Origin of the sequence: Paenibacillus sp. YIM B09110, from assembly GCF_037167145.1 — a bacterium.
Taxonomy (GTDB): domain Bacteria; phylum Bacillota; class Bacilli; order Paenibacillales; family Paenibacillaceae; genus Pristimantibacillus.
In genome coordinates, this window is the sequence record NZ_JBANSP010000012.1 from 115,343 (window position 1) to 202,309 (window position 86,967).

The 86,967-nt window shown below is 51.5% G+C and carries 75 protein-coding genes and 1 tRNA gene; 61 read left to right on the forward strand and 15 right to left on the reverse strand.

The window, feature by feature from the left end; translation table 11 throughout:
- Window positions 1-17 precede the first annotated feature (17 nt).
- Window positions 18-1,211, reverse strand: a complete 1,194-nt coding sequence (locus tag V8F51_RS18655; RefSeq protein ID WP_337101878.1) for a stalk domain-containing protein — start codon at window positions 1,209-1,211, stop codon at window positions 18-20.
- 207 nt (window positions 1,212-1,418) lie between these two features.
- Between V8F51_RS18655 and V8F51_RS18660 the strand changes: the two genes are divergently transcribed.
- The 3 genes from V8F51_RS18660 (at window position 1,419) to V8F51_RS18670 (ending at window position 4,033) form a co-directional block, all read left to right on the forward strand.
- Window positions 1,419-2,630, forward strand: coding sequence for a glycoside hydrolase family 71/99-like protein (locus V8F51_RS18660; protein ID WP_337101879.1), 1,212 nt, complete (start codon window positions 1,419-1,421; stop codon window positions 2,628-2,630).
- Between the two features lie 89 nt (window positions 2,631-2,719).
- A complete protein-coding gene (locus V8F51_RS18665) occupies window positions 2,720-3,061 on the forward strand; it encodes a zinc ribbon domain-containing protein YjdM (protein ID WP_337101880.1) in 342 nt (113 codons plus the stop codon).
- A 159-nt stretch (window positions 3,062-3,220) separates the two neighbouring features.
- Window positions 3,221-4,033: an alpha/beta fold hydrolase gene (locus V8F51_RS18670; RefSeq protein ID WP_337101881.1), complete on the forward strand. Its 813-nt coding sequence runs from the start codon at window positions 3,221-3,223 to the stop codon at window positions 4,031-4,033.
- Between the two features lie 70 nt (window positions 4,034-4,103).
- On the opposite strand, the gene V8F51_RS18675 is transcribed toward V8F51_RS18670, so the two are convergent.
- Together V8F51_RS18675 and V8F51_RS18680 are read right to left on the reverse strand one after the other, a co-directional pair.
- Entirely contained in the window at window positions 4,104-4,373 is a 270-nt protein-coding gene (locus tag V8F51_RS18675; protein WP_337101882.1) for a hypothetical protein, read from the reverse strand.
- A gap of 150 nt (window positions 4,374-4,523) precedes the next feature.
- Window positions 4,524-5,474: an AraC family transcriptional regulator gene (locus V8F51_RS18680; RefSeq protein ID WP_337101883.1), complete on the reverse strand. Its 951-nt coding sequence runs from the start codon at window positions 5,472-5,474 to the stop codon at window positions 4,524-4,526.
- Between the two features lie 145 nt (window positions 5,475-5,619).
- On the opposite strand from V8F51_RS18680, the gene V8F51_RS18685 reads away from it, so the two are divergent.
- From V8F51_RS18685 to V8F51_RS31605, 3 genes are read left to right on the forward strand one after another with little or no spacing between them, the layout of a single operon-like run.
- Window positions 5,620-6,468 carry a sugar phosphate isomerase/epimerase family protein gene (locus V8F51_RS18685; RefSeq protein WP_337101885.1) on the forward strand — a complete coding sequence of 283 codons (849 nt, stop codon included), beginning with the start codon at window positions 5,620-5,622 and terminating at the stop codon, window positions 6,466-6,468.
- Window positions 6,468-7,490: a Gfo/Idh/MocA family protein gene (locus V8F51_RS18690; protein WP_337101886.1), complete on the forward strand. Its 1,023-nt coding sequence runs from the start codon at window positions 6,468-6,470 to the stop codon at window positions 7,488-7,490. Before V8F51_RS18685 ends, V8F51_RS18690 begins: the two co-directional genes overlap by 1 nt.
- Window positions 7,480-7,611 carry a carbohydrate-binding family 9-like protein gene (locus tag V8F51_RS31605; RefSeq protein WP_442956456.1) on the forward strand — a complete coding sequence of 44 codons (132 nt, stop codon included), beginning with the start codon at window positions 7,480-7,482 and terminating at the stop codon, window positions 7,609-7,611. Before V8F51_RS18690 ends, V8F51_RS31605 begins: the two co-directional genes overlap by 11 nt.
- A 295-nt stretch (window positions 7,612-7,906) precedes the next feature.
- Here V8F51_RS31605 and V8F51_RS18695 read toward each other — a convergent pair whose 3' ends face one another.
- A complete protein-coding gene (locus V8F51_RS18695) occupies window positions 7,907-8,911 on the reverse strand; it encodes an ABC transporter substrate-binding protein (RefSeq protein WP_337101887.1) in 1,005 nt (334 codons plus the stop codon).
- 250 nt (window positions 8,912-9,161) lie between these two features.
- Between V8F51_RS18695 and V8F51_RS18700 the strand changes: the two genes are divergently transcribed.
- Window positions 9,162-10,811 carry a response regulator transcription factor gene (locus tag V8F51_RS18700; protein WP_337101889.1) on the forward strand — a complete coding sequence of 550 codons (1,650 nt, stop codon included), beginning with the start codon at window positions 9,162-9,164 and terminating at the stop codon, window positions 10,809-10,811.
- A 271-nt stretch (window positions 10,812-11,082) separates the two neighbouring features.
- Here V8F51_RS18700 and V8F51_RS18705 read toward each other — a convergent pair whose 3' ends face one another.
- From V8F51_RS18705 to V8F51_RS18715, 3 genes are all read right to left on the reverse strand, one after another.
- Window positions 11,083-11,970 carry a carbohydrate ABC transporter permease gene (locus tag V8F51_RS18705; protein ID WP_337101890.1) on the reverse strand — a complete coding sequence of 296 codons (888 nt, stop codon included), beginning with the start codon at window positions 11,968-11,970 and terminating at the stop codon, window positions 11,083-11,085.
- Window positions 11,971-11,984: 14 nt separating this feature from the next.
- Window positions 11,985-12,881 carry a carbohydrate ABC transporter permease gene (locus tag V8F51_RS18710; RefSeq protein ID WP_442956457.1) on the reverse strand — a complete coding sequence of 299 codons (897 nt, stop codon included), beginning with the start codon at window positions 12,879-12,881 and terminating at the stop codon, window positions 11,985-11,987.
- Window positions 12,882-12,954: 73 nt separating this feature from the next.
- Window positions 12,955-14,355 carry an ABC transporter substrate-binding protein gene (locus V8F51_RS18715; RefSeq protein WP_337101891.1) on the reverse strand — a complete coding sequence of 467 codons (1,401 nt, stop codon included), beginning with the start codon at window positions 14,353-14,355 and terminating at the stop codon, window positions 12,955-12,957.
- 370 nt (window positions 14,356-14,725) lie between these two features.
- Here V8F51_RS18715 and V8F51_RS18720 point away from each other — a divergent pair, with 370 nt between their 5' ends.
- The 14 genes from V8F51_RS18720 to V8F51_RS18785 all read left to right on the forward strand — a co-directional run bounded on the left by V8F51_RS18720 (window position 14,726) and on the right by V8F51_RS18785 (window position 29,642).
- Window positions 14,726-16,510, forward strand: a complete 1,785-nt coding sequence (locus V8F51_RS18720) for a cache domain-containing sensor histidine kinase (RefSeq protein ID WP_337101893.1) — start codon at window positions 14,726-14,728, stop codon at window positions 16,508-16,510.
- A gap of 617 nt (window positions 16,511-17,127) precedes the next feature.
- Window positions 17,128-18,039, forward strand: coding sequence for a dihydrodipicolinate synthase family protein (locus tag V8F51_RS18725; protein WP_337101894.1), 912 nt, complete (start codon window positions 17,128-17,130; stop codon window positions 18,037-18,039).
- Window positions 18,040-18,085: 46 nt separating this feature from the next.
- A complete protein-coding gene (locus tag V8F51_RS18730) occupies window positions 18,086-19,498 on the forward strand; it encodes an ABC transporter substrate-binding protein (protein ID WP_337101895.1) in 1,413 nt (470 codons plus the stop codon).
- Window positions 19,499-19,625: 127 nt separating this feature from the next.
- The gene (locus tag V8F51_RS18735; RefSeq protein WP_337101896.1) at window positions 19,626-20,480 is read left to right on the forward strand and encodes a carbohydrate ABC transporter permease; all 855 of its coding nucleotides are present in this window, start codon (window positions 19,626-19,628) and stop codon (window positions 20,478-20,480) included.
- Between the two features lie 20 nt (window positions 20,481-20,500).
- Window positions 20,501-21,343: a carbohydrate ABC transporter permease gene (locus tag V8F51_RS18740; RefSeq protein WP_337101897.1), complete on the forward strand. Its 843-nt coding sequence runs from the start codon at window positions 20,501-20,503 to the stop codon at window positions 21,341-21,343.
- Window positions 21,344-21,367: 24 nt separating this feature from the next.
- The gene (locus V8F51_RS18745) at window positions 21,368-22,063 is read left to right on the forward strand and encodes an N-acetylmannosamine-6-phosphate 2-epimerase (RefSeq protein ID WP_442956460.1); all 696 of its coding nucleotides are present in this window, start codon (window positions 21,368-21,370) and stop codon (window positions 22,061-22,063) included.
- Between the two features lie 6 nt (window positions 22,064-22,069).
- Window positions 22,070-22,951: an ROK family protein gene (locus tag V8F51_RS18750; protein ID WP_337101901.1), complete on the forward strand. Its 882-nt coding sequence runs from the start codon at window positions 22,070-22,072 to the stop codon at window positions 22,949-22,951.
- A gap of 17 nt (window positions 22,952-22,968) precedes the next feature.
- A complete protein-coding gene (locus V8F51_RS18755; RefSeq protein WP_337101902.1) occupies window positions 22,969-23,823 on the forward strand; it encodes a MurR/RpiR family transcriptional regulator in 855 nt (284 codons plus the stop codon).
- A gap of 250 nt (window positions 23,824-24,073) precedes the next feature.
- The gene (locus tag V8F51_RS18760) at window positions 24,074-24,553 is read left to right on the forward strand and encodes a YhcH/YjgK/YiaL family protein (protein ID WP_337101903.1); all 480 of its coding nucleotides are present in this window, start codon (window positions 24,074-24,076) and stop codon (window positions 24,551-24,553) included.
- A 4-nt stretch (window positions 24,554-24,557) separates the two neighbouring features.
- Window positions 24,558-24,935, forward strand: a complete 378-nt coding sequence (locus V8F51_RS18765; RefSeq protein ID WP_337101905.1) for a CidA/LrgA family protein — start codon at window positions 24,558-24,560, stop codon at window positions 24,933-24,935.
- Entirely contained in the window at window positions 24,910-25,599 is a 690-nt protein-coding gene (locus tag V8F51_RS18770; RefSeq protein WP_337101906.1) for an LrgB family protein, read from the forward strand. Before V8F51_RS18765 ends, V8F51_RS18770 begins: the two co-directional genes overlap by 26 nt.
- A gap of 306 nt (window positions 25,600-25,905) precedes the next feature.
- Window positions 25,906-25,982 (forward strand) — tRNA-Asp (locus V8F51_RS18775).
- Window positions 25,983-26,061: 79 nt separating this feature from the next.
- On the forward strand, window positions 26,062-27,018 hold the full coding sequence (gene gluQRS / locus V8F51_RS18780) for a tRNA glutamyl-Q(34) synthetase GluQRS (RefSeq protein ID WP_337101907.1): 957 nt from the start codon (window positions 26,062-26,064) through the stop codon (window positions 27,016-27,018).
- A gap of 230 nt (window positions 27,019-27,248) precedes the next feature.
- Window positions 27,249-29,642: a transglutaminase domain-containing protein gene (locus V8F51_RS18785; protein WP_337101908.1), complete on the forward strand. Its 2,394-nt coding sequence runs from the start codon at window positions 27,249-27,251 to the stop codon at window positions 29,640-29,642.
- A 27-nt stretch (window positions 29,643-29,669) separates the two neighbouring features.
- Here V8F51_RS18785 and V8F51_RS18790 read toward each other — a convergent pair whose 3' ends face one another.
- Entirely contained in the window at window positions 29,670-30,749 is a 1,080-nt protein-coding gene (locus V8F51_RS18790) for an AI-2E family transporter (protein ID WP_337101909.1), read from the reverse strand.
- A 148-nt stretch (window positions 30,750-30,897) separates the two neighbouring features.
- On the opposite strand from V8F51_RS18790, the gene V8F51_RS18795 reads away from it, so the two are divergent.
- Both V8F51_RS18795 and V8F51_RS18800 read left to right on the forward strand, forming a co-directional pair.
- On the forward strand, window positions 30,898-31,890 hold the full coding sequence (locus V8F51_RS18795; protein ID WP_337101910.1) for an alpha/beta fold hydrolase: 993 nt from the start codon (window positions 30,898-30,900) through the stop codon (window positions 31,888-31,890).
- A gap of 85 nt (window positions 31,891-31,975) precedes the next feature.
- Window positions 31,976-32,326, forward strand: a complete 351-nt coding sequence (locus tag V8F51_RS18800) for an MmcQ/YjbR family DNA-binding protein (protein ID WP_337101911.1) — start codon at window positions 31,976-31,978, stop codon at window positions 32,324-32,326.
- On the opposite strand, the gene V8F51_RS18805 is transcribed toward V8F51_RS18800, so the two are convergent.
- Window positions 32,318-33,202, reverse strand: coding sequence for a pentapeptide repeat-containing protein (locus V8F51_RS18805; protein ID WP_337101912.1), 885 nt, complete (start codon window positions 33,200-33,202; stop codon window positions 32,318-32,320). The two genes, V8F51_RS18800 and V8F51_RS18805, sit on opposite strands and share 9 nt — an antisense overlap.
- Before the next feature lie 445 nt (window positions 33,203-33,647).
- On the opposite strand from V8F51_RS18805, the gene yqeK reads away from it, so the two are divergent.
- On the forward strand, window positions 33,648-34,277 hold the full coding sequence (gene yqeK, locus V8F51_RS18810) for a bis(5'-nucleosyl)-tetraphosphatase (symmetrical) YqeK (RefSeq protein WP_337101913.1): 630 nt from the start codon (window positions 33,648-33,650) through the stop codon (window positions 34,275-34,277).
- 134 nt (window positions 34,278-34,411) lie between these two features.
- On the opposite strand, the gene V8F51_RS18815 is transcribed toward yqeK, so the two are convergent.
- Together V8F51_RS18815 and V8F51_RS18820 are read right to left on the reverse strand one after the other, a co-directional pair.
- The gene (locus V8F51_RS18815; protein ID WP_337101914.1) at window positions 34,412-34,840 is read right to left on the reverse strand and encodes a hypothetical protein; all 429 of its coding nucleotides are present in this window, start codon (window positions 34,838-34,840) and stop codon (window positions 34,412-34,414) included.
- A 114-nt stretch (window positions 34,841-34,954) separates the two neighbouring features.
- Window positions 34,955-35,980, reverse strand: a complete 1,026-nt coding sequence (locus V8F51_RS18820; protein WP_337101915.1) for a matrixin family metalloprotease — start codon at window positions 35,978-35,980, stop codon at window positions 34,955-34,957.
- Window positions 35,981-36,147: 167 nt separating this feature from the next.
- Here V8F51_RS18820 and V8F51_RS18825 point away from each other — a divergent pair, with 167 nt between their 5' ends.
- Window positions 36,148-36,672, forward strand: a complete 525-nt coding sequence (locus V8F51_RS18825) for a GNAT family N-acetyltransferase (protein ID WP_337101916.1) — start codon at window positions 36,148-36,150, stop codon at window positions 36,670-36,672.
- 59 nt (window positions 36,673-36,731) lie between these two features.
- Here V8F51_RS18825 and V8F51_RS18830 read toward each other — a convergent pair whose 3' ends face one another.
- Window positions 36,732-37,373: a TetR/AcrR family transcriptional regulator gene (locus tag V8F51_RS18830; RefSeq protein WP_337101917.1), complete on the reverse strand. Its 642-nt coding sequence runs from the start codon at window positions 37,371-37,373 to the stop codon at window positions 36,732-36,734.
- A gap of 197 nt (window positions 37,374-37,570) precedes the next feature.
- Between V8F51_RS18830 and V8F51_RS18835 the strand changes: the two genes are divergently transcribed.
- Together V8F51_RS18835 and V8F51_RS18840 are read left to right on the forward strand one after the other, a co-directional pair.
- On the forward strand, window positions 37,571-38,323 hold the full coding sequence (locus V8F51_RS18835) for an SDR family NAD(P)-dependent oxidoreductase (protein ID WP_337101919.1): 753 nt from the start codon (window positions 37,571-37,573) through the stop codon (window positions 38,321-38,323).
- Window positions 38,324-38,360: 37 nt separating this feature from the next.
- Window positions 38,361-39,167 carry an SDR family NAD(P)-dependent oxidoreductase gene (locus V8F51_RS18840; RefSeq protein WP_337101920.1) on the forward strand — a complete coding sequence of 269 codons (807 nt, stop codon included), beginning with the start codon at window positions 38,361-38,363 and terminating at the stop codon, window positions 39,165-39,167.
- Window positions 39,168-39,446: 279 nt separating this feature from the next.
- Here the strand turns inward: V8F51_RS18840 and V8F51_RS18845 are convergent, their stop codons facing one another.
- The gene (locus tag V8F51_RS18845) at window positions 39,447-40,061 is read right to left on the reverse strand and encodes a TetR/AcrR family transcriptional regulator (RefSeq protein WP_337101922.1); all 615 of its coding nucleotides are present in this window, start codon (window positions 40,059-40,061) and stop codon (window positions 39,447-39,449) included.
- A gap of 216 nt (window positions 40,062-40,277) precedes the next feature.
- On the opposite strand from V8F51_RS18845, the gene V8F51_RS18850 reads away from it, so the two are divergent.
- The 17 genes from V8F51_RS18850 to V8F51_RS18930 all read left to right on the forward strand — a co-directional run bounded on the left by V8F51_RS18850 (window position 40,278) and on the right by V8F51_RS18930 (window position 61,126).
- Window positions 40,278-41,036 (forward strand): SDR family oxidoreductase, encoded by a 759-nt coding sequence (locus V8F51_RS18850; RefSeq protein WP_337101924.1) that lies wholly within the window; start codon window positions 40,278-40,280, stop codon window positions 41,034-41,036.
- Window positions 41,037-41,258: 222 nt separating this feature from the next.
- Window positions 41,259-42,530 carry an S-layer homology domain-containing protein gene (locus tag V8F51_RS18855; RefSeq protein ID WP_337101925.1) on the forward strand — a complete coding sequence of 424 codons (1,272 nt, stop codon included), beginning with the start codon at window positions 41,259-41,261 and terminating at the stop codon, window positions 42,528-42,530.
- A 179-nt stretch (window positions 42,531-42,709) separates the two neighbouring features.
- A complete protein-coding gene (locus tag V8F51_RS18860) occupies window positions 42,710-43,474 on the forward strand; it encodes an IclR family transcriptional regulator (protein WP_337101926.1) in 765 nt (254 codons plus the stop codon).
- A 236-nt stretch (window positions 43,475-43,710) separates the two neighbouring features.
- Window positions 43,711-44,865, forward strand: coding sequence for an LLM class flavin-dependent oxidoreductase (locus tag V8F51_RS18865; protein WP_337101928.1), 1,155 nt, complete (start codon window positions 43,711-43,713; stop codon window positions 44,863-44,865).
- Complete coding sequence (locus V8F51_RS18870) at window positions 44,855-46,117, forward strand: NtaA/DmoA family FMN-dependent monooxygenase (RefSeq protein ID WP_337101930.1); 1,263 nt, start codon at window positions 44,855-44,857, stop codon at window positions 46,115-46,117. Before V8F51_RS18865 ends, V8F51_RS18870 begins: the two co-directional genes overlap by 11 nt.
- A gap of 290 nt (window positions 46,118-46,407) precedes the next feature.
- Window positions 46,408-47,565 (forward strand): betaine/proline/choline family ABC transporter ATP-binding protein, encoded by a 1,158-nt coding sequence (locus V8F51_RS18875; RefSeq protein WP_337101931.1) that lies wholly within the window; start codon window positions 46,408-46,410, stop codon window positions 47,563-47,565.
- Window positions 47,562-48,215 carry an ABC transporter permease gene (locus V8F51_RS18880; RefSeq protein WP_337101932.1) on the forward strand — a complete coding sequence of 218 codons (654 nt, stop codon included), beginning with the start codon at window positions 47,562-47,564 and terminating at the stop codon, window positions 48,213-48,215. Before V8F51_RS18875 ends, V8F51_RS18880 begins: the two co-directional genes overlap by 4 nt.
- A gap of 16 nt (window positions 48,216-48,231) precedes the next feature.
- Window positions 48,232-49,119, forward strand: a complete 888-nt coding sequence (locus tag V8F51_RS18885; RefSeq protein WP_337101933.1) for an ABC transporter substrate-binding protein — start codon at window positions 48,232-48,234, stop codon at window positions 49,117-49,119.
- 121 nt (window positions 49,120-49,240) lie between these two features.
- A complete protein-coding gene (locus V8F51_RS18890) occupies window positions 49,241-50,566 on the forward strand; it encodes an LLM class flavin-dependent oxidoreductase (RefSeq protein WP_337101935.1) in 1,326 nt (441 codons plus the stop codon).
- The gene (locus tag V8F51_RS18895) at window positions 50,559-51,884 is read left to right on the forward strand and encodes an LLM class flavin-dependent oxidoreductase (RefSeq protein ID WP_337101937.1); all 1,326 of its coding nucleotides are present in this window, start codon (window positions 50,559-50,561) and stop codon (window positions 51,882-51,884) included. Before V8F51_RS18890 ends, V8F51_RS18895 begins: the two co-directional genes overlap by 8 nt.
- Window positions 51,884-52,684 (forward strand): DUF427 domain-containing protein, encoded by an 801-nt coding sequence (locus tag V8F51_RS18900; protein ID WP_337101938.1) that lies wholly within the window; start codon window positions 51,884-51,886, stop codon window positions 52,682-52,684. Before V8F51_RS18895 ends, V8F51_RS18900 begins: the two co-directional genes overlap by 1 nt.
- 42 nt (window positions 52,685-52,726) lie before the next feature.
- A complete protein-coding gene (locus V8F51_RS18905) occupies window positions 52,727-54,370 on the forward strand; it encodes a urocanate hydratase (protein WP_337101939.1) in 1,644 nt (547 codons plus the stop codon).
- Between the two features lie 36 nt (window positions 54,371-54,406).
- Complete coding sequence (locus V8F51_RS18910; RefSeq protein WP_337101940.1) at window positions 54,407-55,513, forward strand: DUF917 domain-containing protein; 1,107 nt, start codon at window positions 54,407-54,409, stop codon at window positions 55,511-55,513.
- Between the two features lie 2 nt (window positions 55,514-55,515).
- Window positions 55,516-57,060, forward strand: a complete 1,545-nt coding sequence (locus V8F51_RS18915; RefSeq protein ID WP_337101941.1) for an HAL/PAL/TAL family ammonia-lyase — start codon at window positions 55,516-55,518, stop codon at window positions 57,058-57,060.
- A 48-nt stretch (window positions 57,061-57,108) separates the two neighbouring features.
- Window positions 57,109-58,542: a dihydroorotase gene (locus tag V8F51_RS18920; protein WP_337101942.1), complete on the forward strand. Its 1,434-nt coding sequence runs from the start codon at window positions 57,109-57,111 to the stop codon at window positions 58,540-58,542.
- Window positions 58,514-59,776 (forward strand): Zn-dependent hydrolase, encoded by a 1,263-nt coding sequence (locus V8F51_RS18925; protein ID WP_337101943.1) that lies wholly within the window; start codon window positions 58,514-58,516, stop codon window positions 59,774-59,776. Before V8F51_RS18920 ends, V8F51_RS18925 begins: the two co-directional genes overlap by 29 nt.
- Before the next feature lie 162 nt (window positions 59,777-59,938).
- A complete protein-coding gene (locus V8F51_RS18930; protein ID WP_337101944.1) occupies window positions 59,939-61,126 on the forward strand; it encodes an alpha/beta hydrolase in 1,188 nt (395 codons plus the stop codon).
- Here V8F51_RS18930 and V8F51_RS18935 read toward each other — a convergent pair.
- On the reverse strand, window positions 61,110-62,192 hold the full coding sequence (locus V8F51_RS18935; RefSeq protein WP_337101945.1) for a GIY-YIG nuclease family protein: 1,083 nt from the start codon (window positions 62,190-62,192) through the stop codon (window positions 61,110-61,112). The two genes, V8F51_RS18930 and V8F51_RS18935, sit on opposite strands and share 17 nt — an antisense overlap.
- 163 nt (window positions 62,193-62,355) lie before the next feature.
- Between V8F51_RS18935 and V8F51_RS18940 the strand changes: the two genes are divergently transcribed.
- The 13 genes from V8F51_RS18940 to V8F51_RS19000 all read left to right on the forward strand — a co-directional run bounded on the left by V8F51_RS18940 (window position 62,356) and on the right by V8F51_RS19000 (window position 82,731).
- Complete coding sequence (locus tag V8F51_RS18940; protein WP_337101946.1) at window positions 62,356-63,159, forward strand: undecaprenyl-diphosphate phosphatase; 804 nt, start codon at window positions 62,356-62,358, stop codon at window positions 63,157-63,159.
- Between the two features lie 39 nt (window positions 63,160-63,198).
- Window positions 63,199-63,855 (forward strand): nucleotidyltransferase domain-containing protein, encoded by a 657-nt coding sequence (locus V8F51_RS18945; RefSeq protein ID WP_337101947.1) that lies wholly within the window; start codon window positions 63,199-63,201, stop codon window positions 63,853-63,855.
- Window positions 63,856-64,409: 554 nt separating this feature from the next.
- Window positions 64,410-65,456 carry a LacI family DNA-binding transcriptional regulator gene (locus tag V8F51_RS18950; RefSeq protein WP_337101948.1) on the forward strand — a complete coding sequence of 349 codons (1,047 nt, stop codon included), beginning with the start codon at window positions 64,410-64,412 and terminating at the stop codon, window positions 65,454-65,456.
- 411 nt (window positions 65,457-65,867) lie between these two features.
- Window positions 65,868-68,681 carry a beta-galactosidase gene (locus tag V8F51_RS18955; RefSeq protein ID WP_337101949.1) on the forward strand — a complete coding sequence of 938 codons (2,814 nt, stop codon included), beginning with the start codon at window positions 65,868-65,870 and terminating at the stop codon, window positions 68,679-68,681.
- A gap of 19 nt (window positions 68,682-68,700) precedes the next feature.
- On the forward strand, window positions 68,701-69,669 hold the full coding sequence (locus tag V8F51_RS18960; protein WP_337101950.1) for an ABC transporter permease: 969 nt from the start codon (window positions 68,701-68,703) through the stop codon (window positions 69,667-69,669).
- Between the two features lie 20 nt (window positions 69,670-69,689).
- Window positions 69,690-70,601, forward strand: coding sequence for a carbohydrate ABC transporter permease (locus V8F51_RS18965; RefSeq protein WP_337101951.1), 912 nt, complete (start codon window positions 69,690-69,692; stop codon window positions 70,599-70,601).
- A gap of 111 nt (window positions 70,602-70,712) precedes the next feature.
- The gene (locus tag V8F51_RS18970; RefSeq protein WP_337101952.1) at window positions 70,713-72,323 is read left to right on the forward strand and encodes an ABC transporter substrate-binding protein; all 1,611 of its coding nucleotides are present in this window, start codon (window positions 70,713-70,715) and stop codon (window positions 72,321-72,323) included.
- Between the two features lie 485 nt (window positions 72,324-72,808).
- Window positions 72,809-73,702 (forward strand): ABC transporter permease, encoded by an 894-nt coding sequence (locus V8F51_RS18975; protein WP_337101953.1) that lies wholly within the window; start codon window positions 72,809-72,811, stop codon window positions 73,700-73,702.
- 3 nt (window positions 73,703-73,705) lie between these two features.
- On the forward strand, window positions 73,706-74,602 hold the full coding sequence (locus V8F51_RS18980) for a carbohydrate ABC transporter permease (RefSeq protein ID WP_337101954.1): 897 nt from the start codon (window positions 73,706-73,708) through the stop codon (window positions 74,600-74,602).
- 77 nt (window positions 74,603-74,679) lie between these two features.
- On the forward strand, window positions 74,680-76,374 hold the full coding sequence (locus tag V8F51_RS18985; RefSeq protein ID WP_337101955.1) for a hypothetical protein: 1,695 nt from the start codon (window positions 74,680-74,682) through the stop codon (window positions 76,372-76,374).
- A 104-nt stretch (window positions 76,375-76,478) separates the two neighbouring features.
- A complete protein-coding gene (locus V8F51_RS18990) occupies window positions 76,479-78,266 on the forward strand; it encodes a cache domain-containing sensor histidine kinase (protein ID WP_337101956.1) in 1,788 nt (595 codons plus the stop codon).
- Window positions 78,266-79,864, forward strand: coding sequence for a response regulator transcription factor (locus tag V8F51_RS18995; protein WP_337101957.1), 1,599 nt, complete (start codon window positions 78,266-78,268; stop codon window positions 79,862-79,864). The genes V8F51_RS18990 and V8F51_RS18995 overlap by 1 nt, the downstream gene beginning before the upstream one ends.
- 41 nt (window positions 79,865-79,905) lie before the next feature.
- Window positions 79,906-82,731, forward strand: a complete 2,826-nt coding sequence (locus V8F51_RS19000; RefSeq protein ID WP_337101958.1) for a sugar-binding domain-containing protein — start codon at window positions 79,906-79,908, stop codon at window positions 82,729-82,731.
- Between the two features lie 68 nt (window positions 82,732-82,799).
- On the opposite strand, the gene V8F51_RS19005 is transcribed toward V8F51_RS19000, so the two are convergent.
- Entirely contained in the window at window positions 82,800-83,543 is a 744-nt protein-coding gene (locus tag V8F51_RS19005) for an SDR family NAD(P)-dependent oxidoreductase (protein ID WP_337101959.1), read from the reverse strand.
- A 149-nt stretch (window positions 83,544-83,692) separates the two neighbouring features.
- Between V8F51_RS19005 and V8F51_RS19010 the strand changes: the two genes are divergently transcribed.
- From V8F51_RS19010 to V8F51_RS19025, 4 genes are all read left to right on the forward strand, one after another.
- Window positions 83,693-84,601, forward strand: coding sequence for a LysR family transcriptional regulator (locus V8F51_RS19010; RefSeq protein WP_337101960.1), 909 nt, complete (start codon window positions 83,693-83,695; stop codon window positions 84,599-84,601).
- Between the two features lie 49 nt (window positions 84,602-84,650).
- Entirely contained in the window at window positions 84,651-85,646 is a 996-nt protein-coding gene (locus V8F51_RS19015) for a Gfo/Idh/MocA family protein (protein ID WP_337101961.1), read from the forward strand.
- 95 nt (window positions 85,647-85,741) lie between these two features.
- Window positions 85,742-85,996 carry a hypothetical protein gene (locus V8F51_RS19020; RefSeq protein ID WP_337101962.1) on the forward strand — a complete coding sequence of 85 codons (255 nt, stop codon included), beginning with the start codon at window positions 85,742-85,744 and terminating at the stop codon, window positions 85,994-85,996.
- A gap of 121 nt (window positions 85,997-86,117) precedes the next feature.
- A complete protein-coding gene (locus V8F51_RS19025) occupies window positions 86,118-86,837 on the forward strand; it encodes a YebC/PmpR family DNA-binding transcriptional regulator (RefSeq protein WP_337101963.1) in 720 nt (239 codons plus the stop codon).
- Window positions 86,838-86,967 lie beyond the last annotated feature (130 nt).

Consider the following 86,967-nt stretch of genomic DNA (forward strand, 5'->3'; position numbering starts at 1 on the left):
GTTCGTTATTTATGTAATTAAGTATCAATATGCAGATCCATGCCGTAATTCCAGTGTCCATTGGCATAATCCAAATAAATAAGGGCTTCATACACATAGGGGCCTTCCATTTCCCATTCCACAGTTTCACTCCATTCGAGCATACCGTGTACGACGGCTTCCTTCTCTCCGAGAAATACGATGCGCTCGTCGGTCAGCTTTACTCTTTCATCTGCGTAGGTATAATGTGCCTCCAAGCTTTGTCTCCAAGTGCTATGGTCGATCATGAAAGCCTTCCAGTGATCGATAAAAGAAGGCGATGTATACTGAAGCGCGAGTTCAATATTTTCTTCGTTATGAGCCTTATAGTAAGTATGTATATCTGATAATACTGAGGCCTGCTCTTTATTATTCTGTTCCAAGATTGCTGCTGCCGATTCATCTATGTCGGGAGGTAGTTCGTGAAGGAGCTCTATCACTGCTTCTCTATAAATTTTCCATTGCCCGTTTTCAAATCGAATACTGTACCAAGTTACATTTGTAGTGTTTAGTACTTGATCGTTATCGGTATACGTAACCTGAAGCTCCGCTTCATGATCGGAAGCGTAATGGATATAGTCAATCTTAACGATAAAATTTCTGGTCGGAATTTCACTAATGTATTGGGCTGCATCGGCCTCATAATCAAAATTGCGATTGTAGTAGATAAGGGTATCATCCGTGAGCAATTTCGGGCTATTCGTCAAATAATACTTCGTAACTAATTCCCGTATGGCAAGCTCTTGACCGTAACCAAACTTCACCATAGTGACAGTGCGCCGTTGTTTGTCATAATCAACATTGTATTTAGTGAAATAGCTTAGTTGACGAATGGGGAGATAGACTTGTCCGTTTAGAATAGTACCCGTTACAGGCAAATAATAAGCATCATCATCGAAGTAAATGGAATCTTCCCCGAAAACATACATCAGTTCTTTACCGTCTATGTTGCTCGAGACTTCCTTATCCGCAGAATTATATTGAACCGTATAGCCGAGCGCATTTAGAAAGGGGCGAAGCGCAACATACATAACCCCTTTTTGGATATAAGCGTCCAACTCGCCTTTGCTCTCGTTATTGACAATCAATTGAATCGGTCTTTCGTTTGCGGCAACAATACCAGGTACTGCCGCTGCAATCAAACAAAGCGCAAGCATGGTGAACAAAAGCTTTCTGAGCATCGTCGTGGTCATCGTGTACTCCTTAATCATAAATTAATGGATGTAATTTTAAAGCATATATTTCCAGTATACAGGATTAGGTATCGTTCTACTTAAAATCTTTAAGAGGCATTGATTGGACTGCAAAAGCCTACATCCCCTCATATACGAGGAGGCGCCCTTATAAGAATATGGATATGTCAGTAGACAAGCAAGCCATATTCAGGAGGTGCAAGGCGTTTGATTCCTAATGAAGCACGTGTTGCAGGGGATGTCGTCGGCAAGCTGACGGCAGGGTATCAAGGATGGTTCAGCGCAAAGGGAGATCCGTCGCCCTTCGACGGTTGGGTGCATTGGTCACGGAGAGGCGAGACGCCGAACGACACTGGCAACCTTACCTTTGACTTGTACCCCGATGTAAGCGAATACGAGCATCTGTACGAGACCGATTTGCCGCGCCTCGGCAACGGGGAACCGGCTAGGCTATTCTCGTCCTATGACGATCAGACGGTTGATAAGCATTTCGAATGGATGCGGGAATACGGTATCGATTGTGCGGCGCTGCAGCGCTTTGGGGCCAGCACAAGCGATGAGCCGAATATTTGGCGGGCGAACAGAGACGGTGTAGCATCGAAGGTGAAGGGAGCGGCGGAGAAGCATAACCGCAAATTCTATGTCATGTACGACACTTCGGGCTTGAACGCAGACACCTGGACAGATGCGATCAAGCATGATTGGACGACGAACATCGTCGGGAGCCTGCAATTAACAGACTCGCCCTCTTATGCGAAGCAGGACGGCAAGCTGGTCGTATGCATCTGGGGAATGGGCTTTACAGATCGGCCGGGAACGGCAGAGGAGTCTGCTGAACTGATCGAATGGTTCAAGGAGCGCAATATGTACGTCATTGGCGGCGTGCCGACGTATTGGCGAACGAGTACCGTTGATTCGAAACCTGATTTTCTCGATGCATACCGCCGTTTCCATATGATATCGCCTTGGCTTGTCGGACGGTTCAACGGACTCGAAGGTGCCGATCAGTTCAAGATGGACCCGATCGAACAGGATGTCAGCTTCACGCAAGGGAACGGCATCGATTACCAGCCCGTGCTGTGGCCCGGCTTCTGTTGGGTGAATCTGCATGCAGGCCCGCCGAATCAAATCCCTAGGCAGCATGGCGACTTCATGTGGAGACAAGCTTATAATGTCGCAAGTCTCGGGATCGAAACGGCTTATGTGGCGATGTTCGATGAATATGACGAAGCGACGGCGATTGCGAAGGCGGCAGTGAACGCGACGCTTGCGCCAGACAGTCCTTATTTCTTGACGCTTGACGCGGACGGTGTCGAAGTGTCGTCGGATTTCTATTTGCGCCTGACAGGCGATATTAATCGAATGCTCCGCGGGGAGATTCCGGTGACCGAGCAGCATCCAACACCTCATACGAGCTAGTGCGTGGCCTCCATCCAGCTTGCCAAGAGTTGAACGCTATGGCAGTATAGAAGCATTGAATGAACTGCAGCGATGGAGGAACTGATATCATGAATGATTTGCCCAATTGCCCGAAATGCCATTCGGAATATACATACGAGGACGGAAATCTTCTCGTTTGCCCGGAATGCGCACATGAGTGGACGTTAGAATCGGTAGAAGATACGAGCGAAGATACGAAGATTGTGAAGGACGCTAACGGAAATGTGCTGAACGATGGCGACTCCGTATCCATTATTAAGGACCTCAAAGTTAAGGGCAGCTCATCCGTGTTGAAGATCGGTACGAAAGTGAAGAGTATTCGTTTGGTCGACGGCGATCATAATATCGATTGTAAAATTGACGGGTTTGGCGAAATGAAGTTGAAATCCGAATTTGTCAAAAAGATATAGGCTGGCAGCTCATTACGAGCCACCTATCAACAGCAAGAGCTCCGACATGCTTAACGCTTGTCGGAGTTTTTTTATAAAAAACTTTACAAGATGTGTCGATTATACCGTTATTCGTTCGTCGCCTTATTAGAAGCTGGAAAGCTGGAGAGGGGATTCCATATGAACACGATTATTTCAAAAGACGGTACGAGGATTGCTTATGACAAGGCGGGGCATGGTCCAGCGCTTATATTAATAGCAGGAGCGTTCAGTTATCGAAAATTTCCCGGGCAGCTGCAGTTGGCGAATCTGCTGTCTGAACAGTTCACGGTATACAATTACGACCGCCGGGTACGAGGCGATAGCGGAGACACGCAGCCGTATGCGATTGAGCGCGAGATTGAGGATCTGCAGGCATTGATTGATGAAGCGGGCGGTTCTGCTTATGTATATGGCTTATCTTCCGGGGCAGTGCTTGCGTTGCAGGCGGCGGCGAGCGGGGTGAGCATGAAGAAGCTAGTGCTGCATGAGCCTCCTTTTGTCGTTGATACAGCAGGCTACGTGCCTCCCGAAAATTTTGCGAAGCAGGTTAAGGAACTCATTGCCGCTGATCGCCGGGCAGATACGATTAACTATTTTATGACCAAGGGTATGGGTGCTCCTTCATTTGTTGTCGGTATGATGCGTATCATTCCGGGTGTATGGCCGAGGCTCATGGCCGTTGCTCACACGCTGCCTTATGATGCCGCGCTGCTGGATGGCTACAACGAGGGCAATCCGCTTCCTGCCAAACAATGGAGCGGGGTCGCGATGCCGACGTTGGTGCTCGAAGGGACGGAGAGTCCAATCTCGCTGCGACACGGCGCGCAAGCTTTGGTTCATGTTCTCCCTAATGCGCGGCTGCTCAGTCAGAAGGGGCTTGGCCATACGAAGAAGCTTGATGCAAAACGGATTTCGAAGGAGCTTAAAGCTTTTTTTACAGATAAGAGCTAACTTAGTAGGAAGTTGCATTCAGAAGGGCCTGTCCGTATGGAATCGGCAACTTAAGAGATGCCTTCATTAGTCATTTTTTGGCTAGGTTTTTGATTTGCAGCGTGAGCTCATCGATTTGTTTTTGCATGCTGGCTATTTTTTCATCCTGCATTTTTTGATACTCTGTTTGTTCAGCTTCCGCTTGGAGCCCTTCTTCCAAAGCAAGAGCGTCAGCTATAGTGCCCAATATATCGCCAAAAGTCGTAACAGCTCCTGCAAGGATTGCGAGTTTGGCGGAATTTATTTCTATGTTGTTAGAATCTTGTCCGTTGCGACCGGGAATACCCTTGCTTTTGTTCAATGAATGGTCCTCCTTCGCATGGTTGAAACTATATAAGTTATGCTTGAATGAATTCTCTTGTGTATGCCGTTCTTCGGAATGGAAGCCGTCGGGTCATTAGGTCGCGATTCATAAAATAACCCTGCTCCAAGACTAAGCGTCCGGGCAGGGTTATTTGCGTTTTGGCGTCGATGGCGCATCCAGCCTTACGCGGGCTTTGGCCGTTCGCGCATAATCCGTGGGAGACATGCCGGTCGACCTCTTGAAGTCGCGGGAGAAATAATGGATGCTGCTGTAGCCCAGTATGGCGGCGATCTCCGTGTAATTGTAATGCTGCTCGCGAATGAGAGATTTAGCCTCTTCAATTTTCAGCTGTTTGAAATATTCGATCGGCCCCGTGCCGGTCCGGGAATGGAAAATCTCCTTCAGCCTGCTTTTGCCAAGATGCATTTCCTTGCACAGCTGATCTAGCTTCAGCGGCTCTTGCAGGTGCTCGCGCATGAAGGCGATCATTTGCTCGGCCATCTGCTCCTCCGTATTCTCGGTTTGGAACGAGGCCGGCTTGCGGGCTGCGGAGGAGGCGTCGCGGAGATATCCCTCGTCCTGCTGGCGAATGAGCTGAATCAGCAGCATTTCCAAATAGTTTCGCATGACTTGTTCGCTGGCGAACGGCGCCTCCGGATTGCTGATGAGCTCATGGGTATGCGAGCTGTCATAGGGCGGCTCGAACGAATGGAAGCCCTCCTGCAGCAGCAGAGACAGCAGATTGCGTTCCTTCGTGCCCAGCCTCATCAGCTGATTCTCGAATCTAGCCATGTGGGGCGAGGCGCATTCGAAGGATAGAACGAACAAGTTGGGCGGCTTATGCTGCTGGCTAACCTGAACGGTATGAAACTCTTCAGGCTTATGGAAAATAATCATGCCCTGCTCCAACTGATGCGTACGATCGTCTGCCCTTACCTCGACCGAGCCTTTGTCCACGTAGAGAAACTCCCAGAAGTCATGCTGCTCCCCTTCGAACACGTATCCTTTCGCGAATTCAAAATAATGAAACGAGATCAGCTTGCGAACCGCGATCATTTCTTTCAATGTATGCCTGGCGAATTCCATCTGCCGTTTCACCCCGATCCGTAGTCATTACTGTTATTTGCATTTTATCATATATCCGATTCGGCTTGTGCAAAACGAACGGCTTATTTGCTAAAGGCGAACGTCGGCGGACTTCTTATAATAAGCATTAAGAAGAGCTAAGGAGGTTGTTCGCACGATGAAAAAAGGAATAAATATTTGGTCTTTCCCGTCAGGAATGAGCATCGAGGAGAGCATTGTGCTTGCGAAGGATGCGGGTTTCGACGGCATCGAGCTGTCGCTGAACGAGACAGGGGCGCTTAGTCTGGAGAGCACGGAAGCTGAGGTGCGCGCCATTCGCCGCTTCGCCGACGATACGGGCATTGCGCTGTCGAGCTTGGCCAGCGGTCTATACTGGGATTATCCGCCGACGAGCGAGCGTCCCGAAATTCGGGGAAAAGCGATCGATATCGCGAAGAAGCAGCTGGAATTCGCCGCGGTTCTGGGCGTCGATACGATTCTGATCGTTCCCGGCGCGGTGGGCGTCGATTTCATTCCAAATGCGGAAGTCGTGCCGTACGACCGCGCTTACGACAATGCGCTGGAAGGCTTCACGAAGCTTGCGAAGACTGCCGAAGCAGTGAACGTATCCATCGGCATCGAGAACGTATGGAACAAGTTTCTGCTGTCGCCGCTTGAGATGCGGGGTTTTATCGATACCATCGGCTCGCCGTTCGTAGGCTCTTACTTTGACGTAGGCAACGTCGTTTACTCCGGCTATCCGGAGCATTGGATCTCGATATTGAACAAGCGCATCAAGAAGGTTCACTTCAAGGATTACCGCAGACAAGCGGGCGGACTGCATGGATTCGTCGATCTGCTGGCTGGCGACGTGGATTACCCTGTAGTTGTCGCGGCGCTTGAATCGATCGGCTATGACGACTACGTGACGGCCGAAATGATTCCTCCATATACGCATCATACGAAACAAATCATCTATAATACGTCGGCCGCGATGGACGCGATCTTGGGAAGGACGGTACGCTAATGCTGAATATCGGTTTAATCGGACTTGGATTTATGGGCAAAACGCACTTGGAGAACTATCTTCGCTTGGAGCGGGAAGGCGCGCCGATTCGCGTCGTCGCCTTGTGCGACGTGGATGAAGCGAAGCTGAACGGCGGCGGAGGGGGCGGCAATATCGACACGTCTTCGGAGAACGAGATCGATTACGGCCGCTTCAGCAAGTATACGTCTGTACAGCAGATGCTGGAAGCCGAGCAGCTCGACTTCGTCGACATCACGCTGCCGACGTTCCTGCACCGCGACGTGACGATTCAATGTTTGGACAGCGGCGTACATGTGTTATGCGAGAAGCCGATGGCGATGAATGCCAAGGAATGCGATGCGATGATCGAGGCTGCCGCAAGAAATGGCAAGCAGCTCATGATCGGTCAATGTCTGCGTTTCTGGCCGGCGTACGTACACTTGAAGGAGCTTGTGGAGAGCGGTAAGTTCGGCAGCGTAACGAGCGGCTACTTCTACCGCGGCGGCGGTACGCCTTCATGGGGACCATGGGTGCTGCAGAAGGAAAAGGGCGGCGGCGCGCTTCTTGATATGCATGTGCATGATACGGATACGATCAACTGGCTGTTCGGCAAGCCGGAGGCGGTATCTTGCTACGGCCGCAATGTCATACCGGGCAGCGGGTACGATATCGTAAACACCACTTATCGCTACGACGACAACAAGATTATTTCCGCGCACGTCGATTGGACGCTGAATGGCGACTTCGGATTCGAGATGGGCTTTAAAGTAAACTTCGAGCGCGGCAACATTCAGTTCGGCGGTGCCGGCGTCAAGGTGAATCCGAATGATAGCGCCGGATTCAGCCCCGAGCTTCCTGCCGACCAAGGCTATTACTATCAGCTCAAATATTTCGTAGAGTCACTTGCGGGCGGGCTGCCGATCGATACGGCGACTCCTGAGAGCACGAAGGGCAGTATCGAGATCGTAACGGCAGAGCTGGAATCGGCGGATAACCGCGGTGCTTGGGTCGATGTTCCTTAATTACAAGCCTCGTGCAGCGAAGCTAACGCCGGCTCCCCACTATTTGAGCTGGAAACGGGTCTACTCCGAGCATACCGATTACCATCGGAGCGATTGCTTCGGAACGATAATCGTTAAATGAACCTCTGAGTTTACACGTGTCACTGGTGACTGGATTTCATCCAGTCTAATTGGGTTAAATCGCCTGTTAAGTGACGCTTGAGTGGAAAACATGCAGTCAAAATCGGTATTTCTAGCCCCTAGTAACCATCTCACGTCCATTTGACTGCACAAAATCCAATCAAACTCTGATATCTTCTTGGTACTCGCCTTTTGATTGTACAAAATCCAATCAAAAGTCTAAAAGGCTAGGATTTACAAACGAAAGGACCTGGCTCTTCACTATAAAGTGAAGGCCCGGGTCCTTTTAGTGGTTACTATTTTACGGACAGTAAGCTCGTTGTGATAAAGTCCAACTGCGCTTCAAGCGACACTGGGTCATTGTAAGTGTCTGCTGCAGGATTCAGTTGGAACACGTTGCCTGCTTTAACTGCAGGCAGGCTGGACCAGAGCGCATTGTCATATACGACTTTCGGATCGCTTGTATCGCCAGACCAAGGGCAAGTGAAGATGATGTCGCCCGCATAAGTAGGTAGCACCTCCAGCGAGATGGACGCCCAGCCTGTGCCGCTGTCGATCGCTTCTTTCTGAGCAGCTGCCGGAGCTTTCAGGCCGAATTCGCCATAAATAATTTCTCCGCCGCGGCCGTAGTTATGTCCGAATACATACAGACCTTTCGAATAAGGGTTTAGGATCGATACGGTTTTGTCGCCTACAGCTTCTTGCACCTGCGGCTTCAGCTCGTTAATTTTGCTCTCCCAGTTCTCAACCCAAGCTTTCGCTTCGGCTTCTTTGTTCGTCAGCTTGCCGAAATCAACCATTTGATCCTTATAGTTCAGCTTGCCGTATTGTACGGCAACGACTGGAGCGATTTCCGCTAGGCTTTCAAGACCTTCTGTGCCAACATACGCAATGATAAGGTCAGGATTAAGCGCCAAGATTTTCTCAGGGGTAGGCTCGCTGCCAAGATTCTCAACACCGTCTACCTTTCCGTTCAGGTAAGGGTTTTGCAATGCGCCATCAAGCGCTCCGACGAGCGGGGCTTCCAGCGCTACGAAGTAGCCTGTATAGAAGGCAGTCAGATCGACGATCCGCTGTGGATTTTTTGGAACTTCTACGTCGCCGTTGCCAGCTGTGAACGTGATCATTTCCACCTCGCCTGTTGCGCTTTCGTCAGTAGGAGCTGCTGTTGGCGCAGTTGTAGGCGCTGGCGAAGCATCGCCTGCTGCTCCGGTATTATTGTTGTTCCCGCAAGCTGCGAGTACGAAAGTAACGGCCAAAGTGAGTACAAATAAAGCGTAAAAAGTTCTGTTTTTAAACAAAGTAATTCCACCCCTATGAAGTTGATATTGATAATCGTTATCACTATAGCATGGGTTTTATATATTGGCAAATACTTTGTTAAAATAGTTTCATTCGATAATTTCGCCGGTTATGGTATGTCCTATAATTGACAATTAGGGTCCGATTCTGACTACTTATTTGTTTTCCTTAATTATTCGGCTGTGAGCGCTTGCTGTTTCCGTTATAATTATTTTTAAAGATTCGTAAATGGATGCTTGGGGGACTGTCATGCTGAAAGTGATGATTGTCGAGGACGAACCTCTTATTCGCGCGGGATTGAAGGAGTATTTTCCTTGGAATGAATTAGGCATCGGCACGATCGTGGAAGCCGAGAACGGCAAGGAAGGGATCGCAACGGCGCTGAGAGAATGGCCGGACCTCATCATTACGGATATACGCATGCCGGAGATGAACGGTCTAGAAATGATTGAACAGCTCAAGCCGCTGCTTCCGAATGCGGTTTTTATCATTTTAACGGGATATAGTGAGTTTCAATATGCGCAGGACGCGATACGTCTCGGAGTGGTCAAGCAATATTTGCTGAAGCCGCTCGAATACGAGCCAAGTATGAAAGCGCTGACGGAATGTATTCATCTCCTGCAGCAAAGCCGCGAAGAGCAGCAGGAGAAACAAGCATGGCAGGCAGCTTATGAAGAACATACGAAGTGGAAGGAAAGCGAAATCGTCAAGCAATTGCTGGAGGGAGTAGATCCCGATGAGGTTGGAGCGCGCCTTCTAGAGAATGATGTTATTCAGCGGCAGCCGCTGTCGCTTTGCGTACCGATTGCCGCAACCTGCTTTGCTCGCAATAGTATCGCGCAGGGACGCAAATGGCGGGCGTTGGCCGAGCGCATTGTAGCTGAAGCGGCTGCAGCATCCGGTCAGATGCAACGGCTCATGGTTTATACGAGCAGAGGCAGGCTGTATATGCTTCTCGTCATGGAGCAGTTCGAGGACAAAGAGGTAGGGCTTGAGCGGCTAAGGGAGCAAATCGTAATTTCGCTGGAAAGAGTGAATGCCGATGCGACTGCAGCTTTGTACATGGCACTGGGACATGCTTCCTCCGACGTATCGAAGCTAGCCGACAATCTCCATGCTGCAGCCAAAGCGCTGCTGGGCAGATTCGCGGACTCCGAGCGATGGCTCATCCGAACGGAGCGATCTATCGAGGCTCCATCACAAACGGGAGCAACCGACAAGGTCATTCAATTGAGGCAGGACGATCGGAATGCGCTTCTGGCCTGCTTGGAGCAGGGAGACGGAGCGGCCGTCAAGGCTTTGATGGATAGGCTGTGCGCCCAGTCCGCCGAGGCGCTGCCTTATGTGAGCGGCGATCAATGGCTCGCTTTCATGCAGGAGATTATTAGCGTTACGCTGCGATTCGCGCATAAGCAAGGTTTTCCGATGGAGGGTGTATCCAGCGACAAGCTGCTGGAATTGACTTTCGTCGACGATTTTCGAACGTTAGACGCACTATTTAGTTACTTGGCGGCGTGGGTCATTCATCTGAATGATTTGTATGGGAAGCTGAACCATCCTGTTCAGCAAGAGAACCTGATCTTCAACCAAATTAGAAGCTTTATCGAAAATAATCTTGATCAAGATATTACGCTCCAAATGGTAGCTGATCATTTCTTCTATAACCCTTCGTACTTGAGCCGCTTATTCAAGTCGAAGCTTAATCAGAACTATCTTAGCTTCGTGACCGAGATACGGATCGCCCATGCGAAGAAGCTGCTGGAGGATCCTAACCGTCTCGTTACCGAGGTATGCACGATGTGCGGCTACAGGAGCTATAAGCATTTTGTGAAAATGTTCCGTTTCGTCGCCGGCATGACGCCGACCGATTACCGCAAGCAGCTTGGCATACTATACTAGTGAATAAGAAAGGGCAGCCCAAGGTCGATTTGACCCATTGGAGCTGCCCTTCTTCTCGCTATGTTGGATTTCTGCAGGATAGAATGCCTCTTTGAGCCCATTCCGACTTCTATAATGGATTATCGCAGCAACTTCGCTCTGTAGAGGGCTATTCGAGGCCACTGTACGAAAAGTTAATGCAGATATCCAATATAGGTTTGAAATAGCGCATCAACCGGCAGAAGTTACTGCAATGCTCCAACATAGCCCGCCCTCATCCCTACCACCTCCATTACCCCTTCACGGCACCCATCGTAATGCCTTGCGTGAACGCCTTCTGGAACAGAAGGAAAATCGCGATCATCGGAATGGAAGCGAATGCCGCTCCCGCCATTAATACGCCGTACGGCGTCGTATATTCACCTTTGAGTGTGGCAACGCCAAGCGGCAGCGTCATCATAGGCGTGGAACGAATCATAATGAGCTGGCTGAAGTAGTCATTCCAAGCGTTGATGAACGTAAAGATCGCGAGTGCTCCTAAAGCCGGCTTCAACAGCGGAAGAACGATGCTGTAATAGAGCCGCAGCTCGGAGCAGCCGTCCATCTTGGCCGCCTCCAGCAGCTCGCCGGGCAGCGTCTGTGCGAACTGCTTAACCAGGAAGATGCCGAAGGGCCAGCCGATCGCCGGCAGAATAAGCGATTTGTAATGATCGATCCACCCGAAATCGGCAATCATCGTAAATAGCGGAACGAGAATGACCTGCTTCGGAAGCGCCATAGCGGCGACGAATAAGGTGAAGATGATCACCCGTCCGGGAAAACGTTTCTTCGCCAGCACATAACCGGCCATTGAAGCAACGATACATATGCCGACCATTTCCGCCGCTGCGATGAAGAAGCTGTTGAACGTCCAGCGCCAGACAGGATTTTTGAACAGGCTTACGAAATTGTCCAAGGTCGGCTCAAGCGGAAACCATTCGGGCGGTATGGCTACCGCCACATTTTGCACCTTGAACGCGCCGGTTACGATCCAGTAAAAAGGGAAAATAAAGAATAGCGACAGAACGATCAGGAGGATATGCGATAACAGATAGCCTGGCGTCAGCTTGGTCAGCCACTTTAGCTTTTTGCGTCCGCTGCCGAAGCTTGGGCTATATGGTGTATGTTCGTAAGATTTCATTTGCGTCTCGCCTCCTAGTACTCGACATCGCTGCCTAGAAATTTGAATTGCAGGATCGAGATGATGCCGATGACGACAGCCAAGATCATCCCCATCGCCGAAGCGATGCCGAACGAACCGAGCATGAACGCCTTCTCGTATACGCCGTACATAACGGTCGATGTTGCATAAAGCGGGCCGCCAGCGGTAAGCAATTGAACGATGGCGAACGTTTGGAATGTATTGATCGTCGTAATGACGATGATGTACAGGTTGGTCGGCATAAGCATCGGCCATACGATTTTGCGGAAGATCTGTCCCGGAGTTGCCCGGTCGATCTGAGCGGCTTCGATATACGAAGTCGGGATATTGCCAAGCGCGGCAACGTACAGAATGATTGGCTGACCGACCGATGTCGTGACTAATACGGCGATAATTGCGTACAACGCCGTTCTTAGATCGCCTAACCAGGCAATGGGCTCCGCGCCGAACAGACTTGTAATGAAGTTCAGGATGCCGTAGTTCGGATCGTAGATGGACGCCCATACGACGGTGATGCTGACGACCGAGGAAACGGCCGGCAAGTAGAAGACGCCGCGGAAGAACGAGCGCGTGAACTCGCTTTTGGTATAGATCGTATTAGCAACGAAGATTGAGAATGCGATGACGACGGGAACGGTGATCAATACGATGAGAATCGTGTTTTTCATCGCTTTCAGGAACGTTTTATCTTGGAATAACTCTGTATAATTGCCCAACCCGATGAACTCGAACCGGTTCAGCGTGTAGTCGAACATACTGATATAGATGCCCTTCAGCATCGGGTAAGCGACGAATAGAAGGAAGAAGGCCATTGCCGGAAGCAGGAACAAATAGCTGACCAGCCATTCGCGCCATACGAGACGTTTGGATTTCAGGACCGCTGCGAACATATGTGATCTCTCCTTACCTCGTGATAGAAAGGGAGCAGCGCACATGGCGTGCGCTGCTCCCGGGAACGCATCGTTATTTCAGTTCAGACTTGGCTTTGGTGATCGCTTCATTCGCTTTGGAAGCGAAGTCGTCAAGCGCTTCTTTGCCTGTCGCTTGTCCTAATAAGACGCTTTGCAACGCAGGGAACCAGTGCGTGCGAATCTCGGCGTAGCCGTCCGCGATCGTCGGCGGAGCGGTGATGAATTTGCGGGCAACCTCCGCATAGGCGTATTCAGGATCGTCGTACAGACCCGTGATCGAATTGCGGACGGACAAGCCGCCGGTTTGGATCAGGTTCTTCTTGCCGTACACTTCATCGTTCGCGATGAAGTCGATTAGCTTTTTCGCAGCTTGAATTTTCGCTTCATTATCGTTGTTGAAGATCGCCATGCCGCCGAGGTAAGGCTCAAGCTTAGGCGCGGAACCATCAAGCGTAGGGAACGGCAGCAGCACTTCCTCGAACTCGGCTTTCTTCAGCGTTGCATTCTGCGCTTTCAATACGGCCGAATAGTTAATCGAGAACGCTACTTTGCCTTGCAGGAATAGATCATTGACGTCCGATGCCGCAAGCGCAGCCGATCCGGAAATGATCAGCTTATCCTTCTGAGCCTGGGCAATCCAATCGAGCGCCGCGCCGGCAGCATCGGTATTGATCGCGACAGCGCTATTGTCATCATTGAGGAAGCTGGATAAACCAAGGTTAGCGATATACGCCCTTGTGCCTTGGTCGCCGGCTTGGGACTTCGCGAAGAAGACGGACGGAATGATGTCAGGCGCTTTCTCCTTAACGGCTTGAAGCGCCGCTTTGTATTCATCGAAGCTCCAGACGCGGTCCGGTCTGTCCAGCGGAAGCAGATCGAGAGCGCCGATTTTCTCGAATACCGTCTTGTTCACGGCCATCGAGAACGGAGCGGTATTAATCGGGTACATAACCGTTTGGTCGCCGACCATGGATTGTTTCCAGAATGCTTCGGATATATCGCCGCGCACTTCGTCTGTAATCATGTCGTCGAGCGGCGCGAGCAGTCCTTTTTTGCCCCAGTCGATTACACGGCCCGGAGCGTCGTAAATGACATCCGGCGCGGAGTTGGACGCGATCGCGACATTCAGCTTCTCAGGTCCGCCGTCAAACGTAATCATTTCGAGATTTACTTTGATTTCAGGGTGCTTCTCGTTGAAAGCCGCGATGATTTGTTTCTCGTATTTGCCAACCTCACCGTCGAGCGCTTGGAAGTTGGGAAAGTTCCACCACGTAATCTCAACCGGTTCAGCGGCTGGCGGTTCGGCGCTGTTAGTAGGCGTTGCGGTACTGGTTGCATTCGGTTCTGCCGTTGTCTTGGTGTTGGATCCATTGTTGTTGGAACTGCAGGCTGCCAAAAGCATCACGAGCATGATGGTGATCAAAAGTGTTGCCTTCTTTGTTGGTGCTGCCATTCAAATTCCCCCTGCCATTATTTAGAATGAACAAGTGAAGCGGATTCATTCCTTGCCATTAAGCATAGTCGATATAAAAAAGTCGCAAAATCCCTCGATTTTGACATTGGACGTCTCGTTTTTTACCACAACAGAATGTTTAAGTGCTTTACAGCGCTAGAGCGTAAAGAAGATCATTCAGTTTGGCGATAAAAACTTCAACTAAAACGCGGTCGCTCATCCTCGAATTACTCCGATAGGAGTTTTTCTCACTTGTAATCTATATTAGCATTGCGAGCGATTGAACTGTACAATGGGCGTTAAGGAATTCATAAACATGAGGGTTGTGGTCATTGTGGGCGGCTTTAAAAGAATATCTCGGCTGTTTCAGATGAAGCATGTGAACCATCAAATATTCGTACTGATGATTTGTATCATCACGCTCCCGCTTACCGTAATGTCCGGCATCCTCTATTTCTTCTCCCTGCAGACGGTCAAGAACGAATATCAGAACAGCGCCAATCTTATTCTTAACAATTTGTCCTTTAACATCGATCAATATTTGCAAAGCATCGAGACGGGAACGCTCACCGCTCAGCTCGACAGCCAGCTGCAAGGCTCGCTCGTCCACTGGTCAAATAATCAGAACCCCGATCCAAGCGATATTAGCATCAAGTACGGCGGCGTCATCGAGCAGTTCATCAGCCGAATCGAGCTTACGATCAAGAACGTCGACAGCGTTCAGGTATTCGCGGGCAACCGGGTGTTTTATTCCGCTGACTTTAATCAAACGGATTATAATGCCGAGCATTTCTACGAGCAAGATTGGTACAAACAAACGCTTCAGTCGAAGGGTAAGGCGGTGCTGTTCGGCACGCATGCCCCGTTCCAGCGCATCGATTCGCAGGAATCGGTTATTTCGATTGCCCGGGTCATTAATAAGACGGGGACTAGAGAGAACCTCGCGGTCATTCTCGTCGACATCCGGCTCGATTCGCTGCGCGAAATTTTAAGCCTGTCCGAGAATACGAATCGAAAGTTTATTATCGTTGATGATAAAGGAAATACGGTATACTCCTCGGCATTGGTTGGGGAGGAGGAGTTGGCCGATCTTGGACAAGCGGTCATTAGCAACGCGCTTCTAAAGGATACCGGCAACTTCTACGCGTCTATCGCCGAGACGCCGTCTTACTTGAACTTCGTAACCTCCGCCTATTCCGGCTGGAAGGTCATTCAATACATCGACGAGCAGGACATGACCAAGGATGCGACGCTGTTTCGTAAAATATTGCTCGGCGTAGCGCTTAGCTCGCTGGCTACGGCATTGCTTTTCTTATTCCTGTTGTCGGCTCGCGTGACGAAGCCGATTATTTCGTTAAGCAAGCAAGTCAGGGCGGTCGGCCTCGGCAAATTCGATGTCGATCTGAGTACGGATCGGCAGGACGAATTCGGGGTGCTGTACAAAGGCATTCGCAAAATGGTGGAGGATTTGCAGGATCATATCGAGCGTTCCTCCATGACGATGGCTCAGCAGAAGGTCGCGCAATACGGCGCTCTCAAGAGCCAGATCAACCCCCATTTTCTCGCTAACACGCTCGAATCGATTCAGATGAAAGCGATACTCGCCGGTCAGCGCGATATCGGAGAGATGATTGGACTTCTGGGCAGGCTGTTCCGCATCCATATCCAGACGGGCAAAGATATCGTAACGCTGCGCGAGGAACTGGAGCATACCCGCTTGTATGTCAAAGTTCAGCAAATGCGCTTCGGGGACCGATTCACCTATTCGGAGACGATCGAGCCGGGGACGGAGGCGCTTCCGGTGCTTCACTTCACGCTGCAGCCTATCGTAGAGAATGCGATCGTACACGGCTTGGAGCGCATGAGCGGGCAAGGAAAGCTGGAGATTTCCGCATACGTCGCCGATCAGGCGCTCTGCATCGAGATCAAGGACAACGGGGCGGGCATGGAGGAGCAGCAATTCGCGGCGCTGCGCCAGCGTCTGCGTGAAGCTGCGACGGATACGTTGGACAGCGAGCATATCGGCGTGCAAAATGTGCATGATCGCATCCGCTATTATTACGGTGATTCATACGGCCTCTCGATCGACAGCCAGGTTGGAGAAGGGACGAAGGTTATCCTTCGTTTGCCTGCATCGAAGGCTATACAGCAATAAGGGAAAGCCTCGTCACTACTGATGAGGCTTTTTTGTTTTGTCCGCAGAGGGAATTTTGGTTCAGAAGTGGAGGTTCGAGCACGCGCGCGAATGCCTGTAAGAGCATATTTGCTCTTACGGAGAGTAGCAGGGTTACTTGGTTGGGTTGTAAGTGCACATATGACCTTACAGAGCAGAAACGGAGGTTTGGGCCCGCTCGAACGTTCCTGTAAGAGCTTATAAGCTCTTACGTGGAGAAGCTGGCTTACTGGTCACGGCTGTAAGTGCACATATGTTCTTTCGGAGCGATAGCAGAAGTTAGAGCAGCTCGATGAGAGCTTTGTAGAGATCAATTTGCTCGGCAATCATTTCCAGCCGCATCCCTCGTTTTTGACAAAGGCGGGCTCTGTTTTTACCTCATCGCCGAATCGCGACGCAGCGCGATTTTTTTGTGTTACAACGTTAGCAAGGGACTTACATGGGGGTCCTGTCAGCTTGAAGGAGATAGGTCGGGCGGGCCGCGCAGCGTTTTGGAAGAAATTATTTTCAAGGGGAAAATCTTAAAGAAAATAATTTACAAGCCATGCGCTAAGCGGATGCCGCTTATCTTCACTCTATGAACAATAGGAGGAATTACAGTGAGCCAGCAAAAATTTCACGGCATCATTCCCGCTTTCTACGCCTGCTATGACGATGAAGGCAACGTATCGAAGGATCGGACGGAGCAACTCGCATCCTACCTGCTTAGCAAGAAAGTGCAGGGCGTCTACGTTGGGGGAAGCTCGGGAGAATGTATTTACCAGGACCTCGAGGAGAGAAAAGCTGTACTGACTTACGTCGCGAATCACCTTAGAGGCAAAATGACGCTTATCGCGCATGTGGGAGCTCCTTCGACCAGAGACAGCATCGCGCTCGCTAAGCATGCCGCAGAGCTTGGGTATGATGCGCTTTCCGCGATTCCGCCGATCTACTTCAAACTGCCTGACAGCGCTGTCATCAGCTATTGGAACGACATCATGAACGCGACATCGCTTCCGTTTATCATTTATAACATTCCGCAGACGACGGGTTACACGCTGACACCGGCCGTATTCCAAACGCTGCTTCAGAACGAAAAGGTCATTGGGGTGAAAAACTCCTCCATGCCGGCGCTTGATATCGAAAGGTTCAAAAAAACCGGCGGCGAAGGCATCATCGTATTCAACGGTCCTGACGAGCAATTCGTCGCAGGCCGGATGATGGGAGCGGACGGAGGAATCGGCGGCACGTACGCCGCGATGCCGGAGCTGTTCCTGCAAGCGGACGCACTGCTGAAGGCAGGCAAATTCGCGGAAGCGACAAGCCTTCAAAGCGCGATCAACGACATCATCATCGCGTTATGCTCCTTGAACGGTTCGATGTACGCCGCCATTAAGGAAGTGCTGCGGGCTAGAGGAGTTAATATCGGCGGCGTCAGAGCGCCGATGCTCGGCTTAAGCGGCAATGATGGCGAGCGCGTTCAAGCCATCGTAGCGGATATCGATAAGGCAATTGCAAACCACGTCAACTAAGCTGGGCAACGCAAACAATCAATCAGATTAAGGGAGAGATATTCGGATGAAGAGTAAACGTTTCCTTACAACATGTTTTGCGGCACTTACGACAATGGCATTGATCGTTTCAGGCTGCTCGGGCAATAACGGCAACAACTCCGGATCGAACGGCGGCGCGGGAGGCAGCGGCGGCAAAGAGAAGGTCGAAATATCGGTCTGGCTGACTCCGCAATGGAAAGGCGTGCTTGACGCATCCGAGGACGGTGCCGATTACGACAGCTTCATGAAATACGCGGCAGAGAAATTCACGAAGCAATATGACAAATACGACGCGACCGTTAAGGTTGAGGTTATCGCCGGCGATCAGCGCGACCAACTGCTTAACGTTAACCTGAACGGTGGAACCGCGCCGAACGTCTTCTTCGAAAGCTCGTTCGCCATGGGCGACTACGTTCACCGCGGAGCGCTAGTGCCGCTGACGGACATCGTCGACGACGCTGCCAAAAGCGACATTTCGCAAGGCTACTGGGATTCGGTAACGTACGGCGACGATATTTACTTCTACCCGTTCCAGAACAACCCGGGAACGCTCGTGTACAACGCGGACATGTTCAAGGCGGCAGGCCTGGAATCGCTCATCGGCGGAGAAAACGAAATCAAGACGTGGACATTGGCCGAATACGAGCAAATTCTTGAGGCGCTAAAAACGAAGCTGCCGAAGGATCAATACTCCAACGCTTACCCGATGGCGCTTTTTGCAATGAATAACCAAGGCGATACATGGAATCTTTCTTACCTTAGAATGTTCGGAAGCTCGTTCTTCGATCAGGATAGCAACATTATCTTGAATGACGACAAGGGCTACAAAGCGGCTGCATGGCTGAAAAAAATATACGAAGCGGGTTATACGAATCCCGGCGCGGAGTCGGTATCGTCCAACGACGCGAACGCGATGTTCCAAAATCAGCAACTCGCGATCAGCTTCACGAACCCGATCTTGTTTAACGGCATCAAAACCAATATGGCAAGCGGCACTTCACCTAAGTTCGATGTAAGACTGGCGAACATCCCTTCTGAGGGCGGAGATCCGCTCACCTTCACTTACGTGGTAGGTGCAAGCGTATTCCAGTCGGATGACGCTAAGAAAACGGAAGTAGCGAAAGATTTCGTGAAGTTTTTCTCCAGCGACGCTGAGCTCGTGAAGTCGTCGAAAAACGGCATTCCAGTCCGCTCGTCGGTTGTAGAAGAGCTGAGCAGCGAGAACCCGTTCTTCGCCGCTTATGACGCGAACTCGAAATACGTATTCAGCTTCAGCGGCAACGTTCCGGGCTACAGTCAGCTGCGCGAAGCGCTTTATCCGGAGCTGCAGGCGCTGCTTATGGGAGCGAAGACTCCGGAGCAAGCGATCAATGATTATGTGGCGAACGGCAATAAAGTGATTCAAACGAACAAAGAAAACTCGGTCATTTACCAGTAATCTACCTATCATCCATCATCGATCATCGATAGACAAATAAACAATACATGATCAGCGGCCCTGCGTTGCAAGCAAGTAAGGGCCGCCGATCAGAAAGGTAACCACCATGCGCATTCGGAATAGTTTTGTGAAAGAGAACCTTACCGGTTATTTGTTTATTTTGCCGCAAATGTTGATTTTCCTTGTGTTTCTCGTGTACCCGATATTGGAAGGCATCAGGCTTAGCTTGTACAAGATTAATTACAACAATGAAACGTTCGTTGGATTTGATAACTACGCGACGTTGTTCAGCGATCCTGTCTTCTTCAAAGCGCTAATTAATACGGTCGTGTTCGTTCTCTTCATCGTCTTGTTGACGGTAGGCTTCTCCTTGTTCGTCGCATCCGCCATTTTCGATAAAAACGCTAAGTACGTTTCCTTCATACGGGGAAGTTATTATATACCGGTCATGGTCTCCATGGTTGTCATGAGTATGGTCTGGAGTTTCTTGTTGAATCCAGCCAACGGGCTCATCTCGTATTTGACGCGCGAGGCGGGCATGGGCAATATTAACCTGCTCGGCAATCCGCAGACGGTGCTGCCCGTCATCATCTTCGTTACGTTCGCGGGCAACGTCGGTCAAGCGATTATCTTGTATATCGCCTCGATGATCGGCGTGTCGAAGGATCTGTTCGAAGCCGCCGAGGTAGACGGAGCGAGCCGCTGGCAGGTCATTATGAAAATATTGATTCCGTCGGTTCAGCCGACGACGATCTATATCACGATCGTTAACATCATTGCGGTGCTGAAAATTTTCGTCGTCATTCAATTGCTCACGGGCGGCGGTCCTAACAATGCTTCGGTCACCCTGATGTATTACCTTTACAACAACGCCTTCAAATACAACCAGCTTGGCATAGCTTCCGCGGTCGGCGTTATTATGTTCGCCATCACCTTGCTGCTGTCCGTTCCGCAGCTCAGAGCCATGATGAAGCAGAAGTAGAAGCGAGGAGTCGATACATGATGACGCAAACGAAAAAAACGAAGAAAATAGAAATGTTCGACTTGGTATCGAATATAGTCGTCACCGTCTTTGCCATTGTCAGCCTATTCCCTTTATATTGGCTCATTACTAGCTCGCTCAAGAACAGCTCGGACGTGGTGAAGATGCCGCCGGATTGGTGGCCGACATCCGTTACATTTGCCAATTACACCGATATTTTTCAGAACCAGCCGGCGTTAAGATGGACGTTCAACAGTATATTTACGGCGGGCGCTACGACGCTGCTCGTCATTGCCGTCGGGTCGATGGCCGCTTACGCCTTTTCGAAAATCAATTTTAAAGGCCGGACGACTATCTTTATTATTTTCATTTCCAGCTTAATGATTCCGAAGGAAATTATGATCGTGCCGCTGTTCCGCATCATTCAGGATTTCGGCATGGTCAACAGCTTTAACGGCATGATCTGGCCGAACGTGGCCGGCGCCTTCGGCGTCTTTCTGCTCAAGGGATTTTTCGACAGCACGCCCGACGCGCTGCGGGAAGCAGCCAAGATCGACGGGGCCGGCGAGTGGCGAGTGTTCATGCAAATTATGCTGCCTATCGTCAAACCGGGCATCGGCGCTCTGTTTATACTGAACTTTGTACAAATTTGGAACGACTACCTGTGGCAGCTCGTCATCGGCCAGGAGAAGAACATGAAGACGCTCATGGTCGGCACGGCGACGCTGATGCAGGATTTGAATCCTAACTTCGCATACAAGATGGCCGGCGCTTCCGTTGCTGCCATTCCGATGCTGCTTATCTTCGTGTTGTTCCAGCGGTACTTTACGTCCGGAGCTACGGCAGGCGCAGTGAAAGAATAGCACTTAAATCGAATATAGATGGAGATGCAACTTATGACTAAGAACCCTCTATTGGAAAAAATTCAAGGCAAGCTGGTCGTGTCCTGCCAGGCGCTGCCGGAGGAACCGCTTCACAGTCCTTTCATTATGGGCAAAATGGCGTACGCGGCATTTCTTGGCGGGGCGTCAGGCATCCGGTCGAATAGCGTGGAAGATATTAAGGAAATCAAAACGCGCGTCGGGCTCCCGATCATCGGCATTATCAAGCAGGTGTATGAAGGCTCGCAGGTATTTATTACGCCTACAATGGCCGAGGTTGAAGCGCTTTGCGAGGAAGGCGTCGACATTATTGCGATGGACGCGACGGATCGCGTAAGGCCGGACGGCTCGACGATCGAGGAGCTGTTCCCGCAAATCCGGGCGAAATATCCGAATCAGCTGTTTATGGCCGACTGCTCCACGTTCGAGGAAGGCGTGAAGGCGGCGGAGCTTGGCTTCGACTGCGTCGGCACGACGCTTAGCGGCTATACGGCAGCGACGCAAGGAAAGTCGCTTCCCGACTTTGAATTAGCGGAGAAGCTTGTGAAGGCGTTATCCGTCCCGGTCATTGCCGAAGGAGGCATCTCTACGCCGGAGGAATTGCGCCGGATGGTCGACATCGGCGTATACTCGGCGGTCGTGGGCTCCGCGATTACGAGGCCGATGGATATTACGAAACGTTTTATGAAAGCGATGGAGTAGAGGACGATGAAGATTTTAGCTGCGGATATTGGCGGAACGAACACGAAGTTATGCCTTTGCGACGAGACGGGGCATATCGAGAGGTTCACCGAATATGCGACCGAGAGCGGTAAAGGCGGTCCGCATGTCGTTCAGCGATTGATGGAGCATATGGCGGCATACGAGGGCTATGACCGTATCGCCATCAGCACGGCAGGGCAAGTGAACGCCGAGGAAGGTTATATCGTCTATGCGAACGCCAACATTCCTCATTATACAGGCATGCAGGTTGCGAGAATCGTCGGCGAACGGTTCGGCGTTCCGGTCAAGGTGGAGAACGATGTCAATGCGGCGGCTCTCGGAGAAGCCTGCTTCGGTGCAGGCAAGCCTTACTCGCATTTCCTCTGCCTTACGTTCGGCACCGGCATCGGCGGTGCGATCGTGATCGGGGGGCAGCTATACAAAGGCGCGGATGGCGTAGCAGCGGAATTCGGGCATATGTTCACGCATCCGCTTCCGGATGCTGCCGGCTCTGAGGGCATGCTGCCCTATTACGAGCGCTTCGCCTCGACGACGGCGCTAGTCAAGCTGGCGCGGCAGGTCGATCCGGATTGTGTGGACGGCAGAACGATATTCAGCAAAATCAATAATGGCGATGACAGGCTGGAGCAGCTGCTGAGCGGTTGGATCGACGAGGTTAGCATCGGTCTTGCTTCCTTAATCCACGTATTCAATCCCGCTGCGATTGTCGTTGGCGGCGGCGTTATGGAGCAGCTCGAGCTAGTTCGGCAGGTGGAGGCCAGAACGAAGGAGCTCGTGATGTCGAGCTTCAGAGGCGTCCGCATCCTGCCGGCGCAGCTTGGCAACAAAGCGGGCGTTCTCGGAGCCGCATCGCTGTATGTAAGTTAGTGTTAGGAGGGAGCAAATTGCGCGCGATCAGTATCTTTTCGACGATTCAATCGAGCTATAACCGCTTCACGAATACGGAGAAAAAAGTCGCCGACTACATTCTTGAGCATGCCAAGGAAGTCGTCTATATGTCGATAACCGATCTGGCCGACGCATGCGGCGTCGGTGAGTCGAGCATCTTTCGCTTCTGCAAGTCGATCAGCTTCAAGGGCTATCAGGAGTTCAAGATCGACCTTGCCCATAGCACGTCCGTCGACAACGAAATTCCGCAGCTCTCGGATCAAGTGCTGATGCACGATTCGCTGGAGGAGGTGGCCTCCAAGGCGCTTGCCAGCAATATGAACGCGCTGAATGAAACGTACAAGAGAATCGAGTTCACGGAAATAGGCAAAGCGATCGAGCTGTTGATCGAGGCGAACAGGATTCATTTTTTCGGCGTCGGATCTTCCTTAATGACTGCGTTAGAAGCGAACAACAAGTTCATGCGCATTACGAACAAGACGGTATGCGCCTTTGATTCCCATCAGCAGGTGATGTCGGCCTCGCTTATGACGAATAAGGACGTGGCGGTCATTATCTCTTATTCCGGTTCGACGAAGGATTCGATAGAGGTCGCACGCAAGGCGACGGAGCGGGGAGCGGCGGTAATCGTCATTACCCGGTTCGTTAAGTCGCCGCTTACCGCCTATTCGGATATCACGCTGCTCTGCGGGGCCAACGAAGGTCCGCTCCAGGGCGGTTCATTGTCAGCGAAGTTGTCTCAGCTGTATTTGCTTGATGTTCTGTATATCGAATACTTCAAACGCACGTATCAGGATTCCATCGTGAGCAGGGAAAATACGTCAGCCGCAGTCGCGGTTAAGCTGTTATAGCCTTCAGCATGCTCGAGAGGAAACCTATGTTGGATAATTGCAGCAACTTTTTGCGAATCATTCTTCTACAAAAGCTATATTGGATATCTGCATTAACTTTCACATCATCCTCCTAAAAATTTCCATTAAAAAGCAAAGTTAATGCAGGAATCCAGTATAGCCCTAAATCTCTGCTCAACCTGAGAATAGTTAGTGCGAAAATCCAATATAGCGAGTATTAGGTTAGGTACATTAGCGAGGAGGAAACCCAATGATTATGGGATCTTTAGCTTCAAATAAGGAGTGTGCTGCGGGAGGTTTTGCCGTTATTGCAGAGGCTCTGGAGCTGCTTAAGCAAACGGTGGGAAGCGGCGAACCGCTTGAAGGCCGCGTCACGTTCAAGGAAGACCTTTTCTACGTCAACTTCATGTCATTCGACACGAAAACTCGCGAGGAGCAGGTTGCCGAGAAGCATGAGCAATTCATCGATATTCATTATTTAATAGAAGGATCGGAGCAGATCGGCTGGTCGCCGCTGCGCGAAGGGGTGCTGCCCACGCAGGCGTATGACGAGAAGTCCGATTATGCGTTATACGCTCCTCAACCGGATGAGGTTGAGCTTGCCCTGCAGCCGGGCATGTTCGCTGTGTTTTTCCAAGGCGATATTCATCGTCCTGGGATGGGCGAAGGCTCGCCGATTAAGAAAGCCGTCGTGAAGATTCATAAGGATCTGCTGCTTGAGCTTGCGTAGCTGCATGAAGGTCATGCTCGGTGCGGTCATCTTTGCTTTGTTTTATTGGGTGGGGATGTGGATCAAACAATGGTTCAACATACCGCTGCCTGCTAACATAATTGGTCTTCTATTATTAGTTGCCGCTTTGTTTGGGAAGGTCATCAAGCTGTCCTGGGTCGAGGATTGCGGACGGCTTGCGCTGAAGCATATGGGTTTGTTTTTTATCCCGTCGATTGTCGGCACGCTTGCGTTCGCGAAGCTTATGGCTCCGCAATGGCTGCCTATCTTGATGAGCGTCGTTGCGGGGACTTGGCTTGTGATGGTCGTTACCGGCCTTGTAACCAAATATAGCGCGAGAAAGGAGCGATCCGCTGATGAATCCCGCACATTGGCTCAATAATCCGATGTTCGGCGTAGGCGGCACGCTCCTTGTTTATTTAGCAGCGCTGGCTTGCCGAAGAAGATGGCGCTGGATGCACCCGCTCGTATCTGCCTCGGCGGTTTTGATCGTCCTGCTCACGACTGGCCATATTCCGCTTGCTTTCTATCAGTCCGGGGGCGACTGGTTAAGTCTTTGTCTTGGACCGGTTACGGTAGCTTTGGCCGTCCCGCTCTATAAGAATGCCCGACGAATCAAGGAGGCGCTGCTCCCCGTGCTCGCTGGCATCACGGCAGGCTCGCTCATATCGGTGGCTTTCACCGCGCTTCTACTGTCGCTGACGGGGAGCCCGGAGGAGTTGATCCGGTCGATGCTGTCGAAGTCGGTATCAGCTCCGATAGCGATGGAAATCGCTAGAAGGGCAGGCGGCATTCCTGAGCTTAGCGCGTCCTTCTCCGTGCTGACCGGCCTCGTCGGAAGCGTGACAGGTCCGGCCGTGCTGCGGTTATGCGGCATACGCGGCGATATTCCGCTTGGCACAGCGATGGGCACTAGCGCGCACGGCATTGGCACCGCGCGAATGATCGCCGAATCCCAGTCGTTGGGCGGCATCAGCGGATTCTCCATGGCAGCGGCCGGGATCATTACCTCCGTGCTCATGATTCCTTTATACTGGATTATTTAATAGGATATAAGGAACTCAGAAAAGCTTATTTTTGAATTCCGGAGGATATTCGGTTTGTAACGAATCTAGGAATGGCTATTTCACCAAGATGGCATTCGTATGCAAGGAACAGAGGCGAATAAGAGTCTTTAGGTTCGTTAAGGATGCCGATCAGAGGACAACGAGCAAATAAGATGTTTACGGTTCGCTATTGTAAACGAAAAGCTCAAACGGGCTAACTGTTGATATTAGTTAATAATCAGCCGCGAAAAAAAAGGTTGCATTACCAACCGCCGTCATGATAAGATACTACTTGTCTTGTTACGCGGAGCTGTGGTGTAGAGGCCTAACATGCCTGCCTGTCACGCAGGAGACCGCGGGTTCGAATCCCGTCAGCTCCGCCATTTAATTCATAAACCAGTTTGAGCAGGAGCTTGCCTCCTGCTCATTTTTGCATACATAGGCAAGGAGGCTTAGGCCGCCATGAGAGGACGATTCGCCCCGACCCCATCGGGGCTGATGCATATCGGAAATGCAAGAACCGCTTTGCTCTCCTGGCTGCAGGTTCGGAGCGCAGGCGGCACATTCATTATGCGAATGGAGGACGTGGATACGTCCCGTTCGCGGGCAGAACTGGCCGAGCTTGCGCTGGAGGACCTGCGCTGGCTCGGCCTGGACTGGGACGAGGGGCCCGATGTCGGCGGGCCGCACCGTCCTTATACGCAGAGCGAGCGCCTCGGCATGTATGAGGCGGCGCTCGCTAAGCTGGAGGAAGCAGGGAGGTTATATCCCTGCTTCTGCAGCCGTGCCGAGCTGGCCGCGGTAGCCAGCGCGCCGCACGGTCTTGGCAGCGAGGGGCCGGCTTATCCCGGCACCTGCCGCTGCCTTTCACCGGCGCAGCGGGCGGAGCGCGGGCTGCTCAAGCAGCCTTCGCTGCGCTTCGCCGTGGACGAGCAGCCGGTCGGCTTCGATGACGGCATCGCCGGCCCGCAGCACTTCCCGCCGGGAGCGGGCGGCGACTTCATCGTGAAGCGGGCCGACGGCCTGTTCAGCTATCAGCTCGCAGTCGTCGTCGACGATGCCGAGATGGGCATCACCGACGTGCTGCGCGGCGCGGATCTGCTCGACTCGACGCCGCGGCAGCTTCAGCTCTACGAGGCGCTCGGACTGCAGTCCCCGCGCTTTACCCATGTGCCGCTATTGTTCGGCACGGACGGCAAGCGGCTCGCCAAGCGCCACGGAAGCATCTCGCTCGCCGCGCTGCGCGAGTCCGGCACGGCGCCGGAGAAAGTCATCGGCTGGCTGGCTTCGGTCAGCGGCCTTATCGACAAGCCCGAGCCTGTCCGTGCCAGCGAGCTGATACCGCATTTCCGGCTCTCGCAAGTCCCGCGGACAGGTATAACGGTAACGGATGACGGGTTAGGAAGTCTGCTGGGCTAATGAAATAAAGCCATAGGGAATAGAGAAGAATGGAATTTCTTCTTTGTTCCCTATGGCTTTTTTACTAGAAAACAAAGCTCCTCTTGCGTCAAAGGTCACTAGAAATCTAGCGAATTATCGCGTTTTTTGTCTTTTTGTGTTCTATTGCTAGGTAAATTATGCTAGAGTTTACAAAGGAATCATTTGGAAGGTAAGGAAATGAAAAAATGCAAAGCAGAGGTGTATTTGGGATGAAGAAGCTTTCCTTGTTAGTTCTGGCTTGCCTGCTTGTGTTGACAGGCTGTTTCGGGGGCAACGGCGCAGAGGATGCCAACAATGAAGGAGATACGGCGGAGGTTGAACAGCAGAAGGACGACACGCCGTTCAAGGGCGGTACGGTAAAGGAATTGAAGCAGAAGTTCGGTTCCTCGCAGGATAAAGCAATTATGCCTTTGTACAATGTAAAGCAGGACGAGATATTTAGGTTTCAGTTCCAGACGAATCTGTCTTCGCTTACGCCAACCGGCTATGTGGACGAGGACCAAAAGATCATCTCGGTCCATACGGATATTAAGGCGCTCGATGCGAGCAAAATCAGCGCATTGGTAGCGTTGGAAGAAACGGAGGACGGCAAGACGGTCGCTCAAGTAGAGCCGATCAACGGCGTTCTAGCATTGGATTCGAATCCAAAAGGTCTGGATTGGGGCAGCGCGCCGGTCTACTATATCAAGATCAACTATGATATGGATGCGACCGAGCCGACCGAGCTGGAAACGCCGATCATTATTCCGTTCACGATCAAGACGGAGGTCGCAACGCCTACGCTGCATCATGAGATTTTGTCGGACGGACGTTTGAAGCTCGTATGGAATGCCGTGGAAGGCGCCGACAGCTACAACATCTATCAGATCGAGAAGCCGGAAGATCTCGAGAATTTCACCAATACGCCGATCAGCGCTGCCGAAACGGGATATGATTCCTTGTATCCGTTCATTCAAGCGACGGTGAAGGATACCTCCTTTATGGATTGGACGAACGATGGCGACAACGGGCTTGGATTCTTTGGCGACAAACAAATCATATACGAGCAGAACGTGCTGGTTAGCGGCGATTACTTTATTACGGCGGTGAAGAACGGCAAGGAATCGCTGGCAAGTAACTATGTATCCAGTGCGAAGCTCGGCGGACAGCTTCCGAGCCAGCTTGTTGACGATTCCTTCAAGCTCGCGGACAATGTCGACCAGCTGCCGAAGAAGACAAAAGTGAAGATGATCGACGGATCGGAGAAAGATTACAATGTTATTTACCTTACCGATGGCATCGTGCCTGACATGTTCGACGATGCCGTCATTCCGTACAACATTCAAGGAACGGCTCTTAAAGGTGACGTGACGATTTCTAATATTACGAAGGAAGAGCTTGCTGCGCTTGGCGGCACCGATCAGGAGAACACGACCTCTGCCCGGATGGATCCGGAGAACGAAACGGACTACGTACCGGCGCCGGACGTGCCGACGATTATCGATACGGGCTCGCAGGCGCCATCGGAAACATCCGACTCGCTTGTCGAGGAGCAGAAGAGCAATACGGATAAGATCGTCGAAGAAGCGAATAACGACGAGCTGCCCGCCTTACCGGAAGACGTTCCGATCAACGCGGATACGGCATTTGAGACGTATCTTGCCATCAACTTGCTGGCAGGCAACGAAGCGATCTCGCTCAGAGCGTTCCCGGAGGCGCAGAATTACGAGACGATTACGGACACGCTTCTCGAGGTGATGTACCAGAACCCGCTCATTATCGGCCTCGATGCTTGGGGGTATGACTACAAGAAATTAACGCTTGGCGTTCGATACAATGACAACTCGGAGGAAATCAAGAAACAGCAGGAAGAGATCGTAACCGAAGCTTCGAAAATCGTAGCCGACATCATTAAGGACGGCATGTCCGACGAGGAGAAACGCGAAGCGATCTACCGTTACTTGGCGGACAACACCGAATACGACGACGCGGCACTGAAAGCAGCCGAGGCGAACGACTTCCAGGGCGACCTGGACGAGCAATTCGACGATTCGTTCACGACCTACGGCATTATGGTCAAAAAGGTTGGCGTTTGCATGAGCTATGCTTATTCGTACAAGCTTCTGAGCGACCTCGCAGGCTTGGAATCGATTGTCGTAACCGGAGACGCGAACGGCGTTCCCCATGCATGGAACAAGGTGAAGATCGGCGACGAGTGGCTGCATGTCGATGTTACGAACAACGATAGCGACAGCAGCCTAGGCTTCCGCTTGCTATACAACTCCAACGACGATTCGGCCGTTGCCGTTAACTCGATTATTTCCGACGAATACTGGGTGAACACGGAAATCGAGCAGTTCTACGGCAAAGACAATTCCAACGATTATTACGTTGTGAACAAGCTCGAAGCAAGCACGCTGGATGATTACACAAAGATTCTAGCAGGCAAGCTGGCAGCAGGCGATTCGATCGTTGTCATTCGTTATACGGGCGACTACGATCAAGACGACTTCTACTCGGCGATCGGTTCGGCGCTGCAAGAGAGCGCGCCGGACAAGCTGGAAACGGCCCAATTCGCCGCAATGGGCAACTATATGGTCGTATTCGCTGACGGCGCAGAGTAACCATAGTTAGGAATGATGGGAGTGGGCTTACGCCTCCTCCCATTTTTTTTGAAAAAACAGCTGATACGCTTTGGTCGTGATAATCTTAATGATCATATAAACGGGGATAATGATCAGAATGCCGATGATACCGGCCAAATCGCCGCCGATAAGGACGAGGATGATCGTCGTCAGCGGATGAATGTCGAGCTGCCTGCCGTACACGTAGGGCGCAATCAGATTATCCTGAATTTGTTGCGCCGCGGTAATAATGAATACCGACCAGATTGCGGTTGTCGGCGATACGATAAAGGCGATGATGACGATGGGGATCGAGGATAGGAACGAACCGATAAACGGAATGAAATTCAAAATGACCGCTACGACCGTCAGCAAAAGCGCATAGGGTAAATCAATGATCAGAAATCCGATATACATGAGCACGCCAAGCGAAAGATTAATGATCACCTTCCCGACGATAAAGCTGCTCAGCGCTTCGTCAATATGGGATACGACCTCCGCGGCATCCTTGCGGAACCGAAGAGGAAAGCCGGTAACGAGGGCTCGGCCGAAACGGTCCCCTTCTTTCAACATATAGAACAGAATGATCGGGAAGATGATGAAAATAATCGCGATATTGGAAAATAAGGCAAACATGCCGGTTATGTAATTGCTCACGAACGTATAACCTTTGTTCAAATATTGCGTGAATGCGCTGAGCGGGCTCCGATCATCGGGGATGAATCGGGACCACAGCTCGTTTCTTTCCAGCTCCTTGGCTTGCTCGTTAAGCGTATCGAACAGACTCGGCGCATTGTCGACGAGCATCGTTAATTGGGCGCGCAGCGGAGGCCACACGAGAATGCCGAATACGACGAACATAATCGCGATTGCCGCGTAGATAAGTAAAATCGCCAGCGAGCGGTTTATTTTGTGAATTTCCATTTGGTTAACGAGCGGCCGCAGCAAATAATAGAAGAAAACGGATAGCATAAGCGGAATCGTAATGACGGTAATTAACGATACGATCGGCTTGAATATGAAGTTGACCTTGGCTCCCAAATAAACAATGACCAGAAAGAGAATGACGGAAATGCAATATCGGTTGAAGTTATTCAGTTTGGTCATCCAATCCCCTCCGGCTTTTTATAGTAACCGTACCCGATTACGAAACGTTTGAAACCTGCGGGCCTACGCTTTGTACGTTATCCGCTCACAAAACAGGAAATTTACCGTGAAGCAATTTCTCTTTTTTGACCAGCGCCACGCCGTTATGATGGGACTACAAACCAATCGGATTGAGGTGATAGGACGAATGGGGATACCTATTGGCAATCAAATGCTGCGTGCGGCCATATCGGTTATCGGTTTCCCGCTTGCGTTCATGCAGGCGGCTTTGTCGCAATATGAGGGGGATAAGCATAAGCCGCAGGGCGAGCTTGTTCGAGTCGGGCCTCGCAGCTTGCATGCGATCGTGAGCGGAAAGAGCAATCCAGCTTGCCCTACTGTGGTATTGGAAGCGGGCATGGGCGGCTGCGCTTTGGATTGGTCGCTCGTTCAGCCTAAGTTGTCTACCTACACGAAAGTATTGTCGTATGACCGTGCCGGCTTCGGCTGGAGTACAGGTATACTGGAGAGGCCGACTTGCAAGCATTATGTAGAGGATTTGCGTGGACTGCTGAGCGAGCTGAAGCTGACCCCTCCCTATTTGCTCGTAGGGCATTCGTATGGGGGGATGATCATGCGCATGTTCGCGGCTGAATATCCGGACGAGATTGCTGGAATCGTTCTGGTCGATGCGACGCACGAGGGGCGTTTTTTGGAAGAGCGTTTGGATAGCAGCAGAAAAACGTTGCGCAATAAACATCGATTGAAATATAAGCTTGGTTATTTGTTATCCACTATAGGCGTGCCGAGAATGGTGAGGCAGCATGTAGGCACGAAGAGGCTGCCTGTCTGTGTTCAGAAGCATGTGACGGCAATGGGCTATCGAAGTTCGGCGTATCGGGCCGCTTACCTTGAATATCTTCATGTGGAGGAAAGTGCTGCACAGCTTGGCCGGTCTCGTCCTTTGCGAGCAGATATGCCGATAGCCGTGCTGACGGCTGCCAATCAGACTGAAGATTGGTTGGAGGGGCAGAAAGTGCTGCTTCAATTGTCGAAAGAAACACAGCATACGATTGTGGAAGATAGCTGGCATGCGATACAGATTCATAAACCGCAAGCGGTAATCGACGCAGTTGTTCGCCTGCTTAACGCTCTCGTCTAAACTATGAAGAGTAGCGTTATATCGTCTTACCGATTCGTTTATACTGGAGCTAGAAGCGTTCATTAAGATGGAGGTGCGTGCTGTTATGATAACCAAACAAGAGGTTCAAAGCTTTGCGCTAGCTTTACCCGAAGCGCACGAGATGGAGCATTGGGGAAAGCCGTCTTACCGGATCGGCAGCAAAATTTTTGCGGTCGTTCAGGAAGACGGCGTCACGCTAACGGTGAAAACAACGGGAGAGGATCGCATCATCTATACGGACTTGGATTCCGCAGTCTATTCCATACCAGAATCGTTCTCGAACATGAACTATATGCACATTCATATGACTAACGCCGATCCACGCGAGGTGAAAGGGCTGCTCGTCAAGGCATGGAGCAGCATCGCGCCGAAGAGGGCGATTAAGGCGTATAACGAGCTAGGCATCTCATTCTGACGCGGCAAGCCAGTGACTAGGAGTTGCGAGCGCCGCAGGGAGCTTCGTGCGCGCGTCGCCCTTCGCCGCATTCATCTGGGCCTGCGTTAGGAATAGGGTTTGCGACAAGTCGGCTCCGCGAATATCGGTATCGCGGAGGTCGGCGCCGATGAGGTCGGCCGCTCTCAGATCCGCGTCCCGAAGGTCAGCCGCAATGAGGTATGCACCCCGCAGGTTGGCGGCTCTTAGATCCGCTCCTCTAAGCTTCGCTCCCATGAGGTCTGCGCCGCGTCCCGCTTTCTTAGGATGCTTGGGCGGCGTCTTGCACCGGCGCAGCGCATGCTCCCGTACTTGCTCGCTGACTTGGAGCAACAGTACGTTCACGTCTGCCCGATGCTTCGGGATATCGATCGATAACACATCGTTTGGCGCCATATACGTAAGTCGTTCCGTTTCTTCGAACGCGGAAAGAAGCGAGCGCCGGAGGGGACTGCCGTTGCTCTGTAGGCGCTGCGCCTCCGCCAAGTACCAGAGCAGCTCGTGAAGCTGCCACATGACCGGGAACACCTCGTACATTTGTTTCGCCGTATCCGGCGCTTCGCGCCAGCTGACTCCGCGGTAAGTGATTTGTGACACCTTTTGGCCGGCACCGAAGCAGTCGTATACCGTACATCCTCTGAATCCTGTCTGCCTGAGAGTCCTGTGAACGCCGCAACGAAAGTCTTCGCGCAGGCTCGGACAAGCCTGTCCGGCGTTCTTGTCCATCCCGAAATCGATCGAAGCCGAGAACGGAAGCGATATGCAGCATAAGCCGAAGCAGCTCTCGCAATCGGCTTTCAAAGCTATGGAATGGGCCATCAAGTGATGCTGGTCCTCGTTATGGTCATTAAGCAACATGGAGAAATTCCCTCCGCTAAAGTGTCATCATTTTACTATTTTAACAGATTTACGGGTTTTATGCGCTTTACTGCCCTTCATTGCACAATCTGCAACTGATAGGCTCTTATTAGCACATTAAAAGACTGCCGTTGCAGGAAGTGCAACAGATTTGCGGAAAATGCGCCTATCATGTTTCAACCGGAATCATTCTGTTGCAGAAAGTGCAAGGAGACAAGGGGGCGAGGCTCTCCAAACGTCAATCCGTTGCAGAAAGTGCAGCCGCCAAGCCCGACGAAAGCGATGAGAAACAAATAACAAATGATATAATATAAAGGTGGTTAGGGATGGCGTTCATTGGAGAGGTGGCACAGCATGAGGGATAGAAGGAAATGGGGTCTTAGTTAAAAGATTTTTTGAATGCTAACCGTGTTGGCCGAAAACAAATAGAGGCGGGGGCGTTTCGATGAATGAGGTTTTACTTCCTTATATGCAAGGGTTTCAGTCAACCGGCAATTTACGTTCAGATATTAGGTGGTTTTTCGAGTTGAACGACGATCGGGAAACGCTGGATCATACATACAAGGTAGCCGGAGTCGCACAGAAGGTGGCTGAACGATACGAGGCCGATCCGAGGAAAGCCGTAACGGCGGCGCTGCTGCACGACATTAGCAACGTCATCCCCGTTAGCAAGATGATGGAAACGGCTGATAAGCTGGGCATTCCGATCCTGGAGGAGGAAAGGAAGTACGACCGCATCGTTCATCAGAAGCTATCGAGAGCGATGGCGATTGAACTGTTTCTTATCGAGGACGAGGAAATCCTGAATGCGATCGAATGCCACACAACGCTCAAGGCAAACTCTACGCTGCTCGATAAAGTGCTGTTCATCTCGGATAAAATGGCATGGGAGCTTCCCGGCGAGCACCCTTACCTGCAGAGCATCAAGGACAAAGTGAACAACGACCAGCTCATCGAAGGCATCTTGGTGTATCTCGATCACCTCTGGGACAACCGGGCGAATATGAAGCTGGTTCATCCTTGGCTGATCGCGGCCAGGGATGAGCTATCGAACGATGAGTTCAAGGGTTATTAGGCAGCGGCAAAAGCCGACTGATCACAGGGGCTGTATGAAGGCCTCTCTGACCAGCCGGCTTTTGTTCATGTTATTGATTCGGGACTCAAGGCGAGCCATTAATAAAGGCGCTTAACATGCTGGTGTTGTAGAAGTTATTCTGTCTTAGGATTGACCGCCTTCACATACTTTCCTGGAGCTGCCTCAATGGCGATGGCGTCGCTCGTATCGATCTGGTCGATCGACCAAAGCTTCGTTCCCGCTTCGTATTCGGTAGAAAAATTATTAGGCGTCGCTCCGGATTCCGTAAGCGATGTATATTGAATCTCGCCGATTTCTTCACTTGGCATGATCGCTTCAGCGAACGTAATTCTATATACGGTATTGTTCCATTTGACTAGCGCATAAGGGAAGGAAGCGAATGACTTTGTTACGCTCTTCTTTAGGGTCTCTGTACTGCTATTGTCTGCCATAGCGGCGGCAGCGCTGGAAGCTTCGGCGGAGTCGTCAGCCCGACTGGCGGTATCGCCGTTCGAGCAAGCGCTAGTCAAAGCGATCAGTAAAATTAATATTAGTTTTTTCATCTTGTTCACCTCATCCTCTAAACGCATGGTTTGGCCTAGATGTTGCATATTATTGGAAAACAGAAAGAACCGCCTCTGCAAGCCGAGAGGCGGTTCTTTGTTCCTGCAGCGAGTCTACTTTATCTTCTTCTGATCCAGCTTCTTGCTCGATGCAATGTTCGCATACGAACTAGAATCGGCTACATAAATACCGTCGTCTTCATTGATCGGAATATACGTTCCATCAGCCATCTTGCGCAGGAATAAGATGACCTCTTGTCCTTTCTTCAGGTAGGTGGACATATCGGAGAACACCGTAACATCCCCGTCCGTTCCTCCCATTTGCGATAAAGTAATCGGTAGGCCGGATACGTATTCGCCCTTCAGCACTTCGAGAACGCCAACGTTAACATCTGTCGTGTAATTTTTGTAGTCGCCTTTCTTGTATTTGCTTCCTTTCTCTTTCACGACTTGGCCGCGTACAACGAGATCGGCCGCTTCGGTGAGCGCGGCTTCATCCTCGTAATAGACGGACCAGGATGGATGAACGTAGACGCCGTCTGCCAGCGCTTCGGATTCGATGCTCGATTCGTCAAGCGCGAAGCTCGATTGGAGCGGGTACAAGCCGTTGACGACAGAGATATCGTTGGCGGAAGGGTTGAGAGCTCTTGCCGTTGTGCCGTTCGAATTAAACGTGTAAGGATGCATAATAGAGGTCGTCTCCACGACGGACGTATGCTCGAGACCTAGCGAATGCCCGACTTCATGCGCGGCAACAGCAGTAATTATGCTGCTCGTATACTTGCTCTGCGAGGTATAATACGTATTAATATTCAATGTCGCTTGCGTTATAATGCCTGCGTCTACGGTAAAGGTGCATAACCCGTCCCATGTAGCCATCGATGTGTTCACATTAACCGCATAATAGGTGCTGCTCGTTCCAAGCGTTGTGCTTATGTTGAAGTTGGTGTTGGTTTTCCATTTGTTAGCTCCGGCTGCCCATGGGGTAGTGGCGCTGCTCGTGTTGACGTACATCGTTTTCGTACGGCTTGCCCATTTGCCGAAAGAGGTGACGGTTGCGGATGCCGGCGTGCTGTTCACCAGCAAGGTTACTACCGTTAGTACGGCAGCGATACTGACTAGCATTCTCTTTTTACGCATAAATAATTACCCTCCTCAATGTGTGCAGCGATTCATGCATTCTGTAAAAATAACCAAATCTATCCTATTAACGTGTCGATATATGATATAGTTGCAACAAAAAGGAAATTTGATCGGGTTGCAAATGTTCTAATAGTCGCGGATCAACGAATCGGAGGCAAGCAGCGATGGAAAAAGTTCGATTAACGAAGCCTACAGAAGCTTTGAGAGATGCCTATATGGAGTACTATATGGAGTGGCAATTGAGCGGCGAAGATCCTGTTCCGTGGGTCATCGGCAAGGATCCTTCTGATTTCGACGGGATGATTAGCTGGTATGAAGAGCGGGAGAGGGGAGAAAACCTGCCTGAAGGCTGGGTGCCGGATTCTACGTATTGGCTTGTTGGCGAGCACGGGCTGCTGCTTGGCGTTGTTAACATCAGACATGCTTTAACTCCTTTTCTGTTAGAGAGAGGCGGTCATATCGGATACGGGATTCGTCCCTCGGAGCGAAGAAAGGGTTACGCCGGCGAGCTGTTGCGGCTTTCCTTAATTGAAACGAAGTATCTAGGCATTAACCGTGTTCTTGTGGTATGCGATGAAAGCAATACTGCCTCTGCCAAAACGATTCTAAAAAACGGCGGCATACCAGATCACGATTTTGTGGAAGAAGACGGCAACGTAATTAGAAGGTTTTGGATCGATAATGAATAAGCCGAGCGTTACGGAAGTTTTACCTTCCGTTCTGCCCGGCTTTTTTTCGTTTCTTGTGATTATGCTTTTAAATAATCAATGAATACTTTTTTGAGAATGGCCAGCTGATGATCGGACTCCAGATCGGACTCCAGCAGCAAAATGTTTTTCTGCGAGGACAGCTTCTTGGAGAACAATCCGAACGTATTAACGAGCGTCGTCAATGTCTCTCGTACCGGAAGATCGGAGCGGACAGAGCCGTCAGCAATGCCTTGCTGCACAATCTTCGCATATTCGCGCGATACACTCCGGTTCAAGGCGTTAAATTGCAAAATATCTTCAAGCGGCTCTGCGGAATGAGAGGCGTAGCTCTCGAAATCAACCATAAACTTCGCGCTGGAGTTGTTGTGGTCCTCAATGAAGAAGTCGAACAACACCTCGTGCTTCTCCAGGCAGTTCATTGGAAGCGCGGCGATCGCTTGGAAGCGCTCGTAGATTGGCTCCAGCAGCTTGGAGGCGACGGCAACGACCAGCTTTTCTTTTTTGGCAAAATAACGGAACAGTGTCGCGATGCCGATATTCGCTTCGCTCGCAATATCCTGCATCGTCGTTTTCTCGATTCCCTTCTTCGTGAACACGCGCTCCGCTGCATCGATAATCGTTGCTAATCGGTGCTGCTTGCTGTCATATCGTTCCTTCTCGTATCTTTCCTTTGGATCCATGAGCACGTCGACCTCTTCCATTCTTCGCACCTGTATTTTTAGTTATTATACCGATAGGGGCATACAGTAAGCAAGATACAATTGAGTTCTGATCGGTCATATGATATTATGTAAATCATAGTGATAGTAATACTATCACGACCTGCTTTCCAATAGATCATCTTTAGTGAAAACAATCGTGAAGGGGAGAGATGAGCATGACTAGATTATCGAATAAAGTAGCAATTGTAACGGGAGCCGGCAGCGGCATGGGACGCGAGGAAGCGCTCTTGTTCGCAAGCCAAGGGGCGGCTGTCGTAGCAACAGATATTAATGAAACGGCAGTTCAAGCCGTTGTAAGCGAGATTGTTGCCAGCGGCGGACAAGCGATTGCTTTCGGACATAACGTAGCGTCAGAGGATGAATGGGTCAAAGTAGTGGAAGGCGCGATAGCCGCATACGGCCGCATCGACGTTCTCGTCAACAACGCAGGCATCTCGCTGGCGATTGGCTTATTGGATACGACAGTCGAACAATGGAATAAAGTAATGGCAATCAACTTGACGAGCACCTTCCTTGGGATGAAGCATGTCGTTCCGCATATGCAAGCGAACAAGGGCGGTTCTATTATAAATATTTCCTCTATCGCAGGTCTGACGGGCAGCAGCGGTGCTGGCGCGTATACCGCATCCAAAGGCGGCGTTCGGATGTTGACCAAAGCGGCGGCAGCCGACTTCGGCAAAGACAATATTCGCGTCAATTCCGTTCACCCTGGCTATATTGAGACGCCGATGAGCTCCGAGCATGTGAACAACAAGCAAATGCTGCAATGGTTCTTGTCGCAGACAGCGTTGCCGAGAGTGGGACAAGCTTCCGAGGTCGCGCAAGCGGTGCTGTTCCTTGCTTCCGATGACGCATCGTATATTACAGGCGTTGAGCTGCCGGTGGACGGCGGCGTAACGGCCAAGTAAGCGGTCGTAAAATATACAACGAGAGGGGAATGCGCATATGGGACGCGTACAAGGGAAGGTCGCGCTAATTACGGGCGGAGCTTCGGGTATTGGTCTCTCGACGGCGAGGTTGATGGCCCGCGAAGGAGCAAAGGTCGTAATTGCCGACTATAACGTGAACGGAGCGAATGAAGCAGCGGCGGCTATCCGAGACTCTGGAGGCGAAGCGGTCGGCTTGTTCCTCGATGCCTCCAAGGAGGCGTCGATCAAGGAAGCGGTCGAATTCACCGTGAAGCAATACGGGATGATCACCGTTCTATTCAACAACGTAGGCCTGACCGATCTTCAGAAGGACCTTGATGTCGTGAATATCGATTTGGTGGAATGGGACAGGCTCATGAACGTCAATGCGAAGAGCGTGCTGCTCGGAAGCCGTTTCGCGATTCCGCATATGGTTAAGGCCGGCGGCGGTTCCATCGTCAACACGGCTTCAATGGCGGGCTTCGCAGGCGATTCGGTTCGTTCGGCATATGGCGCCTCCAAGGCGGCCGTCGTCAATCTTACGAAATATACCGCGGCGCAGTACGGCAAGGACAACATCCGCTGCAACGCTGTAGCACCAGGACTTATCCTTACTCCTGCGGCGAAAACGAGCATGCCTCAGGCTGTGCTTGATATTTTCGAAAAATACAACGCACTGCCTTATCATGGCGAAGCCGACGACATCGGATATACCGTGTTGTTCCTTGCCTCCGATGAATCCAAATTCATAACCGGCCAGACGATTCAAGTCGAGGGCGGGCATTATATGGCGAATCCGAGTATCTCCGACTTTAATCAGTATTTGGCGCAGTTCCAGCAATAATACCTATAACTTATATGAAAACAGGATGGAGCAGGGACTATTTCTGCTCCATCCTGTTTCTTTTGTTGGCGATTCTCGCTTCGTTGCACATTATGCAACAGACAGGGCTCTTTTAAACTCCTCCACAGAGCCTGGTTGCAGTAAGTGCAACAGAATACGGAATTTTGCTACTACTTCGCCTATGAAAAGCTGATTCCGTTGCACAATCTGCAATCAGCGCACGGCATGGATGCTGAAAAGCGTAGGTCTGTTGCAGAAAGTGCAACGGCAGCCTTCCCCTTAACGTAGTCGCAGCTCAGGTCGCGACATATGGATTGGGCTTGTCATTACCGGACTGTTAATTAATTTGTGAAGCTGCTCCTGCATGTAGACGGGGGAGAACGGGAAGCCATTCTCGATCCAATAGAAGATCAGGCCGTGCAAGGAGCTCACGCTATAGACGATAAGCAGCTCCTGATTGATGTCTTTGTTTATTTGCTCCATGTCCATGATGAATAATTGCTGCAGGACGCGGTACATCTTGTCCTTTAGGATATGAAGGACGTCATTGTTCATTAAGGCGCTATAGGTGGAAGCGCGCGCGTGGATGTGCTCGAATATTTTGATTGCGTTCGCCGACATTTCAGCAACGTGGAATACTTCCACCTGCTCGTATGGTGACCGATACGCTTGCTTGAATTCATCCATCAGTTCGTTGACGATATCGTCAAGAAGAGCTTCCTTATTATCATAATGAGCGTAGAACGTGCCGCGATTGTAATTGACGTGCTCGACGATTTCCGTAATCGAGATAGAAGAGAACTTTTTCTTCATCATTAGTGATAACAACGCCTGCTTAAGGGCTTCTTTACTCCGTACAATTCGGCGGTCAAGCTTTGGCTTGGACACTTGCATCGGCTACACGTCCTTTTATTTGCAGCGTTAACGAACATACGGGGTCTCATTGTTCATTACTGAACAAACGGCCGGCGATTACTGATTGTTCGTCCATTTAACCTTTATTATACTAAAAGCATCATGTGATGTGATGTTTATCCTGTCGCATGATTGCTAATGTTGAGCAGTTTCGATGAATAGAGCATGACCAATTGAGCTAACGGAGGATGAAGCATGAAACTATCGGGCAAAGTAGCTATCGTGACGGGTGCGGCATCGGGAATGGGCAAAGCAATTGCACAATTGTTTGCGGCAGAAGGCGCTAAGGTGGTCGTATCGGATATTAATGCAGAGGCAGCCGGCAAGGTTGTCGATGAAATCGTAAGCAAGGGCGGAACGGCGCTCGCCCTGGCAACGAATGTTGCTAAGGAAGAAGATATTCAGAACTTGATCGATACGACGGTACAGCAATACGGCACGCTGGACATTCTTGTCAACAACGCCGGCATTATGGATAACTTCGTTCCGGCTGCCGATCTGACGGACGAGCTGTGGGATCGCGTCTTCGCGGTCAATACGACAGGCCCGATGAGAGCGACACGCAAAGCCTTGAAAATTTTCCTCGAGAAAAAAAGCGGAGTCATCGTCAATATCGCGTCTGCAGGCGGATTGCAGGGTTCTAGAGCGGGCGCTGCGTATACAGCTGCTAAACATGCCGTGGTAGGCTTCACGAAAAATGTTGGCTTCCAATACGCGAATGAAGGCATTCGTTGCAATGCGATTGCGCCAGGCGGTGTTATTACGAATATTAGTTCCACGCTCACTGCACCGAACGAGTTCGGCATGGGCCGCGCGATGGCCGGCATGGGCATTAACCCGCGCGCGGGCGAGCCTGAGGAAATCGCGAAGGTTGCCTTGTTCCTTGCTTCCGATGATGCAAGCTTCGTGAACGGTACGGTCGTTACAGCAGATGCAGGTTGGTTGGCTTATTAAACATACAGTCAATAAATGAAATAGCGGCTCCCGCTTAGGGGCCGCTATTTCTTATAATTGTTATAAAACTTATTTTGTAATCAAAGGCTTTCGCGATTAATAATTTGAATTAATTCACAATCTATCCGTTTTAAAAAGAAAAATGTGTAAATAAATCGAATGACAAACGAACTTCCCTGATGTATTATGTATTAGTAAATTATTGGGATGGGAGTCGTTCATGTGACAGTTAGAACAGCAGCAAGCAACTTTACGACAAAGACGGTTTCATTATTTCTTATTCTTTCTCTATTCATCGCTTTAGTACCAGCCGTTCAAGCCGAGGCAGCGTCGTATTCCGACGTGGAGAAGCACTGGGCGAAGGACACGATTGCGTGGGCACAAGCCAACAAGATTGTTGATGGTTATCCAGACGGCACGTTCAAGCCGAACAAACTCGTAACTGAAGCAGAGTTTGTGAAGATTTTGCTAGGCGCGTTCAAAGTCCAAGTAGGCGAGACGGCAGCAGGAGCACATTGGACCGATGCAGTCTATCAATCCGTCGATGCATTCCATTACCCGGTTAAGGGTGCAGATAGCAAGGAGATTCGCAGCCAATCGATTAACCGACTGTCCGTTGCCGAGATTATTGCAGGCGCTAACGGCGTGAACTATGAAGGTAGTAACGCTATTCATTATTTGCTGGCCAACAACCTCTCCAAAGGCAAAGATTCTGCAACGATCAAGGGTTACCAAGGCGAAGGGCTGTTGACTCGCGCCGAAGCGGTCCAGTTCATTAAGAATGTGAAGGATGCAGGCATGACGGAGTTGAAGGTACGCCCTGAAGCTCCTTCCGATCCAACCCAGCTTCCTCCGCTGAAAGTAGATATTTCGACCACGGTCAAAGGCGCGAAGAACATCGTTCTCGACTATGCGCTGGAAGATCTGAAGGAGTTCTATCCGTATACGTATACGGGCGACAGCGAGAAAGTGACATGGAGCCTTAGATTTCCGTTCAAAACAGAGCTTCCAGCTTGGAGCGATGGCGAGGACTACGGTATTCGCATCGATCCAAACACGGGCCGCTTAACAGTTGGCTGGTATTTCTGGGTTGGCGAATTCGAGGTTGTCGCAACGTCGCAAGCAGACGGAGCGATTGTCGGTGTTCAGAAAGTACGCTTGGATTACAACAATATTAAACAAATCACAAGCAGCAACGGCGTTATCGAATTTACTTTTATCGACGAGCCGGACTGGTTTGAATACGAGTACGACGGCAAAACATACAAGGCGAATATGAATATCGATGAAGTCGAAATTTCTTACGATGTGGACGGAGAGTACACTCCGATTGAGATTACATCGAGAGAGTACGATGCCAAAGCCAATAAGGTGACGTTCCGCTTCGCGCCATTCAAAGCAACGGATAAGGAACAAACGTTTATCGTCGATATCGGCTACATGGAGAGCACGTATTTGTCGGCTACGGTATTTACCGTTCCGGCGGCACAATAATTTTGTAATAGGGAAAGGGTCTGCTTGCGAGCAGGCTCTTTCTTTTTCTATGCGAGTAAGCATTGCTATTTTATTGACGGTTAACTATACTTTTTGAGAGGTTGCAACCTGTTATAACTAACCAGATTTCATATCTGCATGAAACGATCGATTGTATGGACGTAAATGGAGGTTGTAAAATGAACGGAACGCAAACGCTCAGCCGTGCGCTCGATATTTTATTCGCATTGGCTGAATCGAACGGCACTTTATCCGTAACGGAAATTGCGGATAAGGCGGGATTGCCCGAAAGCACGACTTACCGCTTTCTTCAGACGCTGGAACAGAACGGCATTGTAGAGCGCAAAGGAAAGCGTCAGATAGGGTTGGGACTGCGTATATTGGACTTGGCAAGAAGCCTTACGCAGCAAACCTATAGGGAATTGCTATCATTGGCATTGCCGATTATGCAGGAATTGACGGAACAAACGCATGAAACTTCATTGCTGTTCATTCGCTCGGGAATCAATGCCATTTGCATTCAGCATGTCAAAAGCCGTGAATTGATTCAGTTTGTTATTGAAGACGGACGCTCGCTACCCTTGCATCTTGGTGCTTCAGGGAAAGTCATTTTAGCTTATGAAAATCAGAAGTTCCAGGAGAAGTTTATTCAGGATATAGCGGCGGAAGGTTTTGCCGGGTCTCCGTCAGATTTACGGGAAGAGCTTGCTTCTATTCGGAGTAAGGGAGTTGCCGTTACACATGGGGAGGTTGATTCGGATGTATTTGCAATTGCGGCTCCGATCCTCGACAGCTACAACATGGTTGTTGCCAGCATTTCGATAGCCGGTCCTAACTTTAGATTCGTGAAGGATTCGGACGACGAAGGACTTGTCTGGCACGCAGCTCAACAGCTATCCCAAAAATTCGGTATGCAGGCAAGCGATAATACGGAAACCGTATAGCGAAGTTGCAAAAACGGGGCTGTCTCAAAAGGTTAAAACACCTTTAAGGACAGTCCTTTTTTTTGTTTATTTTAATTCGGATAAGAATACTGTGAAAAGATATTGACAGACGAAATGAATGGTTATATATTTACTAATATTATCGATATGTAATATTTAAGTATCTAATAGTGATAATTTGTTCAAATCTCTAATTGGCATTTAATCGCAAGGGAGTGAACGCGTTGAGTCATAGCTTGAGAGAAAGATCGCTTCTATTCGCGCTGTCTTTGGGAGACGCGGGCACGAGCATCGGGGAACAGGATAGGCAGGCTGAGAGCCGATCGGCTGCGGACGAATGGAGAAGTTGGTACCGACAAAAGGTCCAACTGGCCGAATCGGCGGCTTTCGCATTCATACTGGAGAGGGATCCGGCGTCTGCTTCCCCTATTGCCAGTGGGTCCTTGTCCAGTTCGCCCATTCATCTAGACGGCAATTCGTTAATGGGTTATCTAGCGGGAATAACGAGTCATATCGGCCTCATCGCCGAAGCGGATGTTCGCCATAATGAGCCGTTCCATGTCGCGCGATCGTTATCGTCCTTGGATCATGCCAGCAGCGGAAGGGCTGGGTGGAAATTGGCGGCAGAGCAAACGGCTGCCGATTATGAGGAACGGAAAGCGGAGTTTTTCGCCGTCGCGATGGAGCTGTGGGACAGCTGGGACGATGAGGCGGTATTGGCGGATCAAGCAAGCGGACGTTTTTTGGATCGCGGTCGTGTACGCACGATCGATCATCACGGCCGGCACTTTAACGTTGCAGGACCATTAAGCATTCCGCGTCCGCTGCAAGGGTATCCTGTACTGGCGACGGAAGAGCAGTCTGTTTTAAACGATGATTACGCGGCGCATTGGGCGGATATTGTCATGTTGCGCCCGTCCTCCTTCGCAGACGCTATCGAAAAAAACGGGGAAATAAAGCGTCGCCTTCAACTGCGGAACAGGCAAGCGGAAGCGAGACAGCTTGCGCTCATTAAGGTCGAAGTAACGGCGCCAATAGAAAATCTGGCAGAGCAAGACAAGCAACAACCTATTACAAGGGAACGACAAGGGCCGGAGGCGAACCCTCTGCTTCTGCTGTCCGGAACGGCTGAGCAATTGGCCGATGAATTGCAATACTGGTTCGGTCAACAAGCGGTCGATGGCTTCATCCTATCATCGGAGACGTTGATGGCGCATGTGAAGTCATTCGTGGAACAAGTCATTCCTTTGCTTGAGCAGAGGGGAATCGTGCAGCGAAGCTGCCAAGGCCAAACTCTCCGGGAAAACATCGGATTATCGCGTCCGGGAAATAGGCTGTATTCTCTTATCGGAGAACAACAGAGAAAGGGGAATGGCGACGATGGCAAATAAAAAGCTGATTTTGAGCGCCATTATGTCCACGGTCAATACATGGCGGCATCCGGGGCTGGATCCGAAAGGTATCTTTACGCTCGAGTTTTATAAGGAGCTGGCGCGGACGGCCGAGCGAGGCAAGCTCGATATGCTTTTTTTTGGCGATGCCATATCCTTGCCGGGTCAGGAGCGGGGAGACCGAATCGCCGAGCATGTCCTTACAAGAGGCATTGAGCCGTTGACGCTTATCTCGGCGTTATCCTCGCATACCGAAAGAATAGGTCTTATTAGTACGTTAAATACGAGTTATATGGAGCCTATCCAGATTGCCCGTAAGATGGCGACTGCCGATTTGTTAAGCGGAGGCCGAACCGCTTGGAACGCGGTGACTGGCACGATAGGGAAAGACGATGACAATCTGTTTAAGCGGGAAGCGATGAGCCACGCCGATCGATACGAGCGGACGGACGAATATATCGAGCTGGTTAAGAAGCTTTGGCGAAGCGGCGCCTCTTCCGAAGCAGCTTTCCATCATCGGGGCAAATGGTTTGAAGTTAACGAGGGGCTGAATATTCCTGCCTCCGAGCAAGGACAGCCTTTGATTATCCAGGCCGGCCGCTCGGTCGAATTCCAGCGTCAAGCCGCGAAGACGGCCGATGCCGTCTTTACGACCTTCTCCAATCTGGAGGAAGGAAGAGCCTTTTACGCGAACGTCAAAAACCACATGGCTCAATTCGGAAGAAAACGCGACGATATCAAGATATTGCCGGGTTTGCGCCCGATTATTGCGGCTACCGAACAAGAGGCGCTGCAGAAGCAAGCCTACCTATCGAGTCTGATTCATCCAATCTTGTCCATTAACAGCCTTTCTCAAAGTCTCGCATTTGATCTCTCGGATTACGATCCGAACGGACCTCTGCCCGAGTTGCCTGAGCCAAGCTCTCGTCTGACGCATGATGATTTGGCGTACCGCAGCCAATTAGTGGAGCTGGCGTCCAAGCAAAACCTGTCGATATTGGAGCTAAGCCGAAAAATATCCGATTCGCGGGGTCATCTGTCTTTTGTCGGGACACCTGAGAAGCTTGCCGACTATATGGAGGAGTGGCTGGATAAAGAGGGCAGCGATGGCTTTAATATTATGTTTCCGTATTTGCCGGGCGGTCTAAACGACTTCGTGGATTTGGCTATTCCGGTCCTGCAACGCAGGGGATTGTTCCGCAACCGCTATGAGGGGGCGACGCTGCGCGAACACTTGGGTTTGCCAGATTGAAGCCATTAGCCTTACAATATTAAAACAATTAATCCGATTGGAATAGTGTGTTGACAGAATGGTAGTTATAAAATATATTTAATTAATAATAATTGATTATCATTAAGTGATAAATAATCCAACCATGCCAATGGAGGGTGTTTAATACAGATGGTATAGAGCTCCATCGGGAGGTGTTCCATTCTCTTATTTGGCTAAGGTTGATTCGATTATTTATTTTTTCGAATATTAAACCTACTAAACTCATCGGAAATTGTGGTTAAAAATTTGTTTGGAGAAAGGATACATGCATGAGCGCAACGGCGATTGACTTCAGAAACGTGACCAAAAGCTACGGAGCCGGCAACGTGTTAGAAAATTTTAACTTGTCGATTCCGACAGGGAAAATTTTAACGCTTATCGGACCATCAGGCTGCGGGAAGACAACGCTGCTGAAAATGATCAACCGTCTGGTGGATGCCGATGCCGGTACGATCCTCGTGGAAGGAAAAGATATCGGCAGTCTCGATCCCGTCTTGCTTCGCCGCGATATCGGATATGTCATTCAGCAGATCGGGTTATTTCCGCATATGACAATCGAAGACAATATTACGATAGTTCCTCGCCTGAAATCAGCGAAGAAGAAGAAGGAGCTTGCTGATCGTGCGGCCCAGCTGCTTCGTATGGTTGGCCTTGAACCGGAGAAGTTCCGGCGCCGTTATCCCCATGAGCTCAGCGGCGGACAGCAGCAGCGCATAGGTGTAGCCAGGGCGCTTGCCTCGGAGCCGTCAATCATTTTAATGGATGAACCTTTCAGCGCGCTTGATCCGATTAGCCGCGTCCAGCTTCAGAACGAGCTTATCGGGTTGAACCAGAAGGTTGGCAAGACGATCGTTTTCGTAACGCATGATATCGATGAAGCCTTAAAGATCGCGGATGTCATCGTATTGCTCCGGGATGGCAAGATTGAACAGATCGGTGCTCCCGATGAACTGCTGCGCAATCCCGCAAGCGATTATGTGAAGGAGTTCGTTGGACCTGAGCGCTATGCAGCCAAAGAGGATAAGCGCTTCGCGAATCACTCGGCTACAGCCCGCGATTTCATAACGGAGCCCGTCTTCATACCAGACGACTATACCGTTGCAAGAGCGGTTAAGGCGGCCGACGATGCAAGGGCCGAAGGGCTGATCGTATTAAATGAAAACAAGGTTTACACGGGTATCTTGTCCGCGCTGGAGCTGCGTGCCTTGGATAAGCTCGACGGAACTGCCTTGTTGTCGGACCTGCAGCCCGTCAAAGCAGCCCCTATTGCTGCTGAGGCTCCGCTAAGCGAAGTGCTGCATGCTCTCAAACGGAATGCCATCATTCCCGTATTCGGGAAAAACGATCATATCAGCGGAGTTATTAGCCAAGCGAGTATTATCGAGGCGGCTGCCGCCAAGCTGCTTCCAGAGGAGGTGAAGGCGTGAACCTGTTTTTCGAAAGACTGGCTCGTGATTGGCCGGAAATTGCCGCCAAAACGGTCGAACATGTTAACGTTGCCTTCATCTCCGTGGCGATTGCATGTCTAATCGCGATACCGCTCGGCATCTACTGTACGCGCCATGAGCGGTTCGCCAAAGTGATCCTTACTGCTATTTCCGTCATTCAGACGATTCCAAGCTTGGCATTATTCGGTTTTCTCATTCCGATTGTGGGGATTGGAACCAAGCCGGCCGTCATCGCGTTGACGCTCTACGCGCTGCTCCCGATTCTTCAGAATACGTATGAGGGCATTAGAGGGGTTGACCAATCCGTCATTGAATCCGGTGTCGGAATGGGGATGACCAGAGGGCAACTGCTATGGAAGGTGCAAATGCCGATTGCCCGCAGCTACATTATGGCCGGCATCCGATTGGCAGCCGTGCACGCCATTAGCGGAGCGACTATTGCTTCCTATATCGCAGCGGGCGGACTCGGCGACATTATTACCCGCGGCTTGGCCTCGATTAATACGATTACGCTATTAGAAGGGGCTTTGCCGGTATCGCTGCTTGTTATCATCGCTAACATTATTTTGTTTGTCTTATACCGACTGCTGACGCCAAAAGGACTGCGTCATACGTTGAATAAACGATAAAGGGGTTTGTATTCATATGAAAAAATGGTTCGGTATTTCGTTAAGTCTGGTTTTGGTTATTATGCTGGCAGCTTGCTCTTCATCTAAATCATCCGGTTCAGGAACGATTACAATCGCGACGAAAGGTTTCGGCGAGCAGGATATTCTTGCTAGTATCGTGGCGCAGCTGATCGAGAAGGAAACCGATTTGTCTACGAAAATCGTCAAGCTGAACGATGCGCTGTTGTGGGACGGCATCAAATCGGGCGAAGTCGATACTTACGTGGAATATACGGGAACGGCATTGCTGAACGTGTTGAAGCATGAGCCGGTATACGAGCCGAGCGAAGCCTACGACATCGTCAAGAAGGGCATGAAAGAGCAAAACAACGTCGAGGTGCTGGACAAAATCGGTTTTAACGATACGTTGGTATTCGTCATGCCGAAGGACAAAGCCGACGCGCGGGGCATCAAAACCTTGTCGGACGTCGCTGCTCAGTCTCAAGAATTGGTGCTTGGCGCTTCCCAAAGGTTCATTACCCGCGAGGATGACTTGCCGCTCATTAATAAAATATACAATACCCAATTCAAAGAAATCAAAACGATGGATCCGGGCTTGCAGTTCAAAGCGGCGGAGGATGGCCAAGTCGACATATTCACGACTTTGTCCACTTCGGGCACATTGCCTTCGACCAACAACGTCATTATTGTAGACGACAAAAAAGCCTTCGTCCCTTACGATGCGGTGCCTTTCGTAAAAGGAGCAACGCTTGAAGCTCATCCGGAGCTCAAGGACGTATACGCTAAATTGGCGGGCAAAATCAATGACGAAGCCATGCAAAAGCTGAACGAGCAGGTAGATATCGAGCAAAAGCTGGCTGCCGACGTGGCTAAGCAATGGCTTGAGGAAAATGGATTGCTATAATTGCCTGTTTATTTGCTAGGTAAATCAATACAGAAAAGAGCCGCTTTACTCAAAATGGCTCTTTTCTCCCTTTACTGACAAGAAAATGAGGTGGAACGGTATGACTAACCGGCCAAAGCACATGATTTTAAATGCATTTCTTTCAACTAACCATAACGGCAGCTGGCGTTATCCGGGCGGTGATGCGGAGCGTCACCGCTTTTCCTTCTATAAGAAGGTCGTACAAACCGCCGAAAGAGGCAAAATGGATATGTTTTTTGTCGCCGATAAATTGGCCGTATTCGATCATGAAGCGATGCGAACCTATACGAGCTACATTCGAATGGAGCCTTTTGCGCTGCTTTCGGCCTTAGCGGCGGTAACCCGCCATATCGGCCTTGCAGGCACGCTTTCCACGACGTATAACGAGCCCTTTCACGCGGCGCGCAAGCTAGCATCGCTCGATCATATTAGCGGTGGCAGGGCGGCATGGAATGTCGTTACGTCTACGAATGACGAGGAAGGCCGGAATTTCGGCAGAGAGTCGCATTTGGAGCATGGCAAACGTTACGCGCGGGCGGATGAATTCGTCGAGGTCGTCAAGGGTCTTTGGGACAGCTGGGAGGACGATGCCTTCGTTGTCGACAAGGAATCCGGCGTATTCGCCAATTCAGATAAGCTTCATGTTCTTAATCATGTCGGCGAGCATTTCTCGGTTAGAGGACCGCTCAACGCCGCTCGTCCGCCCCAAGGCAATCCGGTCATCGTATACGCGGGAGCTTCGGAGGCGTGCCAAGAGCAGGCTGCCCGGAACGGGGATGCGGTATTCGTATCGCCGGAATCGCCGGACGACGCGAAGAAGCTGTACGCCAGTTTCAAGGATAGATTAGCCAAATACGGACGCCAAGCGCAGGAGTTAAACATTTTGCCTGGCGTATTGGTCATCGTCGGGCAGACGGAGGAAGAGGCGCGGGCGAAGTCGGAGCTGCTGGACAGCCTGATTCCGGAGGGTCTTGGCCTCTCGCGCTTGCAGGACTTATTCGGAATCGATTATTCCGCCTATCCATTAGATGAGCCGCTTCCTAAGCTGGCCGATACGCTTGCTCCGGACCAATTGAATAAGAGGCTGTTAGATAAGCTTATCGCAGCGGAATTGAGCGGGTTAACGATTCGCGGGTTGTATACCGGCTTAATGAAGGCTTCGATGTGGGAAATCGTAGGGACGCCCGAGCAGGTTGCCGACGAGCTGCAGCTGCGGTTCGAAAGCGGCATGGCTGACGGATTTAATATAACATCGCCTTATTTGCCTGGCGGGCTGGATGAATTCGTCGATCACGTAATTCCGTTGCTGCAGCAAAGAGGACTGTTCCGAACGGAATACGAAGGGCCTACCTTGCGGGAAAGCTTGGGGCTAAGACGCCCAGTGAACCGCTATGCCTTGTCGGGAGGAGAGAAATCAAATGGTTAAAAGAAACGATAGAATGCTGCTTGGCGCCTTTACCTCTTCGACTCATTTGGCGAATTGGAGGCATCCGGATGCCGCATCCGACCAATTAATGCAGCTGGACTATTACAAGCGCTTGATTCAAGCGGCCGAGCGGGGATTGTTCGACCTTTTCTTTGTCGCGGATAAATTATGCATATTCGAATCCGAGCTTGCTATCAAACATACGTCTAATTTTCAAAGCGTCGAGCCTATCGGTTTGCTGTCGGCGTTATCCGCGGTTACCGAGCATATCGGACTTGCGGCAACCTTATCGACTAGCTATCATGAGCCGTTCCACGCGGCGAGGTCGCTCGCGACGCTCGACCATCTGAGCGACGGCCGGGCGGCATGGAATATCGTTACTTCAACGAACGACGAGGAAGCGCGCAACTTTGGCAGGGAAAACCATTTCACGCATGCGGAACGATATGAGCGCGCGCAGGAGTTTGTCGACGTCGCACTTGGGCTATGGGATTGTTGGGATGAGGGAGCTTTCGTTACCGATAAGGAAACGGGCGTGTTTGCCGATACGAGCAGGCTGAAGCCGCTTGAGCACAAAGGGAAACATTTTAGCGTCAAAGGTCCGCTCAATCTTGGCCGTTCGCCGCAAGGTCGTCCGGTTATTGTCCATGCCGGATCCTCGGAGGACGGTATGAAGCTTGCCGCCTCGCGGGCGGATATCGTGTTTACGACCCCGCGGACGCTTGAAGAGGGGATAGCGCAATACAATGCGTTCAAGAGCAGACTTGCTGCTTATGGAAGACAACCTGAGCAATTAAAGGTAATGCCGGGCGTGTTCCTCATTGTCGGGAGGACGGATGAGGAAGCGGCCGAGAAGGAAGCGCAGCTCGCCGAGCTGGTGCTGCCCGAAGTCGGGCTGGATTCGCTGTCTAGCAGCTTGGGCATCGATTTGTCCGTACTGCCGCTCGACGGTCCAATGCCGGCCTTGCCAGACCGTGATGCATTCAACAAAAGCAAAACAGGCCTGGACAGCATAGCCGCATTGGCCGCCAAGGAAAACTTAACGATTCGCCAGTTCTATCAACGCTTCTCCAAATCGAAGCTCGCATTCGAGATTACCGGCTCGCCGCAAACGATTGCCGATCAGCTGGAGCTTTGGTTCGAATCGGGCGCTGCCGACGGGTTTAACATCATACCTTCGCATACGCCTGGGGGGCTGGAGGATTTCGTAGAGCTTGTCGTGCCTGAATTGCAAAAGCGGGGTCTCGTTCAGCAAGCGTATGCGGAAGGAACTTTGCGCGAGCAGCTTGGACTGAGAATAAAGGAGGCGATTTTATAATGGAGAACCAAGATTTGTTGTGCGAGCTGCCTGCCGTCAAAGAACGTACGATCGGATACGAGCCGGTAAAACGCAAAGTGAAGGTAGTCTTTAACGGAGCGACGATCGCAGAGAGCGAGCATGTCATTTTGGTGCGCGAAGAGAAGGTTGTGCCCGTCTATTATTTTCCGCTATCGGATGTCAATGAGCAGTGGCTGGTGAAGACCGACCGCAGCTCTTTCTGCAATTTGAAGGGGACCGCTTCCTATTGGCATATCAAGGTGGACGGCGAGCTGGCGCAGAACGCGATTTGGACGTACGAGGATCCGATCGAAAAAAGCGCATTTCTGAAAGGCTACGTCGCTTTCTATTGGAAAAAAGTTGAGATATTCGAGGAAAACGAGCAAGTATTCGGTTTCCCGCGCGATCCGAAAGTACGCATCGATACGCTGCACAGTACTCGAGCGATTAAAGTCGTCGTTAATGGCGAGACGCTTGCCGAGAGTCGGCAGCCCGTCATACTTTTCGAAACGGGAATGGCTCCGCGATATTTTTTGCCGAAGGAAGACGTGAGGCTGGATAAGCTTACGTTGACCGACAAAACGGCATACTCGCCCTACAAGGGAACTTCGGAAATCTGGACGGCGAACATAAACGGGCTCAAAGAAGAGATTGCTGTTCGTTACTCGGATCCTGCTCCCGAAGCGCATAAACTGAAGGATTTGATTGGTTTCTATCAAGAGAAAGCGGAGGCTTTCTATATCGACGAGGAAAAGTGGGAGCCCGTCGAAGGCGAGCATCTGTATCTGAAAGGCATCTGATTCTCGGAATAAGCTAGCAACAACTAGAAAGGAGCAACGCGAATGGACTTGATTAAAGCGCAAAGAGGAACGGAGCTTCGCTGCAAGGGCTGGCGCCAGGAGGCGCTGCTCCGCATGCTGGAGAACGTACTGGAAAACGGCGAAAACCAGAAGGAGCTTATCGTGTACGCCTCGCTCGGCAAGGCCGCTCGCAATTGGCCTTCCTATCACGCTATCGTGAACACGCTGCTGACGCTTGCGGAGGACGAGACGCTCGTCATTCAGTCAGGCAAGCCGATCGGCGTTTTCAAGACGCATGTGCGCGCTCCGCTGGTCATTATGGCCAATTGCAACATCGTCGGACGCTGGGCAACAAGCGAGAATTTCTATTCCCTACAGGAAAAGGGACTAATTATCTGGGGCGGGCTCACGGCTGCCGCATGGCAATACATCGGCTCGCAAGGGGTGCTTCAAGGCACTTATGAAATTTTTCAATGCATTGCTAGAATGCACTATGGTGGCAGCCTAAGCGGCCGCTTTATCCTTACCGCGGGACTTGGCGGGATGGGAGGCTCGCAGCCGCTTGCAGGGAAAATGGCGGGAGCGGCCATCCTATGCGTCGAGGTGTCGGAGGAACGAATAGACAAACGAATCGCGGCCGGTTATTTGGAGCGCAAGACCGGCGATTTGGACGAAGCGCTGCGCTGGATCGACGAAGCGAAGGCAAGCCGTGAGAGCGTATCGGTCGGGCTGCTCGGCAATGCGGCGGACGTCTATCCGGAGTTGCTGGATAGAGGCATCATTCCAGATATCGTTACCGATCAAACATCGGCGCATGATCTACTATACGGCTACATTCCAAGCGGTTATACGGTTGCCGAGGCCGCCGAAGCCAGAACCGCGGAGCCGCAAAAACTGCAGGACGACGCCGGAGCTTCCATCGCAAGGGAAGTAGGCGCAATGCTCGCATTTAAAGCGCGCGGCTCGATCGTCTTTGACAACGGAAATAACATTCGAACGCAAGCAGTCAAATACGGCTTGTCCAATGCGTTCGATATCGATATATTTACCGAGGCGTTTCTGCGCCCGCTGTTCGCAAGAGCAATCGGGCCTTTCCGCTGGATCGCGCTTAGCGGCAATAAAGAAGATATTCGCATCATCGACGAGTATATACTGGACGAATTCAAGGACAACGATATCGTGACCAACTGGATCGGGTTGGCTAACGCCTACGTGCCGGTCGAAGGATTGCCTGCTCGAATCGGATGGTTCGGGCACGGCGACCGGACGAAGCTGGCGCTGGCAGTTAACCAAATGGTCAGAAAAGGCAAGTTGTCGGGACCTATCGCCTTTTCCCGCGACCATCTGGATGCCGGTGCGATGGCCCATCCGACGATTATGACGGAGAGGATGAAGGACGGCAGCGATGCCATCGCCGATTGGCCGTTGCTGAATGCGATGATGAGCTGTTCGTCGATGGCCGACTTGGTTGCCATCCACTCGGGAGGCGGCGGTTATGCAGGCTTCATGACCAGTGCGGGAATTACGATCGTAGCCGACGGAGCCGAAGCAACGGAGGAACGTTTGCAGACGGCGCTGACTAATGATACAGGCCTTGGCGTGCTTCGTTACGCCGATGCAGGCTACGAGGAATCGTTCGACGAAATCGACAAAAAAGGGATACGGCGCGTGAACGCCGATCAATAAGAACAGCAAACTACTACCTGGCAGGAGGATAATGACATGCGTGAATTAACGAAAGAGGACGTGCTCGCGGCAGTCCGGGGAGGTTCCGTCTACGCGAGCGGAGGCGGCGGCTGGGTCGACCATGGACTCGAAATTGGAAGCGCGGCGCTGGCGATCGGCAAACCGAAGCTCGTATCGGTGGATGAGCTGCCGGACGATGCGATCGTGCTGACATGTACGGCAATCGGCGCGCCTGCAGGTACGGATTGGCAGATGCTAGGCAAAGACTATATTAAAGCGGTCGAGCTCATTATGGAGCAATACGAGGGAAGGATCGTTGGCGTGATGACGCCGCAGAACGGCATGTCGAGCTCGATTAACGGCTGGCTGCCCGCGGCTGCGCTCGGCCTTGTCGTGGTAGACGCGACCGGCGACATCAGGGCGCATCCAACCGGCAAGATGGGTTCGCTGGGACTCGCTTCAAGCCTTGAATACGAGACGATACAAGCGGTTGTCGGCGGCAAGCCGGAGCTTGGCTCGTATATCGAGCTGGTCGTGAAAGGAACGCCTGCGCGTACGTCCAATATTTTGCGAACGGCGTCCGATATGGCCGGCGGGTTTATCGCTGCCGCGCGGCATCCGCTGCCGGCGAAGTATATAAGGGAGCATGCGGCGCTAGGCGGCATCTCTATCGCGATCGAACTCGGCAAGGCCATTATCGAGGCGGAGCCGCAAGGCGCGGAGCATGTGCTTCAAACGATTTGCGGTCATACCGGGGGCAAATTGCTGGCCAGAGGCCGCATAACGAAGAAGGACGTCCATTATGCGGGCGCTTTCGACCTTGGCACGATTGAACTGGAAGAAACGGACGGCAGGCTTGTGAAGCTGCATGTCATGAATGAATATATGGCCGTGGATGGGCCGGACGGAGAACGGCTTAGCACGTTCCCGGATGTCATCGCCACCTTATCGCTGGAGACGGGACGTCCGGTAAGTGTTGGACATATCGAAGAAGGGGCAGAGATCGGCGTATTCGTCATTGACCGTTCCCTTATTCCGCTGAGCTCGAGCGTGAAGGATCCTTCCGTGTATCCGGAAGTCGAGCAAGCGATGGGAATTGAACTGCTGAAATATTTGGGAACGCCGTCCGGAGCAGGGGTTTAGCCGTGAACAGCGGGCGGATTGATCGCGGGGAAACGCTGCACCTTGATGGAAGAAACCTTACGATACAGGAATTATACAATGTCTCGTACGGAAATAAGCGGGTTTCGGTAGCTGCGGCTGCGACGGAGAGACTGGAGCGGTCGCGGAAGCTCGTATTCGAGCTTGCCGAGCAGGATCAGCCTGTATATGGTCTAAATCGCGGTGTAGGCTGGAATAAGGATAAGAAGATTAGCCCCTCCTTCTTCGAGGGCTTTAACCGCAACTTATTATTTTCTCATCATGCTGCGGTCAAGCCGGAGGCGACGGAGGAGGAAGTGCGCGCGGTGCTCCTAGCTAGGCTGAACGGCCTTCTTTTAGGACATACGGGCATTCAGCCGGCGGTCGCCTTGCGATACGCGGAGTTTCTTAATCATGGCATTCATCCCGTGCTGCGGCTTCGCGGTTCGGTCGGCGCTTCGGACATTACGCTTATCTCGCCCATTGGTTTGGCGATGATCGGTGAAGGGAACGTGCGCTATGGCGGCGAACTCATTCCGGCTGGCGAAGCATTGCTACGGGCAGGGCTGGAGCCTTTGCGGATGGGACCGAAAGACGGGCTCGCAATCGTCAGCTCCAATGCGGTATCGTCCGGAATCGGAGCGCTGGCTTTGCATGAAGGCCGCCTGCTTCTGGAGCTTGCAGACGCCGCGGCTGCGTTGTCGCTCGAGGCGCTGCGCGGCAATGTCAGCGCGCTCGATCCCGCCGTGCATCATGTCAGACCTTATCAAGGGCAGCTTGAGAGCTTGGACGGCATTCGTCGTTTACTTCGCGATAGCGACCTTTGGGACAATCAAAATGCTGAATCGCTGCAGGACCCGCTAAGCTTTAGAGATGTTTGTCAAATTCACGGAGCCGCAAGGGACTCGCTCGCCTATACAGAGAGCCGGCTTGTTACCCATTTGAACTGCTCGGATGACAACCCGTGCGTGCTTCCGGATGAAGGGCGAATCGTGTCTAACGCAAATTTTGATCCGATCGTTTGGGTGCTCGGCTTCGAGATGCTGGGCAATGCGCTTGTCCACGTCTCGCGGAGTTCCTGCTTTCGGACATTAAAGCTGGGCAACCCCGCCTTTACGGGATTGACCCGCTTTCTTACCGCGAACGAAGCTTCGTCCATCGGATTGTGCACCGTACAGAAAACGGTAACCGCGCTTGACGCCGAAATCCGTCATCTGTCTAACCCGGTTTCCGCCGATTATTATTCGCTCGCAGGGGATATCGAGGATCACGGAACGAACGCGCCGTTCGTCGTAGCCAAAACAAGGGATATTATTGATCGGCTCTACTATGTACTCGCTATCGAGCTGCTTCATGCTGCGCAAGCGATCGATTTGCGCGGGGAGCTGCGGCTAGGAAAGGGATCTGCTGCCGCCTATCGCGCCATTCGCTCCGTTGTGCCCTTTTTGGACCAAGATCGCGAGCAAACCAAGGATATTGAACAAATATATGAATTATGCAAAAGCGGTCAACTGCTGCAAGCCATCAAATCCGCATTAGGTGAGCATTAATAGTTGTCTAATCATCTCGATTTCTATCGAAAGAAGTGAACCTACAAAATGAAAGATCAAGCCTACGAACTTTCCGTTCGCGGCAATTTGGTCCTGCCCGGCGGTAGAATCGTGAACAACGGCGTGTTGGCTATCAATCAAGGCCGCATAACGGCGATATTAGAAGACGGAGAGCCGTTTGATTCTAGCGATCATCAAGACTTTACCGGCATGTGGATTGTACCCGGAGCGATAGATGCGCATGTTCATTGCTTCAGCGAGCCTTCCGAGGGAATAACGGGAGCGACTCGCTCCGCGGCAGCGGGAGGCGTGACGACGATTATCGATATGCCGTACGATTCCGACGAACCGGTATGGACGGCAGAGCTTCTGGAAAGGAAAGCCGAACGGATTGGGTCGGAAGCGTTCGTTGACGTTGCCTTGCTTGCGACGATCCGGCCGGATGGTGATATGGACGAAATCGCCAGACTCGCTGAAGCAGGCGCTTGCGGCTTTAAGCTATCGACCTTCAATACGAATTCGTATCGATTTCCGCGAATCAATGACGGCGAGATGCTGGAAGCGTTCGAGCATATTGCCGCTCAGAAGCGCGCCGTCGGCCTGCATGCCGAGAATGATGAAATCGTTCGCCGGTTTTCGAAGAAGCATGAGGCGGGGGATGTGCACCATGATCCGCTGCTGCATTGCAAATCAAGACCGCCGGTTGCGGAAAGCACGGCCGTGGCGACCGCGCTTGAGCTTGCTTATTGGTCCGGGGCGCATGTCCACTTCCATCATACGACCGTTCCGCATGCGGTTAGGTTGGCGGAAAGCTATGCAAGGGAAGGCGTTGCCGTAAGCGTCGAGACTTGCATCCACTATCTCGTGCTAACGGACCGCGATATGATGCGGATGGGCGCCAAGGCTAAGATCAATCCGCCGCTTCGAGCGCCTAAGGATCAATCAGAGCTGTGGGAGCAGTGCAGAAACGGAGCTATCGGTCTCGTAACCTCTGATCATGCTCCTTGGAAAATCGAGAAAAAAAGCGCGTCGAACATTTTCGACAATGCTTCTGGTGCGCCAGGAGTAGAAACGCTTGTGCCGTTATTGTATGCCTTCGGCGTAGCGGAAGGGCGTCTGTCGATCCACGATCTTGTAAGGTTAGTGAGCGAAAATCCGGCAAGAGTATACGGACTCTCCGATCGCAAAGGGGCGCTCAAAATAGGCGCGGATGCCGATTTTATTGTAATCGATCCTGCCGCTCGGTGGGTGCTCGACGAGAACGACCAGCATAGCAACGCAGGCTGGAGCTTGTATCACGGACTGGAAATGAAGGGCCGAATTGAAGCATCCTACGTTCGCGGTCATGAGGTTTATGACGGCAAGTCCGTGTCCGATAAGCGCATCGGGCAATTCGTTAAGCCCGGCCATGTATCGTATTTGCCATTGAAACCTTACAAGGAGGCGAAGAGCAATGATTCGGTTATCGTTGAAGCCAAGTGAGGCCAGAATCTGGTCTGATATTGAGACGTTAAGCAAAATCACGAATCCGGAGCGGCCATGGACCAGACGTCCTTTTACGGCGCTATATGAAGAGGGACGCGCATGGCTTAAGCAGGAGATGGCGACGCTGGGACTAGAGGTATACCAGGACGCGGCATCGAATGTCATTGGCCGACTTGCGGGAAGCAAGCCGGAGCTGTCTCCGATTATGGTGGGGTCGCATACGGATACCGTTACAGGCGGCGGACGATTCGATGGCATAGCGGGTGTAGTTGTAGGATTGGAACTCGTTCGGATGCTGAAGGAAGCGGACATTCAATTGGACCATCCGCTTGAAATCGTCGATTTCACGGCGGAGGAGCCGACGGATTTCGGCGTTTCAACCGTCGGAAGCCGGGGGATGGTCGGCAATCTGAGCGAAGATATGCGCAACAGCCGCGATCCGGAGGGTCGCGTGCTGATCGATTGTATTGCCGAAGCGGGAGGCAATCCTGCTCGGATTGATCAAGAAGCAAGAAAGCAAGGGTCGGTAGCGGCTTATTTGGAGCTGCACATTGAGCAAGGCCCAGTCTTGGTGGAAACGTCCAGACCTCTCGGTGTAGTAACCGGGATTGTCGGCATTAGCCGCTATCAAGTAACGGTTATCGGGCAACCGGATCATGCCGGGACAACGCCCATGACGATGCGGCGCGATGCCTTGCCGGCGGCCGGGGAGCTGTTTGTCGAGCTGGAAACGATTTGCCGTAAAGCTTACAGCAGTCCTGTTGTCGGCACCGTCGGCGTCGTTAATGTTAATCCGAATGCGGCGAATGTAGTGCCTGGCGAAGTAACGTTCAAATTTGAGGTTCGCAGCATCGATGCCGCGTTGATCGCCGAAGTGTGCGAGCACTATTTGGAACGCGCCCGGGCACTTGTTGAGAATCGGGGACTATCCATTCGAATCGAAGCGTTGACCCGTTCGGAGCCGGTAACCGTTCCCGAGCACATCCGCAGCGCGCTTGCGCTCGCATGCCGTGAAACGCTAGGGAGCGACTCGCTGTATGCAGAGCTGCCTAGCGGCGCCGGCCATGACGGCAACCAATTGAGCCGGATTGCGCCGATCGGCATGCTGTTCGTGCCAAGCTTAGGCGGACGCTCCCATTGTCCGGAAGAATGGACGGATATTCAGCCAATCGCTCAGGGAGCGGAGGCATTGGCCCGGGCAATCATCCATTTGGATAAAAATGTTGTATAGAACAAACATGCAAAAGCCTAGCGACTCTGAGGTTGTTGACCTCCGTTTCGCTAGGCTTTTTTAATTGAAACAGGGATAGTCGCTTTATGGAGGAAGGTGTATGATCAATGCAAAGATTCCTTTAATTAACTGCTAGACATATGGAGAGAAGGTTGGGATATTATGATACCTTTATTCGGCAAAAACGGCGAAGTTCCCGCAAAGCTGACAGTCGCTTTCGCGGAGAGCAGCCTCTGGAAAGACGGAGGCGTGTTAGGCTGTCTGGACGCTTACTTCGGAAAGCACCACCCGAATCGAGAGATTCGTTTTGTTAAATGGGATGAGTTGGAAGCAGAGCCGATCGATTGGGTCTTATTAAGCTTGCATTCTACTGCAGAATCTTTGAATCGGCTCATCGAGAGCGTTCGTTCCTCCGGTGCTAAGGCGATCGTCGTCGTGGAGTCTGATTCAGCATTGATGAAGGAGAGTGCGGAACTTGATGCGGATTTTGTTGTGCGGCTTGACGAAATGCCGGCGGGGCTGCCTCAAACGAAGCTGGATTGGCTAGTTGCCAGAAGACTGATTCAAGCGTTGTTTAATATTACTTTGGAACGGGAGCTGCAATTGGATGACGGCATGACAGTCGGAGAATGGAACGGCTATAAACGAAGCGAGTTCATGCTGGAAGGAAGAGAGGGCTTCATCGTGGCCCCGCATGATCACGCTCCGGGAAAGCCGTGGCTATGGCGTGCCGAGTTTTTCGACGCCTTCGCAACCGTTGATCGGGCGCTTCTCAGCCAAGGCTGGGCAATCGCCTATTACAGAATCAGCGATCTGTACGGTTGCCCTGGAGCGGTAGAGTTGATGGAGAAGTTTCATAGATTCGTTACTGAGACTTTCGGCGTGGCCAAGAAGTCCGTACTATTCGGCTTCAGTCGCGGAGGACTTTACGCGATGAATTATGCGATTGCCTATCCAGGACGCATCCGATCCGTTTATTTGGACGCCCCCGTGCTCGACATCAGCAGTTGGCCGGGCGCCAAAGGCAAGGGAGTCGGCGCAGATTGGGAATGGAAAACAGAATGGGAACAGTGCAAAGCCGTCTATGGCATGACGGATGAGGAAACCGCCTATGAAGGCGTATCGCCTCTTGATCGGCTCGAGCCGCTGGCCCAGGCTGGAATCCCAATTATTGTCGTTGCAGGGGATGCGGATATTCCTGTTCCGATGAGCGAAAATGCGTCGGTGCTTGAGAGGAGGTACAGCAAACTCGGCGGTGGGATCGAGATGATCGTCAAGCCGGGGGTTGGCCATCATCCTCATAGCTTGGAGGATCCAAAGCCGGTCGTCGATTTTATTTTGGCGCATTGACGCGGTATTCATAGTTAATTCGACAGAGCTGCAGCAGCTCGTATTTGATCCCGCGCTTTGGGAGTGTGATCGTAATGGGAGCTGCTCCTCGGCGGTTTAACGCTGCGCGGACATTCTTCGAATCGTTGATCGCGTTTACGATCAGTTCGCTTGGCCTGCTTTGCCCCTTAATCGGGGCATAGTGCGTCATAAGAAACGTATCAACAGCGTTGTCTTGCGATTCGTCGCCCAGGGGCAGCAGCTGGAATTCGCTCAACATGCCTTCCTTTACTTTGGCGATCATGACGAACGAATCTTCAAAGTAGAGGACGTCTTGGTCGATCGCGGCTTGTCTCTCCACGATCTGTTTGTCGGATGCATGCTCCAGGTTGCGAATGCTAAGAAGGAGACGCTGCGCCTTCTCGAATTGCATCAGCTCCGCATAGCGCTCCATTTGCGCATATAACGTTTCGATCAAGCTTTCCCCCTTGTTCATGAGCAGTTCCGAAGCCTGGCGCACATTGTCCAAGTAATCCGACTCTGATATGAGTCCTTCACATACGCCGCTGCACTTGCCGATATGGTATTGCAGACAGACGCGCTTCGGCATAGGGGCGCAAGTACGCAGTCCGTAATGCTCGGCTACGACCGTCAGAAGCGCATCGCGATATCGCGAGCTTTTGAACGGACCTAACTTCTCTCCAGCGGTTTCCTTAGATCGGCTGCTCGATTGATTTCGGTAGTAGACTTCCAGTCTAGGAAGCTTCTCCTGCGTAAACTGCAAGTAGGCGTAGCCGCTTTCTTCTTTCATCAGAGCACGGTTGTATGGGGGCTTATGGAGCTTGATCAAATTATTTTCCAATAGAAGGCTCTCTGCCTCGTTATTAACGAGCACAATCTCGATAGAGGCTATTTCTTCTACGAGCTGTTTAATGCGTTTATGCTCATGCTGTTTGGCGAAGTAAGAGCGCAGCCGATTCCGCAAGCTTTTGGACTTGCCTATATATAGGATGCGCCCATCGGCGCTCTTCATCATATAGCAGCCAGGACTTTCCGGGTAATCGCCTGGTTGGAACAAGAACGGCATAGGCCTCAATCTCCTTGTACGGGCTTGTCTATTTCTGGCATAATGGAATAACTGCAGCTGGCAACTTATATATCTAGTAAACAAGCAGCATTGTAATTATAGTATACTTTGCTAAGTTATCGCACTCACTAACCGATAGGGTAAGAAAGGCGGACAATGATTTATGTACGATTTCATTAAAGCGATTATTCTTGGTATCGTAGAAGGGTTGACGGAGTTTCTTCCGGTATCGTCTACGGGCCATATGATTCTTGTAGGAGACTTGCTCAATTTCGAAGGGGACGCGGCGGATACGTTCAAAATCGTCATTCAACTAGGCGCGGTAATGGCGGTGCTCGTCCTCTATTGGTCTAGGTATATGGGCATATTGAAGGACATGCTGGCCTTTAAATTCAAGACGCCGGGCAAGCTGAATGCTCTTCATCTCATCATCGCGATGATTCCTGCGCTTATCGTTTATTTGCTATTGAAGGACTTTATCAAGGATGTGTTGTTCGGACCGGGTCCGGTGCTGATCGGTCTTGTTATCGGCGGCATACTGATGATTGTTGCGAGCCGCGTCAAGCGGAAGGTAACATCGGAGAATACCGACGACATTACATACAAGCAGGCACTGGGGATCGGCCTGTTCCAATGCTTGGCGTTATGGCCGGGCTTCTCCCGATCGGGCTCCACGATTTCCGGCGGCTTGCTGCTCGGAACGAGTCAGAAGGCTGCGGCGGACTTTACGTTTATTATATCGGTGCCGGTTATGTTCGGGGCGACGATTCTGGATATGTACGATAGCCGCGAGCATCTGACCTCGGACGCGCTGCTCTTGTTCCTGATCGGCTTTATCGCGGCCTTCGTTGTCGCTATGATTGCGGTTGTGACATTCCTTAACTTAATCAAGCGGTTGAAGCTGGAATGGTTCGCATTGTACCGCTTCGTGCTTGCGGCAGTATTTTACTTTTTGGTGATGCGCTAGTCCATAGGAGCAACGCGTCTATCGTAGGAGGATTGCAGCTTGGGGACGGATATACACAATTGGGAACCTATAACTCTATCGGAAACGGAGCGTATTTTCTCCGTGCTCCCCGTGAAGTGGATGATAGCCGGCGGTTGGGCATTGGATCTGCATGCGGGCAAGCAGTCCAGGCCGCACGGCGATATCGATATCGTTCTTTTCCGAGAGGAGCATGTCGCCGCATTCGACCTGTTGTCGGCAGAATGCGAGCTTTACAAAGCGGAGAAAGGCAAGCTTAGCAGATGGCGGCAAGGCGAGTACCTAAGCGCGACAAAAGATATTTGGGCTCGCAGGATAGGCGGATCGTCTTGGGCGTTCCAAATGATGCTCGTCGATACAGAGCAGGGGGACTGGGTGTACCGAAGAGAAACGGCGATTCGCAGAGCTGCTGCTGAAATACTTGTCCGCACGAAGGAAGGCATACCGTACTTGAGGCCGGAAATACAGCTGCTGTACAAGGGAGGAAGCTCGGACATTAGGGAAAAGGATGAGCAGGATTTGCAGCGGATGCTCCCCCTGCTTTCCGAGGACGAGAAACAATGGCTTACCTCTGCGTTAATTGCCCAATTTCCCAGAGGGCATAGATGGGTCGACGCTATTCGTCAAACGTACAGCGTTTGTCGAACGGCAATCGATAACGTCGAAGGTACAAGGTGAAAGTAATAAGACAATATGTCGATGTGTGAGACTAGGGGATACGAGTTTCATAGGATCAGCAGCAGTTTCAAAAAGTCACTTAACTATGAACCTCAACTTTCCGCTTTGCAGTGGATGGCTTGAGGTTTTTGCGCATTAATGGGGATGTTTTAGACGCACAAACGCTTGTTGTACATAGCCTTCATCCGAATCCGACTGTGTTGACCACCTTTGCTTACTGATGTTACGTTTGCCTGTATTTCATACAATCTAATCGTCCCGATCGCTTGTGAAGTCACTTTTGAGTGGAAAACATACAGTCATAACCGGCATTTTAGCCCTCAGCAGCTTCTTTTCGTCTATTTGACTGTACAAAATCCAATCAAACTCTGAAATCTTCTCGTTCCTCGCTTTTTGATTGTATGAAATCCATTCAAAAAGCGAGCTCTATTAAGGCGAAGAGTCGAATCTTGTCGCATATACAGTTATGAAAAAGCTGGAAAATACTCATTTTTATTTTGGAAAAAGTCTGCTATTCTACCTAAGAACGGATCATGGGAAAGGAGCGACCACATTTGAAACCGGTCACGGTATACGACATAGCAAGGGAAGCGAACGTCTCGGTAGCGACGGTGTCGCGTGTGCTTAACAACACCGCTCCCGTGAAGAAATCGACGCGCGAGCGGATCGTCGAGCTCATTAACAAGTATCAGTTCCAACCAAACGCGCTGGCTAGAAGCTTATCGAAGAAGGAGACAGGCATGATCGGGGTCATATTGCCGGACATTACGAACCCGTTCTTTCCCGAGGTGCTGGCAGGTTTGGAGCAAGAGGCGAGAAGCAAGGGATATACTTTTTTTCTTTGCGATACCGCATCCACGAACGGCGATTCCAAGGAGCAGTATGAGCGTGAATCGCAATATTTAAATATTTTGCTGGAGAAGCAGGTGGATGGGATCGTCATGATAGGCGGCCGAATTAATCTAGCCAGGCCGACGAAGGAGCAGGTCAGCGAAGTAATCGAGGTTAGCAAACGCGTGCCGACGGTGTTGATTAACGGGAGCTTGCCCGGCCATTCGATGAACCGTGTATTTGCCGATGAACGTGAAGGCGCCGTGCTGGCGACCCAGCATCTGATTGATCTAGGGCACCGCGATATCGCCTTTGTAGGCGGTTATCGAGGCATGTCCAACACGCTGCAGCGTATTCAAGGCTACGTTCGCACAATGGAGCAGAATGGACTGACGTTTCGCAAGGAATGGCTGCTCGATGGGGGCTTCTCGGTCGAAAGCGGCAAGCGGTTCATGAATCAGCTGCTGCAGGAAGCGGAGCTTCCGACCGCTATATTCTGCGCGAACGATCTTGTTGCGATCGGCGTCATGAAGGCTGCTTACAAAGCAGGCATGTCCGTGCCTCAAGATCTGTCGCTAGTCGGGTTCGACGATATTCCGTATGCCGCGAACAGTATTCCCGAGCTGACAACGGTTTCTCTGAAATGCTACGATGTGGGCCGCAGCGCCGCAGACGTGCTGCACCAGCTGATTACGAAGACGAAAGCGAATAAGCATACGAGAGTAAGACCGGAGCTCATCATACGAGAGACGACCGCGGTTCCGAGATAAGCAAGGAGATAAGACGAATTACGGCTCTAAAAAAAACTTATTGACAACGCTTTCATCGTTGAATAGAATCAAGGTGTCTAAACTTTGGCAGTTGTCACACTCACAAATGAAACCCGTTACATTTCATTTTCGGTGCTTTCACACATACGACGATCCGCACACGATACACGTCAGGATACCGCAGAAAAAACATTTATTGTTTTTTTGAATTCTAGCCAGTCATTTAGAATTCTGCGCGAAACGATTGCTTAACGCCGCCACTGTAGAGGCGTTTGGCCGTTCACGCTCGGTCGATTGAGAGTGTATTTATTTTTGCCAAAAATGTAACGGGTTTCATGAAACGGGTTACATTTTTCGATTATTATTGCGGGCATTCGCGATTAAATACTAAATGCTGTAGGGGGTTAAGGCATGAGCATGGACATTCAGGCGAAGGCAGCCGTTCAATTCGAAGCAGAAGCGGTACGCATTCATGGCAAGCCGCAAGTGCTGCTAAGCGCGTCGTTATTCTACTTCCGCATTCCGAGGGCTTACTGGAAGGAGCGGATGGAGCAGCTTAAGGCGTTCGGTTACAACAGCATCGACGTCTACTTCCCTTGGAATTATCACGAGCTGGCGGAAGGTGTATGGGATTTCGGCGGCGAGCGTGATATAAGCGCTTTTCTGGCGGCTGCCGCGGAGGTTGGACTGTGGGTTGTAGCCAGACCTGGACCGTATATTTGCTCGGAATGGGATGGCGGCGCTCTGCCGGCGTACTTGTTCGCTAAGGACATGAAGCTGCGGGATAACGACGATACATTCCTGCGGAGCGTATCAAGCTGGTACGATCGCGTATTGCCGCTGTTGAGAGCTTACCAGGCGGGAGAAGGAGGTACGGTTATCGCGGTGCAGCTCGACAATGAGCTGGACTTCTACGATTGCTCCGATCCGGCTGGATACATGGCCGCGCTTCGCGATATGACATTGGCTCACGGCATTTCGGTACCTATCTTCGCCTGCGCCGGGCAAGGAGGACTGCCGCAAGCTTCCGGTCTTGCGGACGGAGTCGTTCCAACCTGCAACTTCTATCCGGACAATCGCGATCCGGAGTTTGAGTCCAAAGTATTGCATTATCGCGAGTTGTTGGCCGAGCGGAACTCCCCTCTGCTCGTAACGGAGACGAACAGAGCGCATTACTTGCTGCGCAGGTTGTTAGCCTGCGGCGCCAAGCTGCTTGGGCCTTATTTACAAGTATCGGGCACGGACTTCGGCTTCACGAACGCAACGAACAATTGGGGCATGCCGCTTGCGTTCATGACTTCGGATTACGACTTCGGCGGCATGATTTCGCCGGAAGGCCATATTCGGCAGGAAGCTTACGAGGGCAAGCTGCTCGGACGCTTGCTGGAAGCCTACGGCTCATCGCTTGCCGCAGCTTCGGTAGCAAGCGCGGAGGAAGCAGCGAATATGGCAGTTGCAGGGGAAACGAGCGGAGTCGCTGGACCGTACGCATTGACCTTGCAGGGCGGAGGGCAGCTGCTGTTCATAACGAATTTGGACGATCGCGACAAGGAGCTTGCATTCTCGGATGCACGGTTAGCAGGCAGACCGGCGACGTTCGTGCTAAAGGGCGGTCGATCATTGGCGCTCCCGGTGCAGCTGCCGCTAAACGGCTGGGGTATTCAAGGGAGGCTTGCTCAGTCGACAGCGGAGCTCTATATGGCGAAGCGGCTGGCAGGCGGCGCGGCGATTGCGTTCCACGCGGAAGGAAGAGGCCGCATCGAGCTTGAGCTTGGAGAAGGCTGGTTCGTGGAGAAGTCGCGTCATCTAGCAGCCGAGCAGCGAGATAGCATGCTGCAGTTAAGCTTCGAGGGAACGGAGGCTGCCGAGTGCAGCATTCGTCTGGCGGACGGAAGCGAGTTAACGCTTTATGTGCATAGCAGAGAGGATGCGCTTATTGCCGAGCCATTCGATGAGCTTGGAGCGATCGCCTTCGGCGAGATAATCCGTTACGAAAGTGCCGAGGAGCATCCGACCATCGCTTATGAGATAAGCGCAACTGATGAGGCTAAGCCGATCAACTCTCGAGAGCCTCTAGTCAGCAGAGCAATGGAAGCAAGCCGCTTGGAGACGTTAGGCGTATATAGAGGTTATTCCTGGTACGAAGCCTCTGTCGATGTATCTGACGGCAAGCCCGTGCAAGGTATTCTGCTTCGCGAAGCAAGCGATGTCATCTCGCTGTATGCGGACGGTGATTATGTCGGTACGGCAACGCCGGGCGGCGGCAGCCGCTACATGCCGCTGGACGAAGCGCGTCCGTTGCAGGCGGGCAGGCTCACCGCCCGAACCGAAATATGGGGTCATACGAACTTTGATGACCCGAGGCTTCCGGCATTAAGACTGAACGCGACGAAGGGAATGTCCGGCATGGCAGCGATAACGGCTGTGCGCGATCTAAGCCGGAATTGGAGCGTATATCGGGCAGACAGACGTGAGCTTCAGGAAGAGCTTATTGGTGACATCGATCGAAATCTATGGCCGATCGTCAGCTTCGGCGGCTGGTTGTCTCCCGATCATCCGGCATTCGAATATTATAGCCGGACCTTCCGGGCAGCGGGGGATGCCGATTCGTGGACGCTTCATTTTCAAGGCTTGCAGTCGCATGCGAAGGTGTATGTTGCGGGTACGGCTGCCGAGCTAGCAGTCAACCCATTCGATCCTTATGTCGACATTACCCCTTATGTAGAAGCAGGCAAGGAGACGCGCTTGAGCTTATTCATCGAGAGAGTGCTCGGATTGCCATCCGGCAATGTCATTTTATACGAGGGCAATGATGCGACCGATTGGTCCGTCAGCGGCGCGGAGGAGCAGCAACTGGCAGCGGCAGCAGACGGGGAGCGCGATCAAGCAACGCAAGTGGAGCTGCCGATCTGGCTTGAGCCGGGAGCAACAGCTTGGCTATATGGGAAAGTCGTCAATTCCAGCTCGGGAGCAGGCTGGCGCATGATGTTTACTGGCAGGGGGCTGAAGCTGACCGTTATGATGGAGGATCGCATCGTAGGCAGACTATGGCTGCCAAGCGGTGATGATCGGCCGGTGCTGACAGGGGGCAGCCCGAACTCGGCTTACTTGCCGGGTGCTTGGCTTCAAGGGGGTGAAGGCAGAGTCCGGATATGGCTGGAGGCTGTCGATCGCAGCAATAAGGGTACACTGGATTCCATCTCGTTCACGCCTGTTCAATGCTAGGCAACAAGGAGGGATTACGATGTCAACCGCTCTGAAAACATCCGTCCCGAGCAGCAAGCCCCTGCCTGCCGGCTCGGGACGGCTCAGGCGCTTTTGGAATAACAAGACGTTAATGCTTATGTGCTTGCCTGCTATCCTCTTCTTTATCATATTCGCCTACTTGCCGATGCCGGGCTTGTACCTTGCGTTCATCCAATACAATTACTCGGACGGCATATTCAAAAGTCCATTCGTCGGCTTCGACAACTTCCGCTTTCTCGTCATCAATGGCGACTTATGGCGGCTCACCTTCAACACGGTAGCCTACAATCTGGTCTTTATCGTGTTAGGCAACTTCCTGCAAATATTCGTCGCAATCCTGCTTAATGAGCTGCGCAAAAAATGGTTCAAAAAAGTATCGCAGACGCTCATGTTTCTTCCACACTTCATCTCGGCCGTGCTCATCGGCCTCATTGCCTACAACATCCTCAGCTACGACTACGGCCTGTTGAACGGGATACTCGAATCACTCGGCATGGATCCAGTCAAAACCTACTCCAATCCTACGATCTGGCCGTTCATTATCGTCCTCACCTTCTTATGGCAGGCTACCGGCTACGGCTCCATCATTTATTTTGCGGCTATCATGGGTCTCGACAATGAAATTATTGAAGCCTCGGAGATTGACGGGGCGAACGCGTTCCAGCGCATCCGCTACATTATTATTCCTTGGCTGAAGCCGACGTTTATCATTCTAATGCTCTTCTCGCTCGGCGGCGTGCTTAAAGGCAATTTCGGACTCTTTTACAACCTTGTCGGGGCGAACAATACGGCGCTGTATCCGACGACGGATATTATCGAGACCTACGTATTCCGGGCGCTTATGACCAACTTCAACTTCTCGCTCGGCAGCGCCGTGAGCCTCTATCAATCCGTCTTTGGTTTCATCGTTGTCATTACTGCGAACTGGCTTGTGAAGAAAGCGTCGCCCGAGAACTCCCTATTCTAACCCATTAGGAGGTGACTGTCATGGAACAATCGGAGGAGTCCAGAAGCATACGAACCGATATGAGCGGCATTATCGTCAGAGTGTTCGGCTATGCGTTCATATCCTTCTTCGCGCTTTGCTGCTTGCTGCCTTTCCTGCTCATACTCGGCACGTCATTCACCGCGGAGGGAGCCATTAAGAAGTTTGGCTTTAACTTCTGGCCGAGAGAATTCAGTACGTTCGCGTACAAAATCGTCTTCGAAAATCCCGATATGATGATCGGCTCGTATTTCGTTACACTTGGCATCACTTTGACCGGCACGGCAATCGGCTTGTTCCTTGTTGCGATGACCGGTTACGCGCTGCAGCGTCCCGACTTCGGCTACCGCAACGGGATATCGTTCTTCATCTACTTCACGACGCTGTTCTCCGGCGGGTTAGTTCCTTTCTACCTGCTAATGACGCAATATTTGACGCTCAAGGATAATTACTTGGCTGTGCTGCTTCCGGGGCTGCTTAGCCCGTTCCTCATTATTATGATGAAAAGCTTCGTACGCTCGATCCCGCATGCCATTACCGAATCCGCCAAAATCGACGGTGCAGGCGACTTCACGATTTTCCTGAAGCTGATTCTGCCAATGACGACGCCGGCGCTCGCCACGATCGGCTTGTTCATCGCCTTGGGGTACTGGAATGAATGGTACAACTCGATGCTGTTCCTATCGTCGGATTTGAAGTATCGTCCGCTTCAGCTGTTTCTGTACAACACGATTACTAGCGCTGATTTCATTCGAAATTCCGCTGCCGCTTCCAACGTAGAGCTGCGCGATGTGCCGCTGGAATCGATGAAGATGGCGACTGCCGTCGTCGCGACGGGGCCGGTTATTCTGTTCTACCCGTTCGTGCAGCGTTACTTCATTAAAGGGATTACGGTTGGCGCTGTAAAAGGGTAGTGCTTGGCGTTTGACGTTTGGCGTTTGATGTGCCGTAGGCCGAATGTCGCAAGCGGTCTATTCACATAGCGGGCTAAGGCCCAATCAATCAAACCAAAGGGGAGAATAGCAATGTCCAACTTGAAGAGAATTTCCGCGCTGCTGATTGCGATCATGATGATCTTCGTTGTAGCGGCCTGCTCAGGTAATAACGGAGGAAACAACGAACCGCCAGCCGAAACGAATAAGGGTGCAGCGACGAATGCCCCGGACAACGGCGGAGAAGAAACGAAAGGTCCGGATACGTCCAAGTTCGTCAAAATCAGCTACGTCGTACTCGGCAACAAACCGACCAATGGACAGTTTGAGGCGGTGCTGGCCGAAGTTAATAAGCTGATGAAAGGAAAAATCAACGCCGAGCTGGAGTGGAAATGGGTGGAGTGGGCCGACTGGACAACGAAATACAACCTGCTGCTCGCATCGGGCGAAGCAATCGACCTTATCACGATTGGTACGGACTGGCTCGATACTTGGGGCAACGCTCAGCGCGGCGCATTCATGAATCTTGACGATCTGCTGCCGACGTACGCGCCGCAGACGTGGAACTCTATTCCGGAAGAAGATTGGGCAGAGAGCAAATTTGGCGGAAAAATCGTACTCATTCCCGAAAACGAATACACGCAATGGGTTAACCACGGCTTCTACTACCGTGGAGACTGGGCGAAAGAAGCAGGCATTACGGAGCCGATCAAGGATTGGGAAACAATGGGCAAATATCTTCAATATATAAAAGACAACAAGCCGGATGTTATTCCTTGGGACGCAGCCGCGCAAACGAGCACGTTCGGCGGTTATGTCGCTTCATACTCCGATAACTTGGAGCTGCCGATCGCGACGGGTTACCTGCCGATTTACGCAACGAAATCGTATGACGAGAAATATACGGTGAACAGCCCCGTATTCGAGGATACGTTCCTGAACTACGCCAAGCTGATGAAGGAATGGGCGGACAAAGGCTACTGGCGTGAAGACGTGTTGAACAATAAGAACGACGCGCGCGCAGCACTCCGTGCCGGCTTGTCGGGCGTTGACCAGCATCATACGCAGACGTTCGGAGGACTTCGCGTCCAAATGGACAAAGACCAACCGGGCTCCGAGCTGCAAATGTTCCCGTTCCACCGTACGCGCGCCAACAACCTGATGGAGCTGTCTATCACGCACGGCGGCACATCGGTCGGCGCGCACAGCAAAAACCCGGAACGCGCGCTTATGGCGTACGATCTGATTCGCAACGACGAGCAAATCTATCACCTCATCAACTACGGTCTCGAAGGCGTTCAATATGAAGTAGTAGATGGCAAACGTCAACAGCCGGCAGGCTACGACGAAGCGAAGCACGCATTCTACGCCGACTTTTGGGGCGGCCGTGTCGACAAATTCGAAATTCCGAGCGCAACGACATGGGATCAATTGGAAGAAACGCTCTATGCGGAATACGACGGCTACAAAAAACCTTACCCTTACGGCCAATTCGTCTTCGACAAAACGCCGGTTGAGGCTGAGCTCACAGCGGTTACGCAAGTATCCGGCGAGATGGGGCCTGCCATTGGGTACGGTAAAGCAGGCGACCCTGTTAAAGCGGTTGAAGAATTCCGCAACAAGCTGAAAACAGCCGGTTACGACAAAGTGCTCGCCGAGCTGCAACGTCAAATGGATGCTTACAAGAAGCTGATCGAGGGCTAATCGAATAAGCTGAGTAACAAGGGGATCGCCCCGAAAGCCAATAGGCTTTTGGGGCGGTCCCCTTTTATTTTTGAAATAGGTATAGTTTCTATCTCTATCACTCCCACGCCAGCCTGATTTGACAGAATAGGTATACTTTTTAGCCTTATACAGTCACTCTTCGGTCTCCGCACCACGGCTTGCTCGTCGACCAGATAATTAGAGTCGATTTCAAAGGCTGTCGATTAACGGTGACTAACCAAAAATTGAGATCATATCTAAATGTCTAACCATTTAACGACAGCCTCTTTCATCAATCAAATTGGGATAAAAGCAGCCGAATTACAGTTTGACTGGAAATGAAACAGCCTAATGATGTGTGCGGGCGGATATGCGTCACAGAGGTCAAACGTCTAATCATTACGATGAAAATCCAATCACCGTTATATGGTTCAACTCTCCGAATGCACTTACAATTAAGAGCAGAAGGGGGGAACACAGACATCATGTTAGCACAACTATCCAAATACCGATGGCAATATGTAATGATTTTTCCTGCAGTGTTGCTCTTGTTTCTATTCAACTATATCCCGATGGCGGGGATTCAAATCGCATTCCGCGAATTTCAGATTGGCTCCTCTATTTGGGAAAGCCCGTGGGTCGGAATGGCGAACTTCGCGTTTCTGCAAGAACCGCAGTTCTGGGTTGTCGTCAAAAATACGCTGTTCATCTCCGTATTGAAATTCGTATTCGGATTTCCGGCTCCGATCATCCTTGCGTTAATGATCAACGAATTGGTGCATAATGGCTTCAAACGGTTCGTTCAGTCCGTCAGCTATTTGCCCCATTTCTTCTCATGGATCGTCGTAGCTTATATCCTGCAATCGTTTCTGACGCTGGATGGAGGCCTGGCCAACGATCTGATTGCGAAGATGGGCGGGCAACCGATCTTCTTCCTTGGCTCGGAGGAATGGTTCCGGCCGATGATCGTCTCTAGCGGCCTATGGAAAGAGGTAGGCTGGAATACGATACTGTACCTCGCGGCTATATCGGCCATCGATCCGCAGCTGTACGAAGCGGCCAAGGTCGAGGGAGCAGGGAAGTGGGCGCAGATCAAGCATGTCACCCTTCCGGGCATTATGCCGACCGTATCGATCGTGCTTATCTTAAGCATTCCGAGCCTGATCGCCGTAGGCATGGATCAGATCTATCCGCTTATGAATCCGGCGAACATGCAGGTAGCGGACGTTCTAGATACGTATGTGCTTCGAACCGGCCTACAGCAAGGGTATTTCGGAATGGCTACCGCAATCGGGCTGCTGTCTTCCGTCATAAGTCTTATTCTTGTCGTGCTCACGAATCAGCTATCCAGAAAATTGAACGGCGAGGGGTTATGGTAAGCGATGAAACGTACAACGGGTGAAAAACTATCGCAAGGCGTCGTTATCGCGCTCATGCTCCTGCTATGCTTATCCGTACTTTATCCGTTTGCTTATATGCTGGCGATTTCGCTGAACGAGGGAACGGATGCGGCGAAGGGCGGGGTGTACTTATGGCCCCGGGCGTTCACGCTGATCAACTATGAAATCGTGCTCGGCAACGAAGTCATCCAGCATGCCTATCTCATTACGATAGCGCGTACCGTGCTCGGAACGATAGCGGGCCTTCTGGTTACGCTGATGGTCGCATTTGGCTTGTCGTACCAACGGATTCCGTTCCGCAAATCGATATTGAGCTATATTTTGATCACGATGCTCTTCAGCGGCGGGCTCGTTCCGCTCTACATTCAATTGTACAATCTCGGGCTGATCAACAACTTCCTGGTCTACATCATACCGGCGATGTTCTCCGCTTGGAATATGTTCGTCATGCTGAAGTTCATCCAAGGCATTCCGGAGGCGCTCATCGAGTCCGCGGAGCTGGACGGAGCAGGGCCGTTCCGCATTTTGTTCCAGCTCATCGTGCCGTTATCCAAGCCGATGCTTGCGGCAATCGGATTGTTCACCGCCGTAGGGCATTGGAACGACTGGTTCGCCGGCGCGTTCTACGTGACCAAGCAGGATTTGATTCCGGTCCAAACGTTCTTGCAGCAGCTGTTGCAGGCGCAGGACATGTCGGCCATTTTGGGATCGAACTCCAATCAGGAGGCGCTCGCCAGAGGATCGCAGATGCAGAACGTGACGCTCATGTCGGTGAAGATGGCTACCGTAATGGTAAGCGCGATTCCGATTCTGTGCGTGTATCCGTTCCTTCAGAAATATTTCGTGAAGGGCGTATTGATCGGCTCCGTCAAGGGGTAACGGAAAGCTTGCAGAGGGTATAATGATTAACCATATACCGGATTTACCGAAAACGAATAAAGGGGAGAAAAAAGAACATGATGAAAGGCAAATGGGTGAAGAGAAACAGCCTGCTCGCAATGGCTGCCGTATTGTTGGTCTCGGTCGTCGCCGGCTGCTCCGGTTCGAACAATTCGAACAAGGAACAAAGCGGCACTAATGCGGAACAAGGCGGCGGAAGCGCGGCGGGATCGCAAAAATTCAATCTATGGCTGGGCTGGTCGGCTACGGTCAACAACGACAGTCTCGTGCAGAAATATTGGAAGGAAGAAGAGCCGGGCGTCGAAGTGGAGCTTGAGGCGACGCAAGGCGACGCGGTAACGGCGCTGAACCTGAAGCTGAACACGGGCGGCTTCGAGGATGCTGCGGTATTCGGTCGCAGCGAAATCGTGAAAGCGGCGATGATCCGCTCCAATAAAGTGTTATCGGTTGAGCAATATTTTGATATGCCCGATAAATATCCTAATCTTGCAGCGATTCCGAAAGAGTACCTGGAAGACATGAAAGACGCAGACGGACATATTTGGTCGATTCCGACCTGGTTCGATCAGAATCCGGACAATCCGTGGCCGGGCTGGGCTTCCCAATCGTGGCTCGTACGTACGGACGTGCTTGAGAAAGCCGGAATGACCGTAGAGGATTTGGCGACGATCGAAGGCGTAGAGGCGTTTCTGAAAAAAGCGGCCGAGCAAAAAGACGAATCGGGCAAACCGTTGCTTCCGCTTAGCTTCTTAATGGATCCTAACGATACGGCGACTTGGAATGATGAAAATGCGGTACTCAGCACGTTCGGCGTAACGACGGGCGGCGGCATTATCCCTGCTGAGAAGAAGGGCGACGACATCGTCCTCCTCTATGACGACCCGCAGTATAAAGCGGCTTACCAGTGGATGAACCAAATGTATCGTTCCAATCTCGTAGATCCCGAGGTCGTAACCGACAAAAAAGAACGCTACAAAGAGAAAAACAAAGCCGGTCGCGTAGCGATGAACGTAGGCAGCTTCTTCAATGTGGATGCTACGCTTTGGGAGCAACTAGACGGGCCGACAGAGCCGGGCTGGTTCTATCAAGTCGTTCCATTCCCTAAAGTAGAAGGCGTGGAGAAGCTGGGCGCGAACACGGTTATCAATCCGTACCCGGGTTACGATGTGTACGTTAGCAGCAAATCCAAAAACATCGAAGCGATACTGAAGTTCCTTGATTACACGCTTCAGCCGAAAGCGGAGCAGCAGCAAGTCATTAACGAAGGACCGGCAGGCAAGTTCTGGGGCTGGGTCGACCAGCCGCTAGGTCTGTGGAAATATATCGACGCCGAATACGAAAAAGCGCGCAATTCCGGCGAACCTGCACAGAAAGCGAAAGTAACGCCGGAGCTGTACATGATCTCTTCCTACAATAATGATTGGTATCCATGGTGGAACTACGGCCAAAGCGACAAAGCCGGCAGCAAAAAAACGGCGGAGTTCACGGCGGCGGTCGGCCAGATGGGCGCAGTTCGCAGCACGGACACGCATGATTTGGTGAAAGCGAAGGCAGGCGGCCTGATCGAGAAATATTTGCCCGAGCTGGAGAACATCCGGAAAGAATACCGGGCGAAATTCATTATGGCCACGAGCGACGAGCAGTTCGAGTCCACTTGGAACGCGTTCCGCGACGCGCTCGAGAAACGCGCTCACTGGACCGAGGTTAAGCAAGAATGGCAAGAGCAATATGAAGCGTTAAAGAACGCTTAAGTTAGCTAGTTAGCTATAAACGATGACGGAGCAGCCCCCTTTCGGGAGGTTGCTCCCTTTTCCGTTGTTGCGATTGCCATTACACTATGGAAAGGAGGGATACGATGTCATTACGCCGCAGCTTAGAGAGAATAGTGATCCAATACACGAGCAAGATGAACCTGCGAGGTAAAATATTGATTCTTTACGGAGCTATCATATTTATTCCTACCATATTTCTAGGAGTCGGCGCGGGCTATTTTGCGTTGGAAAGCTTTAGAGACAATTATTTGGTCACGATAAACGAAGCGATGCGCCAGACGGTTCAAAATATTGAATTTCGCAAGCAAAGCTACGACGTGCTCGCCACGCGGACGGCGACGGACGGCGAGCTGATCTCGCGCTTAAGCCGCGATTATTCCAATATGTTCGAGCAGCTCAATACCGTCGAGTACGTTGACCGCTCCTTCGTATTCACGAGCAAATATTTGCCGGGCATCGACGATTTCCGGATTTATCATACGAATCCGATGCTCGTGCAGGACGGTCGGCTGCTATGGAAGCCCGAAGAGCGTATTTTGCAGCCGGGCTTCAACGAAACGGAATGGTTCGCTAAGGCAAGCGTTGCTCCCAGCGCGCTTCTGTGGACCAACGTGAACAAAGACAAACTTGTCATTTCCCATAAAATAATGAGTCCTGCCGGAGATTTGCAGGGCATCATTTATTTGCTGCTGGACTATAAAACGGTATTCGGCGAGCTGTTCGACCGGCCGTTCAGCGGTTCGGGCGAGTTATCGATCATGGACGATTACGGTACGATCATCGTATCCTCCGATCCGGGAAAAATCGGATTGAAGCTTCATGACACGACGCTTAGCAACCACTGGGAGGAAGCTGGCTTGTCCGACGGAGTGACGGTCGACGGCAATCTGCTGATGGTAAGGCCGATCGGCTCGAATTGGCATGTGGCCGCGCTCATTCAGATGGATCAGCTGGAGCGTCAGTCCAAGACGATCCTTTATGGCATTATCGCGATTATTTTTGTTTTTCTGCTATGCTCCACCTTCTTAATTATGACGGTGCTGAAAAACGTCGTTTGGCGCATCCGCAAGCTGGGCACGCGGATGAACGATGTCAGCCAAGGCCAGTTCGATGTCAGTATCCGCAATACCGGCAAAGACGAGCTCGGCGAGCTGGAGATTTTGTTTAATTCGATGTCCGGCCGTTTAGGAATGCTTGTCGAAGACATTACCCAAGCGAAGCTCAAGGAACGCGAGCAATCGTTCAAAGCGCTGCAGGCGCAGATCAATCCGCATTTTATATACAATTCGTTAAGCCTGCTGAGATGGCGGGCGATGGATTTGCAGGACGATACGCAGCTGCGCACGATCGACGCACTGACTGCCTTTTACCGGCTGGCGCTGGACAATAAAATCAATGTGACGCAAATAAAAGGCGAGCTTGACCATGTGAGAGCTTATTTGGAAATCCAAGAGATGCGTTATCCGGGCAGGGTAACGATCGAATGGCATATCGATCAGGAACTGCTGGAGCTGTACACGATTAAGCTTCTGTTGCAGCCTATCGTGGAGAACTGTTATTTGCACGGCAACATTACGGGAAAGAAGGACGGGTTCATCCGCATATCGGCGCAGCTGGAGCAGGATAACGTCCGTTTCGAGGTATTCGATAACGGCAGAGGCATCCCGGGCGATATGCTGGAACAAATCCGGTTAGGGAAGCAGGCGGGGAACGGAAACGGCTTCGGCACGGCCAACATTCGAGAGCGGCTCCAGCTTTATTTTGAGAATAAGCATGAATTTACGATAGACAGCAAAGAGAACGAGTGGACGGCGGTAACGATTATTATACCTGCATGCGCCAATAGGCCGCAGATCAGGAAGGTGATGTGATGTTGTTAAAAGCGTTGATTGTCGATGACGAGCCTACCCATATTCAAGGACTGATACGTTATATCAAGTGGAATGATCTTGGCTTCGATATTCCCTTCACCGCAGAGTCCGGTCACGAAGCGCTCGAAATAATGCGGAATGCTCCTGTGGATGTGCTCATATCGGATGTTTCCATGCCTGTTATGACGGGGATCGAGCTTGTCGCGAAGGCCAAAGCCATTCATCCGCAGCTTCAAGTGCTAATGATCAGCGGCTATAACGAATTCGAATTCGTGCAGGAAGCGATGAACGTCGGGGCGCAAGCCTATGTCCTTAAGCCGATTAAGGTGGAGGAGGTCGAGAGCAAGCTGGGCGGGTTTCGGAAGACGTTGACGAAGCTGCTGCAAATCGAGGAACAGGCGCAAGAGCTGCAAGAGAAAGTGTCCGGCAGCCTGGACATCGTCAGAGAACGGTTCGTGGCGGATGTAATCGTGGAGGCAGGCATCGATCTTGACATGCTGCATTCATGGGGGCGGTTGCTGGAGCTTCCCGCATGCCAGCAAGAAATCGGGTTAATCGTCTTCGGCTATGATCAGTTCCACTCTTCGGGACAGGATGCGAGAGAGCGGGTCGTGATCGGCACCGGATTTTTGAAAGCGGTTCATGTCGGGCTGTCCGATTACCGGCATGTCTATGTTGCGAAGACCGGTACGGATGAGATTGTCGCGATGCATATTAATTTGACTCCCATCGAACGGGCAGCGATCGAGAAACAGCTTTTGTTCATCCAAAACGTCATGCAGGAGCAATACGGCTCAACGGTCACGATCGGCACGAGCAGAGTGTGCACGACATGGGAAGAGGTTCCGTCGCTGTACAAGGAAGTGAAATTCATGATGGCTAGATCCCGCTTGATGGAGGGCGGACAAATTTTGCATTATGACCGTTTGGACGAATCCGATTTTCAACAATTCAGGCTGCGTGAGGAGATGATCCCCGAAATTATCGGCCTTACGGAAACGGCTGCGGATGCGAGCAAGGTTGTCGAATACGTGAACAATGTGTTCGATATGCTGCTGTCTCAGCCCTCGATGATGTTTACGTATATGCAGGCATTCGGCATGGCGTTGCTCAGCGAGCTTGCCCGCAAGCAGAAGTGGAACAAAGAGCTGGGCGGGGAAATGAATTTGGAGATGTGGCAGAAGCTGATCGATTGCAGGAGCGAGGCGCAGATCCGGGAAGTCGTGCTTGATTACGTGCAGCGCTATATGGTGATAGAAACGAAGGGCGAAGCGAACCAAAGACATAACCTGATCGGCAAGGTGACGGAGTATTTGGAGGCGCATTTCCAAGATCATATTACGGTGAAGCAGCTCGCCGAGCTCCATCATTTGAATGCGAGCTACTTAAGCGTCCTGTTCAAAAAAGAGATGGGCAAGACGATATCCGATTTTTTGCAGGAAACGCGCATGAATAAAGCAAAGGAATTGCTTCGCGATCCAAACATAAAAATCTACGAAGTGTCCGAGCAGGTCGGATTTCAAACATCGGCGTATTTCGCTTATTTGTTCAAGAAGACGACGGGTTATACGCCGCAGGAATATAGGGATTACCATTAAGGCAATTTCAAGCCAAGGACGAGGACTGGAGGCATATTCATATGATAATAGAATCAATAGCGGGTACGTGGAGATTTTGCCTAGATGCGTCAAAGCAGGGCATCGAGCGTCAATATTTTAAAGAGAAGCTGCAGGAAAACATTCAGTTGCCCGGGACGACGGCGGAGAATAAGAAAGGCGAGTATAACACGGCTAGAGAAATTGCCCACCTTACAGAAGCCTACCCGTTAGTCGGGTATGCCTGGTATCAGCGCGAAATCGAGATTAAGGAAGAATGGGCGGGCAAGCCGATTCGGTTGTATATGGAACGAACGAGAGTCACGCAGGTGTGGATCGGGGAGCAATGGCTTGGTTCGCAGAACAGCGTCAGCGCGCCGCATGTGTACGAAATCGGAGCTATGAAGCCCGGAACGTATACGTTAACGGTGCTTGTCGATAATGGCGGTTTGCCGATAAAGGGCGGTCATATGACATCTCCCGATACGCAGACGAATTGGAACGGGCTGCTGGGCAGACTGGAGCTTCAGGCATTGGAATCGATTCGACTCGATAATATTCAAGCGTTCCCGGATGTAGGGAATAAGTGCGTTCGATTGACGTTCGACGTGTATAACGATACAGCGTTCACGGCTGACGCCTCTCTTACGATTGCGCTCGCGGGCATGATAGGCGAAGGGGCAACCTCAAGCTGCGATACACCTAAGAAAGAGACTACCCAACTTCAAGCGGAACCGGGCAAGCTGACGATGCAAGCAAGCTACGATCTTGGGAATGAGATTGCTCTGTGGAGTGAATTCACCCCGGTCCTATACCGCCTGCGCATCGGTCTTGAGGCGGCGGCAAGCGGGAGCGCTTACCGTGACGAGCGGTCTGTAACATTCGGCATGCGCCAATTCGGAACGGAAGGAACGCAGTTCACGAATAACGGCAGCAAAGTCTTTTTGCGCGGCAAGCATGATGCGCTTGCTTTCCCTCTGACGGGTTACGCGCCGATGACCGTCGAAGAATGGATGCGGGTGCTGTCTATCGCCAAGTCCTACGGTATTAATCATTACCGATTCCATACATGCTGCCCGCCGGAAGCGGGATTTATGGCTGCCGATAGGCTCGGCGTCTACTTCGAGCCGGAGCTCCCGTATTGGGGAGCGTTTCAAGAACCGGGGGATGAGGATTACGACGAAGCGAGAGCGGAGTATTTGCGGAGCGAAGGCTTGCGTATTCTAGATGCTTACGGCAATCATCCATCCTTTGCCCTATTCACGCTTGGCAACGAACTGCATGGAAGCCGCCCTGCGATGTCGGCGCTCCTGAAGGAATATCGGGAGCATGACAACAGACGCTTGTACGCCGAGGGAGCGAACAATTATTTCTGGGCGCCATCGTTCTCGGAAGAATCGGATTTCTGGGTGACGATGCGAACGGGGGTTGGCGGCTCGATCGTGCGGGCTTCGTTCTCTCACGCGGATCTGCCGCTTGGCCATGTGCAGGCCAGCTACCCTTCAACGGTCGTGGACTATAGAGACAATCTGCCGGACGCTCCGATTCCGATCGTCGGCCATGAGATTGGCCAATATCAATCGTTTCCGAATTTTGGCGAGATCGATAAATATACAGGCGTCTTGGAGGCGCGTAACTTTGAAGTATTCCGCGAACGGCTGCAGCAAGCCGGCATGTTGGGGCAAGCCGATGATTTCTTCAAAGCATCGGGGCAGCTTGCGGTGATATGCTATCGCGAAGAAATCGAAGCCGCTTTGCGCACGCCGGGCTTCGGCGGCTTCCAGCTGCTCGATCTGCAAGACTTTCCTGGCCAAGGAACGGCATTAGTCGGCGTACTAGATGCGTTCATGGAATCCAAAGGATTCATCGAGCCGGAGCTTTGGCGCGAATTCTGCGCGGATATCGTATTGCTAGCGAGATTCCCGCGATATACCTATACCGTAGGCGAACATTTCGAAGCGCAACTGGAAATGGCGAATTACGGCGGCATCGCGCTTGAGGACGTTCAGTTGGAGTGGTCGCTTAAGCAAGGCGAGCGGTTCATCGGGAATGGCGTGACTGCGGCGAAGGATGTCGGCCAAGGCGTATTGGAGTTTATGGGAACGATTCGAATAGATCTGTCTCACTCGGAGTTAGAGGCGCCGGGCAAGTTGGAGCTGGAGCTGAGATGGAAGGACAGCGAGGTCACGAATCATTATCCGATTTGGATCTATCCTGCGGACATTGATACGAATCCGGCTGATTCCGTTCATATCCGCAGGTCGCTTGACGCAGAGACATGCGATTTGCTTGCGGGCGGCGGACGGGTGCTGCTTATACCTGATCAGAAGCAGCTCACCTCCCACATTCAAGGATTTTTTGCATCGGACTTCTGGTGTTATCCGATGTTTCGCTCTATTTGCGAAGGGAATAATGCGGCGCCCGCACCGGGAACGCTCGGCCTGTTATGCGACGAGCAGCATCCTGCGTTCAAAGCGTTTCCGACCGAGTTCCATAGCAATTGGCAATGGTGGCCGATTGTCATGAACTCGCATTCGCTCATTCTGGACGAGTGGCCGGATACATTCCGTCCGGTCGTACAGGTCATTGACAATTTCGAGCGCAATCATAAGCTGGGCCTAATTGTCGAAGCTAAGGTAGGCAATGGAAGCTTGCTTGTATGCGCAAGCGATCTGATCGGGCAGCAAGATAAGCCGGAAGCGCGCCAACTGCTGCATAGCTTGCTGCAATATGCGGCTTCCGCGGACTTCAAGCCGTCCGAGGAGTTAAGCTTCGAACAGTTGCGCGCGGTCTTAGACCCGAATGCGGCGGTCGAAAGGCAGTCGCATCGAGGAGAAGCCGTCCTTAATCCTTCTTACCCGAACGAATAACAATAGCCGCCCTGTCTCCTAAGCACAGGGCGGCTTGTTTTAGTGGCGTTTGCTGTATGCGCGACCGCTTATTGCGCGGTGTAGCCGCCGTCGACGAGCAGCGTTGTGCCCGTAATGAAGGAAGCGTCATCGCTCGCTAAGAACAAGACGGCTTTGGCGACTTCTTCAGGTTTGCCTAGGCGTCCCATCGGATGCAGCGAGACCAGATGTTGATTGAGCGCTTCGTTCCGTCCTCCGATCAGCGGCGTGTCGATGTAGCCAGGACAGATGGCATTCACGCGAATGCCTTGCTGGGCGTAATCGATACCCATCGATTGCGTCAGCAGCTTGACGCCGCCTTTGGCTGCGGCGTATGCGTTCACGCCGCCTTTGCCCACGTGGCTATGGATCGATCCGCAGTTGACGATCGCACCGCCTGTTCCTTGTTCAAGCATCTGCTTCACGGCATGCTTGCCGCTATAGAACACGCCGGTTAAGTTAATATCGATCATGCGCTGCCAAGCTTCAGCAGTCAGCTCATGGACCGAACCGCCGGCTCCGATACCGGCGTTGGCGAACAGAATATCGAGCTTGCCATATTTGGCAACCGTTTGGGCAACCATATTGGCTACGTCGGCTTCCTTGGACACATCTGTCTTCACGAACAGCGTATCGAAGCCCGCTGCATTCATCTCATCGGATACGGTTTGTCCGCGATCGGAGTAATCAGCGATAACGACCTTTGCACCTTCTTGGGCGAATAGCTTCGACGTTACTTCTCCAATACCGCTGCCTCCGCCGGTTATTATAGCTACTTTATTTTGAAATCGCATATTGTCAGCTTCCCTTCTGCATGTCAAGTTTGGCTAGTTACTAGTATGTCTTGTCTTCCTTGCTTCTATTGTAGCACTTCTGTATATTAATGATTATTGAAATAAATTTAACATTCATTAAATATATCTTAACTAAGGGCGAGATGCTTATGCATATTGAGAAGCTGCAATATATCGTTGAAGTAGCGAAGACCGGATCGATCTCAGCTGCCGCGCAAAACCTGCATGTGACGTTGTCAGCCATTAGCCAGTCGATTACAAGTCTCGAAACGGAGTGGGGCGTTGCGTTATTTGTTCGCTCCCGCACAGGAGCTTCTCCTACCGCTGAGGGAAAGCTAATTATTAAGAAAGCGTTCGAGCTTCTTAGCAAATACGAGGAACTGAAGGAGCTTGCGATGAGCAACTCCAATACAATGAAAGGCGAGCTGCGCATCTCGACGATTCCAAGTCCGATGACGCTGCTCGTGAACAGCGTCATCGGGTTCAAGAAGGATTTTCCGAATATAAGCATGGAAATCATCGAGAAGGGCTCGCAAGTGATTATCGACGACATTATCCATAACCGAAGCGACCTCGGTTTTATTATCCTGTATGAAGATCGACTGATCGATAACACGGGGCTATCGTTCGAGCCGTTAATGGAGGTTAGGATGGTTGCCGCCGGCAGCAGGAAGACCTCGCTTGGTATCAGAGATTCGATTAGTCCGGATGAGTTGAGGCAAGAAACGATTGTGCTGTATAACGATGATTACGTTAACTGGTTTATGAATGATTTCCAGCAGCGGTACGGGCCGGTCGATATATTGTTCACGACGAACAATCGCGATTCGATCAGGAAGTCGCTTATGGATCATCTCGCGATTACTGTCGGAGTCAGCTACTCCTTCGAGGAGGATAGCGGATTGGCGAACCGCGAATACGTGGTCGTTGACATAGACGTACCGCAGCAGAAGCCGGTTTATTTGGGCTGGATTCAGTCGCAACAGAAGCAAATGTCGGCCGTGTCGAAGAGTTTCATTAACCGGTTGAAGCACGAGCTTTCGATTATGATGAAATAACTTTATAATAAGATTAGCAATTATTATTCATTAAGGGGTGGACGAGAACGTGACAGTGAAAACGATTAATTGGGGTATCGCAGGTCCAGGCGGAATTTCTTCAAAATTCGCTACTGACTTGGCTCATGCTGAAGGCGCCAAACTAGTAGCCGTTGGGGGAAGAAACCTAGAGAAGGCGGAAAGCTTCGCTAGTAAATTCAATATTCCTCGCGCCTACGGCAGCTTGGAAGAGCTTGCCGCTGACGAGGAAGTTGATATTGTTTACATCGGAACGCTGCATCCTGCCCATAAAGAGAACGCTCTCATGCTGCTGCGTGCAGGCAAAGCTGTTTTGTGCGAGAAGCCGTTCACGATGAATGCGGCGGAAGCGGAGGAAATGATTCAATTGGCGCGCCAAAGCGGCGTATTCTTGATGGAAGCGATGTGGTCGCGTTACTTGCCGCCGATTCGCAAAGTGAGAGAATGGCTGGCAGAGGGTCACATTGGCGAAGTCCGCATGGTTAAGGCCGACTTCGGCTTCAACATCGGTTGGGCGCCGGAAAGCCGTCTGCTTGATCCGAAGCTTGGCGGCGGAGCGCTTCTGGATGCGGGCATCTACCCGGTATCCTTCGCTTCGATGGTCTTCGGCGAGCAGCCGACGAACATTATGAGCAGCGCTCGAATCGGACAAACCGGCGTGGATGAGCAGTTCTCCCTCTTGTTCGAATACGAGGGCGGCAAGACGGCGGCGCTTAACGGCGCGGTTCAGCTCGGTATGGTGAGCGACGCTTATATATACGGCACGAAAGGTTACATTCATGCGCCGAACTTCTTGTTCAGCAGGTCGGCTACGCTGCATGTATCCGGCGCGGAGCCGGTTCGATTCGAGGACAGCCGTGAACAGAGCGGCTACAACTTCGAGGCGGAGGAAGCTATGAATTGCCTGCGCGAAGGCAAGCTGGAAAGCGCAACGATGCCGCTGGACGAGACGCTTGCGATTATGCAAACATTGGATACGATACGATCGCAATGGGGCTTGCGTTACCCGGCGGACGAACAAGCCTAACAGGCACAGGTAGTTATAATGACGATAATCGAGCTGCCTGGCATTTGGCCGGGCGGCTTGATTGTTTTTTTATAACGAGGAAGGAGGAGCTAGGGTTGAAGGCAAGTGAGAAAGAAAAAGCGGCAGTCGTTGCGGTAACGGGTGTGCCTGCCGAGATGCTGGAGCAGTCCGAAGGCTATGATGGAAGCATCGTATTCATATCCGGGCTAACGGGCAAAAGATACTCCGTAGCATCAGTAAGCGAGGTTGCGGCTTGGACGGACGAAGAGAAGCAGGATATGCAAATGTTCGGCGAGCATGAAGGATTATGCGTCTATGAGCTTAAGGCGTGGTGGGGCAGTTTACTCTAATAATCGACAATCCCTCTGCGGCGGGGTTGCATTCCCCTGCGGATAACCTATAAAATATGAGTAATCACGTACAAGCATCATTCACGTACTTAATTTATGAGCGAAAGAGAGCGGGAACAGTATGGGACGTAAGTGGAATAATATTAAAGAAAAGAAAGCTTCTAAGGACGGGCAAACAAGCCGTATCTACGCTAGGTTCGGACGCGAGATTTATGTAGCGGCGAAATCCGGCGAGCCAGATCCGGAATCGAACCGCGCGCTGAAGGTTGTGCTTGAGCGTGCAAAGACGTACAACGTGCCGAAAGCGATCATTGACCGTGCGGTTGAGAAAGCAAAAGGCGGAGCGGAAGAGAACTACGACGAGCTTCGTTATGAAGGCTTCGGGCCTAACGGCGCGATGGTTATCGTCGATGCGCTTACGAATAACGTGAACCGTACCGCGTCCGAGGTGCGCGCTGCTTTTACGAAGAACGGCGGCAGTCTTGGCGTAAGCGGCTCCGTTGCCTATATGTTCGATGCAACAGCGGTTATCGGTCTTAGCGGCAAAAGCGCCGACGAAGTATTTGAGATTTTGGTGGAAGCGGAAGTGGACGTTCGCGACGTTATGGAGGAAGAAGACACGGTTATCGTCTACGCCGATCCCGAGCAATTCCATGCCGTACAGGAAGCGCTTAAGAACGTCGGCGTAACCGAATTCTCGATTGCCGAGCTGACGATGCTAGCTCAGAACGATCTGACGCTGCCTGCGGACGCGCAAGCGCAGTTCGAGAAAATGCTCGATGTCATCGAGAATCTCGAAGACGTGCAGCAAGTGTACCACAACGTCGAGCTGGAAGAGTAGAACATAGAAGCTAGAAGAAGAGACGGGGCTGCGGCCCAATGTCATTAAGATAACCTCTAAGACAAGATCAGGAATATGAATGTAATCCGAAACGGCATGGGGAACCTCCTTTGCCGTTTGTTTTTTTGTA

Coding starts and splice junctions, on each gene's coding strand:
- V8F51_RS18655 (WP_337101878.1), bottom strand. CDS start 1,211: ATGACCACGACGATGCTCAGAAAGCTTTTGTTCACCATGCTTGCGCTT.
- V8F51_RS18665 (WP_337101880.1), top strand. CDS start 2,720: ATGAATGATTTGCCCAATTGCCCGAAATGCCATTCGGAATATACATAC.
- V8F51_RS18670 (WP_337101881.1), top strand. CDS start 3,221: ATGAACACGATTATTTCAAAAGACGGTACGAGGATTGCTTATGACAAG.
- V8F51_RS18685 (WP_337101885.1), top strand. CDS start 5,620: ATGAAAAAAGGAATAAATATTTGGTCTTTCCCGTCAGGAATGAGCATC.
- V8F51_RS18690 (WP_337101886.1), top strand. CDS start 6,468: ATGCTGAATATCGGTTTAATCGGACTTGGATTTATGGGCAAAACGCAC.
- V8F51_RS31605 (WP_442956456.1), top strand. CDS start 7,480: ATGTTCCTTAATTACAAGCCTCGTGCAGCGAAGCTAACGCCGGCTCCC.
- V8F51_RS18700 (WP_337101889.1), top strand. CDS start 9,162: ATGCTGAAAGTGATGATTGTCGAGGACGAACCTCTTATTCGCGCGGGA.
- V8F51_RS18705 (WP_337101890.1), bottom strand. CDS start 11,970: ATGAAATCTTACGAACATACACCATATAGCCCAAGCTTCGGCAGCGGA.
- V8F51_RS18710 (WP_442956457.1), bottom strand. CDS start 12,881: ATGTTCGCAGCGGTCCTGAAATCCAAACGTCTCGTATGGCGCGAATGG.
- V8F51_RS18715 (WP_337101891.1), bottom strand. CDS start 14,355: ATGGCAGCACCAACAAAGAAGGCAACACTTTTGATCACCATCATGCTC.
- V8F51_RS18720 (WP_337101893.1), top strand. CDS start 14,726: ATGAAGCATGTGAACCATCAAATATTCGTACTGATGATTTGTATCATC.
- V8F51_RS18730 (WP_337101895.1), top strand. CDS start 18,086: ATGAAGAGTAAACGTTTCCTTACAACATGTTTTGCGGCACTTACGACA.
- V8F51_RS18740 (WP_337101897.1), top strand. CDS start 20,501: ATGACGCAAACGAAAAAAACGAAGAAAATAGAAATGTTCGACTTGGTA.
- V8F51_RS18745 (WP_442956460.1), top strand. CDS start 21,368: ATGCAACTTATGACTAAGAACCCTCTATTGGAAAAAATTCAAGGCAAG.
- V8F51_RS18750 (WP_337101901.1), top strand. CDS start 22,070: ATGAAGATTTTAGCTGCGGATATTGGCGGAACGAACACGAAGTTATGC.
- V8F51_RS18760 (WP_337101903.1), top strand. CDS start 24,074: ATGATTATGGGATCTTTAGCTTCAAATAAGGAGTGTGCTGCGGGAGGT.
- V8F51_RS18765 (WP_337101905.1), top strand. CDS start 24,558: ATGAAGGTCATGCTCGGTGCGGTCATCTTTGCTTTGTTTTATTGGGTG.
- V8F51_RS18770 (WP_337101906.1), top strand. CDS start 24,910: ATGAATCCCGCACATTGGCTCAATAATCCGATGTTCGGCGTAGGCGGC.
- gluQRS (WP_337101907.1), top strand. CDS start 26,062: ATGAGAGGACGATTCGCCCCGACCCCATCGGGGCTGATGCATATCGGA.
- V8F51_RS18785 (WP_337101908.1), top strand. CDS start 27,249: ATGAAGAAGCTTTCCTTGTTAGTTCTGGCTTGCCTGCTTGTGTTGACA.
- V8F51_RS18790 (WP_337101909.1), bottom strand. CDS start 30,749: ATGACCAAACTGAATAACTTCAACCGATATTGCATTTCCGTCATTCTC.
- V8F51_RS18795 (WP_337101910.1), top strand. CDS start 30,898: ATGGGACTACAAACCAATCGGATTGAGGTGATAGGACGAATGGGGATA.
- V8F51_RS18800 (WP_337101911.1), top strand. CDS start 31,976: ATGATAACCAAACAAGAGGTTCAAAGCTTTGCGCTAGCTTTACCCGAA.
- V8F51_RS18805 (WP_337101912.1), bottom strand. CDS start 33,202: ATGTTGCTTAATGACCATAACGAGGACCAGCATCACTTGATGGCCCAT.
- yqeK (WP_337101913.1), top strand. CDS start 33,648: ATGAATGAGGTTTTACTTCCTTATATGCAAGGGTTTCAGTCAACCGGC.
- V8F51_RS18815 (WP_337101914.1), bottom strand. CDS start 34,840: ATGAAAAAACTAATATTAATTTTACTGATCGCTTTGACTAGCGCTTGC.
- V8F51_RS18820 (WP_337101915.1), bottom strand. CDS start 35,980: ATGCGTAAAAAGAGAATGCTAGTCAGTATCGCTGCCGTACTAACGGTA.
- V8F51_RS18825 (WP_337101916.1), top strand. CDS start 36,148: ATGGAAAAAGTTCGATTAACGAAGCCTACAGAAGCTTTGAGAGATGCC.
- V8F51_RS18830 (WP_337101917.1), bottom strand. CDS start 37,373: ATGGATCCAAAGGAAAGATACGAGAAGGAACGATATGACAGCAAGCAG.
- V8F51_RS18835 (WP_337101919.1), top strand. CDS start 37,571: ATGACTAGATTATCGAATAAAGTAGCAATTGTAACGGGAGCCGGCAGC.
- V8F51_RS18840 (WP_337101920.1), top strand. CDS start 38,361: ATGGGACGCGTACAAGGGAAGGTCGCGCTAATTACGGGCGGAGCTTCG.
- V8F51_RS18845 (WP_337101922.1), bottom strand. CDS start 40,061: ATGCAAGTGTCCAAGCCAAAGCTTGACCGCCGAATTGTACGGAGTAAA.
- V8F51_RS18850 (WP_337101924.1), top strand. CDS start 40,278: ATGAAACTATCGGGCAAAGTAGCTATCGTGACGGGTGCGGCATCGGGA.
- V8F51_RS18860 (WP_337101926.1), top strand. CDS start 42,710: ATGAACGGAACGCAAACGCTCAGCCGTGCGCTCGATATTTTATTCGCA.
- V8F51_RS18870 (WP_337101930.1), top strand. CDS start 44,855: ATGGCAAATAAAAAGCTGATTTTGAGCGCCATTATGTCCACGGTCAAT.
- V8F51_RS18875 (WP_337101931.1), top strand. CDS start 46,408: ATGAGCGCAACGGCGATTGACTTCAGAAACGTGACCAAAAGCTACGGA.
- V8F51_RS18885 (WP_337101933.1), top strand. CDS start 48,232: ATGAAAAAATGGTTCGGTATTTCGTTAAGTCTGGTTTTGGTTATTATG.
- V8F51_RS18890 (WP_337101935.1), top strand. CDS start 49,241: ATGATTTTAAATGCATTTCTTTCAACTAACCATAACGGCAGCTGGCGT.
- V8F51_RS18895 (WP_337101937.1), top strand. CDS start 50,559: ATGGTTAAAAGAAACGATAGAATGCTGCTTGGCGCCTTTACCTCTTCG.
- V8F51_RS18900 (WP_337101938.1), top strand. CDS start 51,884: ATGGAGAACCAAGATTTGTTGTGCGAGCTGCCTGCCGTCAAAGAACGT.
- V8F51_RS18905 (WP_337101939.1), top strand. CDS start 52,727: ATGGACTTGATTAAAGCGCAAAGAGGAACGGAGCTTCGCTGCAAGGGC.
- V8F51_RS18910 (WP_337101940.1), top strand. CDS start 54,407: ATGCGTGAATTAACGAAAGAGGACGTGCTCGCGGCAGTCCGGGGAGGT.
- V8F51_RS18920 (WP_337101942.1), top strand. CDS start 57,109: ATGAAAGATCAAGCCTACGAACTTTCCGTTCGCGGCAATTTGGTCCTG.
- V8F51_RS18925 (WP_337101943.1), top strand. CDS start 58,514: ATGATTCGGTTATCGTTGAAGCCAAGTGAGGCCAGAATCTGGTCTGAT.
- V8F51_RS18930 (WP_337101944.1), top strand. CDS start 59,939: ATGATACCTTTATTCGGCAAAAACGGCGAAGTTCCCGCAAAGCTGACA.
- V8F51_RS18935 (WP_337101945.1), bottom strand. CDS start 62,192: ATGCCGTTCTTGTTCCAACCAGGCGATTACCCGGAAAGTCCTGGCTGC.
- V8F51_RS18940 (WP_337101946.1), top strand. CDS start 62,356: ATGTACGATTTCATTAAAGCGATTATTCTTGGTATCGTAGAAGGGTTG.
- V8F51_RS18955 (WP_337101949.1), top strand. CDS start 65,868: ATGAGCATGGACATTCAGGCGAAGGCAGCCGTTCAATTCGAAGCAGAA.
- V8F51_RS18960 (WP_337101950.1), top strand. CDS start 68,701: ATGTCAACCGCTCTGAAAACATCCGTCCCGAGCAGCAAGCCCCTGCCT.
- V8F51_RS18965 (WP_337101951.1), top strand. CDS start 69,690: ATGGAACAATCGGAGGAGTCCAGAAGCATACGAACCGATATGAGCGGC.
- V8F51_RS18970 (WP_337101952.1), top strand. CDS start 70,713: ATGTCCAACTTGAAGAGAATTTCCGCGCTGCTGATTGCGATCATGATG.
- V8F51_RS18975 (WP_337101953.1), top strand. CDS start 72,809: ATGTTAGCACAACTATCCAAATACCGATGGCAATATGTAATGATTTTT.
- V8F51_RS18980 (WP_337101954.1), top strand. CDS start 73,706: ATGAAACGTACAACGGGTGAAAAACTATCGCAAGGCGTCGTTATCGCG.
- V8F51_RS18985 (WP_337101955.1), top strand. CDS start 74,680: ATGATGAAAGGCAAATGGGTGAAGAGAAACAGCCTGCTCGCAATGGCT.
- V8F51_RS18990 (WP_337101956.1), top strand. CDS start 76,479: ATGTCATTACGCCGCAGCTTAGAGAGAATAGTGATCCAATACACGAGC.
- V8F51_RS18995 (WP_337101957.1), top strand. CDS start 78,266: ATGTTGTTAAAAGCGTTGATTGTCGATGACGAGCCTACCCATATTCAA.
- V8F51_RS19000 (WP_337101958.1), top strand. CDS start 79,906: ATGATAATAGAATCAATAGCGGGTACGTGGAGATTTTGCCTAGATGCG.
- V8F51_RS19005 (WP_337101959.1), bottom strand. CDS start 83,543: ATGCGATTTCAAAATAAAGTAGCTATAATAACCGGCGGAGGCAGCGGT.
- V8F51_RS19010 (WP_337101960.1), top strand. CDS start 83,693: ATGCATATTGAGAAGCTGCAATATATCGTTGAAGTAGCGAAGACCGGA.
- V8F51_RS19025 (WP_337101963.1), top strand. CDS start 86,118: ATGGGACGTAAGTGGAATAATATTAAAGAAAAGAAAGCTTCTAAGGAC.